At 51.6% G+C, this 115,343-nt stretch carries 107 protein-coding genes and 1 pseudogene (2 of these 108 cut by a window edge); 41 read left to right on the plus strand and 67 right to left on the minus strand.

All coding sequences use genetic code 11. The features are described from left to right. The 6 genes from B0F88_RS10930 to B0F88_RS10955 all read left to right on the plus strand — a co-directional run. Positions 1–873, plus strand: partial view of an MMPL family transporter gene (locus B0F88_RS10930; protein WP_258076626.1) — the 3' end only. 1,767 nt of this gene lie to the left of the window's left edge; the window shows 873 of its 2,640 coding nt (coding positions 1,768–2,640); the start codon falls outside the window, past its left edge; it ends in the stop codon at positions 871–873. A 16-nt stretch (positions 874–889) separates the two neighbouring features. Continuing rightward, complete coding sequence (locus B0F88_RS10935) at positions 890–2,281, plus strand: aspartate aminotransferase family protein (protein ID WP_104423974.1); 1,392 nt, start codon at positions 890–892, stop codon at positions 2,279–2,281. 13 nt (positions 2,282–2,294) lie between these two features. Then, positions 2,295–2,651, plus strand: coding sequence for a copper resistance CopC family protein (locus tag B0F88_RS10940; RefSeq protein WP_104423975.1), 357 nt, complete (start codon positions 2,295–2,297; stop codon positions 2,649–2,651). Positions 2,652–2,663: 12 nt separating this feature from the next. Beyond that, positions 2,664–4,301, plus strand: a complete 1,638-nt coding sequence (locus B0F88_RS10945; RefSeq protein WP_104423976.1) for a copper resistance D family protein — start codon at positions 2,664–2,666, stop codon at positions 4,299–4,301. A 1-nt stretch (position 4,302) separates the two neighbouring features. Next, positions 4,303–6,165, plus strand: coding sequence for a 1-deoxy-D-xylulose-5-phosphate synthase (gene dxs, locus B0F88_RS10950; protein WP_104423977.1), 1,863 nt, complete (start codon positions 4,303–4,305; stop codon positions 6,163–6,165). A 211-nt stretch (positions 6,166–6,376) separates the two neighbouring features. Further along, complete coding sequence (locus tag B0F88_RS10955) at positions 6,377–6,691, plus strand: hypothetical protein (RefSeq protein ID WP_104423978.1); 315 nt, start codon at positions 6,377–6,379, stop codon at positions 6,689–6,691. A gap of 66 nt (positions 6,692–6,757) precedes the next feature. Here the strand turns inward: B0F88_RS10955 and B0F88_RS10960 are convergent, their stop codons facing one another. The 5 genes from B0F88_RS10960 to ygfZ form a co-directional block, all read right to left on the minus strand. Next, complete coding sequence (locus tag B0F88_RS10960; RefSeq protein ID WP_104423979.1) at positions 6,758–7,102, minus strand: DUF4870 family protein; 345 nt, start codon at positions 7,100–7,102, stop codon at positions 6,758–6,760. Between the two features lie 17 nt (positions 7,103–7,119). Then, positions 7,120–8,220, minus strand: coding sequence for an AI-2E family transporter (locus B0F88_RS10965; protein ID WP_104423980.1), 1,101 nt, complete (start codon positions 8,218–8,220; stop codon positions 7,120–7,122). A gap of 146 nt (positions 8,221–8,366) precedes the next feature. Then, on the minus strand, positions 8,367–9,353 hold the full coding sequence (locus tag B0F88_RS10970; protein WP_104423981.1) for a COX15/CtaA family protein: 987 nt from the start codon (positions 9,351–9,353) through the stop codon (positions 8,367–8,369). A 14-nt stretch (positions 9,354–9,367) separates the two neighbouring features. Then, the gene (locus tag B0F88_RS19365) at positions 9,368–9,526 is read right to left on the minus strand and encodes a hypothetical protein (RefSeq protein ID WP_181049885.1); all 159 of its coding nucleotides are present in this window, start codon (positions 9,524–9,526) and stop codon (positions 9,368–9,370) included. Positions 9,527–9,558: 32 nt separating this feature from the next. Further along, positions 9,559–10,521: a CAF17-like 4Fe-4S cluster assembly/insertion protein YgfZ gene (ygfZ, locus tag B0F88_RS10975; protein WP_104423982.1), complete on the minus strand. Its 963-nt coding sequence runs from the start codon at positions 10,519–10,521 to the stop codon at positions 9,559–9,561. Positions 10,522–10,655: 134 nt separating this feature from the next. Between ygfZ and B0F88_RS10980 the strand changes: the two genes are divergently transcribed. After that, complete coding sequence (locus tag B0F88_RS10980; protein ID WP_104424085.1) at positions 10,656–11,075, plus strand: protein YgfX; 420 nt, start codon at positions 10,656–10,658, stop codon at positions 11,073–11,075. 18 nt (positions 11,076–11,093) lie between these two features. Here B0F88_RS10980 and parC read toward each other — a convergent pair whose 3' ends face one another. From parC to B0F88_RS11000, 4 genes are all read right to left on the minus strand, one after another. Continuing rightward, on the minus strand, positions 11,094–13,325 hold the full coding sequence (gene parC, locus B0F88_RS10985; protein WP_104423983.1) for a DNA topoisomerase IV subunit A: 2,232 nt from the start codon (positions 13,323–13,325) through the stop codon (positions 11,094–11,096). Positions 13,326–13,469: 144 nt separating this feature from the next. Next, positions 13,470–13,817 carry a DUF5615 family PIN-like protein gene (locus B0F88_RS10990; RefSeq protein ID WP_104423984.1) on the minus strand — a complete coding sequence of 116 codons (348 nt, stop codon included), beginning with the start codon at positions 13,815–13,817 and terminating at the stop codon, positions 13,470–13,472. Further along, positions 13,814–14,041, minus strand: a complete 228-nt coding sequence (locus B0F88_RS10995; RefSeq protein WP_258076627.1) for a DUF433 domain-containing protein — start codon at positions 14,039–14,041, stop codon at positions 13,814–13,816. The genes B0F88_RS10990 and B0F88_RS10995 overlap by 4 nt, the downstream gene beginning before the upstream one ends. A gap of 21 nt (positions 14,042–14,062) precedes the next feature. Continuing rightward, the gene (locus B0F88_RS11000) at positions 14,063–14,260 is read right to left on the minus strand and encodes a hypothetical protein (protein ID WP_181049886.1); all 198 of its coding nucleotides are present in this window, start codon (positions 14,258–14,260) and stop codon (positions 14,063–14,065) included. A 193-nt stretch (positions 14,261–14,453) separates the two neighbouring features. On the opposite strand from B0F88_RS11000, the gene B0F88_RS11005 reads away from it, so the two are divergent. Next, positions 14,454–14,708, plus strand: coding sequence for a hypothetical protein (locus B0F88_RS11005; protein WP_104423986.1), 255 nt, complete (start codon positions 14,454–14,456; stop codon positions 14,706–14,708). A 36-nt stretch (positions 14,709–14,744) separates the two neighbouring features. Here B0F88_RS11005 and folP read toward each other — a convergent pair whose 3' ends face one another. Continuing rightward, the gene (folP, locus tag B0F88_RS11010; RefSeq protein WP_104423987.1) at positions 14,745–15,563 is read right to left on the minus strand and encodes a dihydropteroate synthase; all 819 of its coding nucleotides are present in this window, start codon (positions 15,561–15,563) and stop codon (positions 14,745–14,747) included. A gap of 80 nt (positions 15,564–15,643) precedes the next feature. Between folP and B0F88_RS11015 the strand changes: the two genes are divergently transcribed. From B0F88_RS11015 to B0F88_RS19850, 4 genes are read left to right on the plus strand one after another with little or no spacing between them, the layout of a single operon-like run. Next, positions 15,644–16,180 (plus strand): flavoprotein, encoded by a 537-nt coding sequence (locus B0F88_RS11015; RefSeq protein ID WP_104423988.1) that lies wholly within the window; start codon positions 15,644–15,646, stop codon positions 16,178–16,180. Beyond that, positions 16,177–17,616, plus strand: a complete 1,440-nt coding sequence (locus B0F88_RS11020) for a DUF6513 domain-containing protein (RefSeq protein ID WP_104423989.1) — start codon at positions 16,177–16,179, stop codon at positions 17,614–17,616. The genes B0F88_RS11015 and B0F88_RS11020 overlap by 4 nt, the downstream gene beginning before the upstream one ends. After that, positions 17,616–18,218, plus strand: coding sequence for a DUF447 domain-containing protein (locus tag B0F88_RS11025; RefSeq protein ID WP_104423990.1), 603 nt, complete (start codon positions 17,616–17,618; stop codon positions 18,216–18,218). The genes B0F88_RS11020 and B0F88_RS11025 overlap by 1 nt, the downstream gene beginning before the upstream one ends. Further along, the gene (locus tag B0F88_RS19850; RefSeq protein WP_181049887.1) at positions 18,215–19,255 is read left to right on the plus strand and encodes a (5-formylfuran-3-yl)methyl phosphate synthase; all 1,041 of its coding nucleotides are present in this window, start codon (positions 18,215–18,217) and stop codon (positions 19,253–19,255) included. The genes B0F88_RS11025 and B0F88_RS19850 overlap by 4 nt, the downstream gene beginning before the upstream one ends. Positions 19,256–19,450: 195 nt before the next feature. Here the strand turns inward: B0F88_RS19850 and B0F88_RS11035 are convergent, their stop codons facing one another. The 4 genes from B0F88_RS11035 to B0F88_RS11055 all read right to left on the minus strand — a co-directional run bounded on the left by B0F88_RS11035 (position 19,451) and on the right by B0F88_RS11055 (position 23,049). Continuing rightward, on the minus strand, positions 19,451–20,719 hold the full coding sequence (locus tag B0F88_RS11035; RefSeq protein ID WP_258076628.1) for an MFS transporter: 1,269 nt from the start codon (positions 20,717–20,719) through the stop codon (positions 19,451–19,453). Between the two features lie 260 nt (positions 20,720–20,979). Beyond that, entirely contained in the window at positions 20,980–21,792 is an 813-nt protein-coding gene (locus B0F88_RS11040; protein ID WP_104423992.1) for a DODA-type extradiol aromatic ring-opening family dioxygenase, read from the minus strand. A 299-nt stretch (positions 21,793–22,091) separates the two neighbouring features. Continuing rightward, entirely contained in the window at positions 22,092–22,328 is a 237-nt protein-coding gene (locus B0F88_RS11045; RefSeq protein ID WP_104423993.1) for an ATP-dependent metallopeptidase FtsH/Yme1/Tma family protein, read from the minus strand. 343 nt (positions 22,329–22,671) lie between these two features. After that, positions 22,672–23,049 carry a hypothetical protein gene (locus B0F88_RS11055; protein ID WP_104423994.1) on the minus strand — a complete coding sequence of 126 codons (378 nt, stop codon included), beginning with the start codon at positions 23,047–23,049 and terminating at the stop codon, positions 22,672–22,674. A 471-nt stretch (positions 23,050–23,520) separates the two neighbouring features. Here B0F88_RS11055 and B0F88_RS11060 point away from each other — a divergent pair, with 471 nt between their 5' ends. The 4 genes from B0F88_RS11060 to B0F88_RS19220 all read left to right on the plus strand — a co-directional run bounded on the left by B0F88_RS11060 (position 23,521) and on the right by B0F88_RS19220 (position 26,898). Then, complete coding sequence (locus B0F88_RS11060) at positions 23,521–23,997, plus strand: MarR family winged helix-turn-helix transcriptional regulator (protein WP_104423995.1); 477 nt, start codon at positions 23,521–23,523, stop codon at positions 23,995–23,997. A gap of 445 nt (positions 23,998–24,442) precedes the next feature. Further along, positions 24,443–25,510 (plus strand): 23S rRNA (adenine(2503)-C(2))-methyltransferase RlmN, encoded by a 1,068-nt coding sequence (gene rlmN, locus B0F88_RS11065; protein ID WP_258076629.1) that lies wholly within the window; start codon positions 24,443–24,445, stop codon positions 25,508–25,510. A gap of 254 nt (positions 25,511–25,764) precedes the next feature. Continuing rightward, complete coding sequence (locus B0F88_RS11070; protein WP_104423996.1) at positions 25,765–26,298, plus strand: REP-associated tyrosine transposase; 534 nt, start codon at positions 25,765–25,767, stop codon at positions 26,296–26,298. A gap of 195 nt (positions 26,299–26,493) precedes the next feature. Continuing rightward, a complete protein-coding gene (locus B0F88_RS19220) occupies positions 26,494–26,898 on the plus strand; it encodes a hypothetical protein (protein ID WP_181049888.1) in 405 nt (134 codons plus the stop codon). Positions 26,899–27,144: 246 nt separating this feature from the next. On the opposite strand, the gene B0F88_RS11075 is transcribed toward B0F88_RS19220, so the two are convergent. From B0F88_RS11075 to B0F88_RS11100, 6 genes are all read right to left on the minus strand, one after another. Continuing rightward, complete coding sequence (locus tag B0F88_RS11075; RefSeq protein ID WP_258076630.1) at positions 27,145–27,291, minus strand: hypothetical protein; 147 nt, start codon at positions 27,289–27,291, stop codon at positions 27,145–27,147. Between the two features lie 76 nt (positions 27,292–27,367). Then, on the minus strand, positions 27,368–27,634 hold the full coding sequence (locus B0F88_RS11080; protein ID WP_104423997.1) for a BrnA antitoxin family protein: 267 nt from the start codon (positions 27,632–27,634) through the stop codon (positions 27,368–27,370). Continuing rightward, positions 27,618–27,845, minus strand: coding sequence for a BrnT family toxin (locus B0F88_RS19910; RefSeq protein ID WP_104423998.1), 228 nt, complete (start codon positions 27,843–27,845; stop codon positions 27,618–27,620). Before B0F88_RS19910 ends, B0F88_RS11080 begins: the two co-directional genes overlap by 17 nt. 28 nt (positions 27,846–27,873) lie before the next feature. Then, positions 27,874–28,476 carry a nitroreductase family protein gene (locus B0F88_RS11090; protein WP_104423999.1) on the minus strand — a complete coding sequence of 201 codons (603 nt, stop codon included), beginning with the start codon at positions 28,474–28,476 and terminating at the stop codon, positions 27,874–27,876. A 265-nt stretch (positions 28,477–28,741) separates the two neighbouring features. After that, the gene (locus tag B0F88_RS11095) at positions 28,742–29,602 is read right to left on the minus strand and encodes a pirin family protein (RefSeq protein WP_104424000.1); all 861 of its coding nucleotides are present in this window, start codon (positions 29,600–29,602) and stop codon (positions 28,742–28,744) included. Continuing rightward, on the minus strand, positions 29,595–30,053 hold the full coding sequence (locus tag B0F88_RS11100) for a DoxX family protein (RefSeq protein ID WP_181049889.1): 459 nt from the start codon (positions 30,051–30,053) through the stop codon (positions 29,595–29,597). Before B0F88_RS11100 ends, B0F88_RS11095 begins: the two co-directional genes overlap by 8 nt. Positions 30,054–30,180: 127 nt before the next feature. Between B0F88_RS11100 and B0F88_RS11105 the strand changes: the two genes are divergently transcribed. Continuing rightward, complete coding sequence (locus B0F88_RS11105) at positions 30,181–31,074, plus strand: LysR substrate-binding domain-containing protein (RefSeq protein WP_104424002.1); 894 nt, start codon at positions 30,181–30,183, stop codon at positions 31,072–31,074. Between the two features lie 137 nt (positions 31,075–31,211). Here B0F88_RS11105 and B0F88_RS11110 read toward each other — a convergent pair whose 3' ends face one another. The 8 genes from B0F88_RS11110 to B0F88_RS11145 all read right to left on the minus strand — a co-directional run bounded on the left by B0F88_RS11110 (position 31,212) and on the right by B0F88_RS11145 (position 40,027). Next, the gene (locus B0F88_RS11110) at positions 31,212–32,405 is read right to left on the minus strand and encodes an efflux RND transporter periplasmic adaptor subunit (protein ID WP_104424003.1); all 1,194 of its coding nucleotides are present in this window, start codon (positions 32,403–32,405) and stop codon (positions 31,212–31,214) included. Positions 32,406–32,728: 323 nt separating this feature from the next. Further along, the gene (locus B0F88_RS11115) at positions 32,729–34,198 is read right to left on the minus strand and encodes an efflux transporter outer membrane subunit (protein WP_104424004.1); all 1,470 of its coding nucleotides are present in this window, start codon (positions 34,196–34,198) and stop codon (positions 32,729–32,731) included. Between the two features lie 2 nt (positions 34,199–34,200). Next, positions 34,201–35,850 carry a DHA2 family efflux MFS transporter permease subunit gene (locus tag B0F88_RS11120; RefSeq protein ID WP_104424005.1) on the minus strand — a complete coding sequence of 550 codons (1,650 nt, stop codon included), beginning with the start codon at positions 35,848–35,850 and terminating at the stop codon, positions 34,201–34,203. A 335-nt stretch (positions 35,851–36,185) separates the two neighbouring features. Next, complete coding sequence (locus B0F88_RS11125; protein ID WP_104424006.1) at positions 36,186–36,740, minus strand: hypothetical protein; 555 nt, start codon at positions 36,738–36,740, stop codon at positions 36,186–36,188. Between the two features lie 251 nt (positions 36,741–36,991). Then, on the minus strand, positions 36,992–37,375 hold the full coding sequence (locus tag B0F88_RS11130) for a rhodanese-like domain-containing protein (protein WP_104424007.1): 384 nt from the start codon (positions 37,373–37,375) through the stop codon (positions 36,992–36,994). A gap of 202 nt (positions 37,376–37,577) precedes the next feature. Continuing rightward, positions 37,578–38,195 carry a DUF4878 domain-containing protein gene (locus tag B0F88_RS11135; RefSeq protein ID WP_104424008.1) on the minus strand — a complete coding sequence of 206 codons (618 nt, stop codon included), beginning with the start codon at positions 38,193–38,195 and terminating at the stop codon, positions 37,578–37,580. A 79-nt stretch (positions 38,196–38,274) separates the two neighbouring features. Next, entirely contained in the window at positions 38,275–39,387 is a 1,113-nt protein-coding gene (locus B0F88_RS11140) for an inorganic phosphate transporter (protein WP_104424009.1), read from the minus strand. Positions 39,388–39,397: 10 nt separating this feature from the next. Then, entirely contained in the window at positions 39,398–40,027 is a 630-nt protein-coding gene (locus B0F88_RS11145; protein WP_104424010.1) for a DUF47 domain-containing protein, read from the minus strand. Between the two features lie 535 nt (positions 40,028–40,562). On the opposite strand from B0F88_RS11145, the gene B0F88_RS11150 reads away from it, so the two are divergent. Beyond that, positions 40,563–41,765 carry a molybdopterin-dependent oxidoreductase gene (locus B0F88_RS11150; RefSeq protein ID WP_104424011.1) on the plus strand — a complete coding sequence of 401 codons (1,203 nt, stop codon included), beginning with the start codon at positions 40,563–40,565 and terminating at the stop codon, positions 41,763–41,765. A 7-nt stretch (positions 41,766–41,772) separates the two neighbouring features. Next, positions 41,773–42,051, plus strand: coding sequence for a sulfide dehydrogenase (locus tag B0F88_RS11155; RefSeq protein ID WP_104424012.1), 279 nt, complete (start codon positions 41,773–41,775; stop codon positions 42,049–42,051). A 297-nt stretch (positions 42,052–42,348) separates the two neighbouring features. On the opposite strand, the gene B0F88_RS11160 is transcribed toward B0F88_RS11155, so the two are convergent. The 8 genes and pseudogenes from B0F88_RS11160 to B0F88_RS11195 form a co-directional block, all read right to left on the minus strand. Further along, on the minus strand, positions 42,349–43,458 hold the full coding sequence (locus B0F88_RS11160; protein ID WP_258076641.1) for a protoglobin domain-containing protein: 1,110 nt from the start codon (positions 43,456–43,458) through the stop codon (positions 42,349–42,351). 430 nt (positions 43,459–43,888) lie between these two features. Next, positions 43,889–45,688, minus strand: coding sequence for a sigma 54-interacting transcriptional regulator (locus tag B0F88_RS11165; protein ID WP_258076631.1), 1,800 nt, complete (start codon positions 45,686–45,688; stop codon positions 43,889–43,891). Between the two features lie 464 nt (positions 45,689–46,152). Continuing rightward, positions 46,153–46,659: pseudogene (locus B0F88_RS11170) on the minus strand (Kdo hydroxylase family protein); the annotation flags it as partial. A 135-nt stretch (positions 46,660–46,794) separates the two neighbouring features. Next, the gene (locus tag B0F88_RS11175) at positions 46,795–47,811 is read right to left on the minus strand and encodes a L,D-transpeptidase family protein (RefSeq protein WP_258076632.1); all 1,017 of its coding nucleotides are present in this window, start codon (positions 47,809–47,811) and stop codon (positions 46,795–46,797) included. Between the two features lie 148 nt (positions 47,812–47,959). Next, complete coding sequence (locus B0F88_RS11180; protein ID WP_104424015.1) at positions 47,960–48,706, minus strand: DUF2182 domain-containing protein; 747 nt, start codon at positions 48,704–48,706, stop codon at positions 47,960–47,962. Next, complete coding sequence (locus tag B0F88_RS11185) at positions 48,706–49,314, minus strand: DUF1326 domain-containing protein (RefSeq protein WP_104424016.1); 609 nt, start codon at positions 49,312–49,314, stop codon at positions 48,706–48,708. Before B0F88_RS11185 ends, B0F88_RS11180 begins: the two co-directional genes overlap by 1 nt. 8 nt (positions 49,315–49,322) lie before the next feature. Further along, positions 49,323–50,057, minus strand: a complete 735-nt coding sequence (locus B0F88_RS11190) for an SDR family NAD(P)-dependent oxidoreductase (protein WP_104424017.1) — start codon at positions 50,055–50,057, stop codon at positions 49,323–49,325. 227 nt (positions 50,058–50,284) lie between these two features. Then, complete coding sequence (locus tag B0F88_RS11195; RefSeq protein WP_104424018.1) at positions 50,285–50,938, minus strand: DUF938 domain-containing protein; 654 nt, start codon at positions 50,936–50,938, stop codon at positions 50,285–50,287. 161 nt (positions 50,939–51,099) lie between these two features. On the opposite strand from B0F88_RS11195, the gene B0F88_RS11200 reads away from it, so the two are divergent. Continuing rightward, entirely contained in the window at positions 51,100–52,665 is a 1,566-nt protein-coding gene (locus B0F88_RS11200; RefSeq protein ID WP_104424019.1) for a sigma 54-interacting transcriptional regulator, read from the plus strand. Positions 52,666–52,704: 39 nt separating this feature from the next. Here the strand turns inward: B0F88_RS11200 and B0F88_RS11205 are convergent, their stop codons facing one another. From B0F88_RS11205 to rnd, 7 genes are all read right to left on the minus strand, one after another. Beyond that, positions 52,705–53,265: an amino acid kinase family protein gene (locus tag B0F88_RS11205; protein ID WP_104424020.1), complete on the minus strand. Its 561-nt coding sequence runs from the start codon at positions 53,263–53,265 to the stop codon at positions 52,705–52,707. Positions 53,266–53,282: 17 nt separating this feature from the next. Then, positions 53,283–54,671: an aminodeoxychorismate synthase component I gene (gene pabB, locus B0F88_RS11210; protein WP_104424021.1), complete on the minus strand. Its 1,389-nt coding sequence runs from the start codon at positions 54,669–54,671 to the stop codon at positions 53,283–53,285. A 105-nt stretch (positions 54,672–54,776) separates the two neighbouring features. Continuing rightward, positions 54,777–55,787 (minus strand): YVTN family beta-propeller repeat protein, encoded by a 1,011-nt coding sequence (locus B0F88_RS11215; RefSeq protein WP_104424022.1) that lies wholly within the window; start codon positions 55,785–55,787, stop codon positions 54,777–54,779. 10 nt (positions 55,788–55,797) lie between these two features. Further along, on the minus strand, positions 55,798–56,361 hold the full coding sequence (locus B0F88_RS11220) for an SRPBCC family protein (protein ID WP_104424023.1): 564 nt from the start codon (positions 56,359–56,361) through the stop codon (positions 55,798–55,800). Between the two features lie 280 nt (positions 56,362–56,641). Beyond that, positions 56,642–57,346 (minus strand): OmpA family protein, encoded by a 705-nt coding sequence (locus B0F88_RS11225; RefSeq protein ID WP_104424024.1) that lies wholly within the window; start codon positions 57,344–57,346, stop codon positions 56,642–56,644. Between the two features lie 78 nt (positions 57,347–57,424). Next, positions 57,425–57,829, minus strand: a complete 405-nt coding sequence (locus B0F88_RS11230) for an exosortase system-associated protein, TIGR04073 family (protein WP_104424025.1) — start codon at positions 57,827–57,829, stop codon at positions 57,425–57,427. Positions 57,830–58,031: 202 nt separating this feature from the next. Further along, a complete protein-coding gene (gene rnd / locus B0F88_RS11235; RefSeq protein WP_104424026.1) occupies positions 58,032–59,198 on the minus strand; it encodes a ribonuclease D in 1,167 nt (388 codons plus the stop codon). A gap of 107 nt (positions 59,199–59,305) precedes the next feature. On the opposite strand from rnd, the gene B0F88_RS11240 reads away from it, so the two are divergent. Further along, a complete protein-coding gene (locus tag B0F88_RS11240) occupies positions 59,306–59,953 on the plus strand; it encodes an MBL fold metallo-hydrolase (RefSeq protein WP_104424027.1) in 648 nt (215 codons plus the stop codon). Between the two features lie 73 nt (positions 59,954–60,026). Here B0F88_RS11240 and B0F88_RS11245 read toward each other — a convergent pair whose 3' ends face one another. From B0F88_RS11245 to lptD, 3 genes are read right to left on the minus strand one after another with little or no spacing between them, the layout of a single operon-like run. Then, positions 60,027–60,413, minus strand: a complete 387-nt coding sequence (locus tag B0F88_RS11245; protein WP_104424028.1) for a DbpA RNA binding domain-containing protein — start codon at positions 60,411–60,413, stop codon at positions 60,027–60,029. Positions 60,414–60,453: 40 nt separating this feature from the next. After that, a complete protein-coding gene (locus tag B0F88_RS11250) occupies positions 60,454–61,758 on the minus strand; it encodes a peptidylprolyl isomerase (protein WP_104424029.1) in 1,305 nt (434 codons plus the stop codon). Next, a complete protein-coding gene (gene lptD, locus B0F88_RS11255; protein WP_258076634.1) occupies positions 61,751–64,558 on the minus strand; it encodes an LPS-assembly protein LptD in 2,808 nt (935 codons plus the stop codon). The genes B0F88_RS11250 and lptD overlap by 8 nt, the downstream gene beginning before the upstream one ends. A 266-nt stretch (positions 64,559–64,824) precedes the next feature. On the opposite strand from lptD, the gene B0F88_RS11260 reads away from it, so the two are divergent. The 6 genes from B0F88_RS11260 to B0F88_RS11285 all read left to right on the plus strand — a co-directional run bounded on the left by B0F88_RS11260 (position 64,825) and on the right by B0F88_RS11285 (position 71,974). Next, a complete protein-coding gene (locus B0F88_RS11260; protein WP_258076635.1) occupies positions 64,825–65,871 on the plus strand; it encodes an aminoglycoside phosphotransferase family protein in 1,047 nt (348 codons plus the stop codon). Further along, positions 65,868–66,539 (plus strand): N-acetylmuramate alpha-1-phosphate uridylyltransferase MurU, encoded by a 672-nt coding sequence (murU, locus tag B0F88_RS11265; RefSeq protein WP_104424032.1) that lies wholly within the window; start codon positions 65,868–65,870, stop codon positions 66,537–66,539. Before B0F88_RS11260 ends, murU begins: the two co-directional genes overlap by 4 nt. A gap of 5 nt (positions 66,540–66,544) precedes the next feature. Further along, on the plus strand, positions 66,545–66,754 hold the full coding sequence (locus B0F88_RS11270) for a dodecin (protein WP_104424033.1): 210 nt from the start codon (positions 66,545–66,547) through the stop codon (positions 66,752–66,754). Positions 66,755–66,766: 12 nt separating this feature from the next. After that, a complete protein-coding gene (gene cysC, locus B0F88_RS11275; RefSeq protein ID WP_104424034.1) occupies positions 66,767–67,390 on the plus strand; it encodes an adenylyl-sulfate kinase in 624 nt (207 codons plus the stop codon). Between the two features lie 3 nt (positions 67,391–67,393). Beyond that, positions 67,394–68,350: an acetyltransferase gene (locus tag B0F88_RS11280; protein WP_104424035.1), complete on the plus strand. Its 957-nt coding sequence runs from the start codon at positions 67,394–67,396 to the stop codon at positions 68,348–68,350. Positions 68,351–68,515: 165 nt separating this feature from the next. Further along, the gene (locus B0F88_RS11285) at positions 68,516–71,974 is read left to right on the plus strand and encodes a hypothetical protein (RefSeq protein ID WP_104424036.1); all 3,459 of its coding nucleotides are present in this window, start codon (positions 68,516–68,518) and stop codon (positions 71,972–71,974) included. 276 nt (positions 71,975–72,250) lie between these two features. Here B0F88_RS11285 and B0F88_RS11290 read toward each other — a convergent pair whose 3' ends face one another. Continuing rightward, positions 72,251–74,677, minus strand: coding sequence for an ABC transporter permease (locus tag B0F88_RS11290; protein ID WP_104424037.1), 2,427 nt, complete (start codon positions 74,675–74,677; stop codon positions 72,251–72,253). Continuing rightward, entirely contained in the window at positions 74,674–75,381 is a 708-nt protein-coding gene (locus B0F88_RS11295) for an ABC transporter ATP-binding protein (protein ID WP_104424038.1), read from the minus strand. Before B0F88_RS11295 ends, B0F88_RS11290 begins: the two co-directional genes overlap by 4 nt. An 85-nt stretch (positions 75,382–75,466) precedes the next feature. Between B0F88_RS11295 and B0F88_RS11300 the strand changes: the two genes are divergently transcribed. Genes B0F88_RS11300 through B0F88_RS11315 form a run of 4 tightly spaced genes read left to right on the plus strand, consistent with a single transcriptional unit; the run spans position 75,467 to position 80,733 of the window. Beyond that, positions 75,467–76,039, plus strand: coding sequence for a methyltransferase family protein (locus B0F88_RS11300; protein ID WP_104424039.1), 573 nt, complete (start codon positions 75,467–75,469; stop codon positions 76,037–76,039). A 47-nt stretch (positions 76,040–76,086) separates the two neighbouring features. Next, a complete protein-coding gene (locus B0F88_RS11305) occupies positions 76,087–77,592 on the plus strand; it encodes a phytoene desaturase family protein (protein ID WP_104424040.1) in 1,506 nt (501 codons plus the stop codon). Next, the gene (locus tag B0F88_RS11310; RefSeq protein WP_104424041.1) at positions 77,589–79,184 is read left to right on the plus strand and encodes an aldehyde dehydrogenase family protein; all 1,596 of its coding nucleotides are present in this window, start codon (positions 77,589–77,591) and stop codon (positions 79,182–79,184) included. Before B0F88_RS11305 ends, B0F88_RS11310 begins: the two co-directional genes overlap by 4 nt. A gap of 49 nt (positions 79,185–79,233) precedes the next feature. Then, positions 79,234–80,733: a phytoene desaturase family protein gene (locus B0F88_RS11315; RefSeq protein WP_104424042.1), complete on the plus strand. Its 1,500-nt coding sequence runs from the start codon at positions 79,234–79,236 to the stop codon at positions 80,731–80,733. Between the two features lie 222 nt (positions 80,734–80,955). On the opposite strand, the gene B0F88_RS11320 is transcribed toward B0F88_RS11315, so the two are convergent. The 3 genes from B0F88_RS11320 to B0F88_RS11330 form a co-directional block, all read right to left on the minus strand. Then, on the minus strand, positions 80,956–81,837 hold the full coding sequence (locus B0F88_RS11320) for a methyltransferase domain-containing protein (protein WP_219820834.1): 882 nt from the start codon (positions 81,835–81,837) through the stop codon (positions 80,956–80,958). 73 nt (positions 81,838–81,910) lie between these two features. After that, a complete protein-coding gene (locus B0F88_RS11325) occupies positions 81,911–83,755 on the minus strand; it encodes an autotransporter outer membrane beta-barrel domain-containing protein (protein WP_104424043.1) in 1,845 nt (614 codons plus the stop codon). Between the two features lie 84 nt (positions 83,756–83,839). Beyond that, the gene (locus B0F88_RS11330; RefSeq protein WP_146083348.1) at positions 83,840–84,031 is read right to left on the minus strand and encodes a hypothetical protein; all 192 of its coding nucleotides are present in this window, start codon (positions 84,029–84,031) and stop codon (positions 83,840–83,842) included. A 24-nt stretch (positions 84,032–84,055) separates the two neighbouring features. Here B0F88_RS11330 and B0F88_RS11335 point away from each other — a divergent pair, with 24 nt between their 5' ends. Further along, on the plus strand, positions 84,056–84,562 hold the full coding sequence (locus B0F88_RS11335; RefSeq protein WP_104424045.1) for a hypothetical protein: 507 nt from the start codon (positions 84,056–84,058) through the stop codon (positions 84,560–84,562). An 8-nt stretch (positions 84,563–84,570) separates the two neighbouring features. Here B0F88_RS11335 and B0F88_RS11340 read toward each other — a convergent pair whose 3' ends face one another. Beyond that, positions 84,571–85,566 carry a hydrolase gene (locus B0F88_RS11340; RefSeq protein WP_104424046.1) on the minus strand — a complete coding sequence of 332 codons (996 nt, stop codon included), beginning with the start codon at positions 85,564–85,566 and terminating at the stop codon, positions 84,571–84,573. Between the two features lie 75 nt (positions 85,567–85,641). Here B0F88_RS11340 and B0F88_RS11345 point away from each other — a divergent pair, with 75 nt between their 5' ends. The 7 genes from B0F88_RS11345 to B0F88_RS11385 all read left to right on the plus strand — a co-directional run bounded on the left by B0F88_RS11345 (position 85,642) and on the right by B0F88_RS11385 (position 91,701). Beyond that, positions 85,642–86,154 (plus strand): alpha/beta hydrolase, encoded by a 513-nt coding sequence (locus B0F88_RS11345; RefSeq protein WP_104424047.1) that lies wholly within the window; start codon positions 85,642–85,644, stop codon positions 86,152–86,154. Between the two features lie 65 nt (positions 86,155–86,219). Beyond that, on the plus strand, positions 86,220–86,651 hold the full coding sequence (gene trxC / locus B0F88_RS11350) for a thioredoxin TrxC (RefSeq protein ID WP_104424048.1): 432 nt from the start codon (positions 86,220–86,222) through the stop codon (positions 86,649–86,651). A gap of 465 nt (positions 86,652–87,116) precedes the next feature. Then, positions 87,117–87,551 carry a GlcG/HbpS family heme-binding protein gene (locus B0F88_RS11360; protein ID WP_104424049.1) on the plus strand — a complete coding sequence of 145 codons (435 nt, stop codon included), beginning with the start codon at positions 87,117–87,119 and terminating at the stop codon, positions 87,549–87,551. Between the two features lie 50 nt (positions 87,552–87,601). Then, entirely contained in the window at positions 87,602–88,324 is a 723-nt protein-coding gene (locus B0F88_RS11365; protein WP_181049890.1) for an MBL fold metallo-hydrolase, read from the plus strand. Positions 88,325–88,756: 432 nt separating this feature from the next. Then, on the plus strand, positions 88,757–89,650 hold the full coding sequence (locus B0F88_RS11375; RefSeq protein ID WP_104424051.1) for a carbohydrate kinase family protein: 894 nt from the start codon (positions 88,757–88,759) through the stop codon (positions 89,648–89,650). 87 nt (positions 89,651–89,737) lie between these two features. Continuing rightward, complete coding sequence (locus B0F88_RS11380; RefSeq protein ID WP_181049891.1) at positions 89,738–90,988, plus strand: glycosyltransferase; 1,251 nt, start codon at positions 89,738–89,740, stop codon at positions 90,986–90,988. Between the two features lie 143 nt (positions 90,989–91,131). Then, entirely contained in the window at positions 91,132–91,701 is a 570-nt protein-coding gene (locus B0F88_RS11385; RefSeq protein ID WP_258076636.1) for a SagB/ThcOx family dehydrogenase, read from the plus strand. Positions 91,702–91,747: 46 nt separating this feature from the next. On the opposite strand, the gene B0F88_RS11390 is transcribed toward B0F88_RS11385, so the two are convergent. From B0F88_RS11390 to B0F88_RS11470, 15 genes are all read right to left on the minus strand, one after another. Next, entirely contained in the window at positions 91,748–93,052 is a 1,305-nt protein-coding gene (locus B0F88_RS11390) for a DUF3422 family protein (RefSeq protein WP_104424054.1), read from the minus strand. 236 nt (positions 93,053–93,288) lie between these two features. Continuing rightward, entirely contained in the window at positions 93,289–96,462 is a 3,174-nt protein-coding gene (locus tag B0F88_RS11395; RefSeq protein WP_104424055.1) for a type I restriction endonuclease subunit R, read from the minus strand. Between the two features lie 311 nt (positions 96,463–96,773). Continuing rightward, positions 96,774–97,736, minus strand: a complete 963-nt coding sequence (locus B0F88_RS11400) for a Fic family protein (protein ID WP_104424056.1) — start codon at positions 97,734–97,736, stop codon at positions 96,774–96,776. Next, the gene (locus tag B0F88_RS11405; RefSeq protein WP_104424057.1) at positions 97,733–99,154 is read right to left on the minus strand and encodes a restriction endonuclease subunit S; all 1,422 of its coding nucleotides are present in this window, start codon (positions 99,152–99,154) and stop codon (positions 97,733–97,735) included. Before B0F88_RS11405 ends, B0F88_RS11400 begins: the two co-directional genes overlap by 4 nt. Beyond that, positions 99,144–100,193 carry a PDDEXK nuclease domain-containing protein gene (locus B0F88_RS11410; protein ID WP_104424058.1) on the minus strand — a complete coding sequence of 350 codons (1,050 nt, stop codon included), beginning with the start codon at positions 100,191–100,193 and terminating at the stop codon, positions 99,144–99,146. Before B0F88_RS11410 ends, B0F88_RS11405 begins: the two co-directional genes overlap by 11 nt. Next, positions 100,186–100,521: a hypothetical protein gene (locus B0F88_RS11415; protein WP_104424059.1), complete on the minus strand. Its 336-nt coding sequence runs from the start codon at positions 100,519–100,521 to the stop codon at positions 100,186–100,188. Before B0F88_RS11415 ends, B0F88_RS11410 begins: the two co-directional genes overlap by 8 nt. Then, the gene (locus B0F88_RS11425) at positions 100,511–102,268 is read right to left on the minus strand and encodes a type I restriction-modification system subunit M (RefSeq protein WP_258076637.1); all 1,758 of its coding nucleotides are present in this window, start codon (positions 102,266–102,268) and stop codon (positions 100,511–100,513) included. Before B0F88_RS11425 ends, B0F88_RS11415 begins: the two co-directional genes overlap by 11 nt. A 729-nt stretch (positions 102,269–102,997) precedes the next feature. Further along, positions 102,998–104,335: a POT family MFS transporter gene (locus B0F88_RS11435; protein WP_104424060.1), complete on the minus strand. Its 1,338-nt coding sequence runs from the start codon at positions 104,333–104,335 to the stop codon at positions 102,998–103,000. Between the two features lie 165 nt (positions 104,336–104,500). Continuing rightward, on the minus strand, positions 104,501–108,109 hold the full coding sequence (locus B0F88_RS11440) for an ATP-binding protein (protein WP_104424061.1): 3,609 nt from the start codon (positions 108,107–108,109) through the stop codon (positions 104,501–104,503). Next, on the minus strand, positions 108,106–108,789 hold the full coding sequence (locus tag B0F88_RS11445; RefSeq protein WP_104424062.1) for a DUF4194 domain-containing protein: 684 nt from the start codon (positions 108,787–108,789) through the stop codon (positions 108,106–108,108). Before B0F88_RS11445 ends, B0F88_RS11440 begins: the two co-directional genes overlap by 4 nt. After that, positions 108,764–110,206, minus strand: coding sequence for a Wadjet anti-phage system protein JetA family protein (locus tag B0F88_RS11450; protein WP_104424063.1), 1,443 nt, complete (start codon positions 110,204–110,206; stop codon positions 108,764–108,766). Before B0F88_RS11450 ends, B0F88_RS11445 begins: the two co-directional genes overlap by 26 nt. Positions 110,207–110,341: 135 nt before the next feature. Further along, positions 110,342–111,052, minus strand: a complete 711-nt coding sequence (locus B0F88_RS11455) for a TVP38/TMEM64 family protein (protein WP_104424064.1) — start codon at positions 111,050–111,052, stop codon at positions 110,342–110,344. A gap of 111 nt (positions 111,053–111,163) precedes the next feature. Beyond that, positions 111,164–111,844: a 4'-phosphopantetheinyl transferase family protein gene (locus tag B0F88_RS11460; protein ID WP_104424065.1), complete on the minus strand. Its 681-nt coding sequence runs from the start codon at positions 111,842–111,844 to the stop codon at positions 111,164–111,166. A 74-nt stretch (positions 111,845–111,918) separates the two neighbouring features. Further along, positions 111,919–112,308 (minus strand): GxxExxY protein, encoded by a 390-nt coding sequence (locus B0F88_RS11465; protein ID WP_258076638.1) that lies wholly within the window; start codon positions 112,306–112,308, stop codon positions 111,919–111,921. A 70-nt stretch (positions 112,309–112,378) separates the two neighbouring features. Next, a complete protein-coding gene (locus tag B0F88_RS11470) occupies positions 112,379–113,659 on the minus strand; it encodes a hydroxymethylglutaryl-CoA synthase family protein (protein WP_104424066.1) in 1,281 nt (426 codons plus the stop codon). Between the two features lie 340 nt (positions 113,660–113,999). On the opposite strand from B0F88_RS11470, the gene B0F88_RS11475 reads away from it, so the two are divergent. Both B0F88_RS11475 and B0F88_RS11480 read left to right on the plus strand, forming a co-directional pair. Next, positions 114,000–114,254 (plus strand): phosphopantetheine-binding protein, encoded by a 255-nt coding sequence (locus tag B0F88_RS11475; protein WP_104424067.1) that lies wholly within the window; start codon positions 114,000–114,002, stop codon positions 114,252–114,254. Next, a protein-coding gene (locus B0F88_RS11480) for a beta-ketoacyl synthase N-terminal-like domain-containing protein (RefSeq protein WP_104424068.1) crosses the window boundary here: on the plus strand, positions 114,251–115,343 show its 5' portion. 221 nt of this gene lie beyond the right edge of the window; the window shows 1,093 of its 1,314 coding nt (coding positions 1–1,093); the start codon lies at positions 114,251–114,253; its stop codon lies off the right edge, out of view. The genes B0F88_RS11475 and B0F88_RS11480 overlap by 4 nt, the downstream gene beginning before the upstream one ends.

Below are 115,343 nucleotides of genomic sequence, written 5' to 3' on the forward strand. Positions count from 1 at the left end.
TTGATTAAATTCAATGAAGCGCTGAAAAAAGCCATTGTTGAAAAGTCCCCTCATGCGCCGCAACAAACCTTGCAGCAATTGCAGCAGCGCGTTGACGCATTCGTGAATCAGGCAGACAGCACGCCTATTCCTGCCGACAGTTATGTACAGTTGGAAAAAAACATTCTAGGCCTGCTGCCGTTCACCATCGAACGCCTCCGAACCAGCTTGACCCCAGTACCGTTTGGAATGGACGACCTGCCGCGGGAGATAACATCGCACTGGGTCAGCTCCACCGGCCTTTACAGAATCCTGATCACGCCTGAAAAAGATCAAAACGTACCGGAGAATCTAAAAGAATTTGTCAGCCAAGTGCAGGCTATTGATAACACCGTTTCCGGCCTGCCGATTTTTAATCAGGCCGGGGGCGTTATCGTGGTTAATGCTTTTGTTAAAGCATTTAGCGGCGCTTTCATTGCCATTGTGATGTTATTATTGCTGATGTACAGAAACGTCAGAAAGACCCTGCTGGTTATCATGCCGTTATTGCTTGCCGCTTTACTGACCAGCGCAAGTAATGTGCTGCTGGATAATCCTTTCAATTTCGCCAATATTATCGCCCTGCCCTTGCTGTTGGGCATGGGCATCGACAGCAGCATCCTTATCATGCACAGGCACCATTCCAGTGAATGTGAAGATGAAAATTTGCTGCAAAGCAGCACCACCCGAGGCATTATTTTCAGCTCCATAACGACCTTATGCAGCTTTTCCAGCTTGGCCTTCACCGCTCACCGGGGAATGGCCAGCATGGGCTTAGTATTAGCCATAGGCCTTACTTTCACAGTGATGTGTTCTTTAATAGTCCTGCCAGCTTTCAGCGGCAAAAGAATTTAATTTTTTGAGGTATCTAATGTCATTCAGTATCGCCGAACTTTTTGCGCAACATAGCACTGATAAATTTGATCTGCACGAACAGCATCTCAATAATCAAATGGTCAGAATGCTAAAAACCATCGGCTATGACCGCCATTACAAAAGAGCTGTCGGTCAATATCTCTATGACCAGGAAGGCACGGAGTATCTGGACTTGCTAAGCGGCTTCGGCGTGTTTGCGATCGGCCGGAATCATCCGACCGTCATCAGCGCGTTAACAGAAACCTTGACGCTGGAACTGCCCAATCTGGTGCAAATGGATGTCTCCATACTCAGCGGCCTACTGGCTAAGGAAATTCTAAAAACTACGCCGGATAATCTGGACAAGATGTTTTTCTGCAATTCCGGCACCGAATCCGTAGAAGCGGCGATCAAATTTGCCCGCTACACCACCAAGCGTGAAAAAATCGTGTTTTGCGAGCACGGCTATCACGGCTTGACGATGGGAGCTTTGTCATTAAACGGCGAAGAGATTTTCCGTGAAGGTTTCGGCCCCCTGCTGCCCGCTTGCAGCGCAGTTCCTTTCAACGATCTTGAGGCATTGGAAAAAGCATTGAGCAACAAAGACGTTGCCGCTTTTGTGGTCGAGCCGATTCAAGGTAAAGGCGTCAACCTGCCGGATGACAATTACTTACCGGAAGTCGAGCGCTTATGTAAAAAATACGGCACTTTGTTTGTGGCCGATGAAGTTCAGACTGGTTTGGGCCGCACTGGCGCATTCTGGGCGATCGACCACTGGAACGTTAAACCGGATATGATCTGCATGGCCAAAGCCCTGTCCGGCGGCTTTGTCCCCGTCGGCGCAGTCGCGATGACGCATAAAATCATGGATAGCGTTTTTAACCGCATGGACCGGGCTATTGTTCACGGTTCCACCTTTTCCAAAAACAATATGGCGATGGCGGCAGGACTTGCCACGTTGCGTGTGATGGAAGACGAGAAGCTGGTGGAAAACAGCATGAAAGTCGGCACGGACATCATCGACAGCCTGAACGCGATGACCGGGAAATATGAGTTCCTCAAAGAAGCGCGCGGCAAGGGCATGATGATTGCGATTGAATTCCAGTCACCCAAAAGCCTGAAACTGAAGGCGGCCTGGGCGATGTTGGAAGCGGCCAACAAAGGCTTGTTCTGTCAAATGGTCACCATTCCTTTATTTAAGGAGCACCACATATTGACGCAGGTTGCAGGACACGGCATGAACGTGGTCAAGCTGTTGCCGCCGTTAAACTTAACGCAAAAAGACCGTGACACTATTGTTACTTCATTTGATAAAGCCATTGCCGACACGCATCAAATCCCAGGCTCGATCTGGGATTTAGGTAAAAATCTGGCCGGTCATGCCCTGAAAGGCAAAAAAGGCAACTAAGTAGGAAAGAGTCATGAAAAAAATCATTTCGCTGTGTTTATTATCGTTAACATTGGGCCAATCTCACGGGATCTTCGCCCACGCGGTTATCACGGATTATTCATTAAAAATCACGCCCATTCACGCCAACCGGCCGGACAAAGTGGAGCTTAGTTTTAACTCCAAGATCGAGTTGGGACTGTCTCAGGTTTTTCTGGTCAGTAAAGGCGATAAGCACGAATTACTGCAAGTATCCAACGGCAGCAAACAAGGCCAAATTATTATTCATATTCCGGCGTTGGGATCCGGTGATTATGCGCTCAGGTTCAAAGTCTTTGCTGCCGATGGTCATTTAACTGAAGACGTCATCCATTTTTCCGTTTCACAATAGGTTTTTTTTACAATGGCCGGCATAGCTGATTTTCTTGATTCTCTTATAGGCGGATTTGACCTGATTTGCTTCGCACTGGCAATCGGCAGCCTGTTTTGGGGACTTTTTGTTTTACGTCCATGGAATAATGGCGATGGATATAACGCGGTATTGCTGCAAAGAACCATTACCCTATTGTACAAAGGCGGTTTTTGGCTGGCTGCGGCTCAAATTTTCAAGATCATTCTTAAAATATGGTTAATGGCCGCGGTACTTGAACGATGGCCGTTTCCTGAGTTCGCCAGCACTACGCAATTCATAGGCGGCCTAGTTCGCGCAGTACTGACGGTGTTTTTGGCGGGTTACTGTTATCAATACCTCAGCAAAAATCCTTTTTCCAAACGGCACTGGATAACCGCCAGCATCGTAGCCTTGCCGATGATTATTTCCGGCGCTTGGCTGGTGCATGGCGCCGGGCGTTTTGAAAACCAGTTCATCTTGATGTCGCTGACGGTCGTCCATCAACTGGCCGCAGCAGCCTGGATCGGCGGCGTTTTTCAGTTGGTCAATATTTGGCTGTTACGCAGCAGTAAACAGGTTCCGGCCGAATTATGGCCTGTATTGCTTAAGCGTTTCTCCACTTTCGGCATAGCCTCGGTTGCGATGATCCTGATCTCGGGTCTGCCTATTGCATTACAATACATCGACACCTGGAACGGCCTGATCGGTACCGGCTACGGCAATTTATTGATGGTAAAAATCACTTTAATGGCTATCGCTTTGGGATTTGCCTGGTTAAATCGGTCCGCCATCTTGGCATTCGGCTTTTCCGGCGACCATCACGCATTAAACAACCGCGTGCCTTATTATATTGAAGCGGAAACCTTTGTTTTGGTCACCTTGTTGTTTACCGCCGCCAGTCTGGCTTCCCAGCCTCCGGCTATCGACATTCCGACATTGACGGCGAGCTGGCAGGAAGTCCTGAATACTTTTAACCCGCAAATCCCGCAAACAAGCTCGCCAACGCATACCGATTTGATTGCAGGTGAAGCCGGGCGCGTTGCGATTGTCGGCCAAGTGCCTTCCCTGGCCGCAACCGAATGGTCTAACTACAACCATAACATTTCCGGCATTTTCCTGACCGTGATGAGCTTCTTTGCGATGCTGTCTTACGTCAACAAATCCGGATTTGAGCGGTTAAAATACTGGCCGTTGGGCTTTGTCGGACTGGGCATCTTCCTGTTTTTCCGTAGCGATGCGGAAACTTGGCCCTTAGGTCCGATAGGCTTCTGGGAAAGCACTTTTAATAACGGCGAAGTGTTGCAGCACCGGATTGCGACCTTGCTGGTGTTTGTACTCGGCATTATGGAGCTGAGCGCCCGGATAACCAAGACCCCGGACAGCAAACTACCTTTCGTATTTCCGTTGCTGGCGGCTTTTGGCGGCTTAATGCTGCTGACCCACTCGCATGTCGGCTTTCAACCCAAAAGTGCTTTCCTTATCCAGGTCGGCCATACCATGATGGGAATTTTTTCCTTAATCTTGGCAACCGGCCGTTGGCTGGAGTTAAAATTGGACAGACCGGGCAAGGAAATTGCCGGTTTTATTTCTGTTGCCGCCATGTTCCAGATTGGCCTCATCCTGATGTTCTATCGCGAACCTCTTTATTAATATGAATACATTACATAACTACCCATTGCTCAAAGACATCAACACCCCAGCCGATCTGCGCAAGCTGTCGAAAAGCCAGCTTAAGCCTTTGGCAAAAGAACTGCGCGAGTATTTAACCCATACCGTGAGCATTTCCGGCGGCCACTTTTCCGCCGGCTTGGGTACGGTTGAATTAACGATAGCCCTGCATTACGTGTTCGATACGCCGTCCGATCAGCTGGTTTGGGACGTCGGCCATCAGGCTTACCCGCACAAGATCCTGACCGGACGCAAAGACCGGATGACCACCATTCGTACCAAGGACGGGGTATCTGCATTCCCTAATCGGGCGGAGAGCGAATACGATGCATTCGGCGTCGGCCACTCCAGCACCTCGATCAGCGCGGCCTTGGGCATGGCGATTGCGTCCGAGTTAAAAGGCGAAGACAAGAAAATGGTCGCGATCATCGGCGACGGCAGCATCACCGGCGGCATGGCGTTTGAGGCGATGAACCACGCCGGCGCCCTGGACGCCAACCTGCTGGTGATCCTGAACGATAATGATATGTCGATCTCGCCGCCGGTCGGCGCGATGAACAATTACCTGACCAAAATCTTGTCCAGCAAGTTTTATTCTTCAATGCGCGAAGGCAGCAAAAAAGCCCTGAGCAGCATGCCCAGCGTCTGGGAACTGGCGCGGCGCACCGAAGAACACATGAAGGGCATGGTCGTTCCGGGTACCCTGTTTGAGGAGCTGGGCTTTAACTATATCGGCCCGATCGACGGACATGACATCGACATGCTGGTGTCCACCCTGGAAAACCTGAAGCATATTACCGGACCGCGCTTTTTGCATATCGTGACCCAAAAAGGCAAGGGTTATGCGCCTGCCGAAAAGGATCCGCTAGCTTATCACGGCGTACCGGCTTTCGATCCCAGCAAAGATTGCCTGCCCAAATCAGCGCCTTCCCCGCACCCGACTTACACCGAAGTATTCGGCGAATGGCTCTGCGATATGGCGGCAAAAGACGAGCGCTTATTGGGCATTACTCCGGCCATGCGCGAAGGTTCCGGGCTGGTCAAGTTTTCAGAATGCTACCCAAAACGTTATTTCGATGTCGCGATTGCCGAACAACACGCTGTAACGCTGGCCGCAGGACAAGCTTGCCAGGGCGCTAAACCCGTCGTGGCGATTTATTCGACGTTCCTGCAACGGGCTTACGACCAGATGATTCACGATGTCGCGATCCAGAACCTGGACGTATTGTTCGCCCTGGATCGAGCAGGCCTAGTCGGCCCCGACGGCCCGACCCATGCCGGCAGTTTCGATTACACCTACATGCGCTGCATTCCCAATATGCTGGTCATGGCGCCTGCCGATGAGAACGAATGCCGGCAAATGCTCTACACCGGTTTTATGCATGAAGGCCCCGCCTCCGTCCGTTATCCGCGCGGCAAAGGCCCCGGCGTTGCGGTCGACAAAACCATGACCGCATTGCCGATAGGCAAAGCCGAAGTTCGTCATCAAGGCAGCCGCATTGCCTTCCTGGCCTGGGGCAGCATGGTAACCCCGGCTATGGAAGCGGGCAAACAGATGGGAGCCACCGTCGTCAACATGCGCTTCGTCAAACCTATCGATGAGCAACTGGTGCTTGAATTAGCCAAAAGCCACGATGTGCTGATCACCGTCGAAGAAAACGTACTCGCCGGCGGCGCAGGCAGCGCCGTCAATGACTTCCTGCAAGCCCAACAAATCCTGATGCCGGTGCTGAATATCGGCCTGCCGGACAGCTTTGTCGAGCAAGGAACCCGAGAGGAATTACTGGCGCTATGCGGCCTGGATATACAGGGAATTCTTGATAAAGCTAAGAAATTTTGTGCTTAAGGGTGCTGTCCCGCCAAAGTCATAAAAATGTTGGGCAACGAAAAGCAGTTGCCCAACCTGTCCGGCTCGAGATTGAAAATCTCCGAGCAGCATAGATGATGGCGGGTTTTCTGACTTTTATCCTGAAAGCAAATTATCGTTTGACATATAGACTCTTGCAGCGTAATTTTTTGGACAATTCCACTTGATTACAATCTCTGGCGGCCAAAATATGAATTTTACAAAATTAATCTTGTCGGCAGCGGTCTATACCGCAAGCTCAATGACTTCGGCAATAGCGGTTGCAGAGACTGATCCTGCGACATTTCAAGCGGATAAAGAACGCCATATAGCAAGCATTCTGGAAAGAATCAGAATTGATCAAAAAGATCTAAGCTGCGTGCAAGCCGCCGAAGACCATGCGGCTTTACAGGCCTGTGTTGAGACCGTTAAACAAGATAACTCCGCTTCAGAGCCGAAAGCAGAAGCTCCGCAAAACGCCGATAAAAAAGCACCTAAGGCCGTGAAAAACAACAAACAGAAGTAACTTCAGTTTCTTGGAAACAATCCATACATTCGAGAGACGGCGATCGGCGTATCCCTCTTGAATGCCTTAGTCAGTGTACATTGGCTTACCGTCATTCAGCCGCAACCAGCCTTTCACTATACGGTAAATAACCCAAATACCGTTAGCGACAAGCACAAACCACCCGACAATGAACACCATCGTGATTGTCCCCAGCACACCCCACAGCACCCCGAACCAGAAGGTTCTGATTTGCCACCGAAAATGGCTATCCAGGAATGTTCCTGCCACGTCGTCCTTCTTGACATAATTCATCACGATTGCAACGATGGCTGTGACACCGACAAAGTAAGACGCCGCGTACAGCGCGTAAATGACTGTGGTAAGCGTTTTTGCCGATTCTTCGTTCTCAGGGGATTCTATGTTGTTCATTGTCGTTTTCGCTTCTTTTAATAATTTGCATCCAGCCCTTTATCCCCGAGCCGCGGCCAGGCGGTCAGCACCGCCTTGACCACGGTCGCTAACGGAATAGCTAAAAATACCCCCCAAAAACCCCACAAACCGCCAAAAAACAAAATGGCGATAATAATTGCAACAGCGTGTAAATTAACCGCCTCGGAAAACAATATCGGCACCAGCACAACGCCGTCGAGCATCTGGATAATCGAGTAGGCAATGACAACGTACATAAATTCATCGCCGCCAAATCCCCACTGAAAATAAGCGACGCCCAAAACAGGGAACGTAACCAGCGTTGCGCCAATGTAAGGAATAATGACCTGCAAGCCCATAAAAACAGCCAGCAGCATCGCGTAATTCAGGCCCATCGTCGCGTAAGTCGCATAACTGACAGCCCAGAGAATAAAAACCTCGCCGAATTTGCCGCGCACATAATTGCCGATCTGGACATCGATCTCTTCCCAAACGCGCACCGTCAAATGCCTGTCCCTAGGCATAAACTGCAAAAACCAGGCTACCAACATCTGCTTATCTTTTAAAAAGAAAAAGACCATCATCGGCACCAGGAACAGATAAATCATGACGCTGACCAAACCCACAACCGATGCCGCTGAATGTGACAATATATTTTGCCCGTAAGTTAGCAACTCCCGCTGTACGGCAAACATCATTTGTTGAACTTTGCTTTCTGAAATCAATTTCGGATACATTTCCGGCAAGCGCATGATTCCGGTTTGCGCCCTGTTCAGGATCTCCGGGACCTGCTGAACAAGCTCGACGGCCTGTTGCGAAACGATCGGTATCAAATAAAACAATAAAAAAACCAAACCGGCCATAAACACTGAAAATACCAGATACACCGCCGGCAGGCGCGCTATCTTCATGCTTTCAGCCTTGCTCACCACGCCTTCCAACAGATAGGCCAGCACGATCGATACAAAAACAGGCATTAATAAGCCTGACAGCGAATAAATCAGCACAAAACTGACAATCAGGATGATTGCCAGCGCAACGGCTTGGGAGTTTGGTAAGAAACGTTTAAAGAAGTCCCTAAAAAAAAGCAGATTTGCAGATAGTTCTTGAGTTGCCATTGGTAACCGGAGTTTTTATTTTTATTTGCGCCATTTTACATTCAACACGGCTGTTAAACGAAACTATAGCGTCATTCCTACATAGCGGTAACGAGCTGCGCGCAAGGCAATACCCGTCTAAACGGCCGCAAGCATATCGAAGTCCGTTAAGACTGGTTTTTTGACAACGGCGCCGAGGCGTAATTCAGGCAAGTGTAAAGAAAGAACTGGGCGCCGAAAATGAGGTTCGCCATCAACAGGTGTATCGGCTGAGCGACCGGCGGCATGCCCAGTCTATCCAGGCTGATGCCTGCAATAATGGCCGCAACCACTAAAACAGACAAAGACAGGCCGATTCGCCGCAACAGGCTTTTCTTGTCGAAAGACCGGACAATCTTCCAGGCCAGCCAAAGGTTGGTGAATAAAATAATCGAGGAGAACGATCGGTGTATATAAAAGATGACCGGGAAATCGTCACGCCAGTATTGCCGCTCGATATAAGCATGATTATGAGAGATAAAATCGACCGCTTCCCTGACCTGAGTCCCCATAGCCACTTGCACCAAAGTCATAATCATTGCCGCGATCAACACGGTTTTAAATTTGTCCGGCAGCGCCCGAATATCAATTTGGGCGATCACGTCCCGTTGCGAACGGGCAATCGTATAAATAAGCAATGCGACTATAAACAAAGCCAGCAGCATATGTAAGGTGATCATCAACGGCTTGAGATTGCTCGCCACCACCGACGAGCCAAGCCAGCCTTGAAAACCGACCAGAAAAAACACGCTGACCGCCAAATAAAAAATGGTCTTGTCCGTTTTGAGATAGATGCGCGACGACCAGGCGGTCAAAAAAATCAGGAATCCAATCGTCACTCCAACCAAGCGATTGGTGTATTCGGTCCAGGTTTTGACCGGGTTGAACTCGGTGTTCTGATAACCGCGCCCGGCATAAATTTCATGATAATTGGCAGGTAATTGCGACTCATCGGTAGGCGGCACCCATTGTCCGAAGCAGGTCGGCCAGTCGGGGCAGCCCATGCCCGCACCGGAAGCCCTTACGATCCCTCCGACAAGAATCACAAAATAGACGGCAAAAATGGTTATGGTGCCCAATCGGCGAAAACGTGCGGCGGCTTCAGTATTCATCATAGTTTTAAATATTCTTAGGAAAACAGGCTTCGGGCAATTTCCATCTCATCCAAAATAACTTCAATTTCCAGTATTTCAGTGTCGGCGGAAAAGCCGGGCTTGGCAAATGAAAGATTCGCATCAAGTTTGGCTTGAACATGATCGAGGAAGTCCTGGGCGGAAGTAAATTGCATTGTTATTACCTTGTCGAATAATACCAATTAAATCATGCGCTTAATAAAATTATTTCATCCCGACGAGGATTTTCCAACCTGAGATTATAAGTATGGGTCTCGGAAACTTGCAGAACAATCAGCATCTTGCAGCTATTCGGCCCATTCTGGGCATACAGCACCTTACCTATGCTTTGTCCGCTGTCGTCGATGATTGTTGAATTAGGCTCAGGAGCTGCCGAGACGTCGCATTCGGCCAGAAACATTTCCCTTTTTGTCTTGCCCAAATAATGAGTCCGGGCAACAATTTCCTGGCCGGTATAACAGCCTTTATTGAAACTAATGCCGCCCAGTTTATCCAGGTTAAGCATCTGCGGAATAAACTCTTCCGATGTTTCCGCAGTAAGCCACGGAACCCCTGAGATAATATCGAGATAGCGCCATTGCGCCGAACTCTCAGGCTGGAAACCTTGTTTAAGCTGTTCCGCCCAAAGAGCTTGGGCGTTATCGGCCTCGGCGATAACCAGACGTCGATCCTGAAAGTCAACCACGATATTTTCCTGCCGAGTTGTCGCGAAGCGGTGTTCGGGCGCATCGCCAGATTGCAGGCTCAAGCCGATTAAACACAAATCATCCGAGCTGTCCGTTAAAACTACATCCGACCGCAGCACATACATCTGTAGTCTTTTTTTGACCGCCGCCAATAATTCTTTAGGCAAAATCATCAAAAAAGCATCGGCGTTTTTAACCAGTAAAAAAGTGGTAATCGCCCTGCCCTTGGGATTGCACATTGCCCCCAGGCTGCTTTGCGTGTCCGTAATGTCGTTAATATTGCAGGTGATCTGCCCCTGCAAGAATTTTTCCGCATCTTTTCCTGCAATCGTCAAAACGCCCAGATACGAAACCGGATAAATACGCTTATCACCTCCATGCCTGGACGATGGAAAAACGATGTCGGTATCGTTGTCAAATATTGCATGTTCAGCAAGCAGAAAGTTTTTCCAATTAGGATTCATCAATATACAAAACAATAGATTTTAAAGTGCGTTGATTATATCGCTGTTTGAACAAAGACAAAAAACCGGTGTAATCTTGCTTTGCATTGAAATACGCCTATTATCAAGCGGCAATAACACAGGAGCGGCCGAACTTGCCAAAGAAAACCGAACCCACACTGCGGGTGGAACTTAAACCATCCGTGCGGTTAAAACAGCTGCTGGTCGTGATGCATGCGCTGGCATTGGCCTCAAGCATCGCCAATGCGTTACCGATTGCCGTCAAATTGGCCCTGTTGACCGGCATTTGCGTACATCTTCGGTTTATTTTCAAACGCGTAAAAAACCAACGGTACAACATCAAACAGTCCGAGACATTCGGCTGGGAGCTCTCCGTCGGCAACGACTTTGAACAGATTCAAATTCTGGATTCAACCGTCATCACCACCTTCGCTATATTTCTGCATTTTAACCGCGATGCAAAAAAGCGGTCCGTGCTGATAATGAACGATGTGTTAAGCGAGGATGATTACCGGCGTCTTATCGTCAGGCTGAAAACGTCCGATAAAAAGTAAGCTCCAATAAACCGCAAATCACTCGGACTCCAAGCCGTCAACCCGCTGAAAGCCTCTGGGCAACGCCAATCCCCGTTTGGCGCGGCTGCCGGAATAATGCTCAATATCCGCACCCTTAAGCGTTAACTGCCGTTTACCGGCAATGATTCTCAACTGGCCGTTTTCAGGCAGCGCCACCGCAGCGACCACGTAATCTTTTCCGCCGGTCAGATCGGCGCTCGGAATTTGAATCAGCTTATTGCCTTTGCCTTTCGCCAGCGCAGGCAGCTCGGCCACCGGAAAAATCAGCAGGCGGCCTTGCAAGGTCACCACCGCGAGCGAATCGGATTCGTTATGTATCGGCGCGGGTTTTAACACCTTGGCGCCATCCGGCAGCGTGATCAGCAATTTACCGGCCTTGTTCTTGCTCAACAATTCTTTCAACTGAACCCTGAAGCCGTAACCGAAATGGCTGGCAAGCACATACCAATCGTCAGGCTGACCTGCCAGCAGATGCAAAAATAACGAACCCGGCGGCGGATTCAGTCGTCCCGTCAACGGTTCGCCCTGAGTCCTGGCCGACGGCAGATCGTGCGTGGCAGTGCTGTAAGCCCGGCCGGTGGAGTCGAGGATATAAACCGGTTGCGTGGTCCGGCACTTGACCGCATCCAGGAAGCCGTCGCCGGAGCGGTAGCTCAGGCTGGCGACATCGATGTCATGGCCCTTTGCGGCCCTGATCCAACCCTTTTCCGACAGGATGACGGTTAGCGGCTCGTTGCTTATCAACGCCGTTGTTTCCAGCGCCTGCGCCGCATCCCTGGCGACAATCGGCGAGCGGCGGTCGTCGCCGTATTTTTCCGCATCGCGCTCCAATTCTTTCCTGATCAGGCGATTCAGCAAGCGCGGCGAACCCAGGGTTTTTTCCAGCGCGGCGCGCTCCAGCTCCAGCTCATCCTGCTCGCCGCGAATCTTTATCTCTTCAAGCTTGGCCAGATGCCGTAACTTCAATTCCAGTATCGCTTCGGCCTGAATGTCGGTGATACCGAAGCGCTCCATCAGCACCGGCTTGGGATGGTCTTCATTGCGGATAATCGCGATGACTTCGTCGATATTCAGGTAGGCAATCAGCAAGCCGTCCAGGATATGCAGCCGCGCCAACACCTTATCCAGCCGGTATTGCAGACGTCTGCGCACCGTCTCGGTACGGAACGCCAGCCATTCGACCAGGATGTCACGGAGCCCTTTAACCTTGGGCCGCCCGTCCAGGCCGATCATGTTCATGTTAACGCGATAGCTTTTTTCCAGATCGGTCGTCGCGAACAGATGCGACATCACCTCGTCCGCATCGACCCGTTTCGAGCGTGGAATCACCAGCAGGCGGGTCGGATTCTCGTGATCCGATTCGTCCCGCAAATCTTCAATCATCGGCAGCTTTTTCGCCAGCATTTGCGCGGCTATCTGTTCCAGCAATTTAGCCCCCGAAACCTGATGCGGCAGTGCGGTGATCACGATATTGCCGTCTTCCTGCTCGTATTTGGCACGCATTTTGATCGAACCGCCGCCACTGATGTACATTTTTTGTATCTCGTCGGCCGGGGTAATGATTTCCGCATCGGTCGGGTAATCCGGGCCTTTGATATGGGTGAACAGCGATTCCAGCGTACTGTCCGGGTCGTCCAACAACTGGATGCAGGCATTGGCGACTTCGCGCAGATTATGCGGCGGTATATCGGTCGCCATGCCGACCGCGATGCCCATCGTGCCGTTCAACAATATATTCGGCAACCGCGCAGGCAACAGCACCGGTTCTTTTAAGGTGGCGTCGAAATTGTCCGCCCATTCGACCGTACCCTGCCCCAATTCGCTGAGCAAGGTTTGCGCATAGGCGGTCAGGCGCGATTCGGTGTAACGCATCGCGGCAAAGGATTTGGGATCGTCAGGGGAACCCCAGTTGCCCTGCCCGTCAACCAGCGGATAACGGTAAGAAAAGTCCTGCGCCATCAGCACCATCGCTTCATAGCAGGCGGAATCGCCGTGCGGGTGATATTTACCCAGCACGTCGCCGACGGTTCTGGCCGATTTCTTAAACTTGGCCGCCGAGGTCAAGCCCAATTCGGACATCGCATAAACGATACGCCGCTGCACCGGTTTTAAGCCGTCGGCAATATTCGGCAAAGCCCGGTCCAAAATCACATACATGGAATAATCCAGATAGGCTTTTTCGGTAAAATCCTTTAACGGCAGTTGTTCAAAATTTCCCTGCATGATCATAAATTCAAGCCATCCTTGGATAAATCCACGCGCAAGGCGCGAGTCCTCTCCAGGCTTTCCTGACGCATTCGTTTGCGCAGTTGAGCCGATTCATAACATCTTTTTCCACATCGTTATCCAATTGTCATATCAAAACTTCAATATTTAAGTCTTTTCAAGGTCGGCTATTTCAACAATCGCTTCACCCGATACCAGTAATTCCAGTGCCCGAGGAAACACCTGAGTCAAAAGATTTTGCAAGCGACGGTTGGTCACATTGCCGCAAGTCACCCAAAGCAGTTGCGGAGGCGTACCCAAACGCAACACCATCTCGACGAAATCACTGTCTTTGCTGATGAGCACGATACCTTGCTGACGCGCTTTTTGAAAAATCCGTTCATCTTCGGCATCGCGTAACTGCAAGTCACGTAAAGCATAGGCTTCTACCTTAAACGTCTGGCTAAGCCAGCTAGCCAATTGCGGCGGCAGTTGTGCATCAATCCAAAAAATCACGCTGCCAACCGTTCCAAATTCACCCGACGCGCAGCATACAGCAGGCAAGCCTGAATGTCTTGCAGCTCTAAATCGGGAAAATCTTGCAAAATCTCCTCGGTACTGACGCCTTCACCCAACATTTGCAAAATATCGCTAACCCGAATTCTCATATTACGAACACAAGGTTTGCCCCCGCATTGAAGCGGATTATAGGTAATTCTTGCCTCTAGGTTCATACTCATGACACCTCTTAATTAACTTGTTTACAACTCATCGCTCAAAACCGCTTCACGACTTGGTACCTTAGCCAACAAACCTTGAAAAGCCTGCTTATCGGCCCGTTGCGCGCGTTGCCGTAAATAATCTTCCGTTGCAAGAGCCGAGACCTTTTCAGCAACCGCACTGGCAATAAGCCGATTGAGGCCGGTAATTATAAATCTTAAAAATTTATCTTTATTCATATAATTTAAATTTTAAACAACCCACGCCAAGGAACGGGGCAAAAAACATCGCTAACGCTGACTGACCTGTAGTCTTTTGATGGCATCAAGAAGTAGTTGCGGTAAAACCACGATGCGGCTAGCATGCTGGATACCAGCCTCAAATATCTGGTGGTATTTCATTTTTCTTTCAATTAGTTACCGGGAGATTATCATGCCAAACCAAGACGAACATCCAAACCAACCCTTGTCCTCAACCGATTCAGACGATATTGCAGAAAATGTTGCAGGCAACATTAAAACGCTGTTGTTATTTATCGGCGGCCTGGCGTTAGTTTTATCCATTCTTGTATTATTGCCGATGTTTCTTACCTATCTATCTGAAGGCGATTATCGCGCTCCGTCAGAGACTCACCCAACAGACACCGCCGCCAAAAGCAGTCAAAATACCTATACACCTGATAAATAAGAAATGGACAAGGGTGGGCAAAAAAGCCCGCCCACCCTATCTGCTCTGTTTAATGGCCCAGGCCACATCGACCGCCTGCCGGTTTTCCTTGACATCATGCACCCGAAACATCTGTACGCCCGCCATCACGCCTAAAGCCGTGGTCACGGCGGTGGCGGTAACCAGTTCAGAGGGCTCGGTCACATCGCAAATCGTCCCCATAAAGCGCTTGCGGCTGGTACCCAGCAACACCGGGAAACCCGTTGCCACGAACCTGTCAAGATGCGCCAGCAGATCGAGATTATCCTGCTTGCGTTTGCCGAAACCTATGCCCGGATCGATCGCAATCGCTTGTTGTTTAACGCCTGCTTTTAATGCCGCATCGATGCTTTCATTCAGCACATCGAGCACTTCCTGAACCACATTTTGATAATGCGGATTGTCCTGCATGGTTTTTGGGTCTCCCTTGCTGTGCATCAAAATAATCGGCGCACCGGTTTGGGCTGCCAGCGTCAGGATTGCTGCATCCTCCCTGCCCCCGGCAACATCGTTGATTATATCGGCTCCGGCATCCAGCGCCGCTTTGGCGACCTCGCTTAATGTCGTATCGATGCTGATCAGAACATCGTAGGCTTGTTGCCTGATCGCTTTAATCACCGGAACGACCCGCGAAATCTGTTCAGCAGCCGCAACCCTTTCAGCGCCGGGGCGGGTTGACTCTCCACCAATATCGATAATATCCACGCCTTCGGCCAGCATCAGCTCAACCTGCCGCATCGCGGCATCGAGTCCCGAGTATTTGCCGCCATCGGAAAAACTGTCCGGGGTTATATTTAAAATCCCCATAATTAATGGCTTGTTGATATTACTGAACATTCCCTAAAAGCTCCTGTGCGCAAGATCGATGTTTTGATTCATGTATAATAACCAAATGTTTTCGACCCTGATTGAATTTAATGCCTAAATCACGATTAGCCTGGGCCATTACCGGCTCCGGCCATTACATAGAAGAATGCCTGGACTTCCTGCTGACGCTGGATGAAGTTGATCTGTATCTGAGTCAGGCCGGTGAAGAGGTGTTAAAAATGTATGGCGTCAATCTCGATGACGTTCGAAAAAAAATGCCGGTGTACCGCGATAAAGCCGCCTCAGCGCCGCCGGTCGGGCATTTTTACAAGGGCCATTACCATACCTTTGTGATGGCGCCGACCACGTCGAACACGGTAGCAAAATGCGTGCTGGGCATTGCCGACTCCTTGGTGACCAATCTTTACTCCCAAGCCGGAAAATGCAAGGTTCCGAGCATTGTCTACCCCTGCGATATAGCGCCGGAAATGGAAACCACCGCGCCGGGCGGCAAAGTCATGGTTTATCCGCGTAAAATCGATCTGGAAGGCACGGCCAAATTGCGCACCTTTGAATACACGAGCGTCGTTGAAAGCGTCGATGAATTGATCGTCAAAGTCAAAGAACGGCTACAATCGTTAACATGAGCGAACATATCCTCTTTCTTACCGGCAAACTGGCGGAAAAGCAGCTGCGTAGCATCCTCGAAAAAATGCAGCCGAAATTCACCTATACCGTGCATCAGCTGGGGCTTAAAGTCGCGGCGTTGATGACCGCAGACATGATAGGCCGCCGCTTGACCGACACTTTCGGCGCCGACCGCATACTGGTGCCCGGACGCTGCCGCGGCGATCTGGAAGCCTTGTCCAAAGACTTAGGCATGCCGATTGAGCGCGGCCCGGACGAACTGAAAGACTTGCCGATGTTTTTCGGCCACGCCGCACACAAGATTGATTTAAACAACTACAACGTCAAAATCTTCGCCGAAATCGTCGATGCGCCCAATGTCAGCGTCGAAGAGGTGGTCAAACGCGCCTATTACTACAAGCACAATGGCGCTGACGTGATCGACATAGGCTGTCTGCCGAGCACCGATTTTCCGCACATGGAAGACATCATCCGCACCTTGAAACAGGAAGGCTTTACCGTCAGCATCGATTCGTTGGAGTCGGACGACTTGCTCAGGGGCGGCAAGGCGGGCGCGGACTACATGCTCAGCTTGCACGAAAGCACGTTATGGGTTGCCGACGAAGTCGCGGCGACGCCGATTTTAATCCCGGAAAAACATGAAGACTTGGCTTCGCTGGACCGGGCTATAAAAATCATGCAGGCAAAAAACCGGGACTTTATCGTCGACCCGATTTTAGACCCGCTGCACTTCGGCTTCACGCAATCCATCGTGCGCTATCACGAGGTCAGGAAGAAGCATCCCGATATTGAAATGATGCTCGGCGTCGGCAATATCACCGAACTGACCCATGCCGATACCGTAGGCATGAATGCGTTGCTGCTGGGCATCTGCTCGGAACTCAACATCAACAGCATTCTGGCGACCGAAGTCAGCAAGCATGCCTGCCGGGCGGTCAAGGAAGCCGATCTGGCCCGCCGCATCATGTTTGCGGCGAAAGAGCATAACATGCTGCCCAAACATATCGATCCGGGTTTAATGGCCTTGCATGAAACCTCGCCCTTCCCTTACAGTCTGGATGAAATCAAGGAACTGGCCGGGCAAATCAAAGACCCCAGTTACCGCGTACAAATCAGCACCGAAGGCGTACATATTTTTAACCGAGACGGATTGCACAGCGCCACCGATCCATTCGACCTGTTTCCAAAACTGCATGTCGAAAACGACGGCGGCCACGCTTTTTACCTGGGCGTTGAACTGGCCCGCGCCGAAATAGCCTGGCAGTTAGGCAAACGCTACACCCAGGATCAAGCACTGCAATGGGGCTGCGCAACCGACACCTCAGAATCCACCGTCGACCTGCACACCTTTAAACCGGCCGGAACCACTTTCGCCGCGCCCGCTCCCGGCGGGCCTGCGGCATACACACCATCCCTGGCGATAAAAAAGCACTAATGATTCAAGAAACCATAGTCACCACCCAAAACAGTTCAGGCGTGGCGCATATTGCGCCTATGGGCATACATTTATCCGCTGAAGCGCAAGACGAATTCATCATCCTGCCGTTCCGCCCTTCAACCACGCTCAATAACCTGCTGGACAGCAAAACCGCAGTTATCAATTATTGCGACGACGTGCGGGTATTTGCCGGCTGCCTGACCGGGCGGCGCGACTGGCAGTTAAAACCGGCGAAGAAAATCAACGGTCAAGTGCTGGCCTGCACATTGGCCCATACCGAAGTCGAACTGGTTCGCGTCGAAGACGACGAGACCCGGCCCAAATTATTCTGTAAAGCCGTGCATACCGTTAATCATGCGCCCTTTAAAGGCTTTAACCGCGCCCAGTATTCGGTGCTGGAAGCGGCGATTTTAATCAGCCGATTAAACATGCTTCCGCTGGAAAAAATACAAGCTGAAATCGACTATCTGCGCATCGGCCTGGAAAAAACAGCCGGGGACCGGGAGCTGGAAGCCTGGGGTTGGTTGATGTCTGTCATTGAAAACCATACAGTAAACCAAGCGAAAACGGCTGAGGCAAAAACCGGAGTTAAGCCATGACCGGAATGCTCGCCAGCGTCAACAGCGTAGAAGAAGCCTTGCAGGCGCTAAGCGCGAACGTCGATATTATCGACCTGAAACAACCGGCTTTAGGCGCTTTGGGCGCGCTGGAAACAGACCTGGTCAAAACCATTGTTGATGAAATCGATGGCCGTTGTCCCGTCAGCGCAACCGTTGGCGACCTGCCGATGCAGCCGGAGCTTGTCTACCGGGCAGTCGAGGCGATGGCCGAAACCGGCGTCGATTATGTCAAAATCGGTTTTTTCCCCGGCGGCGACTGGCAGGGAACGATTGAAAAACTCGCTACGTTGCCGCAAACGCTGAACTTAATCGCCGTATTATTCGCCGATACCCAACCGGATTTAGCCGTGGTAGACTCGCTCGCCGATGCCGGTTTCAAAGGCGTCATGCTCGACACCATGAACAAGGGCAACGGTTCTTTAACCCAGGTCATGGCGAAAACCGGCATAGCCCGATTTGCCGGTCTGGCAAAAGACCGGCAACTGCTCTGCGGACTGGCCGGTTCGCTCAGACTGGACGATATAGCCGCACTGATGCCCCACCAGCCTGATTACCTGGGTTTCAGGGGCGCATTATGTCAGGAACACAACAGGACAGCGCAATTAAGCAGGTCGTCAATCATGCAGATAAAACAAGCTATAGATACTCAGAACCTGCTCCAGGCAGAAAACCGCATTTTAATTGCCGATGACAGTGAAATAAACCGGCTGATATTGGGCAACATGCTTGAACTGAGCGGCTACACCGTAGACGCCGCCGCCGACGGCGCCGAAGCGTTGCAATTTATCAGCGAAAACCGCTATCAAATGGCGCTGATCGATCTCAGCATGCCGGTCATGTCGGGACTGGAGATGATAAAAATCCTCAGAAGCCGACATAACCCGCTAAAAGTCGCCGCCATCAGCACGTTTGCCGACAGCAACCAAAAGACCGAAGCGTTGGCCGCCGGATTCGATTACTGCTTAACCAGACCTATCGATGAAGAACAATTGGTTGCGCTGATAAATCTACGCTAGGAGTCTGTCGGATAGATATTGTTCCGATCTCTCGGGTGGATATTATTAGAGTGTATTGATTTCGAAATATTTATCAAAATGGTTTTTTAACGTCATCAAACGGCCTTTTCCTATAACCAGCGGAATAACATTCATATCAATTCGCTAAATTAGACAGACTCCCAGGCGTTTTTTTGCAACGCATGATCAACAGGATCAATGCAGTTGGTGAAGCTCCAACCGGCGCAGTTTCGGCGCCAGTTTTGCCGTCGCGGCAACTACAGTCAAGGTCATCACTCCGCCGAACACTACCGACGGCGCCAGCCCCATCAGGCGCGCAGCAATACCCGATTCAAAAGCTCCCAGCTCGTTGGATGAGCCGATAAAGATGCCGTTGATAGCGGAAACCCTGCCACGCATGGCATCGGGCGTCGCCAGTTGCATAATGGTCGTGCGCATAACCACGGAGACTCCGTCGCAAACACCGGAAAGTATCAACGCCAGCCCGGCAACCCAGAAGTTTGTTGATATGGCAAAGAAAATCATGCAGAAGCCGAACCCTGCCACAGCTGTCAGCAGCCAACGCCCGGCGTGCAGGTTGATCGGATGGCGGGCTAGCACTAGCCCGGTTACCACGGCGCCGACGGCCGGCGCGGCGCGAAGAATCCCGAGCCCCTCGGGACCGTAATGAAAGATGTCGTGAATGAACGCAGGCAGCATGGAAACCGCGCCCCCGAACAGCACGGCGAACATGTCCAGCGACTGCGCGCCCAAGATGATCTGGTTGCTGAACACGAAACGCAATCCTTCGGCGATGCTGGTGAAAATAGGTGCGCTGGCCGCTGCGGGAGGTTCCTCGACACGCAGTGACAGCAACGCCACTGCGGCAACCAGACACAGGCCGGCTGCAACGCCGTAAGCGGCAGTCTTGCCTGCCCATCCGACCAGGATGCCACCTATCGCAGGCCCGACCACGAGTCCAAACTGGAACACGGCACTGCCGATTCCCGAGGCCCTGGCATAGTGTTCGCGCTGTAAAACCAAGGCGAACATCGCGCTATACGACGGACCGATAAACGCGCGCGCCACTCCGGTAAAGGCGATAGAGCCGTAGATCCACAACGCAGGATTGCCGCCTATCCAACCTGCCGCCACTGCTGTCAGTGTCAACGCGGTCAGAAACAGCATCAAGCAGGCGAACACACCGAACATGCGCCGAGAATGGTGATCTACCGCATAACCGGCAAACAACGCGCAACAGAAGTAGGGAACGACCTCAGCCAATCCGACCAGACCCAGGGCCAGTGTGTCATGCGTCAGCTCGTAAATATGCCAACCCACCACGATCGCCATTATTTGGTAGGCGAGGACGATTATGACGCGAAAAGATAACAGCTTGAGAAAAGGATTGGGTTTAACAAAAAATTGCATGAATGTCTGATGATTAATAGCGGCTTGCCTGCCCAAGCAAAGCAACGGAGTCAAAATAAGTTCTGAGTGTACTATTTCTAGGAGAGAGCGATTTGGCACACCCGCGAACCCTTAGGAACGTGCATGAAATAACTTGAGCAAGTTTTATTTTTCATTTTTTAACCATGAAGGACATGAAGCGGCATGAAAGGTTTAAGTCTTCATGTCCTTCATGCTCTTCATGGTAATTGCCTAAATTAATTTATGCACGATCCTTAGTTTAACGGTATCTCCCCCCAAATAGTTTTTTATGTTTTGTTTTGAATAAAATCGTTTTACCAAAGATAAGCACTCGCCATTTTTCCCATTATTTCAAACTCGAATACTCTTTTTGCCGCAGTGCCGGCGACGCCATAGCAAACGTGTAAGGGCAGTAAGTGCTCAGCTCTTGGATGGCAGAATCTTGCGGCCGGGGCGCTATCCCAGTTTTTCAACCGGTGTTCCCGCTCCGCTTCAGTCAACTGACTGTTAGAGCAGGTATCAATCAGCCATTGCTCGAAGGACTCATTCATAGATCGGGCTTCTTTTGTCGATGGCGCAAAAAATTCCTTGAGATTATGGAATGAAAACCCGGAACCAATAACAAGAATGTTCTCTTGTCTCAAATCAGCTAAGGCCTTGCCAATCTGGATATGCTCTTCGGGCTGCAAGCTATCGACCAGAGACAATTGGACACAGGGGATATTTGCATTGGGATACATAAGCTTTAATGGCACAAATAAACCATGATCAAAACCTCGCCGGTTGTCTAACTTTGCGTCAATACCGGCTTTTTCCAACAGATTAAAAATCTTATTCGCCAGCTCAGGCGAGCCCGGTGCAGAATACTCGATTTCATAGGATTCTTTGGGAAACCCATAATAATCGTATATCAATGCAGGAGATGCCCCGCTGGTAATGGTTGGCTTCCCCTCTTCCCAATGCGCGCTAATGACTAAAATAGCGCGGGGCTTTGCAAGTGTTCGAGTAATCTCCCTAATAATATTGATCATGTTCCGGTGGCCTTTATCTCCAAGCAAGGGTAAAGGTCCTCCTCCATGAGAAAGGTACACAACAGAACTGGGTAAACTATTTGATTCGCTGTTCATGATTGCTTGGCCAATGTGCGTATTACTGTGATCGCCCCGTGTTACCAGATGATACTTGTGTAACCTGATGCAAGTAAGCGTCTCAAATCCACGATGAGGGCGGTCTGGAAAGTCGGCGACGAATCGTTACAACGCGCGAGCAGGCGCGTCGTACTCCTTAATAACGATAACAGTAACCTGTTACCGTTGTTTATTTATATTCTGATATGGGGCTTTAACCAAAGGTTTATTCCTTGACGGCTTCAACGGCAATGGTAAGGGTAACTTCGACAGGCTCAGGACGAACGGAATCAATATGTTCAGCACTTCCTTAGATAACGGCTAGCCAATTCCGGGTTCAGGACAAAACCAGCGGTCCGCTGCCTGGGGGCTGATGTTCGTTCTGTAACCGCGTTGTTACGCACCGCCTCGATAAATTCCGAATAGGGAATCTCGTTTTGCTGATTGTATGCAAAAGAAGTGGCATTAAACGCCGCAAACATCGTAATGCCGATCACAACCAGTATGAACAACAGAGGGATTAATAATTTTTTCATGGGCGTCGCCTCTTAAGGCAAAGGGCAAAAATGCGCTGATTCGATGTTTGGTTTTTTTCGCCTTTCAAGACGGAGGTTAGCCTCGTATTCGTCGCCACCGACCGTGGTATAAAAAAGACCCGCATCACCGATTCGCCACTTGGCGAACGAATCTACAATCACGTTATTTCGGAGGTAAGAAACGCTCGGACTTGGTGTCCAAGGTCAGCACACGCGCATCAAATGCACTGACTTTATTGATGATGAGAGTCTTAAAAAAATGGAGTCCCGGTGTAAAGTCGCAGGCAACCATTTCCCCGAGACAATAAAGGATGGCTTTACGGCCATCCTTTATTTAGAGCGATTAGTGGTTAGCCGCGTAGAGCTGTTTGATTTCTTTATACCGGTTTAAGGCATCAGCCAAAGACTCTTTCGCCGCTTGCGGCTCATTGTTCGACAAAGCCGTGCGCGCTTGCTTCAACACATTGCTGGCTTGATTGCGTTTTAAATCAAGTACGTTATTGGCAATATCTTTTTGCAATTGGCGGGCATCGGTGACCATATCGATAACCGCTTCGTTGCTAGCTCCAGTGTCCAGAGCGGCTTTAGCCTCTTCCACTTTCGCCAGCGTATTGTCGATAGCCGCCCTAACGTCTTCATACGAAGGATTCGCTACCGCAAAAGCGGTTGATGTCATTGCAGTCATAACAATAGTAGCCAGGATTTTTTTCAATGTGTTCATGGGGGTAAACCTCATAGTTGATAAACAGAATATTGATACTTAACGATTCATGAACTTTGCTGTAAGAAAGATTCGAGTCCTTCGCTAGGTATGGTTATAGTCTAGCAGATTTAGTCCTGATTAGAACTATTATTTGTTCTAATCAGGACTAATTTTTTATGGGACCTGTTTTTCCAGTCGGCAACCCCACTCGCACTTGTCGATATAACTGTTATTTATCAAAGTATTATACTCGCATGCATACAAAATTAAGCAGTCCCTGACTACGCTCGCCTGAAGCTGCATCGTCGGCAAGTCTTGCCGAAAACACCAAAAATAACCCGGTGCATAGGCAATAAATAAGATAAATGTTTTGACGGTAGAGCGGATGTGATGAGCTTACCGACTTGCTGCATAATCTTTAAAAGTCTTGAGGTTAAATTTAGTTAGGGTTACTATTTCGTACTAGCTAAAACAATAAACTGTAAAAATATGACTTCTACCTCAACATTCCCAACCGTGCTGCGTGAACTATTAAGGACGCATCAAGCGTTTTTAGCCTATGCAGCAACCCATGTTCACACGCTGGATCTGACGCTGCCGCAATACGACATCATCATCACCTTAGGCGACACGCCCGGTATGACTTTCAAAAAACTGGGCGAGAAAACATTAATTACCAAAGGGACGTTAACCGGCGTAATCAGCCGTCTGGAAGATAAAGGACTGGTGCAACGGGTGGCTTCGGAAACGGACGGCCGCAGCCAGATTGTGCGATTGACTGCGACGGGTGAGGCTTTATACGAACGCACTTTTCCCGAGCATCTGGTATTCATTAACCGGATATTTAATGACTACTCCCCGGAGGACGTAGAGAACCTTGAATCCGCTCTGTTGCGGTTACACGAAACTGTAACCACATTGCGCAGCAACGGGAGCGGAAAGCTTGCCGATGAAACCGATGAGTAGACCATTATTTGTAAAGCGCTGAACTTGATCTGCCAGTTTCAAAACATTTGTTGTAACTATTCAGCACGAAGCACAACATCCCTCTCCTGCTGGAGAGGGTAGGGTGAGGAGAATCAAAATAAAGCTTTTTGCTATTTAAATTCTCCTCACCCCGGCCCTCTCCATCAGGAGAGGGAGCAAGTTCTCCGCGATTTTCGATTTGCTGAGTAGTTACCATTTGTTTAGATTGAACCTGACACTGACGGTCTCAGTTGGGCCATAAACTGCCTGTAGTGACTGGCGGCTTTATGACGATGAATAATGGCAGAATGAAGTACGGTAAAGCTTGGGCGAAAGTCTGGAAGCCTATATATGATAAAAAGCATTACCCTCTGCGCATCACAAAAATCAAACCTTATAAACAGGTTCAATATAATTACGTTATCAAATCCAATATTTCAAACCATTGGTATTTGATATTGCCAGGAGACATTTTCTGAAACAATCCTTTTATGACCTAAATTATTCCGATTTAGAAACAATTATAAATCAGAATAATTTAAACCCCTCAGCAGCGACAGTTCTTTTTAATTGGCATTATAAGAAAAAAGAAAATGCTCAATGCCTTGATAAGATTTCCAAATGTTCATCGGCCTTTTTTCAAAATAATTTCGACTTTTCCCTACCCGAAATCGATACGGTTCATGAGTCAAAAAAAGATCGAACAGTAAAATTTCTTTTTAAGCTTAAAGACAATCATAAAATTGAAACCGTCCTTATTCCGTTTCATAATAAATATTCAATTTGCCTTTCATCGCAGGTTGGCTGTGCAATGAATTGTTCTTTTTGTTTTACCGGAAAACAAGGACTTAAAAGAAATTTGACGACAAGTGAAATTGTTGGCCAGTTTCTACAGGCCTGGCGTTGGTTAGCGAAAAACAGGCCTGGAGAAGAGAGAATCTTAAATATTGTTTTTATGGGACAAGGCGAACCTTTACATAATTTTGATGCCGTCAAAAAAGCGTGCGAAATATTTTTATCAAAACACGGAACTTCAATCGGCGTTCAAAAAATTACTATTTCAACGGCTGGTTATATTCCCGGACTTAAAAGATGGAGCCAGGAAATTCCTGGAGTGAACCTTGCGTTATCTCTTCATTCACCCTTTAAAGAAAAGAGGAATGAACTTATTCCCATTAATATGAAATATCCGCTGGATGAAGTGTTGGCAACTATTGACAAGATACCTTTAAATAAAAAGCAATTTATTACTTATGAATATATTCTGATAAAAGATTTTAATGATTCTCCAGATGATGCTAAAAAATTGGGAACGATACTGGCTGGTAAAAGGGCTTATATAAACTTAATTCCTTTTAACTCATTCCCAGGATCACATTATAATCATCCTGATTTGGATAAAATTGAAAAGTTTAAAGAAGTCTTAGATACTTTTAAAATCCCGACTTTAATAAGAAGTGCTAAAGGCGATGATGTATTAGCAGCATGTGGACAACTCAATTCTAAAAATTAGAGCTATCAAGTGCCTGTGAATGAGGCCGGACCAAGTCAACAATATGTTTTCATGAAAAAATACATAAAACCTGAAATTTAACCAATAAATCACCGGATGAGCCGGTGATTTTCATGTTCCGCAGGTTCCCAAGCTCAAGAGGATGTGAAAATATTCCAAATCCCAGCGATCCGCTGGTTCCCAAGCTCCAGCTTGGGAACCCAGTCGTGGAAGCTCCAGCTTCCCGTCTACTCTCACCACAAAGGAGCACAACCATGCCCAGAAGCCACTACCGCATCCAATGCGACCCGTGCCCACACTTCCTGACTGCAACGGTAAACCACTGGCTGCCGTTGTTTACCCGCCCGGAAACCGTGAACATCATTCTGGATTCTTGGCGTTTTTTACAGCGGGACGCAGGCTTTCGACTCTACGGTTACGTCATTCTTGAAAATCATCTGCATCTTATCGCCGCGTCTGATAATTTGAGCCATGACATGCAGCGCTTTAAATCCTACACGGCAAAACAAATCGTCGCGCATCTGGAACAACGCCGCTCGGTCAAGCTGTTGGAGTTGCTGGCGTTTTTTAAACGCGCCCATAAGCAGGAGACCACTTATCAGGTTTGGGAAGAAGGCAATCATCCGCAAATCATCGAATCTGAGGCGGTTATGCGTCAAAAGCTGGATTACATTCATCACAATCCTGTCAAGCGGGGCTACGTGGACCAGCCGGAACATTGGCGTTATTCCAGTGCGCGCAATTATGCCGGTCAAGACGGTTTGATTGAGGTGATTCGGTCGTGGTGAGTTGCTCGGGAAGCTGGAGCTTCCGACACTGGGTTCCCAAGCTGGAGCTTGGGAACCAGCGCAATATTACGCAATTGTTTGCACGTATGTTTAATAACAAGGTAAAGTCTCAAAAATTATACTAAAGGACAGTACCACTTACCCCTGCCCTTGCCTTTGTTGCGAGTTATTCTTATTTAAAATATAGTGCATGTAATGGAAACAATGAAAAAATTCTTATTTGATACATTAAGAAGTGTGGCTGTTTATAAAGCGAAAATAATAGTAATTTCGACATGGCCAATCTTGCTAATTGCATTCTTTTGGCTAAAAAATAGTCTTTCAAAATATTTTGAGGACCCTACAGGCGTAATTGGATTAGTTTTATCGTTAATATGTTTAGCATTGGTTATAACGAATATAGGTGTTTACTTTATTTTTAAGCCTAAACTTAAATTTAAAGATACTGAAGGATGTTGGATTGATGAAAAAACTAATATTCGCTATTGCCCAACATGCCAAGTAAAACATAAACAATTAGTCCCTATGAAAAGACTTGGAAATAATTGGAGATGTTCTGTTGGAGATTGCCCATCAATAAGTAAAGGTGGTCTCTTTTAAAACGAATATGTAAACGACCTCGCATAATGCGCCCTATGCAAAAAAGTTCCGGTGTACAATGAAGAACACCGGCGGGGGAGGCAAGACCGGAATGTCAGTAATGGACCGATAGTGCTACTTTGCCAATGACCGGTATCGGAAAGTTCAAATCCATATCCGAATGTCTCAAAGAGGGGCGAACTGAGTCAGTCAATATCTGATGCAGTTGAGGCTAATTTTGGCAATTGTCAGATCAAGTCCAGAGTTTTACAAATCATTCAACTCCCTGCCCCATTGCCCCGCATAAAAGCGTTCATTTAGCGCTGCCCTGGAAAGAGCAGCTAATTCGGTTTCCTTAAAATCGTCATCAAGTACATCCGCCTCGGCTTGGTAGCCGACGGCCATCATTGCCATCGGCCTGCAATCGCCCGGAAGATTAAAAACGGCTCACCAATGACCATTTCCGGTTGAAAGCGACGGTCTCACTCTATCACTGGCTATGCAACTTTTCCTGTAACCATACTTTTATAAGTGACTGGTAGGGTACATCCCGCGAATTAGCGGCGGCTTTAATCGAATCAAGAAGGTGCTGAGGAAGTCTCAGTGAAATGGTTTTTGTCGTTGGCTTTAAGTTAGGGAGCACTATCCGCTGGGCTTTCGTCCAATCCATATAGTCTGTGGAATCATGCGTTTCCCAAAACGCCTGCTCTTCGGCTTCATTGGCGAATTTTGGAATTGTTTTAAGTTGTTTGCTCATAAATTTTGCGCTCCTTTCTGTGCATGTCTCTGGCTGATATAACACGTATACTCTCGCCAGCATTACGCAGGGTGAATGTGATATGCAACGTCCGAACTTTGTTTGTCTTACCTAGTGCGTGAAAGCGGCACTCGCCTTGACTGTGTTTAGTATCGTCAATTACAAGTAGTGGTTCATTGAAGAAAACCTGCTCTGCTTCAGCCTTGGCAATTGTCCGATCAAGTCCAGCATTTTACAAATCATTCAACTCCCCTGCCCCATTGCCCCGCATAAAAGCGCTCATTTAGTGCAGCCCTGGAACGAGCGGCTAATTCGGTTTCCTTGAAGTCGTCATCAAGCACATCCGCATCGGCCTGATAGCCGACGGCCATCATTGCCATCGGCCTGCAATCGCCCGGAAGATTAAAAACCTCTCGGGCTTTTTCAGCATCGAAACCGCCCATTTGATGTACACACATTCCCATCGCAGTAGCCTGCAAGCACAAGCTGACGCTGGCCGCTCCGGTGTCATACATCGCCCAGCGGTTAGGTTGGCCGTTATGATTGAAATTTTCCATTGCCACAGCAAGTATCAACACCGGGGCGTTCTTCGCCCATCGCCGGTTCTTTTCAGCCAGGATTGAAAACGCATGTTGCCAGCCGGTTTCATCGGTGACTTTATCGCACACCACAAACCGCCAAGGCTGGTCGTTAAAACAAGACGGCGCCCAATGCGCGGCTTCCAGCAGCGCCAGCAAATCGTCATGACTTACCGGTTTGTCAGCATCAAAAGCCCTGGGACTCCAGCGGGCCTGGATAATATCGTGGATTTTTACACGGGTTGTTGCCGATTTTTGCTGCATGTTTGTCTCCTTAGTCTGGTTAGATAAAAGCTCCCTCTCCTGCTGGAGAGGGTTGGGGGTGAGGAGAATAAAAATAAGGAAAAAACCTTATTTGATCCCCTCATCCTAACCTTCTCCCTGAGGGAGAAGGGACTGTCCATCCTTAAATTTAATGGCAGTGACGCAGCCCGTGGGAACGCAGCCTGAACCGCTCTGGGGCGGCGTCCCTGACTGGATTTCCACGCGGAGCGTGCAAAACCTAAGCTGAAGTTATTTTGGCGAAATCCTACTGCGTCAACACGCCGTCACGATAATCGCGAAACGCCTGTTCGATTTCTTCGCTGCTGTTCATCACAAACGGGCCGGACTGCACTACCGGCTCTTTTAACGGCAGCGCGGCCAGCACCAGAAATTGCGCCGACTGCTCTTGTGTTGCCAGCTGTAGGTTATCGCCGTTTTGTAACTGCCCGAGTTGCCCGGCTTTTAAGACCCTGTCCGAGGCGCCGACAGCCAGTTCCCCTTTGTACACATAGACCAAGACGGTGTGTTCCGCGCCTATCGGTATATCCAGCTGCTGCTTGGGGCTTAACGACACATCGAAATACAACGGCTGTGTCGATACGCCTGTTACCGGGCCGGATATTTTTTGTGTTTCGCTCACATAGTCACCGGCGATAACCTTGAGGTAACCGCCGTCCGCCAATTCAACGCTAGGGATATTCGCGGCGGCAAACTCCTGGTAATGCGGCGGCTTCATTTTTTCTTTGGCAGGCAGGTTAATCCATAGCTGAAAGCCGTGCAGCAAGCCGTTTTCCTGTTCCGGCATTTCCGAATGAATAATGCCGTGCGCGGCCGTCATCCATTGCACGTCGCCTGCCCGCAGATGCCCTTCATGTCCCAGATGATCGCGGTGCAGCATCGCGCCTGCCAGCATATAGGTCACGGTTTCAAAGCCGCGATGCGGATGATCGGGGAAACCGCCGACATAGTCCGTCGGCTCATCCGAGCCGAACTCGTCCAACAAAATAAAAGGATCGAAAGCGTTTTTTTGCTGCTGACTGACGATGCGTTTCAACTTAACACCGGCACCATCCGAGGTATTTTGCCCTGTGATAACAGCCGCGAGTTGCCGTGTTTGCTTATTCATCTTCCGCCTCCAGTAGTTTTGTCTCGATCAGAGCGTCCAGCGAGTACTGTCCGCCACCGATAAATATCAGCGCCGTGCTTGCCGATAATAAAGCCAACGCATATTCAATACCATGCGTATCCAGAAAAAAGCCGTGCCCCCAATGCACCCAAAACAGTGCCACCAGCATCGTCAGCGCATTAATGATCGCCGCAGGACGTGTCAACAAACCCAAAATTAACGCGACGCCGCCAAAAAATTCGGCGCTGCCCGCCAATAACGCCATCGCAAACCCTGGAGTCAGCCCCACCGACGCCATCCATTGCCCGGTTCCGTCCAATCCGTAACCGCCGAACCACGCGAATAATTTTTGGCTGCCATGCGCGGCCAGAATCAAGCCGATAGGAACACGTAATATCACAGCTTCCAAACCCGCGTTAGAATCCAATGTTTTATTGATTAAATTTTTCATGATATCCTCTTAAATGTTAAAGAATTTGAAATGTCGAGATCATTATAGAATTGGCCGGAATAATAAAAAGCGATCAATTTTGCTTAATAGATTCAGAATATTTGAACAATAAAAACGGGCAAGCAGCATGAAATACCCTATCACCCTCGATGCGCTGGAAGTACTGGATGCGATAGCCCGGAAAGGCAGCTTTGCCGCAGCGGCTAACGAATTGTTTCGGGTGCCTTCGGCAATATCTTATACCGTGCAGAAACTGGAACAAGATCTGGATGTGGTGTTGTTTCGCAAGGAAGGCAGAAAAGCCGTATTGACCGAGACCGGAAAAGTGTTGCTTGAACAAGGCCGGGAAATCCTGGATGCAACCGAACGCCTGGCGATAGCCGCCAAGAAAACCCATAGCGGCTGGGAACCTGTTTTCAATATCGCGATAGATTCTATTTTAAGCTTTGACTTCATCTACCCGTTAATAGCTAGGTTCTACGAGGTGCTGCCGGATATTGAAATCAATATTTATGAAGAAGTGCTGGGCGGCGCGCAAGAAGCGATAACCAGCAACCGGGCCGATCTGGTCATCGGCACAGGCGCTGAAGCAACATCGAGTCAAGGCATTAAATACCAAAAGATCCGGCAGATCGAATGGGTTTTCGCCGTTGCGCCGGGCCATCAACTGACCCAAGCACCACTGCCGCTTTCCCGGCAGCTGATTGAACAACACCGCTTTATCGTGGTCAGGGATTCATCAAGGAATCAGGCTCCGCAAAGCCATCGGGTATTCAGCAAGCGTCCGGTATTGAGCGTACCGTCGGTGGAAGAAAAAATACACGCCTTATGCTCAGGCTTGGGAGTCGGCTTTTTACCGGCTCACCGGATTCAGGATAGGCTGGAACAAGGCCTGCTGATCGCGCTGCCTGTAGAAGACACGATACCTGTAGATACGCTTAACATGGCCTGGAAAACAACCAATAAAGGTAAAGTCCTGCACTGGTTTATCGAGCAGTTATCGGGGCATGATTTCATTTAAGATTTTTTACTCACCACGAACGACTGCATGGATGCAGGAGGTAGAGCAATGCAGGAGCAATTGCCGAGGCACGAAGGACACGAAGAAAACATAAAACTTCGTGTCCTTCGTGCCTTCGTGGTGAATTAATTAACTACCTACACCGGCTTTTTTGCCTGCCTATTGCCGTCAATAACCTTCTGAATCAATACTTCGACGCCATCCAGCTGATGATCGTAAACTTCGGTTTTATAGGCCGTAGCGGGCGTCGTGGTTAAAGGCTCCAGCACCGAGCGGCCAGGATGCGAGGTATCGATCCGCACCACCGCCGATAGCCCCGGACGCAACGGATTGGCCTTTAGTTCCTCGGCGCGCAAGCCGATCCGTACCGGCACCCGCTCGACGATATGGATATAGTTGCCGGTGGCGTTATCCGGCGGCAACAGGCCGAACACGCTGCCGGTACCTGCGCCCAAGCCCTGCACTTCGCCGTGATAAACCATGCCGGAACCGTACAGGTCGACCGTGATTTCCACCGGCTGACCGGGCTGCACATCGGCCAGTTCGTTTTCCAGGAAATTGGCCTCCACCCATAAATAATCCAGCGGCACGATAGCCAACAACGGCGTCTCAGGCCGCACCTGCTCGCCGGGCTGGATCGTGCGCTTGGCGACGAAACCCGAGACCGGCGCGACAATCTGCTGCCGGGCATTGTCCAGATAAGCCTGTTTCAGCGCGGCGACCGCCTGCAACACTTTCGGGTTATCGGCCGAGCTGGTGTTCTGAATCAACGCTTCGGCTCCGCCCAATTCGGCGCGAATCTGACGAACATCGGCTTCCAGCTCGCGGACCTGAAACTCGCTGTCCTCAATCTGCTGCGCCGATACCGCCCCGTCGCCCGCCACGCTGCGATACCGGGCCAGGTCTTTCAGGCTGCGATTCAAGGTTGCTTCTTTCGAGGCCAGTTTCTGGCGCAGCATGTCGGCTTGGCTGAACGCCGTTTCGATCTGCCGCACGCTATCGGCCAGATTGGCTTCGGCCCGTTCCAGAGCGACCTTCGCTTGTAATCCGTCGAGACGCACCAGCACGTCGCCCTGCTGTACATGCTGGGTGTTATCGACCCGCACATCCACCACCGTGCCGCTGGTTTGCGCCTTCAGCGGGGCCAGGTTGCCGGTGATATAGGCGTCGTTGGTGACTACGAACCGACCGGCAAAATTCCACCAATAAATCAGGTAAATCAGTCCGGCTAGCAACGCGACCGCAGTCACCAGCAACAGCCGATAACCTCGGTGTTGTCGGCGCTGGTGAAAACCGAAGTGACGCTGGGGTTTGGTTTGGGTATTAGTCATCTTTGTCTACATTAATTGGGCATTTTCATGGTTGTATAGCTCTCGTTCCCACGCGGTGCGTGGGAATGCGATATGGGACGCGCTGCGTCCTACGTTGAAATGCCCCGCATTTCGACGCATTAACCACGACTCGCGGCGCAGCGCGCTCGTCGTTATACACATCTCGAAGTAGGCCGGAATAAGTCGGTTCGAGCGACAGCGAGAACTAGCGTTTCCGGCAAACACCTCCCGGACTGCATTCCCACGCAGCGCGTGGGAACGAGCCCCTTCGCTGCTGTTGACGCTGATGAAAGCCGAAGTAGCACTGGGATTTGGTTGGAATATTAGTCATGATTGCCCACCTTGCTGACATGAATCATATTTGTGTTTTCGTAGCCGCCGCCCAGCGCTTCGATCAATCCGATTGCAGCCAGCAGATGAGCATTGTGCATCTCGCTGGCGGTCAGCCGCTGCCGGATCAGCGCCGCGACGGCCTCGATAATGCCGTCGCGGCTGCTCAGACCGGCCCGGTAACGCTTTCCGGCCAGCTCGGCTTCAGCTTCGGCCGCTTCCAGCGCACGTTGCTGGGCCGCATCGTGTTCCAGCGTTTGCCGCCATTCGGCCAGACTGTCGGCAACCTGCTGCACGGCTGCCAGCAATGTCTCGTTGTAGCTTTCGGCGGCGGCGTCGTAAGCCGCTTGCTGATTCTTCAATTCGGCTTCCAGCCGCCCGCCTTCAAAAATCGGCAGGGTAATCGTCGGCCCCATTCCATAAGCCACGCTCGCACCGTTGGACAAAAACAAATCCTTCAGATTAAGGCTGCGCAAACCGGCGAAACCGACCAGATTGACGTCCGGGTAAAAATTGGTTTTCGCCACTTTGGTCAACTGGGCGGCGGCCTCCACGCGCCACAACGCCGCCGCCACATCGGGGCGGTGCGCGAGCAATCCGAGCGCTATCGCTTCCGGCTGCGGCAAGAGTCCGGCGACCTTATTTTCCGCCACATGAATGGTTTTGCCCCAATCCGGCCCTTGCCCGGCCAGCGCCGCCAGCCGGTTGCGCAATCGCTGCGCCTGGTTGCGCACGCTGGTTTCGCGCTGCCGCGCCGCTTCCAGTTGCTGTTTGCCCGCATGAACCGGATCCCGGCTGGTCAATCCGCGCTGCCAGCGCAGCTCGGCCAGCTGCATTTTTTCCCCGGCTTGCTCAGTCAGCCCCTGGGCCAACTCAATGTCTTCCTCGGACGAGCACAGGCGGATATAGCCGCGTGCAATGGCTGTACTCAGCATCAGCCGCGCCATCGCCAATTCCGAAGCCTGTGCCTTCTCCTTTCCCAACGCCGACTCCAGAGCGGCTTTATCCTTGCCCCACAGATCGAGATGATAGCGAAATACCGCCGGATCGATGTAAGCGCCGGTAAAAGTCTTGCCCCCGTTGGGGCCGTAAAAATCGGTTTCGGAAAAACGGCGCTGATGAAATTCGACGCCGGCGTTGATGCTGGGCAGCATCTCGGCGGCCTGAAAATCGGCTACCGCTTCCGCCTGAGTCAAGCGCGCCGCCGCCGCGTGCAGGCTTGGGCTGTCTTTCAGCGCGGTTTCGATCAGCCGGTTCAGTTCGGTGTTATGAAAATCCCGCCACCACTGCGCCCTCGGCCATTCCCGGACGATCTTCTCGGCTTGGGTGTCGCCGTTCAGGGTTTGGCTTAACTTAGGCGTATCCAGCAATTTGGCACGCGTTCCGTCTTCCGGCAGTAATGCGCAGCCGTGCAACAGCGACAAACCGGCCGCCAACACGGTTGTTTTGTTAAACCGGATCATGGCTACGGCTCCTCGATCAGATCTTCCAAAGCCGCCTGCCGCCTGTCGTCTTTAGGCCGCGCCTCGGGTTTCGGCCCGACCGGGCGAGCAAGCCAGACTATTGCGGCCAAACCGGTAAACAACCAAGCCGCCAGCCGGAAGGTATCGTCCAGACCGAGAATCGCAGCATGCCGACCTGACACTGCGGCCAGCTTGGCTGTGGCCAACTGATCGTGCAGACCGGCCGCTTGCAAGCGGGCGATAATCTCCAGGGACTGAGCGTCGTGCAATGAAAAACTTTCGCTTAACCGGCTTTGGTGGAAGGCGGTGCGCCGCTCCCAAAATACGCCCAATAACGGCGAGGCGATGCTGCCGCCCAATACGCGCAGCATGCCGCCCAGTTCCACCGCCTGGATTTGACGTCTCGGCGTCAAGCCGGCAAGAAACAGCGTGGTCAGCGGCACGAACAAACCGCCCAAGCAAAATCCTTCCAACACCTGAGCCCACAACGGCTGAGTAAACCAGCCGCCGCGCCCGAAAAAGTCGTAACGACTGATCAATCCGCAATACAGCGCAAACAGCAGCATGTTTAAACTGACCAGCAGGCGGGCATCGAAACGATGCACGATCCGGTGCATCATACTGGCCACCGGCTTGGCCAGAAACACCAGCGGCAACAGCACGCTGCCTGCCAGAAACGAGGTGTAACCGGCCACGACCTGCAAACGCACCAACAGCACCGACAACAAACCGTACATCAACATAAAACTCAGGCTGAGCATGATGCTGCCGATCGCGAAATTGCGCCGCGCGAACAGCCGTAAATCGAGTAGCGGCGAGCGTTCCGCCAGCTCCCAAACGATGAAGTAAGCCAACATCAGCAATCCGGCCAGCGTCATGACGACCAACTGAATCGAATTGTACCAATCCGAATCCTGGCCCTGATTCAGCACGGTCTGCAAACAAACCAGCACTGCGGCCAATAAGATAAAACCCAGAGTATCGAACGGCGTTTTCCGCTGAGGAGAGTGCCTGTCGAACAGCAAGGCCCAAACCAGCGCCGCCGCCAGCAGCGGCAACGGCACATTCAGGTAGAACAACCAGCGCCAGCCCAAGTGGTCGGCGATCCAGCCGCCGGCGGCAGGGCCCAGCGTGAACGGACTCAGCGCGGCAATGCTCCACAACGACACAGCGAAGGATTTGGACGATTCCGGGTATTCGCGCATCAGCAGGGTTTGCGACAGCGGGATGGTCAAGCCGCCGAAAAAACCCTGCAAGGCCCTGCCCGACAAAAACCAGAACAGGTCACCGGTAAAGGCGCACAGCAGCGAAGCCAATGTCATCGCAACCATTGCGGTCAAATACAGCCGGACTTCGCCGACGGCGGCCGCCAACCAGGAACTGACCGGCAGCGCCAAGGCCAGGCTGATAAAATAATAGGTCTGCATCCAGCCGGCGTGACTGGGACTGACTCCCAAATCGCCGGTGGCGTGCAGGCTGACGGAGGCGAACGCACCGGTATTGAACAGCACCAGAATGTTGCCCAGCAGCAAGCCGAAATTGAGCAGGAAAAACTGTACGCCGGTCAGCGTTCGCTTGCCGATTCGGGCATTAAGGCTGTCGTGGGTTAATGTCGCCCAGGCGGCGCGGGCATTTTTATCGGTTGAGGTCATGGCTTTGGAGTCTCCTTGGACTCGCAACAACGGAATGTTAACCGTATCAGTGCAAGTGCCGTGCCGGAGCCGATAAAAGCCGGTCACATCTATTTAAATCATCGACTTAATGAATTAAACAATAAAGAGCCAAACGCTATGCAAACATAAAGTCACTAAATATCGTGAATTTCACGTAATATCGTAATCAACTATAGTCAATGGTTCCGCGTAGCCGCCGGTCAGCAAGTTTGCTGTGGCGTCCCTTTATCTTGAGTTTTGGTCAACCAAGGCTGTTTGAACGTTGTTTCGGGCAGCCGGAATCGGCCGGCAGTGTGATATTGAGTTGGCGCTTACTATTGCCGGACAAGATACAGCATAAGATCGACAACGTCACGGGAGGTAAAAATATAACTCCAGACAGTCAAAAACAGTAGAAAAGCGATTAAGGGGGGCCGATTACCGTTAAGGTTATGGACAAGCTCTTCGACCAGCGCAAAAGCAAACCAGGCAACGGTAAGCCCCAAAACATTAAAGAAAACAAAAGAAAAGTCCATTATATAGCCCGTTCCGGTAATCATATAAGAAACCATATACAACAGCGGAAGGACAAACAAACAGGCCATCCAAACCCCGCCCCAGACGATAATCGGCGAAAAAAGGACCCGGCCTTTTAAGGAAGGTTTGCTAAAAGACAGCCAGCCAAACAAAACCCAAGACCACAAGATCGATAACACCATTAATCGAACCAGCGGTTCCTTGCCGATCACAATCTCGGGTTGTTCGCCTAACGAGAAACTCTCGACTTGAGCTTCATCCCACCATGAAGGCGTTACGTTCTTTATTTCTCCACAGCCGGCGAGCAAAAGGCCGAATAAACAAGCAACAACGCATAAGGTTTTAGCTCTCATCGACTGACGCCCCAAGTAGTCGCTGCGGCAGCGTCGGCCTGTAAAAGTTCAAATAGTCAGCTGTTTTTTTTGCCGGCTTCATAAGCTTTACTGGGTTATTAATTCAATCCGAAAATAGGGGACATTTAGACGGGAACAAGCTGAAAATTTGATTTTCCTTGCAATTTAAAACTTCACCGGCCGCGATGAATCAACCTCGGCCTTCCGCGAATAGGGCGTCACATCAAGCCTAACCAATACCACGCATCCGCTTATTCAAAACCAAAGCCTGCCTTACGCCAAGCCTTTGCTCCTCCCTCAAGATTGAGCAAGTTAGGATAACCTAATTCATGCAGAGACCTTGCCGCGGCATTGCCCATCGGGCCGCCCTCGCAATACAGATAAATAGCGGTATTTTTGTCTTTGGGAAGTTTGTCTTTGTATTTCTCGATTTCGTTGTAGGGAATAAAAAGGTCGGTGCCTTTGATATGTTGTTGCTCAGGCGTGTGAACATCAACCAGGAATATATCCTCATTTTGCATGCTCCGGTTTAACTCAGTCGCGGTTATCATTTTCAGGTAGTCCGGTTTTTGAAACCCGCAGCCGGTAACGATGAGAATAAAAGCGATGAGAAGAAATATAGTTTTAGAGTTCATAAGAACACCCCGTTGGTAAACAGATAAAAGTCTGCGTTAGTTCTACTTTGTCAGACACTACGCAAACTCGTCATCCTCGCCGGGAGCGGGGATCCAGCGCCATGAATGGTAAGCTAAAATCCATCCCTGCCGGAATGACGATTTTGGATTGTGCGTTCATTGAATCTGACAAAGTAGAATGAGAAAATCCAGAGATAAACGGTTATATCGTGCTGGAACGAGGCTGCTGTTTTTCAGGCGGGGCCGCTTTTTCCAGCTGACGGCGGAATTCGTCCAATTGCCGTATCAACTCATCACTGAAGGATTTGATTTGTTTCTCAAACAAAGGAATCTGCTGTTCCAGTTCCTTGTTAATGGTTTCACCTATCGCCCGCAAGCTTTTAAAAATATCGCCGAACGGCAGGTTTGAAAGATTATTGAGCGTTCGCTGATAATCGACTTTCCATAGATCGTTTTCTTTTGATAAGACGGTATCAAAAGACAACTCCTTGTTGTTCTCAGGTTTTTTTAAGGTCATGACCGTTGCGACCGTTGCATTGGAGCCGTCGATTAAAATCGCCCCGGTCTTTACTGTCGCTTCTTCCAGGTTTTGCTGTTTAGTCACCAGATGCCGAGTTTCTTGAGTAGCATATTCTCTGGCCGAGTCGAGATTGCCTTCCGCCATCGCCACCCAAAATGCCGTGGCAACCTGCTCTGGAGTTAATGCGGCCTGACAGCCGCTTAACAAGAGCAATAGCGTTAAAAGTCCCGTCAATCCAACCGGGCTTTTCTTGGTGTGACAACAAGGGAGGTTCTTTGATAAAACGTTAGTTGTCGCCATCGAAACCTCCGGGAATTTGCAGCAAATTCAAGAAAAATTTTCAAACACAAAGATGGGGACAGCCCCATTGATTCTTGCTTTAATCCAACAAAAACAACAAATTAACTAATCCCCAGGCAACCCCGCCCGCTGCCGGAATCGTCAAAACCCATGCCCAAACAATCCGTTCGATGACCGACAGTTTAAGCGCGTGAGGATTCTTCGCAAAGCCTACGCCCATAATCGCTGTTGAAATGCTGTGCGTGGTGGAAACCGGCATGCCGAAATGGGCGGCGGTCAGCAGAATGGTCGCTGAGCTGGTTTCGGCCGCGAAACCGTGTATCGGGTGCAACTTGACCATTTTATGGCCGAGAGTCTTGATGATACGCCACCCGCCTACCCCGGTACCCAGCGCCATGACCAAAGCGCAAGTGCAGGCAATCCAGGTATCGATGTCTTTTTCTCCGCCATCCGGCTTTAAAAATTCGGCCCACTGCGGCAATTGATCGAGCGTACCGGCGCTGTTGGCGGTAAAAATGGCTAACGCGATGATGCCCATGGTTTTTTGCGCATCGTTGCTGCCGTGCGCAAAGCCCATATAGCCGGCCGACAAAAGCTGGGCTTTGCCGAATAATGCATTAACCCATTTTGGGCGGGCCAATCGCTCCATAACGCCACCGGCCGAATTCATGCCGCTGATGATAGCCATCAAGCCGCCCATGATAACGATACCCAAGGTAAAACCGACAACCGGCGAACTGATCATCGGAAGCACGACTTTCCAAAGCAGTCCTTTGTTTTCGGTCCAGACTGCGGCGGTTTTCGACCAGATCAATACATCGAAATTATTGTGGCCGGCAGCAAGCGCAGCGCCGCATAAGCCGCCGATCAAGGCATGGCTGGAAGAGGACGGCAGCCCCAACGCCCAGGTAATCAGGTTCCAGATAATTGCGCCGATCAGCGCACAGATCAGGACTTCGGAGGTGATATTCACCAGGCCGGTATCCACCAATCCCGATGAAATGGTTTTAGCCACTGCGGTACCCGATAACGCGCCGACCAGATTGGTCACTGCGGCGAGCATGACCGCCTGGGTTGGGGTTAATACTTTGGTGGCGACAACCGTGGCAATGGAGTTCGCAGTATCGTGGAATCCGTTGATGAACTCGAATACCAGCGCTACAAAAATGACAAGCAAGAGCAAGGTCAGCATGGCAACCCTTTTATGAATTTTTTAAGGCAATGTGGTAGACGACATTGCCCGCATCTCGGCAGCGGTCAATCGCTTTTTCGAGGATTTCAAACAAATCCATTTTTACCAAGTAACGGATCGGGTCGGTCTCATTGGCGTAGGCATCCCGATACAACTCAAGTATTTCACGGTCCGCTTCGGCTTCAATGGTTTGCAGCCGGTCGTTTAGTTTTTTGATTTCGTCCAAATCCATCCCTTTACGCAACAGTCTGACCATTTGTTCCAGTACTTCGCAGGCCTGTTCCAGCATCTCGGCACGGCCGGCGAAATCCACATCGCCAATACGGCCCAAGGCTACGGTATACCGCTCCGCAAATTTTTCCACGACTTTAGGGATTTTGTAGAGGGCGCTGCTAAGATCTTCAATATCTTCACGGTCGAGCACGGTAACAAAAGTATTAACTAAGGCCTCGCTGATTTGCGCGAACAAATCCTTTTCCCGGCGACGCGCCTGTTTAAACTTTTCCAATGATTGTTGCGTCGCCGGCGTGCTTAAAAGCTCGATCAATGCGCTGGTAGACGAACGCGCGGATTCGGCGCTGGCTTCAAGCAAGCCATAAAATTTATCGCCTTTACCGAAGATGGTTTGTAATGAGAACATGGTGTTTCCTTATTTAAGCCATAAGGCATTTATTAATTTTATCGGCCTATTATCGCATAACAACGTTCTTAATCATCAAAAGTTCTGAGTTGAAACAGCTAAATGTGGGTTTAATAAAGCGCTCAAACGGCCGGTTTACTGACGAGCGGGATCTGGGGTTGCGGCCTAACCGACTATACGGCAAAGCAAAAATTGTTACACAATCGGTATCGTATCGTTCTCCAGCATAGTCATTGCGAGCACATTGATAACGACAGTGAATTGTTGGGCTTCGTTCCATTCAGTCCAACTTACGGCCTATAATCCTGTCGAGCATGGCTATGTCAAACGGCCGATTGATTGGCTGTTTTCGACATGACATCCGTATGTGCAAACGGAGCATTAGGCAAGCGATCTTGCAGTTGAGGATATTACCGGCGGCGAGCAGTGAAGCGTTGGGCTTTATTGCATTCAACCTACGGCCTAACTCGATATTGATTTTCCGTAATTTTGATCGTTCAAAGCATAGCTTTACATCCAACCGAGGAGATAGTTTATGGTCGACAGAAGACACTTTATCAAGAAAACCGCAGGCAGCCTGGCAGCGGCCGGCGGTTTAGCTTTGTTGCAACGGTCCGGCTTGGCGGCTGCGGGTGCCGAGGAACCGACGGTCCCGGATGCTCTTCCCGGCAAAGAGGCGCTGATCAAAAAAACTTACCGTCCTCCCAATTACGAAACGCCGATCAATTATTTCGATGCACCGTTTACGCCCAACAATCGCTTTTTCGTGCGTTACCATAACGCCGTCATTCCCGAGATAAAAACCAGCGAATGGCGGCTGCGCATAGGCGGCGATGCGGTTCGCGCTCCGTTGGAACTCACCATTGAGCAATTGCGCAGGGATTTCGAACAAGTCGAAATCGCCGCTCTTTGTTTATGCTCCGGTAATCGACGGGGAGCATTTCAACCGCCCGTCCCCGGATTACAGTGGGGTTCCGGTGCAATGGGCAATGCGCTCTGGCGCGGCGTTCGCCTGAAAGACGTGCTTGCGGGGGCCGGGATCGACAAATCCGCGCTGGAAGTGAGTCTGGCCGGCGCAGATTCCGGCGTGCTGCCGACAACGCCGGATTTTGTCAAAAGCCTGCCGTTGGCTAAAGCGCTGGATGAGAACACTCTGATCGCCTTCGAGATGAACGGCGAACCTTTGCCCCACTGGAACGGCTTCCCCGCCCGACTGATCATTCCCGGCTGGACCGCCACCTATTGGATCAAGCATCTGACTGCGGTGAACGTCATCTCCAAACCCTTCGACGGCTTTTGGATGAAGACCGCTTACCGCATCCCCAAGGACCGGTTCCCCAGCGGACAATTCAGCTCGCAGGAAACCGAGACGGCTATGCCGATCACGGAAATACTGGTCAATTCATTGATCACCAACCTGGAAGACGGCCAGACCTTGCCTAACGCCAAGCCGATCGAAATCAAGGGTGTCGCCTGGGATGGCGGCAACGGCATCGCGCGCGTGGAAGTCTCCACGGATGGCGGCGTCCGTTGGCATCAGGCCGCACTGAAACAGGATTACGGACGCTTTTCCTGGCGCCAGTGGCACTGGGTCTTTGATCCTAAACATCCCGGAACCTACCGGATTATGGCCCGCGCCACCAGCCATTCCGGCGACAGCCAACCACCGGAGCCGATCCCGAATCCTTCCGGTTACCACCATAACGCCGTGCAAAAAATCACTATCCAGCTGGCTTGAGGAGAACATGATGCGAACGCTGATTTTGTTGTTATCGTTTTTAGCCGCCACCGCAACAGCCGGGGAAAGCCGGATATTTCTGAAGGACAGGCCCGGCAAAAACCAAGTCGTTGCGCAGTGCGCAATGTGTCACAGCCTGGACTATATCACCCAACACGCCGCGGTTCTGGACCGGGCCGGCTGGGAAAAAACAGTCGGCAAGATGATCAATGTTATGGGTGCGCCGATCAATAATGCCGACAAACGGATCATCATCGATTATCTGGCGCAGAATTACGGGAAATAAGAAAACCAACCTGGAAACTACAGTGCGTAGCCCGTATGTAGCGTAGCGGAATACGGGATAATCGTAGCTCCGAAGCCCCGGATTCCGCTACGCTTCATCCAGGCTACTTGCTCCTGAATCAATTTAATCTAACCCCATTGATTAAAAAAATCTAGGGTGTGTTGCGCGTACCCAGAATAGACGGGATTGATTCTGGCAAAGCAGCTGCTTGAGAACATAATATATACGTTAGTGTGGTAGCGTACCCTTCCGGGATTTTATGTCGAATCTAGGGCCTGCCCCCGTCTTCCGGCTTAATCAAGCAGTTTTTTCAACGTCAACAGCGTTTCCCGACCTATCATCGATTTTGGATGCTTTCTTAGCGGCGTACATTTCTTCATCGGATTGCCGGATCAGGGCATCAGGCTCGCCGTATTTATCCGGGCCGGTTTGCACGATACCGACGCTCAGTGTTACATTTTTCAAACACCGGCTGATTTCAATATTGAGACGATTGATGTATATCTCCCGAGCCGGTTCTTCTTCGCAGTTAGGCAGTATTAAACAAAATTCATCGCCACCATAACGAAAACAGCAATCTTCTTCACGGGAAATTTTCTTGATCGCTGCACCAACCGCGCGCAGGATATGGTCGCCGTGCGGATGGCCTTGAGTGTCATTAATGGCCTTAAATTCGTTTATATCCATATAAACAATAGATACCGGCTCGTGGCGACGTTGAGCGGTCCGCAGTGTTCTGGTCAGCGTTTCGTTCAAGTAACGCACGCTTAGCAAACCTGTCAGTGAATCGATGCGGGTTAACTCTTCGAGCTGCTGAGTGCGTTCCTTGACCTTTTCTTCCAGTACGCAGGCATAACGCTCGGACTTTGCCTTGGAAATTTCGATTTCCGAAACCAGGCTGCGAATATAGGTTTCAAACACCAACGTTATGTCGAACAACAGCAATTTGTCGAGCGCTGCAAGCATGGCCTGACGCTCTGTCTTTTCGGGGAGCGTTTCGAAAATGATTTCCAGCAGTAGGCTCTTGAGGACATTTATCGCAGCGAGATACAACTTCGGCTCGACACCAATACGTTTGTGTACCAAGCCAATCCTGAGCCGGTTGTTCACATACTCGAGGTCGTATATTCCGCTAAATAAATCAAGCACATATCTGCGCTGCGCATTCTTCAGGCGATCCAGCGTATCCGCGTCGCCTATCAACAGCGCGATTTCGGCTACGTTGGTCTGCATTTGATAAAAAGTATCCACCAAGGCATCGACTCTACTCTCAATGATTGGACGATAGTCCTTCAGGAGGTTGACATCCTCATTGGACAGGGCAAGTAGCGCTTTACGATTATCGATATCGAACTCAGTAATTCGCATCTGCTCGAGTAAAGTTTGATCGGTTTGTTTCAATTCCATCTCCACTATGTAATTTTCAAATTTAACCATCACTGCTCTGAAAAAGAAAGGGATTCCTGGCGAGATAGACGTGTCGGCATTTTATCAAGCCATTAAAGGAGCAACCTGATAATTAAGAATAGCGTAAGAGTCATCAAACATAAAGCAAGCTAGTTGAATCCAGCCGAATAGACGCATTATGCTTTTTCGTTGCCACAGGCGGTACGCTCGGGGATTCCTTTTTATCCATCCTCAGCGTGCCTAGTAGGCGTGTATCGCCTTCCGGCAGAGTCGATATCGCATGAAAAAGATAGCCGGGCAAAACAATTGCATCAATCCGAAACAGCCAGGGCTATAAGATGGGACAAACAAAGTACAGTTCCCTATCCACCGCCTCCATACAGCAGCCACAAGCAAAAATTGACCATTATCGGCGCGGCCCAACACACCATTACCCCGCCCTGGAAATCCCCAACTTCAGCATCCTGGATCGCAAGGTATTCGGATTCATGCCTAGTACCGCTGCCGCGCCCTTGGCGCCGGAAATCTGCCAGCCGGTTGCTTCGAGGGTGCGCGTTATGTATTCGCGCTCCACCGCGTCCAAGGTCCTCAGCTTGCCGATAGCGGCTTCGGGATGGGCGTGAGTGGGCTGCAACGGCGCTATCTCCAATAGCGAACCTTGGGACAGAATCACCGCCCGTTCGATGACGTTTTGCAATTCGCGGACGTTGCCGGGCCACAAATATTGACGTAAATAGTCCAGACCGGCGGGATCGATGTCGTCAAAGCGCTTACCGAATTTCTTGGCGTATTTGATCAGGAAAAACCGAGCCAACAATGGAATATCCGCCGCCCGCTGCCGCAACGCCGGCACTTCGACAGGAAACACATTCAACCGGTAATACAGATCGGAACGGAAGCGACCCAGACTGACCTCCTCGGCCAGATTGCGGTTGGTTGCCGTGATCACCCGCACATCGACCCGGATGGTTTCGCTGCCGCCTACCCGCTCGAATTCCTGTTCCTGCAACACCCGGAGCAACTTGGCCTGCGCCGACAGGGACAGTTCGCCGAGTTCGTCAAGAAACAGGCTGCCGCCGTCGGCCAGCTCGAAGCGGCCTTTGCGCTGCTGGGTCGCGCCGGTGAACGCGCCTTTTTCATGTCCGAACAATTCGCTCTCGATCAATTCGGCGGGCAGCGCCGCGCAATTGACTTTGACCAGGATCGCGGCGCTGCGGTCGCTGAACTCGTGTATCGCGCGGGCCAGCAATTCCTTGCCGGTGCCGGTTTCGCCGAGCAGCAATACCGGCGTATCGGTGCGGGCCACCATCCGCACTTGTTCCATGACGGTCCGCATCAGCTTGGAGCCGCTGACAAAGTCGCCGGGATTGTGATCGTCGTTGAGCACTTCCTGCAAGTAGCCTTTTTCCTGTTGCAGCCGGTCCAGTTTCTGCTCGGCGAGGCGGCGGTCGTTCACATCTCGCAGGATGATGGTATAGAGTTTTTGGTCGTGGGCTTCCAGCGGCGAAAAGGTGGCTTCGATTGGGAATTCCTCGCCGTCGGCGCGCCGGGCGCTGAGACCTTCCGGCGCCCAGGCCTGGGTTTTGGCGCTAACGTTATCGAACGCGATAAATTGCATGAACAGTTTGCTGCAATGCGGCGCGATGAAGCGCTCGACCGGCTGGCCGATCGCAAAATCGGCCGCGCAACGGAAGATTCTGGCCGCCGCGGCATTGAACAGGGTGATCCGGTGTTGCTGGTCGATGGTGACGATGGCGTCCATCGCCGAACCGAGGATCGAGAAAATCCGCTGTTCGCTTTCGGCCAACGCCTGCATCGTCAGTCTTTGTTCGGTCCGGTCGCGCTGGGTTTCGACGATCGCGACCACCTCGCCTTGCTCATTGCTGATGGTTCCGGCATCAATGACCAGATAAAGCCTGCGGCCGTCCGGCATCAAGCACCAGTTTTCGGTATGGCAAATGTCGCTGTAAGACGTAAAGTCGCTGGCTTGCTCATAGAGACTGGACACTTCGCCCAAGGTGCGATCCAGCAGCAAGTCCGCCAGGCACGGGCGTTTTTCGGTGTAAAAGCCGCGCCAATGCTGATCGGTGCCGATCATCTCCGCAGCTTTCAGGCCGGTCAATTGCTCGCAAGCCTTGTTCCAGATCACCACCTGATGCCTGGCATTCAATACGAACGTCGGCACAGGCATATGTTGCAACAAATGTTCGGCGGATAAATTTGGGGTCAACGGCTTTGTTCTCATATCGGATTCACACATAAAATCTACTCGCCTAAGGAAGCGCTGCATCGGTCCTTCGACAAACTAAGGAACGTGCATGAAATAATTTGAGCACGTCTTATTTTTCATTTTTTAACCATGAAGGACATGAAGCGGCATGAAAGGTTTAAGTCTTCATGTCCTTCATGCGCTTCATGGTAATTGCCTAAATTAATTTATGCACGATCCTAAGAGGCTGTTTAAAAATCAAAACGGTCGGTTAAACTACAGTAATTTTGGCTTAGGAGGGCTGGCGGTCGTATTTGACGAATTTAACCGATGAGCAATGGCAGTTATTCCAGACGGCTTTTCAAGGATTATGAGCGCTTAACCGATACGGCCGAGGTATTCATCAAAATTACCGAGGCACACCGTCTTTTACGAGGAATTTGTTAGGTTTTTAAACAGCTTCTAAAACTTCATCTCGCTTGGCATTACGTTAGTTTTCGGCCTGACAATCGTTCAAGAATTTGCAGTGGCGATCTTGACGGATCCAACATCGAAGTAACGGGCAAGTAAAAGGTTTGTTCCAAGAGGTACTGCCCCGACATGACGGCGTGTGACACTTGGTCGGTAAATGCGATCCATGTACTGCCCGGAGGGAACTCAAAATCGATTTGATTCGCGCTCGACTGATAAGCCAGATCCGCTTTCATACGGTCATGTAATTGCAGCATAAAATGGTCGTAGACGCTACGCCGACTCTTGGTGATCCCGCACCATTGAAACAGTCGGCTGCTGCCCCAAACAGGGCCGGGCATGGAAGGCAGAAAACGCTTAGCGATGTACTCAAATGATTCGCCAAGCCGCCAGTGGCGACACTTTCCATCGGGATTTACATTGCTGAAAACACGCAGGATTCTCTTGCCCTGGACAGGCGCCGAAGGAAAACTGTCGACGTGCAATCGCGTATCGTCTTTTCGCCACGAAGTCTGCCGTCCGGCAACCTCTACTTATAACGGAGTGTGTACACGCCAATAAGATTACCACTTTCTTAAAAATGCATAGCCTAACAGCAGGCTATTCTTCCGAAGAGCTTACCGTTTTGCGAACCGCCGTTAATGTAACCGGTGCGGCTACCTAATGATTGGAGCGTGACCCGTTGCGGACAACGATACCGGCTGAGGTAATCTTTGATAAAGCGCCACCGGATTTCCGTCCAAAGCTGTAAGGGCTTTATTTAACGCCGCCCGGTCAAATTCAGGCGGGTTCTGCGCCGGGGCGCTTGCGGTCATGGCGGCTTTTTGAATAAGCTTTAACGCCGTATCGACTTTTTGAGCCAACGTTGTTTCCTCGCCTTCCAAATCGGGATGCGCTTCGATGTAAAGCGTATTGTCCAGCCATCCGACCTTGATCGGTTGCTTAACGATATAGACAGGCGTTCCTACCGGAACCGAATTGTATAAGGCCTCAATATCTTCAGGGTACATCCGCACGCAACCGTGCGTTATCTGCATGCCGATACCGTAAATTTTGTCGATATCGGTACCGTGTATCAGGTAGCCGCCGGGAACGGCCAGATGCATCTTGTAGGCGCCCAGAGGATTATGGGGACCCGGTGGAACCACCGCAGGCAGCGGATCGCCATTTGCCGCATGTTCGCGCCTGATCGATTCCGGCGGATGCCATGCCGGATCTTTGACTTTTTGCACAATACTGGTTTTACCCATAGGCGTTTTCCAGTCTTGTCTGCCTACGCCGTGAGCATAGGACATTACCTGTGGCGCGACCCCTTTCTGAACCGGCGGATAATAATACATGCGGTATTCGGCAATATTTAAGGTAATCCCTTCGTGCGGCGTATCCGGTAAAATACGTTTATTGGGTAAACGAACAATCTCGTCCTTTTTGATATGCCAGCGGTCGACGTCGGGGTTTAACCTCACTATTTCCGCTTGCCCCAGTAGAAAGCGCCTGGCCACATCCAGCAAGGTCTCGTCTTGTTCAGCACGTGTTAACGGCACATCGTCATGGAACTGGGTGATGACGCTGTCATTACTGTTTTCCGGCAATGCGTAGGTCGTGGCATGAGCAACACCGTTACCGGCGGACAGTAAAATCAAAACAGCAAATAGCGAACGAATTTTCATCATAATAATGTTCTCGGGTTCATTAAGGATCGTGCATGAAATAACTTGAGCAAATTTTATTTTTAAACCATGAAGCACATGAAGGATTTAAGTCTTCATGTGCTTCATGGTGATTGCTTAAATTAATTTATGTATGTTCCTAAGTAAGTGTTTAAAACGCTGGATAAATCAGGAAAACGCCCCAGGCCAGAAAAGCGACGCCGACCGCTTTGCAAATAAACTTTGATTGCAGCGGCATGGATTTCTCCGATATAACCAGCAAGGTTAGTAAAGCCATCCCCAACAGGTTCATCACGCCGACGGCAAACATGATCAGCATTTGCGCCCAGCAGCAGCCCAAACAGTACGCACCATGCTTCAGTCCCATCTTAAATGCGCCTGCCGCCCCCTCCTGCCATTCGGTTAATAAAAATCCCACCGGGGTTTTGCAGTATGTCAGGCAGGCATTCTTGATCGGCGTAAACTGGTAAAAGCCGGCCAAAAATAAAATACCGGCGGCTAATGCCGGGTTTTGGTTATCCATCATCGGCGACAACCAGGCCAGTCCATGCATTTGCCATTGCAGCAACGTTAACGCGCAACTGAATAATAACCATATTACCAGATAAGCCAAAATGAACAGGCCGGTCAATTGATAGGAAGGTTTATTTTGTTGCCTGCAAACCCGGCCAAAGGCCAGAATCATCGGGATCGCGGAGGGCAGCATCATGGCCGCCATCATGACGGCCCACATAAAATAAACTAAAGCGAAGTCTAGCAAATTCCACGCCGACAGCGTAGCGGGAGGCATCCACATACCCGACATCGGCTGGGACGCCATTTGCTCATGCTGGTAAAACAGATAGCCCCAGGCGGCAAAAATCACCGCCAATACATTGGCAACAATAAAACGCCCCATTACGGCTGATAAACAAAAGCGGAAAAATAACCGTTGCGCTCGGAAAATTCCCAGTTTTTATCGTAATCTTGGTATTGATATTTTTTCGATTTGGCGACAATTGAAGGATGACTTGTCACCACGCACAACGGCGGATTATTAATGGTTGCCGGCCCGCCGGTTATGCCTTGAATGCTTTCAATCTCGGCCTGGGCTATATTGGGAATAGTCACACACCGGGCGCCGCCCTGCCGCTGGTAATCGATTTTCACTTTTTTCACGCCTAAAACTTCACCGACAAAGCTCATTAAAATAGCGGGGTGTCCGCCTTGCCGGCCGCTAAAGATTTGCACCAACGCATCAAATTGACTGTCATCGGCCCGCTCGTCGACATATAACGCCGCTTGCCAGTTGCCGTCTTTCATATTCCCCGGCGAATAGCACGCCATCGCAACATTCAAACCATCCAGCGATTTTCCATCCAGCTGCCCCTGGTCGATATGCCATGCCGCCAACAGCTTACAATCGCCTGTTGTAGGCGGTTGCAGCCATACGCAAGGACAGGCTGTTTCACAGTTGCAGGTTTCAAAATAACTGCCCTGCAACATCCAGTTTTTGATTTCCGACATAGTATTTCCTAAAACGGTTCTTTAAACGGTCTCAAATCCAGTTCATGAGTCCATGCGCTGGGGTGTTGTTTGTGCATGGCCCAATAGGTTTCGGCGATGGCGTCCAATTGCAGCAAGCCGTCCTTGCCTTTGGCTTTAACATAGTCCGGGAACTGGTTTTCCGCCCGTTCGCCGTCAATCACGCCGTCAATGACCGCATGAACCACATGAACGCCCTGCGGCGAAAACTCTCTGGCCATGCCTTGCGCCAACGCCCGTAAACCCGCTTTCGCGGCCGCAAATGCGGTAAACGGCGGTTTTGCTCTGAGCGACGCCGTGGCGCCGGTAAAGAACAGCGTTCCTTTTTGCCCGTCCTTCATTGCCTTAACCGCTTCCTTGCCGAAGAAAAAAGCGCCCAGGCAGTTTTGCTGCCAAAGCGCGGTAAAGGTTTCCGCATCCGTTTCCAATAACGGCGACGGGATATTACTGTCCACATTATAAGCGGCAATATCGATACGGTAAGCATCCAGTTGGGCTATTTTGAATAAATGCGCGACGTCGGATTCAACGGTTGCATCGGCCAGCACGGTGGTGGCTGAGCCGCCTCTTTGCCTGATTCTTTCCGCGACCTGTTGAAGCTTGTCTTCACTGCGGCCGGCTATATAAACATGTAGACCTTTTGCTGCAAAATATTTGGCGAGTGTCGCGCCCAAGCCACGTTCCGGGCCTACCCCGATAATAACGGCTGAACATTTTTGCTCCATGGTTAGTTTCCTAAATTGCACATCATTGAGAAAGAGCTAAAGGCTAAAGGCTAAAGGCTAAAGGCTAAAGGCTAAAGGCTAAAGGCTAAAGGCTAAAGGCTAAAGGCTAAAGGCTAAAGGCTAAAGGCTAAAAATTGAAATGCCCCTTAAACTTAAATGCAAGCTTTTTTCGCCCTTCGCCCTTCGCCCTTCGCCCTTCGCCCTTCGCCTTTTTAATCCGTGTTCTATTACTTTCTACCAAATATCAGCGAGAAATTATTGGCAGGCATATTAATCTGTTCTTTTAATTCCAGGCCATGATTTTCCGCAGCTTTTTTCAGGTCGGCCACATCTTTCAAGCCCCATTCCGATACACCCGCCGAACTCAATGTCTGATGAAACTCTTTATTGGAATCGGTGGTAAAGGTACCTTCTACTTGGAACGGGCCGTAAATCAGCAGAAAACCATCGTCATCCAGCAAGTTTGAGGCGCATTGCATCATGCCGTCGGCAATTGAAATAGGCGCTACCTGGAAAATATTGATGCAGAAAATTGCCGCAAATGAACGGGGCGCTCCGGCATTAAACCAGGTTTCAGGATTGGTTAAATCCAGATGAACGGGATCGGCAATATTATCGTTCTTGTGATCGATTGACAGTTTCTTGATGTTATCGAACACCTCTTGATCCTTGTCGGAAGGATGGAAATGCAAATGCTCGAAATGCGGCGCAAAGTAATTGATATGCATGCCGCTGCCGCTGGCCAGTTCCAGCACGTTTCCGGGATCTTGGGGCAATTTTTCTTTTAAAACGCCGAGCAACGGCTCACGGTTGCGGTTTCCGGCCCAGGCCACATACTCGCTTAATGGATGCGGATCTAAAGGTGGTTTGTCTTGACTCATTTTCAACTCCTCGTTGTTATTAGTTGCAATTCAGATGAGAGCAAGTGTTGTGCCAGTAATATTCGCTGATATTTTCACTAAATTACAATAACTTGAGTTTTGTCTTTACCGAATACAAGAAGCTGTGCTTCAATTATGGAAAATCAACTTCACAAAACATCATGAACAACAGCACTCTTTCAGATTTAACACCGGTTTTTTTCCTGCAAACCTTCATCCTTGAGCTGATGCATGCCAGCGAACAGCAGGGCCAAAAGCACTGCGAGCAATTGATCGAACACATCGCCAAAACCGCCGGGTGCTTTTTTGAAGAAACCTACCGGGAGGAGACCCATAACAGCGAACTGCTAGACAAAGACAGTTATACCGAACTGATCCTCGGCCTTAAAAACAATATCGGCGGCAAATTCTCGCTCGCTTCCAGCGACCAAGACTGCATTACCGTGACCAACAGCTGTTGTCCTTTTGGCGACCGGGTTACCAATTTTCCTGAATTGTGCAGAATGACGTCCAGCGTCTTTGGCGGCATCGCCGCCAGAAACTTCGGCTACGCCAAGGTTGAAATCAAACAAAGCATCGCCCGCCACGACGGCAAATGCGAAGTTTGCGTATACACCAACCCGGATGCGGCAAAAGACCGGCCTGGGACGGAATACACCGACACGACGCCGGTCAAGGAAATCCAGGATATTAATGAGCTGCACTCGCGCATTGAACAAAGCATGCAGCAGATTTGGCGGCAACAAAGCAAACAACCGGAAAAAAAACGCCAGCCTCCGGCGATTATCGCCAAATCGCCGGCCATGCAAAAAATCCTGCAATCGATAGAAGTGATTGCTCCGACACCGGCAACGGTGCTGATTCAGGGGCAAACCGGCGTCGGCAAGGAATTGATTGCACGCGCGATACATGCGATGAGCGACCGCTGCAACAACCCGTTTATCCCGATCAACTGCGGCGCAATTCCTGAAAGCCTGATCGAAAGCGCGCTGTTCGGGCATGAAAAAGGCGCGTTCACCGGGGCCATCGAAGTGCATCAAGGCTATTTTGAACGAGCCGAGGGCGGAACCTTGTTTCTGGACGAGGTCGATACATTGTCCCCCGCCGCGCAAACCCGGCTGCTGCGCGTACTTCAAGAAGGCGAACTGGAACGGGTTGGCGGCAAGCAAACCTTGTCGGTCGACCTGAGAATCATCTCCGCGACCAACAACAATCTGGAAGAACTGGTTAAACAAAACCTGTTCCGCAATGACCTGTATTACCGCCTCAATGTGGTTCGATTAAGCATCCCGCCGCTGGCCGAACGCCCGGAAGACCTGCCTTATCTGGTGCAATTGATTTTGCAGCGCCTCAGCAGGAAATATAACAAAGCAGTCGAATCGGTCAGCCGCGACGTCATGCAAAAGATTCGCGCCTATCCCTGGCCGGGCAATGTCCGCGAACTGGAAAACATCCTTGAACGCAGCATTTTATTTGCCCGCGGCAAAGAAATGACCCAACTGGATTTGGAACTTCCAACTGACTCGAACAACGCCGAACTATGGAAAGACATCAAGGAATACGCGATTGCCAAAGCCGAGCGATCATTTCTTGAAAGCTCTTTAAAACAACATCAGGGCGACATCAAGAAAACGGCGGAAGACATGGAAATGACGGCCCGCGCCGTCTACACCAAGCTGAAAAAGCATGAAATTAATTTGGCGGACTATCGCAGAGTGCGTCGCTAATACGTTCGGAAGATCACCCAGTCGCAGTATAGAGACGGCTTATTCAATCCAGCTTTGGACATTAATAATGCGTGTCGTAAAAGCGGCTTGCGCGACAAAATCGCAAAAGGCTTTATCGACTATCTGTTGTTCGGCGAGTTGTTGCAGGCTAAGGCCAGCATCAATAGCGGCTGACTTTATCAGGACAAGCTCGGTTGCCGAAAGCGCCCCAGCCAACCACGCCGCCAGGCTGTCCGAGGTTATATCCCAGCTTGGCTGCATGCCCGCATTATCGAGCTCAATAATATCCGGCGACCAAATGACGGTTTTTTGCCGGTTTAACTGTTGTTGAATCGCCGAAACGGTATGGGCAATAGCAAAACCGGGTTTAAGCCCTTTGAACAACAAGGCCATTTGCTGCATGGCCAACAGAGCCATGCGGTGCGCGGTGGTATCGTCGAATTGCCAGTGCTGCTGCGCGAGCCTGACTTGATCGGCAAACGCGCCGCCGCCGGGAACAATGACCGCCGCCCTGTCCTGGTAGTTTTTCTCCACCGCATCCAGGCAATCGACAAGGGCATCGGAGCGGGACAGGCTGCCGCCCAGTTTGATAATAATCATGTCATGTCAGCGGCGCATTACCTGACCGTAAAACGCTGCAATAAATCTAGCATGGCCGCCGCCTTGTCAAAACTCTCCTGGTATTCTTCTTCGGCTACGGAATCGTTGACGATACCGCCGCCCGCCCAGAAACGGATGGTGTTTTCCGAATGCACCAATGTCCTGATTGCAATATTGGTGTCCATGTTGCCGTTGAAACCGATGTAACCGATAGCGCCGCAATAAACGCCGCGCCGGTTGGGCTCGAGTTCCTCGATGATTTCCATGGCCCTGATCTTGGGTGCGCCGGTAATCGACCCGCCCGGAAAGCAGCTTTTTAATAAATCCAGCGCGTGCCGGTTATCCGCCAGCAGGCCTGTTACGGTGCTGACCAGATGGTGTACGGTGGCATAGCTTTCGACATCGAATAACTTCGGCACTTTGACCGAACCGCTCTTGCAGGTTTTACTGATGTCATTGCGCAGCAAGTCGACGATCATCAGGTTTTCCGCCCGGTCTTTGTTGCTGGCTTCCAGGTTTTTTATCTGCTGCTGGTCTTCCGCATAATCGGATTTTCTCGGCCGTGTTCCTTTAATGGGTTTGGTCTCGACCACGCCATCGGTCAGTTTCAAAAAACGCTCCGGGGATGAGCTTAAAATCTGCACTTCGGGCAGATTAAGATAGCAACTGAACGGGGCGGCGTTTAATTTCCGTAAGGTTTGATAGGCCGTCCACGGATCGCCCTCGCAACCTGCGACAAACCGTTGCGTCAGATTCACCTGATAACAGTCGCCTTCCTTAAGGTAATGCTTGATCCGGTTAAAGGCGCGAACATAGGCGTCCTTGTCCATATTGGACTTAATCTCGCCGACAACCTTAAACTCATGATCATCCTGTCTTGCCGGTAATTGGCTGAATTGCTTGATTAAGGACTGCCGCTTTTGCGGATCGCATTGGCCGACCCAGTAACTTTTCTGCCGATGATGATCGACGATAACCGCCCACTCGTAGATTCCCACCGCCATTTCGGCAATATACTCTTCATCTTGGGCAGTTGTCGGCAAGACTTCCAGCCGGCGGGCTAAATCATAGGAAAAATAGCCGATGGCGCCGCCGTTGAAGGGTAAATCATCCAGGCCTGTTTCCAGCTTAACGTTTGAAAATGAACGAAGCTGCTGTTTAACCAAATCGAACGGGTTCTCAGTTGATTTTAGAGTTATGCCATTGCAGGTAATCTCGGTCATCTCGCCGTGTGTAACCAGGGTGCATACCGGATCAGCCGCAATAATATCGTATCGCCCCTGATTGCTATGGGGAAAACCGCTATCCAAAAAAACAGCCCAAGCCTTGTCTGCACAAATGGAAAACAGCTCTGCACTGTCGGAAAAATAAGGAAGAGAGACGATAAGTTGATTCGGTGACGGCATTTAAAGGGCTAATCTGATTGAGGAGTGATTGTAATGCGTGTTGTATCGGGACTGTTTAAAGGCCGGTAGAAGACGAGACTTTTTGAGCCCCATCTTCTACAGCAATCATTTGCTTATAAACTGCCCAAATGCACGACTGCCTTCGCCGGTTGTAATGGTATCAATCACTTTCAAGGTTCTGGCGTCGATCACCGAAACATTGCCGTCAAACCAGTTAGCGACGTAGACATGCCGGTCATCGGGATGGGTACTGACGCCTTCGGGCTTTTCGCCCACCTTAATCAGGGCGATTTCCTTTAAGGTTTCCGTATCGATAACGGAAACCGAACCGTCATCCTGATTGGTCACCAACAGTCGGCTGTCATTAAGCGCCAGCGCCGTTGCATAAGGCAGCATGTTGACTTTTACGGTGGCAATAGGCTTCATCCTGGCTGTTTCCACAACCGTCACATCATCGCTTTGTACATTGGCGACATAAATGCGTTCGCCTCTGGCATCGATGGTGAGTCCAAACGGATGCGTCCCAACCTGCGCGGTTCTTTTAACGTCCAAGGTCTTCAAATCGATCTGGGAAACCGAATTACTGATCCGGTTGGCGACATAGAGCCAGCGGTTATCGGGACTGACAACCAAGCCTGACGGTGATTCGCCGACGGCTATCGTACTCAGTATTTGCAGACTGTTCGCATCGATAACCGAAACGGTATTCTTATACCAATCCGCCACATAAATCCGCTTGCTATCGGGGCCTACAGCAATACCCAGGGTGCCGTCATTGACCGCAACAGTGGCGATGACTTCGCGTTTTGTTGTGTCGACAACGGCAAAGCCTTTGGCTTCCGGCGTACTGACATAACAATGCTTGCCGTCAGGAGCAACCGCAATTCCTGCCGGCTTGCCGGGAACGGCAATCGTATCGACCACTCGGGCCGTTGCCGTATCGATAACAGATACGCTGTCGGCCAATTGGTTGCTGATGTAGGCAAAAGGCTGGGCTGCCAGCGGCGTAGATAAAAAGGCTGTAGCGATGTAAATCGCTACAGCCTTATTGCCAAGGATGGTGTGTATGCCACTAGCCAGCCGGGAGCTGGCGTGGCGATAGTTCACAGGGAACACTCGCTAAACCTTACTTTTCAGCCAATTTTTTCAAGTTAATCAATCCTGTTTCCAACATAGCTTTCACTGCTGTGTTAGCGGCTTCTTCGTTCATTTCTTCCGGCGGGTTGTTGTTCATGTAGGCACGGTAGTAACCGGCTTTCCAGATAACCTCGGTGCTGCCGCCTTTATCGGCCAATTCGATGCTCGCTGCGTAATCATTTACCGGTAACGCTGGAACTTTTTCTTCAGCACCGGCATGAGTGATCGATTTAGATGAACTCATTTCAGTGATTTTGTATGCATAAGACATTTTCGCGTCGTCATGCTTTTTTAATTCTTCCGTAATCGTGCCGCCGTCTTTTAAGGTCAAAACACGAATCGCGCCTTTTGTATTGTCGCCCTTAACGGTTGTGTTAAAAACTTCAGGATGCCAGGACATATCGCCATAATTTTTAATAATAGCCCAGACTTTTTCAGCGGGTGCATTGATGGTGATTTTCTCTTCGGCTTTTTGACGCACAGGGCCATGAGCGCTGACCATTGAGCTAAAAAAGAACAGCAAAACTGAAACAAATAAAGTGATTTTCTTCATATTAACTTACCTTATGGGAACATTAAAAACTAAAACTCGCATTATATGACAACCAAGCGCCGCAAGCATCAGCTTAGCGTGTTAAAAACGCAATATTAAGGAAACAGTCCTGACAAAACTCAGTCTCGCTTTTTATTACCGCGCTGTTGCTGTGTGCTGTTATTAACGACTAGAGCCAAAGGTGACTATTCAATAGAACAAGGGGATAAAAGCTGAACTTTATAAATAAAGTGTACTCCCCTGCAGTCATTGCGAGACTACAGGGGAGCTGTGATGGTGATTATTTCAAATTAGAACAATCGGCATAAGTAGGATGCACGGTAACCATGGATACTGTCCGATGACTCTGGTCGCGTACATTGTCAGGCCCATGAGCTTCACCTAACATTTTTATATTCAATTGTTCCAACTTGGCGCCATGCTTGATCAGCTGATCCCTGACATAGGCGGCTCTTCTTTCCGATAGATGTTGATTACTTGCAGCACTACCAACCGTATCAGTATAAGCGTTTACTTCGGCGGTAACTTCGGGATGCGTTTCCAGATATGATCCTAAGATAGCAATTTCATGCTCATCAGATTTATAAGGTACCGCACTGCCATCTGCGAAAAATACGGCGGAATATTGGGCTGAAACCGATCCATCCTTAAGATGATTTTGACTATGAACCTGCGTTAACCACTGGCACATCTCTTTTTCCGACGCGAGCCGGTGTTCCGCAGCTTCACGAGCCGCATCCAGGGCTTTTTGCCGGTCATTGATATTCCAGTAATGATCTTTTTTCCAGTGAGCTAAAGCTTCGTCGGCCTCTTCGAGTTTTTCCTCGGCTATCTCCTCATGCATGATAGCTTGGCGGTAATGACCGGCATTAGCGGCATCAATTCCCGCAGTTAGCGCCGGAATATCTTTCTGTGCTGGCGCACTGCAAGCGGCAAGAGCTGCGACTAATACGGCGAACGGCACGTAAATACATTGTTTGTTCATAACTTTATCCTTTTTCAATCCTAATCACACGTCACCTTCTCGCGAATCGACGCACGATTATATTTAATGGGTCAATGGTTATTCGCCGTCATCTAACGGTCCGTAGGTAGTCCAGTATCCCGGCACATGAAGACCAAAATAACGGCTATCTTCACTAAACCGGTTCCATACATAAGGCGGAGTAATAAAATCATCTGAAGGGATAGGTGCAGTAATCAATTCCACTACACCCACAGTCGTCCGGTTGACAGTCTCTATGACGCCACGCAACAACCCCCATGTTATTCCGACGAAAACATTTTGATCGTGACTGATATTGATAATGTTTTTCGGTATCTCGACAACACCAGTCGTTGTATTAGCTAGTCCCTGACCTATTTTAGAGCCCACGCCGGATAGATAACTCTCATCCGCATAAGCCGCTCCTGTTGACAATAATGCGCTGCAAAGTACACAGGCAGTGAAGAGGTTTTTCTTATTCATTATTGATTCCTCATGAAATGTTTAGTCCACAGGGTTTTTATAACCTTAACCGATCCGGTCATAAATCTACCCCAAAAAGGCTGGCAAGGGGATCAAAACTTAAAATTCCCTTAAGGCAACGGTATCCCAACAGTTTTGTAATGTCAAATATCCACACAGAATATGTGGACCAGTAATTAAAACCAATTGGATAGGAATTAACCTATGCCAAAGATTTGCCTTCAATAATAGCCAGCCTGTCAGACTCTATCCCTAATAACAACTCGCCTTTTAACAAACCTACCAATTCCCTACCGGCCATTTTGAAGCGCCAGCCGTGCAAAAGCGGACATTCATCATCGTCATTGAACAGCAACACTTCCAGGTCTTTGCGCGTTGCAAGAATAACCGGATTTAACGAATTTTCTTCGGCGCGTATTCTGACCAGCGCCGTTAAAATATCCAATATCGCTTCTTGTTGCTGAGTTTTTTTAGCAGGCCGGCCTTTTTCATTTAGGGGTATAGGGGGGCGATTCTTGGCCGCAGTGATGAGTTGACACAGTTCTGTACCATAACGGTTGACCACGCGTTCATTGATGCCCCGAACATTGGCCAAGTCGCCAACGGCTTCCGGTTGCAGCTTGGCCATATCGAACAGCAACTCATCGCGCAACAGCCAGCTCTTGGGACGATCTTCAGACTGCGCGGTTTTTTCCCGCCATTCGGCCAACGCTTGAACTATTGATAATTGCCTGCCGGTCAGTTTATTTTTGCCTTTAATTTTCAACCAGGCTTTCTCGGGCTTTACCTCATACAAATTCGGATTTTCCAGCTCAGCAAAGTCCCGCTCCAACCAATCAGTACGTCCCAGTTCGGCTAATTTCTGCAACATCATTTGATAAATCTTGCATAAATAAATCACATCATCCGCAGCGTATTGAATTTCCGCAGCTATCAGCGGCCGTTTGGTCCAATCGGCTCGGGTATGCGCCTTGTTTAAATTCACGTTCAACAGGCTCGAGACCAGCATCGCGTAGCCTGGATTCTCCTGAAAACCCAGCAACGGTGCAGCTATTTGGGTGTCGAATAGCGGCGCAGGTATCCTCCCGGTCAATTGATAAAATATCTCCAAATCCTGTCGGCAGGAATGAAATACTTTTACGATGGAGGGGCTGTATATGACTTCAAAAAGGATGTCCAACGACGGTAATGCTATAGGGTCAACGCACGCCACCCATTCCGGTGTCGCTATTTGCAGCAGGCAAAATTTCGGATAATAGGTTTTTTCGCGCAAAAACTCTGTATCAAGAGCCAACCAGGGCTCTTTTTTAATCTGTTCACACAGCTTAACCAGCTGATCAGGGGTATTGATATATTGTATGTTTGTCATAGTGTTAAACGAGCAGTCAGTAACGCACCGTAAAAATCATGCCTTTCACGGTTAATGGTGGTTTTTCATTTTAGTGATAAGATTTGTTTCTTTGTCTTCACTTACCTATGCGATTTTGTATTATTCCGGTTACCGCTTATCAGCAGAACTGTTCCTTGCTGATTTGCGAGCAGTCTCATAAAGCGGCCATCGTTGATCCCGGCGGTGATATTGATATGATTCTAAAAATCATTAACAGGGAAAATGTATTACCCGAATCGATCTTAATCACTCACGGCCACCTTGATCATATCGGTGCCGCTGCTGAACTGGCGGCTTTGCTTTCCATCCCCGTCATAGGGCCTCATCAAGACGACCAATTCTGGATTGACGCCATTCCCGAACAATGCCGGACTTTTCGCTTCCCGGCCTGTGATTCATTTACACCGTCCCGCTGGTTAAGTCAGGGTGATATTGTCAAGGTTGGCGAAGAGATACTGGACGTTTTTCACTGCCCTGGACATACACCGGGACATGTGGTTTTTGTTCACCGCAACACAAAACTGGCTATAGTCGGCGATGTGTTATTTAAAGGCTCAATCGGTCGAACCGATTTACCGAAAGGAGATTTCAATACCTTGATTAATTCAATCAAAAATAATCTATGGCCCTTGGGTAAAGAGTTTTCTTTTATTCCCGGTCACGGCCCGATGTCTACTTTTGGGGAAGAAATGCGCAGCAACCCTTTCGTCGGCAACGCCTCCCTCATCGACTGAAGCGCCTTGCCTCTGTCTCCTTCGTAGCCGGCGGAATTTAACGCTATCTCTAGTCGATCAGATTAACGCCAATTTATTCAGCTCCGCCATTATCAGCTTGGGGAGTACGCGGTTTCCCCCTCCGCCCCCGGTAGTTGCCGCGTTTTTTATGACGTGCTTTTATCCGTTTTATATCCAGCTTATGCTGATTGATTTCCACTGCTTTTAAATGCTGGAATATATCCGGCGGCATTTCATCAGGCAACTCAACCAGCGTGTAATCACCTTGAATATTAATATTGTTGATATTGTTTTTGTCGACCCCGGACTCCTCAATCAACACCTTCTTAAGCTCTTCCGGGGTAATCTGATGTTTACATCCGACATCCAAACGATAGCGCACCATTTTAATGCCCGGTTGGGTTGCGGCAGCATTTATTAGCCCCTTATCCGCATCATCCTTTTTATTTTTGCCGTTCATCCCAATTCCGATCTTGAAGCGCTAACCGCACAACACTGTTTCAAAGCCTGTCTTGATAGATTTCCACAAAAGCCTCATCGCGCAATCTGCGCACCCAAAGCTCTGTTTCTTCCTCAATTTTCCGTTTGCGGATAGCATCTCTGACCAGGTTCTTTTTGAACTCATCACTATCATCCTTATTTTCCCGGCCTAAAACCTGAATCATGTGCCAACCGAACTGCGTTTGTACAGGATCGCTAACCTCGTTAATGCCGAGTTTTGCCATCGCGTCTTCAAACGGCTTAACCAAATCCCCCGGCCCCACCCAATCCAATGAACCGCCTTTTAATGCAGAACCTTTATCGTCTGAATGCGCCCGTGCCAAAGCAGCAAAATCATCGCCATCGGCAATACGGGTTTTTAATGCCAGCAAACGTTTTCTTGCTTCGGCATCGTCAACCAATTCATTGGTTTTAATTAAAATATGTCGAACCTTGGTTTTGATGATCATATGATTGTCCGTGCCTTTTAGCTCTAGTACTTTAATGATATGAAAACCGCTCGGACTGCGTATCGGCTCAGACACATCGCCCTGCTTCATCTGACTGACCTCATTAACAAACAGGGTTGGTATTTCACTCTCGGTACGCCAACCCAAATCGCCCCCCTTCAGGGCATTAGCGTCATCGGACTCACTGATCGCTGTTTGACTAAAGTCTTGTCCTCCCCGCAAGCTCCCGACAATATCTTCGGCCCTGCTCATCGCTCGCTGTATCTCTGCCGATAACGCACCTTCCTTAACCGCAATCAATATATGTCCCAGATGGTATTGGGTGGCCGCTTCGCCTATTTTATCCTGGGTTTCCATATAATGTTCGACCTCACGGTCGGTAACCTTAATACGTCCGCCTATCTCTCTACTACGCAATTGATTAATGACGATTTCATTGCGGATACTATCCAAAAAGCTTTGATAGCTCATGCCCTGGCTTTCCAGCTCTGTCCTGAATTGATCCAGCTCCATGTTGTTTCTTCGGGCTATATCGGCCGCCGAGCTGTTGAGCATTTCTTCGCTGACAGTAATCCCCGCTTTTTCCGCTAATTGCCGCTGGAGTTTATCGATAATCATTTTTTCCAGCACTTGTTTGCGCAGCACATACGCGGGCGGGAGCGTGGCGTTACCTTGCTGCATTCTTTGTTCAATGACGGCCACTTCCTTTTGTAACTCTCCTTCAAGAATAACGTCATCTTCAACCACAGCGATAATGGTATCAAGAACTTCGGCATGCACTGGAAAACTGCCGAACAGTAGATTGCATAACAGCGCCGCTATAATGGCTATTTTGATATTTTCTTGTTTAATCATTTTTCGGTGCCTGATAACCATAAATTTGCTGCTGAAAAAACTCCTCCAGTTTTGTCCCGATACCGGTCAATCCTTTTAGTTCAATCTGAAAAAACACACCCGTCTGGGGTATGCCCGTCACATTGAGGGCAATTGGCGCGTTCGGATTATTTGGGTCTGAATTAATACCGATACCACTAATCCAGCGCCGTCCAATAACACGGAAACGCCAACAACAATTTTCTTTTTCCGCGCCAATAAAACTTTCCTGAGTGTTATTGTTCAGCAATGAATAACTCCAACGTCCAACAGCAGACCAATCGTTATAAATCGGCCAGTGGAAGGAAACGTCACTATTAACAATGTCATAAGGCCTTAATCCTGAAGCATCTGGATAAGTTGTATTTTTCCTGTAACGATAACCGAGATTAATAATCTCACCAGGCTCATTCTGGTAATGTATCCCGAGGTTCTGCCTGACAACCCGATTCAGATGAGGATTCCATTGCGCCCCTGAGCTAACCGATAAATGATCTGTCAATTCAAAGTTGAGATCAGTCACCAGATTCGAGAACCTATCGGTATCCGGGAAATAGCCTGGCAAAGATTCCTGATAGCCCGGCAAATTAACCTTCCTATCCTGAAAATAAGCAATCTGACCCACACTGAGCTTTAACTTTTCTCGACCGGATTTAGTATCGACCAGACGCGTTGTTAAGGCCGCCGTTAGCTGGTTAGCATCCTGCACCCTATCCCCGCCGCTAAAGCGGTTTTCCAAAAACATGCTGTTAAATGAAAAATCAGTTAACCCGGTATCGAAAACGGGGATACCACTCTGATCAGTCCTGGGGATATACAAATAAAACAATCTGGGTTCAAGCGTATGCAGATAAGATCTATTAGAAAAGTTCACGTCCTTTTCTAAATACAGGCCGCTATCTGTAGAAAAAATCGGCATAGTTCTTGACATGCTGCTCGGAGCTAATGCAGCACTGTCTTTTGGGTTACTTAACGAATATTGGGTATGCTGCAAGGAGAGCTTGGGTATTAAAAACGCACTGGCAGTTTGCAACGGAAAACTGACTGACGGCCTAACACCGGCCCGCTGACCGTTCAGCAATGTGCTATGTTGAAAATATACATATTCCGTATCCATCGCCGTATTCAACGGCATAAAATCGAATGCATGATTCAAATTCAAATTAACTCGCGGCAGCGTCCGATACGGTAATCCCGCATCGTTTATCGCTTGGTCAATCGATTCATAACTGGTCGCAGTGCCTCTTAATGAAACGCCTGTGTTTGCATAATTCAGACTACCTTGACTTACAAGATAGCTGTTGTAAGTGGACATACTCAACGCATTGCCCAAATCGATAAAATAATTTTTATCCGACACCTTGTTTAAATTCAGGTTTGAACTGATATGAGGTGTAAATTGGCTGGCATCCTTAAATCCTACCAAATAACGGGATGTATTGAGTAGACTGTCACGGGGCATATATTCCAGATCCACATTCCCTTTTGACATTTCCGTCAGATAGCGGAATTCCCCACCCAATAAAGCGCCCCTATTTGAAAGATACCGGGGCCGTATAGTTGCATCATAATTAGGCGCTATATTCCAGTAATAAGGCATTTCCAGCCTCAAACCGCCTCGTTGCGTATTGCCGAATGAAGGCGCAAGAAAACCGGAAAGCCGTCTGTCATCAATCGGAAACGACATATAAGGCGAATAAAACACAGGCGTGCCTTTAAACTCAACCCAGGTATTTTTAGCGGCGCCTTGCCCGGTCACTTTATTCATCTTCAACTCACTCGCATGCACGACCCAGTCCTGATTGCCGGGGCGGCAGCTGGTATAAGCAACGCTTTTATATCTCGTCAGACTCTTGCTTTCCCGATAAATCGTTTTCGCCCGCCCCCTGAGCGGCGTAGCCGGAGAAATAAACAAGGCCTCCCTCAATTTGGCTTGATCGGCAGCCATGTCAAGGGATGCAGACTGGCTATGCAGAGCCAGTTCATCGTCGCTGTAATAGACATTACCCTCTAAATCCAATGCCTGAGAAACCGTGTCATAACTCGCTTTATGAGAAACCGAACTCTGATCCGCACGGGTCATTTCAACATTACCGACATAGCTGTAGATTTCGTTATCGAATATTTCCGCATAATCGGAATTAATATCCAGCGGCGATACGTCCCTCAAATCCTTTCCAGGCACAAAACTGGGCTTGGCGCCCGCGGGCGCCGCGCAGTTCTGCCAGGGATCATACTTCAATTGCGATTTAATGTTTTTAAACGTCTGCTCTTCGCCGTGGTCAAACGCCGGAGTCAGCAAACTGATGGCGGGCTCTGGTATTTCAACAATCCGCGCCTGCCCCTTGGGATCTTCGCCGACCAGCTTACAATCCCAGTTTTTGTCTCCCGACTTGGCGTCGCAGGTCCAGCCTGGACGGTTGGTTTCAGTTTGAAGCGATCTTTTTGGAGAACCGTCTGGCGACAAGGCGACTTGTTTAAGCTCTACATTAGCTTGTCGCGTGTCTTTGTCTGACTTGGTGCTGACCGGAAGTTTGGAAGCGGCAGCTTCCTGCTCAGTCTTTTTAACCGGGACCGGCTGTTGCTTGACGCCCCCCGGCTCTGCGACAACAGCCGGCGGAATATTCTCAATAGGCTCCGAACGAAACGGCTGTTTCTCTTTAACAGGCGTCTCCTTGGCAGTCTCTACGGGCTTGACATCCGTAGGCGCCGTTGCCCGCGCAGGTTCGGGTACGGAGCTTGCGGTTGGAGCGCTTGGCTTTACCGCGTCGGTTTTATCCACAGGCTTTTTTTCACCGACACAAACCCACTCATTGCTATCCTTGTTTTGCACACAATTCCAGAGTGCTTCACTAGCGATGCTGAAAGGCGCATAAATGGAAGGTAAAAAAAACAGTATTAAGCGGCGGCGCATAGATGGTATAAGTTCAGTAGCGTAATGGATCAAAAATCGAATAAAATGCCGGGCGCTAATTTTACCTTACTACCCCACCATTATACTAATCTATCCTAAACATCATGATGCCTGAAGACTTAAGAACAATGTTAATGTTCGACTGGCTTGAAAACGATTTGTTGCTCACCATCACCGCATGTGCGCCCGCTTCCAGCGATGCCAGTTTTCGACGTTACTTTAGAGTCCGGGTTTCAAATGACGGCATGGATGCAGGAGCCGTTAACAAACAGCAGTTTATCGTCATGGACGCTCCCCCAACCAAAGAAAACATTGAACCCTTCATTAGAATCGCCAAGCTGCTGGCGCAATCCCGGATCAACGTCCCGAACATTTTCCATCAAAACCTGACTGACGGATTTTTACTGCTGGAAGATTTCGGCAGCCAGTGTTTTCTGGACCGGCTTGATGCGGCCACTGCCGCCGACTTATATCAAACCGCTTTCGACAGCTTATTCAAACTGCAAACCCTGACACCGGTACAAAACGCAGGGCTGCCGCATTACGACGAGCCGCTGCTGCGCAGAGAACTGGCTATTTTTGACGAATGGTTTTTAGGCCAGTTATTGGATATTCAAATCCCCGCAGCGGTTTGGGAACCGGTCCGCGCCGTTCTTACAGCATCGGCTCTGGAGCAGCCCAGCACCTGCGTACATCGGGATTACCATTCCCGCAACCTGATGGTTTTAGACAGCGATTCGCCCGGCGTGATCGACTTTCAGGACGCAGTAATCGGCCCGATCACCTACGACCTGGTGTCATTATTACGCGATTGTTACATAGCCTGGTCTGAAGCCCAGGTTAAACAATGGCGGAATGGCTATTTTGAGCGTCTACGGCAGGCCGGGCTTGTTCACTGCGGCCCCGCCCAATTTAAACGCTGGTTTGACCTGATGGGGCTACAGCGCCACCTTAAAGCCATCGGCATTTTCTCCCGCCTGCATTTGAGAGACGGCAAGTCCAACTATCTTAACGACATACCGCGCACCCTGAACTATGTCACCGCCGTTTGCGCGACATACCCCGAGCTTGCCGAATTCAACGACTTCCTGCACGATCATGCGCTGCCTGCGCACGGCAAATGCTCAGCACCTGTGTTGAGCGCAGTCGAAGTACCTGTACTGAGCAAAGTCGAAGTATGAAAGCCATGATATTAGCGGCGGGGCGCGGCGAAAGAATGCGTCCGTTAACCGACCACACGCCCAAACCCTTGCTTCAAGCCGCCGGAAAACCGCTGATCGAACATACAATCACTCAACTGGTAGCCAACGGTTTTAACGATATAGTCATCAATCATGCCCATCTGGGACTGCAAATAGAAGACCGGCTGGGTAACGGCCATCAGTTTGGCGCAAACATAAGCTATTCACCGGAAGGCGAACATGCATTGGAAACGGCCGGCGGCATTATTAATGCGCTGCACTTATTAGGTGACGAGGCGTTTCTGGTGGTCAACGGCGATATAGCGACAGACTTTCCTTTTGCCGAACTCAAAAACCTGGCTGTCGATTTGGCCCACTTGGTTCTGGTCGATAATCCGGCGCATAATGCACAAGGCGACTTCGGCCTGGACAAGGACGGACTGCTCGTTTCCAGCAGCGCTGAACGATTCACCTTTAGCGGCATCGGACTGTATCGCCCGGAACTGTTCCACAACAGACCTAAAGGCCCCAGCAAGCTTGGGCCGTTATTACGCCGGGCCATGACAAGCGGCCGGGTTTCAGGACAGAAAACGGACGGCTTCTGGATGGACATAGGCACACCGGAGCGTTTGCAAGAACTGGACTTTTATTACACCCAACAAAGGTAAAGATCATGACTGACCACGTTTACAAAAAAATAGAACTGACCGGCTCTTCAACCATCGGCATGCAGCAAGCTATCGAAAACGCCATCGGCAAGGCGTCAAAAACCATCCACGACATGCGCTGGTTTGAAGTCGTCGAAACCCGCGGCCACATAGAAAACGGCAAAGTCGCACACTGGCAGGTCACCGTTAAAATCGGCTTTGCGCTGACTGAATAAACTCAATCGCCGATGAACAAGCAACCGGACAAAAGCCCCAATACCGTATGGCACCGTGCCACCGTCACCCGGCAACGCCGCGAACAAAAAAACGCGCATAAATCGGCAGTGCTCTGGTTTACCGGCCTGTCCGGTTCCGGCAAATCGACGCTGGCCCATGCGGTAGAGGAAGACTTGCATCAATACGGCTTAAACACGTTTGTTTTGGACGGCGACAATGTACGTCACGGCTTGTGCAGCGACCTCGGCTTTAGCGATAAAGACCGCAAGGAAAACATCCGCCGCATCAGCGAAACCGCCAAACTGCTGCTTGAAGCGGGCGTAATAACGCTGACCGCGTTCATTTCTCCGTTTAAAACGGAACGCGCCATAGCAAGAAGCCTGATGCCGGATGGCGATTTTATTGAAATCCACTGTTTTTGCCCGTTACCGGTTTGCGAACAACGCGATGTCAAAGGCCTGTATAAAAAAGCCCGGCTAGGTGAAATCAAGGAGTTCACCGGCATATCCTCGCCTTACGAAGAACCGGAAAATCCTGATTTAAGAATCGACACCAACCTGCTTACGCTCGAAGAAAGCGTACAGCAGGTCATATCACTGCTACGCGCTCGAAATATCCTGCCCGCAAAGGAATGAACCATGAACTTCGATGTCTTTAATGGCGATGCCGACGGCATTTGCGCCCTGATTCAACTACGCCTCGATCAACCGCTGTCAGCGAAGCTCGTCACCGGCATCAAGCGCGACATACAGTTACTGGATAAATTCAGCGTAAGCTCCGGCGATCGGATCACGGTACTGGATATTTCCCTGCAAAAAAACAGCGCGCGGGTTAACGAGTTTTTAAATCAGGGCGCACATATTTTTTATGTCGATCACCACCAACCCGGTGATATTCCGAAACATCCCCATTTAAAAGCGTTGATTAACACCGACAGCGCGGTCTGCACCAGCCTGTTGGTTAATCAGCACCTGAACGGCAAATACCCGTTGTGGGCCATAACCGCAGCTTTTGGCGACAATTTAAACCGCAGCGCCGAACAGCTGGCCGCAACCCTGAATCTCAACCCAACAGAACTCGAAACCCTGAGAGACCTGGGCATCTACATCAACTATAACGGTTACGGCAGCTGCATAGCCGACCTGCATTTCGCCCCGGACGCACTGTATCGGGAAATGGCGGAGTTCCAATCCCCTTTTGACTTCATCAGCGGCAACCATGACATCTTTACGCAACTGAAACAGGGCTACCAGGAAGACATGGCGAATGCCGAACTCATCACCCCGGAATACCAAAGCAACGCCGTCGCCGTCTTCATACTGCCGGACACCATCTGGGCAAGACGCGTTAACGGCGTTTTCGGGAATTCCCTGTCCAACCTTCACCCGGCCAGAGCCCATGCGGTCATCACCCATAACAGCGACAACAGCTATCAGGTCGGCGTCAGAGCGCCGCTATGCAACAAAACCGGCGCCGACGAGCTATGTTCAGCCTTTCCGAGCGGCGGAGGGCGCAAAGCCGCGGCGGGCATCAATCATTTGCCCGGCGATCAGCTGAGTATTTTCATCAAAAAGTTTGAGGATTTTTATTCCTGAGTAGCTGTTACAATGCGGGTAAAAGGCTTACTTTTTAAATTGAACACAACGGAACGCCGATAACGCGGATGAATAATTTTTAGCCTTGCTTAAACCGTTATCGCCGTTCTATTTTTGGCCACTGAATAATAACTACAATCTTAAAGACCGCCGGAATCGATACGCATGAACTCACTGACCGCCCCCTCCCACCCTGCCCCATCCCTCTCTGATCGACTGGAACAATTACAACATATCAACCTGCAACTTGCCGCGCTGGGCCAGCCGACTTGCGAAGTCGAAAACGACCCGCAATACCTCAAGATTGCCGGCGGTTTGTTAAAAAATTATTTCCAGCAACGCCGCCTGCTGGCGCTGGCCAAATACCGTTGCCCGGCCGACCAACGCATACAGGATTTTCTTAACAGTTACCTGGTTGAAAACGGCATAGCCGAAGCTGTCAACTTGCCGGGCGAAACCTTTGTACTGGAACAAAAAGGCCTGGCAAGGGAACTGTCCCTGCCCTTCCAGCATAACGAATTTCATTCGGCTTATATCGACTCTTACCGGATACAGCAAGGCGTGCTGCATAACCCGAAAAATGACCGCCGCACCACCAAAGGCGTGTTCCATATCGCCGCAGGCGGTCTTCCTGTTCCGGCCGATAAAAACGAAGTACCGGTGACGGCTTACGCGGCGCTGCTCCGCACTGCGCTGACGCCTCCTTCCGATCTTTTAAGCCTGCCGTTTACCGGCGGCCAAGCCAACGCCGCAAAACTCTGGGTATCGTCGCTGCTCAGACCTATCGTGAGCCCGGAAGTTTCCGCCGCCATGCCGGTCAAAACCATGGAAGTGCGGTTTTTTGCGCCCGGCGGACTGGTCGCCAACCTGGATTTTGTCGAATCGATTTTCGGCAACGCAGGCGACCCGTTCCTGCCCGAAAACGATGCCGCGCTGGACATTGAACACTGGACCGGACACACCGGCTGCATCATTCTTGCGCCGCACCTCGTTCATTGCCGGAAAAAGGATCTCGGCCTGCCGCATTTTGATGACGCGACCGAGCGCCAACGCAAAGACGGCATGTGCTGGCAAAACGCGGACGAGCTGTACAATAACGGCCAGCCCTTTAAGCTGGTGTGCCGCAACATGCAGGGGGTCATCGTCACCATCATCGCCGACAACTATTTCGGCTACAGCAAAAAGGAAATCAAGTCCCATATCAGCTACTCAGCCAACCTGTACGGCGGGGCTGAAGAAGAGCATTCGGGCGGCGCGCTGGCTTTCCCTAGGGTCATCCTCGGCGAAATCTTTTTGCCGCATACATCCTATATCGGCGAGCATTATTCTTTCGATAAAGTCTGCCGGCAACTGTCGTCGGTCATAGAGCCTCAAGACGAAGGCTATGCTGTCGACAAAAACTATCCCGACATCATTTATATCCCTAATTCGGCAAAGTTCGATATTCAACAGCAGCAAATCAGCTGGACGCATCACCGTAAACCGCAAACGCTTAAACTGCTGTTCGGCCAAACTTACGTTTATCCCAACGGCTTTAAAATCCACATGGAACGCCACCCTAATGCGCCCAGCTGGCGCTTGATCGGCACCCACCAGGAAGGCACTTTCTGCCACAAACCGAGCACCGTATCCGGGGGCGGCAAATCGGAGATTTCCAAATCGATTGCCGGAGCGATCATTTCCGGTCCTGTTTTTGTCGACGATTTCGATAAAGACATGGACATAGTCACCGCTATATTCAATCGCGATTATTCCACCCGCTTCCGCGATCCGGCCCTGCACGGCGTCGACCACCGACCCCTGCTCAGCAATGAACGCACCCTGGGCTCGGTGATCAAACTTTTGACGCCGTCCGAAACCCAATTTTCGGACGCCCACAACCAGTGGTTGGCAACCATACCCCAGCATATCCTGGCCGTGGCGTTGATGATCAAACGTTTTTACAAACAGGAATGGGGGCCAGACTGGAGGAAACATTTTTCCGTCGATATGGTCAACAGCTATCCCGGCAACGAACTGAAGTTTCAAGGCCGCAAACTGATCGCCAGTTACCTGCGCGTGGGCTTCGACGAAAAAGGCGCGTGGCGGGTATTCAAACTGCGGCAGGATTTTATCGCCTCGGCCAAGGTCCAGCTGGAAGACGATATTTCCGCGTCCACCGTGGTGCCGACGCGTTACCTAAGCGGGCTTAATCCCGATTATAAAAACCCCAGCGTCAAACTGGTCGAAAACTGCGAGCAAAGTTTTTTTCAGCGTCCAGACGATGCGATACACCGGGGCACCGATTTACAGACCGAACTGGATTTTTCGCGCACCGACAATTTTATCTCCAACTTCCAGCCGCTGACCGCCGAAGACGCGCGCGAGTTCCTCGAAGACGTGATCCACTTCGACGAATTCAGCGAGCCGATGCAAAACGTCATCCGTCAGGCGGTCAACGGCAAGGACGGCGAATACTTCGTCTCGTCGGCGCATCCCCGGCTGGTGGACGGAAAACCCAGCCAGAACGTCCGTTACCTGCAACTTCGCCCCGATATAGCCAACCCTAAAATGCGCTATATCGCGGAACTGTCCACCCGCCTGGCGCGGGGTCTTGACGCCGGCCAGACCGTTTATTTCCCGGTTAACGAAGTATTGACCGGACGACGCAACAACCCTGCCGACCTTGAGTCGGGCATCCGGCCGCTAGCGATCTATAACCCGATCCACTACCAGGAACTGCCTGAGCTGTTTATGGATTTCATTTGCAGCCTGACCGGAAAATCGCCGTCTACAACCGGCGCGGGTTCCGAAGGCGCGCTGACCAAAGGCCCGTTTAACGCCGTATCGGCCACCGCCGACCTGAACACCGCACTGGTTTCATTCATCCTGTGCGGCTACGACGGCTTTTCCACGGCCGCAGGTTTCATCGGTTCAAAACGCCGGATCGATCACGACATCAGCCTGCTGATTCCCGAGATCTGGTCGCGCCTGCCGGTCACCCAGCGCGATCCGCAGTACATGATCGAACAGGGACAGCTGGAGAAACTGGAAGATTTCGAATACGAAGGCCGCACGGTTTATCAAAGCCGGCTGGGCTATCGCATTACCGAAAAGTTTGTGCATACCAACTTCGGCAAAATGTTCGATTACCCGACTGCGGTATTCGACGAAGCCATGCTGAAACCGGAAACCCAGGACATGCCCAGCTATGTCGACGGCATCGACAATGTCTACGAAGCGCAGCAGCGGGTGGCGCAACAATACTTTCAGGACGGTTCCATCAGTGACGCCTGCCCGCCATTAAAAGCATTGCTGCACATCATGGCCGAAGGCCACTATACGGGCAAAACCGCCAGCGACCCGGCTATTCGGGCGATGTTCACCCGCGACAGCTTGCTGCAAAGCGACTGGTATCAACAGCGTCTTGAAATCAAACAGCAGCGCGAAAGCAAGCTTTGGCAACAACACAAAGCTTATATCCAGCAACAATTGGCGGCAACGGAACAGCACGACTCAGCCAACCGCGCCGAGTTAAACCAAAAACTCGAAGCGACCGAGCGCATGCTGGCGGAAATCAACGATCCGGCTTACCTGCAACAACTGCAAGGGACTTTAGGCGCGGATTGGGTGCATCATTCCTAGGACTGAAGCTTGTCGTTCCCACGCTCCGGCGTGGGAATGCAGTTCGGGACGCTTCACTAAACTTAGCCTAAAAAATCGCTGATAAACCCTGCAAAACAAATACGACACCAATACCCTGCTTACAGCTTAAATCGCGACCTCGATAGTTCCGCCAAATTCCGCAACCATTCCCAGACTGCGCTGTCGCCGGTGATAGACGCTAACCCGCCCAACAATATCGGCATATTCATGTTCCCTGTTGACTGAAATCCCCCAATCAAGCCTCTCTCAACGCCATCAATAGCTCAACCCGGCCCTGACCGCTATTCTGGACGCATTTCGGGCCGGCAAATAAGCCGCCAGCACAGCCAGCATCAGCACAAAGCCTAACCAGGACCCGGCCGACAACAGCGAAAAAACAAAATCCAGATGTATGCCCAGCATGGTTGTTCCCAGTTTTTTGGCTAACGGTTCGGCGACCAGAAAGGCGGCCGGAATGCTGATTAGCCAGGCCAATAAACCATGAAACAAACCCTCGAGTATGAACAGTTTGAAAATGGCCGACGAACTTGCGCCGATGGCGCGCAGTACGCCTATCTCACGGGTGCGTTGCAATACGCCGATAGCCAGGGTTCCTGACAGGCCGATTGCGCCGACAACGGCAATCATTACCGCCAGCCCCAACAGCATGCCGGTAATCGGTCGGAACTGGTTTTCGGCAAACTGGCGTTGTTCCAGTTTGGCCAGCGTAGTGTAAAAATCCAGTTTGATATGTTGCTGTTGGAATGCAGTTTTTAATGCTTCAACATAGGTTTTTTCTTCCGCCAGGGAATGAATGTCCGCTGACAGCAGCGCAAACGAATGCCTGCGTTCGTTCAAGTTACCCGGCTGAATGGTGCTTAACGGCGCATAAACCGGTTCCACGGCATAGCCGGAACCGGCAAACCAGCGATATAGGCCGATGACCTGCCATTCGTGAGCCGGTTGTTGCATCAGCTTGGCGCTGAGCGTATCGCCGACGTGTATGCCGTTTAGTTCGGCGGTCTCGGCGTTGATAACCAGCCGGTTCTGACGGTCATCGGCTGGGTCGAGCCAGCGTCCGGCGACGATTAGCGGGCGATACATCGAGGTGTCGGTGGGTAACGCGATCATTTGCACGCCCAAGCTGCCGGATTGCCGTATCAACTTGTCGTGCAGGAACAGCTCGGCAGGCAGGCGGTTCCAGAATTCCACGGCGGCGGTTGGCGGGATGTTCCGCACGATGTCTTTGACGATTTCGGCGGGCTGGTCTTGCGTAAATCCGACGCGGACGGCATAGCGGCTACGCGCCAATTCGTTGTCCAAGGTCAGGTTAACCGACGCAATCAGGCTCATGATGACGATGAACAGCACGCCGGCAATAATCAGCACGCTTTGCGTCCACAGCAATCGCGCTTTGCGGCGCAGCAAATTACCCAGCGCGACGGCGTAAAGCGTCGGCAACAAAGCTGCGGCGGCGCGCTCAAGCCAGCGGTCAAAGCCGCGACTGACAAAATCCGCGCCTAATCCGTAACTGGCAATGGCCTGCCTGACCGACATCGAGGCGCCTTTCCAGACCGGCCACAACGCCGCCAGCAACGGTGCGAGTAAACCGCCTGCAATCATCAGATACAAAGCTTGCGATGAATAGACAAAGCCGTTCAACCCGATATTGAACACATCCAAAATCCAGCGGCTGCTGTAAAAAGCGCCTGCCCAACTCAACGGTACGGCGATCAGCAACGCGATCAACGACAGAATAAACACTTCGGACAAATAGAGGTTGGCGATTGTCCGGCGGCGCGCGCCCAACGATTTCATAATACCGATCTGGTCGGTTTGCTGGGTAATCAACGCGGCAACAGTGTTTAGGATCAATACCGAACTCAATGCCAGCGATGCCCATGCCATGACGGTCAACACCAGGTGAATGCCGGAAAAAATCGCCCGGCCCCAATGCCGGTCGGGATTTTGCAATAACGTGGCGTTGACGGCTATGCCCGATGCCGCCAGTTTTGCGCGGATTTCACCGGCGATATGACGGGTTTTTTCCTCGCTGTACGGCGGCTTTATCTGCACCAGCAACTGCCTGAAGGTATGCGCGGGTATGCCGAAAACCGGAGCCAGTTCCGGCGCGATAAAGAAATGCAACGGCCCGCCAAACGCAGGCGGCTTAACAAACGGATGCCGGATAATGCCGTTGATAGCCAGTTTTTCCGCGCCGTTCGCGGTGATAAATTCGATGTTGTCGCCGCTGTTAAGCCCGGCAAATCGCGCAGACAAGCGTTCGACGGCAATGCTTTTGCCGCGTGGAAAACTGCCCGACAATAACGTCATGCGGTCGTATTTTTGATCTTGATAATCGGTTCGGAACAATACTGTCCCGGTTTGCGATTGCGTCGCCCCAGGCGTTTTAAATTGCGCGGTAATCTGGGTCAAGGTATCGATATTGGCAACTCCGTCGATGTTTCTAACGGTTTCGGCGACGGCGATATCGGCGTCCTGCTTGAGCATCAGGCTGATGTGCGACGGTTGCGACTGCCGATGCGCGTTGTCCATGCCGCCCAGTTGCAGGTCCATCATGCCCAGCAGCGTGCCGATCACAAACAAGCCTGTCGCAATGCTGGAGATTGCCAGCAAAGTCCGGGATTTATGAGCGAGTAAATCGGCGCTGACTTTTTGCCGGAGATTGGCGTTGAAAATCATGCGGTTGACTGTTGTTTGGACAGGTACTGATCGTCGTGAATACGTCCGTCATGGATAGCGATGCGGCGCGAGGCGGATTGCGCCAGGTCTTCGTTGTGCGTCACCATCACCAGCGTTTTGCCTTGGCGCTGCAACGCTGAAAACAGTTCAAACACGCTGTCGGCGGTCGCGGAATCGAGATTGCCGGTCGGTTCGTCGGCGACAATCAAAGCCGGATCATTAGCCAAGGCGCGGGCAATGGCTGCGCGTTGTTGCTGTCCGCCCGACACTTGCCCCGGCAATTGTTTGGCTTGTTCGTCCAATCCCACCAAGTTAAGCAAATATCGCGCTCGTTCCAGGCGTTCCCGCTTCGGCAGTTTGCCGACAAAATCCATAGGCAGCAGGATGTTTTGCAATAGATTAAGCGAGGGCAATAATTGAAAAAACTGGAACACAATGCCGACATTCGTCCCGCGCCAAATCGACAATTGCTCTTCCCGCAAGCGGTGCAAGGCGCTACCGTTGACCACGACTTCGCCCCGGCAAGGACGATCGATGCCGGTCAGCAGATTCAATAAAGTCGATTTGCCGTTCCCGGAAGGCCCGACGATCGCAACAAATTCCCCGGCGGTAATGGTCAAGGAAATGTCATGTAAAACAGGCTGCTTTAACTGTCCCAGCGTATAGGATTTATGAATGTGGGTGAGCTGGATGATATTTTGCACGGCAAAAGGCGTATTAATAATGGAGTTATTCTGAAAAGATGGTAGATTCTACCATGTACCGACTTTTAAAGACTGACAACACGGGATGACTTCTATACAACAACTTTGGCTGCTGCTGGGCGGCAGTTGGGCGATGCTGGAAATGGCTATCGTTTATAAAACCCGTTTGCCTTGTCGCCGCTCAGACCGGCAAAAATACCGTTCGGAAAAGCTGATCTGGGTTGTTGTTATCGCCTCGCTGATCGCGGCATTGGCGTTTAAACAACTGCATCTGGCCGTGTTGCCGATCGATTATTTCCAGCGGCAGGCCGTCGCGCTGATCTTGTTAACTATCGGACTGACAGTACGATTTTATGCGGTGCTGAGCCTCGGTCGCTTTTTCAGCACCACCGCAACAACCCAGTCCGAGCATGTCTTGATAGACCGCGGCCCTTACCATTTGATCCGTCATCCGGCTTATACGGGGCTGTTAATCGGTTTTTTTTCGGCGGGACTGGCGATGGGCGATCTCATTGCGATACTGTCCCTGCTGTGTCCGGTCGCTTATGTGTTAAATCAGCGAATTCGGGTTGAAGAACAAGTGCTCATAGAACATTTTGGGCCGGTTTACGATGATTACCGTTTTCGCACCAAGAAACTTATTCCCTGGCTTTACTAATACCCGCTTACAAACTTCCACCTATCCAACTTTAAGAAATCCTATCCATGTCTGAAAAAAAACATATCGTCATCATCGGTGCAGGCCCCGGCGGCCTCTGTGCGGGAATGCTGTTAAGCCGGCGCGGCTTTAACGTCACTATTTTGGATAAACACAGCGAAGCCGGCGGGCGTAACCGGCCGATTCGCCTGGGCGAGTTCGTCTTCGATACCGGCCCCACCTTTTTGCTGATGAAACATGTGCTCGATGAAATGTTCGAATTATGCGGTAAAAACAGCGCCGATTATCTGGACTTCGTCAAACTCGACCCGATGTACCGCTTGCTGTTTTCCGACCGGGCCGTCAACGTCTACTCCGACCGCGACAAAATGCGCGCGGAATTAACCCAAGCTTTCTCCGAAGGCAGCGCAGGCTACGATCTTTATCTGAAGCAGGAAGGCGAACGCTTTAAAAAACTTTACCCTTGCATTAAACGCGATTACAGCAGCCTGAAATCCTTTTTTTCGCTGGACTTGCTGCGCGCTTTGCCTGGTCTTGCGCTCAATCACAGCGTCTTTTCCAATCTGGGCAAATACTTTAAAGAAGAGAAAATGCGCTTGGTGTTTTCTTTTCAATCCAAATACTTGGGCATGTCGCCGTGGGATTGCCCGGCGCTATTTACGATGCTGTCTTATCTGGAGCATGAATACGGCATTTACCATGTCAAAGGCGGCTTGAATAAAATTGCCGCAGCAATGGCGAAAGTCATCGCCGAACAAGGCGGCGTTATTCATACCGGCACGGCGGTCGAATCGCTGATTATCGAAGACAAAACGGTAAAAGGCGTGCGCTTGCAGGACGGCGGCGAGATTGCCGCCGATGAAGTCATTGTCAATGCCGACTTTGCCTACGCAATGACCCAGCTGGTCAAGCCTACCGAATTAAAACAGTACAGTCCCGAGAAAGTGAAAAAATTCGAATATTCCTGCTCGACTTTTATGCTGTATCTGGGTTTGGACACCCGTTACGACTTGCCGCATCACTCGATCGCTTTTGCCGAAGACTACACCACCAACATCAAAAATATTTTCGGCAATAAAATCTTAAGCAAAGACTTCTCGTTTTATGTGCAAAACGCCTGCGTCAACGATGACACCCTGGCGCCTGCCGGGAAATCGGCCCTGTATGTGCTGGTGCCTATGCCCAACAACGACAGCAATGTCGACTGGGAAACCGTCTGCGCCGACATGCGCGAGCAAGTGCTGGATACCTTGGAAACGCGCCTGAATTTAACCGGCATTCGCGACCATATCGAATGCGAAAAAATCATCACGCCGCAGGATTGGGAAACTGACGAACATGTTTTCAAGGGCGCGACTTTCAGCTTATCGCATAAATTCAGCCAGCTTTTGTACTGGCGGCCGCACAATCGGTTTCAGGAACTTGACCACTGTTATCTGGTCGGCGGAGGCACTCATCCCGGCAGCGGCTTGCCGACGATTTATGAATCGGCGCATATTTCCTCGAAATTGATTTGCCAAAAACATGGGGTCAGCTTCGGATTGGAGTCATGAGCGGAGAAATAACCGCTATCTCGGCGCTCAATGACCAGGCATTAAAAACCTACCCGGTCAGCAGCAGCGCCGAAATCGGCGAGGCAATGGCAGCGGCCAGGCGCGCAGCGGCTGTCTGGGCTAAAATCGATGTCAAGCAGCGCGTTAAACAACTGGCGCAATTGGAAAGCGTCATCCTGGCCGAACTGGATGCGGTCACCGAGGTCATCATCGTAGCGACCGGCAAGGTGAAAACCGAAGTGATACTCGGCGAAATCTATCCGGTGCTGTCCTTGTTGCGCTATTACAAAAACAACGCCGCAAAGATACTCGCTCCCTGCCCCGTCTTCACCGCCCCCTTGGCCTTCCCGCAAGCCGAAGCCGGCTATGAACGCCGACCTTACGGCGTGGTTGCGGTCGTTTCGCCGTGGAATTTTCCTTTTCAACTGACCTTAAGCCCATTATTGACGGCGTTGATTAGCGGCAATGCCTGCATTTTTAAAATGTCCGAATTGAGCTTGCCGGTCGGCGAGTTGCTTATGCAATTGCTGTCCAAACTGGATTTACCGCAAGGCTTGGTGCAACAGGTCACAGGTTTCGCCGAAACAGGCGAACAATTAATCGACGCCAGGCCCGATCTGGTGTTTTTTACCGGCGGCGTAACCGCTGGCCGGGCGGTCATGGCAAGAGCCGCGCAACATCCGGTACCGGTTATCCTGGAGCTCGGCGGCAAAGACGCGATGATTGTATTTGCCGACGCCAACCTGGAACGCGCGGCAAAAGCGGCCATGTACGGCGCGTTCAGCAATAGCGGGCAAGTCTGCGTCGCCATCGAGCGCTGCTATGTCGAAGCCGGTTGTTATGCGGAATTTGTCGATATGCTGAAAGATGCGGCGGCGAATGTCGCCGTCGGTCACGGCGCGGTCGGCGACCTGGGCGGGCTGACCACCTTAAAGCAATTCGCCGTCATCGAAGCCCACTACAATGATGCGCTTGCCAAAGGCGCAAAAGCCTCGTCGCCGTTGCGTCTGGAAGGCCGCTACCTGCATCCGGTGGTGTTATGGGACGTCACCCACGACATGCGCATCATGCGCGAAGAAACGTTCGGACCGCTGTTGCCGGTGATGGCGTTCGGCTCCGAACAACAGGCCGTAGACTTGGCTAACGACAGCGATTACGGCCTGAACGCCAGCGTTTGGAGCAAGGACATCAGCAAAGCCGAGCGTGTCGCCGGACAATTACAGGTCGGCAACTGGGCGGTCAATGATGTGATCAAAAATATCGGTCACCCGGGTTTGCCGTTCGGCGGCGTTAAAAACAGCGGCTTTGGCCGCTATCACGGCGCCGAAGGCTTGCGCCATTTCACTTATACCGTTGCCGGATTAACCAGCCGCAGCCCGCTAAATGATGAGCCCAACTGGTTTCCGTATTCGGACGTCCGCTACCTGCAAATGCGCGGCTTTATTGATTTTGTGTTCGGCAGCGGCGGTTTATATCAAAGGATTGCCGGAAATTGGCGGCAATTGCAGGCATTCCGTGGCTATGCGTCGTTGAATTTGCGCCAGCATTGGCATAATTTGTCGATTTTAATATTTAAAAGATCTATCGGCTGAGCTGCGTAAACTCAGGTTTACGCTTTCTACAATGAACAGAGATAATTGAATGAACGACAACAATAAACCGCATATCGTAGTGATCGGCGCCGGTCTGGGCGGCCTGTCCGCCGCTATTTCCTTGGCAACGGAAGGCTTCAGCGTCGATTTACTGGAAAAGAACGACAAGGTCGGCGGCAAGTTGAATGTGCTGGAAAAAGACGGATTCACCTTTGATTTAGGCCCATCTATCCTGACCATGCCGCATATTTTCCGCAAGCTGTTTGAGCGCGCCGGTAAAAATATGGACGATTACGTCGCGATACAATCCGTCGAACCGCATTGGCGCAATTTCTTTGAAGACGGCGGCACACTGGATTTAAGCTCGGATCCGGTGCGCATGAAGCAGGAGCTGGACAAGCTCGGCCCGGATACCGCCGGGGAGTTCGACCGGTTTTTGGCGTATTCGAAAAGGCTTTGCGAAGTGACCGAGGAAGGCTATTTCGCGCAAGGCCTGGATTCATTCTGGGACTTGGTCAAGCACTATGGCCCGGTTAAAAGCTTGCAGGAATTTGATGTCTTCCGTTCGATGGATCAAGGCGTCAGGCGTTTTATCAAAGATCCGAAACTGGTCGACGTGCTGAATTATTTTATTAAATACGTCGGTTCCTCGCCTTACGATGCGCCCGCGTTGATGAACCTGCTGCCGTATATCCAGTTCGGCTACGGACTGTGGTACATCAAAGGCGGGATGTACGGCATGGCGCAAGGCTTGCAAAAGCTGGCTGTTGAGTTGGGCGTGAATATCCAGGTTAACGCCGAAGCTGCGGAAATCCAGCATAATGCCGGACGCGCATCCGCGGTGCGTCTAACCGACGGCAGGGTTATTCCGGCCGATATTGTCGTTTCCAATATGGAATTGATACCGGCTTACCAAACCCTGTTGAAAGGTCATGACAAAGAAATCCGGCGGATAGAAAAGTTCGCCCCGAGTTGTTCAGGGTTGGTTTTACATCTGGGCGTAGACCGCATTTACGAACAACTGGCGCATCATAATTTCTTTTATTCCGATCATCCGCGCGAGCATTTCAACGCGATATTTCACGAGCACCGCTTATCTGAAGACCCGACGATTTATCTGGTCGCACCGTGCAAGTCCGATCCGAATCAAGCGCCGGCGGGCTGTGAAATCATTAAAATCCTGCCTCATATCCCGCATCTTGACCCCGAGCGCCCGCTACAACCGAAAGATTACGCCGCGATGCGCGAGCGTGTATTGCTTAAACTGGAAAGAATGGGCTTGACCGACTTAAGAAAACATATCGTCTGCGAAGAAAGTTGGACGCCGGTTGATATACAGGAGAAATATTATTCAAACCAAGGCTCCATTTACGGCGTTGTTGCAGACCGCTTTAAAAACCTGGGCTTTAAGAACGCCCAGCGCAGCAAGGTGTTAAAAAACCTGTATTTTGTCGGCGGCAGCGTCAATCCGGGCGGCGGCATGCCGATGGTGACTTTGTCCGGGCAGTTGGTGCGGGATAAAATCCTGGCCGATCTGGGCAGCGGTTAAATAATTGCCGACGCTTCAAAAATTGAGTCCCGGCTGAATCTGACCATATCCTTAGCCCAAAACAGTTATTCAGCGTAAGTTGGGTTGCGGCCTAGGGAAGCGCTGAATAAATTGATTTCGCTCATGATTCGACAAGCTCACCACGAACGAAATCAAAAACTTACCGTTCATCCTGAGCTTATCGAAGGACTAAATCAGCGCTTCCCCAGACATTCAGATTTTTTATCCGTTTGTTACAACCTCGGCTTGAAGCGCGTTTTGCAAAGACAAAATTGAGCCCCCGGTGCGATAACTAAAGGCCACACGAAGAGTATCACCAGACTGCACTCTGACCGGGCTAGCCAAAGGAAGAGCCATGTAACGATTTAACCAGTCGATAGTCGATTTTTCTTCTTCTAAAATAGCGAGAACATTTTTTGTAATAAAACGTAACGCGCTAACAGTGCCGTTTTCCGTAATTATGAAAAAACCTTCCCATGAAATGTCGCGTTCAGTATGCTGAGTGAAGTCAAGAACGCTGTAAACTAAAGGTTCCGCCAGTTCTATACACCCCTCCTGATCGCCGAAATCCTGAACCATGGAGATGGGGGCGTAGTAGCCCTCAAAAATAAATTCTTGTTGCAATGGCTGCACGGCTAATATGGCGGCTGTCGGCATCAAGAGCGGCAGAGTTGCGCCAAAGCGCTGCTGATAGCGATGCTTAAAAGACTCCACCACTTCAACTTGCTTTTCCCGAAGCATTGCAACGTGAATCATTTCGCAAATCATGACATCGACCGGCTCAGGGGGGAGGTAATCAAACGCATTGGCCTGCACAACTTCGACTTTATGGCCGTTGTGATTTTTTTCCAATATCCGGCGCGATACATTAACCAGGTCGGGATTGAATTCGACGCACCATACCTTGTCAGCCTTTGCCGCAGCAAACCATGACAATACGCCCGTTCCTCCGCCAAGCTCCAATACTTTACTTCCGGGAGCAACTGCATAATCGATAGCGGCTTTAAAGCTTTGCATCCGGTTTTTATCCTTGAGCATCGCCAAATGGTATTGAAGAGGGATAAACTGTCCTAAGTAATTATCATCATCTTCTTGTGTTGTCATTTATCGATTTTCTCATGGTTGCTGTGTAAGGGGTAACACCAAATATTATACCCGCGATCAATAACGGTTAGCGTCAAAAATGCCAAGCGCCATTCGCCATCACCGCACTCGCCTCAAGCCCGGAACCCCGTTCGTAGTTATACGTCAACGCGACTTCCGCGTTGTTTCTGCGCCCTGAAAAACCGAAACCCAGCTGCGTAAGGTCGGCTGGAGATCGCCAGCTAGCGGACTGGAAGGTTGCCGTCTGTCCCTCGAAACCGGCGGTGAGGGTTCCGTTATTGCTCCAGAGCCGGGGCGATGTCAACACGCTGCTATCCACCGACCAGTCCAGACTGGCGGCCTTGCCCAGCGCCACCTCCAGAGAAACACCGACACGGGCGCGCAGGTCGTCCAGGGTTTTTGATTGCACCGCCAAATTGATGCTGCCGGCTCCTTGTTCTGTAAATTTATCCCGGTCGAAACGCTGGTACTCAATGCCCACGAAAGGCGTCAGCTTAACCTTCTGCAAAGAAATCGCCCGCGCAATCTTGTCTATAGAAAAAGCCCGCGCAACATCAAAACGCGCGCCGCTGGCCAATGCATCGCTTGATCCGTCGGCGGTTCGGTTCACCTCGAACGAGTATCCGCGCCACAAACCTGCGTCGGGAATATTGATGTTTCGCTGAGTGTCGATACTGCTGTATCCCAAAAACACCTGCCCGGTCGCCATCAACGCATCCGCCCGATAGGCGCCGTAACCGCCGAGATAGCCGGACTGTAGTTTTCCCTGGCCGGGCGCGCTCGCCGCCCAATCAAGATCGGAAGTCAGGTAGCCTGCCGCCGCCCCGAAATTCCAATTCTCCCGGCGAACCGTTTCAATGCCTGCAACCACCATCGCGGTATTTTGGGTAAAGCCGGTGCGGTCCGAGTCGGATGACTGCCTGGCCCAGGTTCCTTGGGCATGCATCCAGGTCCGGCGTCCCTTGTCATCGGTTGCCGAGACAGCCCTGCCGCCAGGGGAAAAACTGCCGGAAGCCGCAGTCAACTGGTTCATGAACAGTCTCGATTGATGCAGACCGGCTCGCCCGAGCGCCCCAAGGCGTTCGGCGCCCATTTGGTTGATCGCTTGTTGCAGTTTTTGATCGCCTGCCGGTGCGGAAAGATTGATCAGGTCCAGCGAGGTCATCACCTTGTCCAGATCGCTGTAGGCTTGGACAGTCAGGCCGTCCATGTAACCACCCACCTTCAGCGCATTGCCGGTAAGCCGGGGGCTGTAAGCAAGCAGGTTGTTCTCCGGCATCGGAGAAGCGAGGACGTAATTCCCGATCGGAACCTGAAAGCCGGAGACGTCTCCGGCGTTTCGGCCGATATAATATTGGATGCCGCCGCCCGCCCCCCAGTAACTTCCGACAGGCGCCACGATAGAGCTTGTGATTGGACCGGCGGGTCCGCTCCAGAACGTAACCCCGGACGGAACCAGGGCCAGCGCGAAAGTGTTGTTCCGGGTGCCGTCGGGATAGATCGGCAAGGCCAGCCGATCCAGCAGCAGCGCACGGCTGAGGCCCCGGGTTTCGGCAATCGGCGATATCCAGCCCCCCGCCTGTCCCGCCTTGCTGGAATCCGTGGGGACATAGTAGGAACGGATGCCGATGAAGGGTTGCGTCGTCTGGACTTTATAAACGCTGGTGCCCGGCTCGAAGGGGGGGTTGCCGGTAGCGCCGACTGTTACGGTGTTCACGTGATCGGCTGAAACATTGGAATCCAGGATGATCAGCCCGGGGATGTCGATCGGCGTCGCCGTGCCGGTGGCGTAGGCATTGGCTGTGACGGCGCTGCATAGCAACAGAACCGCCGCGTGAATGCCGATGCCCGGTTTGCGTGGCGCTAAAGAGGAACTTTTTGCTTGAGGCACAGACTTGATATTGTTTTTTTGTTTCATGATGTAATTCCCATGTTTCCGATCTTGGGTTTGTTCGTTTTAGAGGCTGATGAAAGCCCCACGGTTACGCCGCACAATCATGTGTCAAATCCGGCAGGGTTCGCACAGCGAACCCAAGCAGATCAATTGCTTCGATGCTTCACGATCATATAGGGCATCAATACCCGGATCAAGACTTGATTCCATGCCCTGCGTCAATGCCGCAATACAAGCCGTGATAAATTTGCCGGCTCGTTCTTTTGGCTTCTGTTCCCCCGCCTGCAATGTTATAGTCAAAAAAAACTCACACGATATTCGCCCATGATCGGATTTATTCTTTGCAGCTTGTCGCTGGCGGTTCTGGTTCAGAACCCAAACTCTTTTTTGCAACTGCTTGCCACGCCTGAGGCTTTAGGTGTCGGCCTGGCGCTGACGGCTGTCAGCCTGCTGCTCGGCTATTTGAAAAAGGTCCCCACCACGGTCTGGCACGACGGCTTTTCGGCCAGCTGTCTGTTGGTCTGGTACGCATACTGGGAGCCTCAGTTTAACAACGATGCGCCGATGTTCTTTTTCTTCCCGCTGTATTATGCGCTGTTAACCTCGATCGTGACGGCGGCCCTAATCAACAAAAGCCAGTATTTCGATCAGGAGTCGGTGGCGAACCTGCGTTACCTGGAAAAAAACACCCGCGTCAACTCCGCTGCGATTGTCGCGATTGTGCTGATTAGCCTGCTGATCACTCGCCATTACACGCTTTACCCGATAGCGATGACTTTTTTTATACTCCGCCACACAATGGTTGTCTGTCTTGAAATTATCGACAGCTGACCGGTCCGTCATGCAACGCGGTGTCTGAGCAAAAACTCAGGTATCCGCCGTTCCAACCAATATTCCGGCCTAAACGGGATCAATCCCGAGATGAAGCCCACATGGCCGCCGTGTTCAGTGAATTCCAATTGCACCCGCGGCGAGACTTCATCCGGGCCGGGCAGGACTTCCCGAGTCATAAACGGATCGTCAACCGCCTGAATCACCAGCGTGGGTACCGCGATCGATTTGAGGTATTGCCTTGAGCTGGAGCGCCGGTAATAATCATGCACATCGTCAAAACCATGCAATTTGGCTACGACCCGGTCATCGTATTGCCAGAACGAACCGATTGCCGATAAATCGCCCAATTCCCTGACCTTCATCGCTTCCTGAGTTTGCCCTGTGCTGTCCAAATGTTGCAGCTTGTTATGCATGTAGGCTTTTAACTCGTCCAGCAACACGCCGCGATAGAGCCTTGAAAAGCCCTTATCCAGTTTTGTTGCGCAAACTCCCAACACTAAAGGCACGGAAACCGCGACGGCGGCGAACAGGTTCAACCGGCTGCCTTGCTCGCCCAACCACTTTAAAACAACATTGCCGCCTAATGAAAAACCGACGACGGCTAGAGGCGTATCGGGTTCGCGCCGGCGCAAGGTTTGATAGAGGAACTGAATATCCTCGGTCTCGCCTGAATGATAACTGCGCGCCCTGTTGTTGGACGATCCGCTACAGCCGCGAAAATTAAGCGCGGCACTGCGGAATCCGTGTTTGAGCAAAACGCTTTGCAAGCCTTTGATATAGCCCGATTGCGAACTGCCGGTTAAACCGTGTACCAGCATAACCAGCGGTTGCTTGCCTGTCCCGCAATAATCGATGTCGATAAAATCATGGTCGGGAGTCTCCAACCGTTCGCGGCGATAATCAGGCGGATTAGGCGCTTTCCTGAATAAGGACGGATAAATAGTCTGCAAATGCCTGTTCCTTAACCACCAGGCGGGCTTGAATGTTGTTTTGATGCGCATGTCTTATAGATTTCCGTAACAAGAATGGCTGATTGTAATACCATTCGCTAACAATCAATCTCTCCGGTTACCGATATGCAAAAATTAGTCATCTACAATCACGGAAAAGACAGCATACCTTGGGGCGAAAAGACTCTTCAATTTGCCGACGTTGCGAAGCATTACGGCTATGCGTTTGAAAGCCCGGATTACCGGGAACAATTGGATCCCGATAAGCGCGCCGGGCAACTGCTGGCGATGGATTTGTCCGGCTATGATGAAATCGTGTTAATCGGCTCCAGCATGGGCGCTTATGTTGCAACCGTGGCGTCGGCATCGATCAAACCCAAGGGGCTTTTCCTGTTGGCGCCCGCGTTTTACCTGCCCGGCTACCGGCAAACGGAATTTAAGCCGACCGCCGAGGAAATTAGGGTATTTCACGGCTGGCGGGACGATATTGTGCCGCCTGAAAATGCGTGGCGGTTTTGCCAAAGCTATCGCGTCCGATTGAATCTGTACGATACCGACCACCGGATGCTCAGCGTGATGCCCCAGTTAAGCGATGAATTCAGCCGGTTTTTGGCGGGGCTCAAAGGACAGGCAATTTAAAGTTGTGTTTTAGAGCCGGCGGCCTCATATTCTAAAAAACCAAACCTTAACACTAGAGGCGCCTTATGAGCACATTGCACATCGTCTGTCCCCACTGCGATACGATCAATCGCATACCCTCCGAACGCAAGTTCCAACATCCCCGATGCGGCCAATGCAAAGAGGCTTTGTTTACCGGGCATCCGCTGGAATTAACCGGCCGCAATTTCCAACGGAACATTGAACGCAACGATATTCCCGTTGTAGTCGATTTTTGGGCCGACTGGTGCGGGCCGTGCAAGACGATGGCGCCATCCTTCGCCCAAGCCGCGGCCACGCTTGAACCGCAGGTACGTTTAGCCAAAGTCAACACCGAACGGGAACAGGGTATTGCCGGACAATTCATCATTCGCAGCATCCCTACCCTGGTCATATTCAAATCCGGCCGCGAAGTCACCCGCAAGTCCGGCGCTATGAGCACTGCGGATATTGTCCGCTGGGTCAACAGCAGTATTTGAGCCTGCTGCAATCCGGCGGGAGACGAAATTGCCCGGCTATCTGCATCGCCCAACCCTGCTTAGCCATACGTCCTGAACCGATGCTTTTGCCAAAATAAGGCATTGTTTTTTATCACCTGATGTTTCGCACGGCTGGTATTTCTCCCGTTTGCCGCGCCGAGCACCGGAGCTTTTATCGAGAACAGCCCGGTAGGGGGGCGGCAGGGATGCCGCACGTCAACAGAGGGGCAGGAGCCCCTTCTGCTGACCCTCGATAAAAGCGAGGAACGCAGGAAGTAAGCGGCAACCGGGTCGCCTTTTCTTTGGTTACTTTCTTTTGGCGACGCAAAAGAAAGTAACTCGCCTTCGGGTGCGAGAACCCGATTCAATTAACTGTCGCGCTAGCGACACCTTAATGTTAAAACGGTCGAAATTCGACTAACTGCGTAACATCAGTTATCACTACAGAAATTTAGGAGTAAGACCATGCACGTAACCTATGAACAAGCGGAAATAGCGATAGCGGCGGCCATTGCCGAATCAAAAAGAATCGGCACGCAAATGTGTATCGCCGTTGTCGATTCCGGGGCCGATTTAAAGGCGTTTGTCCGCATGAACGGCGCTTGGGTCGGCAGCGTCGATATTGCGATCAAAAAAGCCAAGACCGCCTGCTTCTTCGGCATGAACACCGGACAAATCGGCCAACTATCGCAACCGGGCGGCCCGCTTTACGGGATCGAACATTCCAACGACGGCTTGATCACCTTTCCCGGCGGCATCCCCATTGTCGATAACGACGGCATCCTGATTGGCGCGATCGGCGTCAGCGGCAGCTCGGTCGAAAACGATCACCAGGTCGCAAAAGCCGGCGTTGAGGTCATCGGCGTGGCCGATTTGCCGTCCCACCCTTGGCGGACCTGAGTTCGACAGCTTCAGCTCTAGCATTTCTTTAACCAGCCGGAGGAGATCGGATGATGAATATACCTACCGCCGAACAATGGGTTTGCCTGCAATGCGGCTACAACATGATCGGCGAAATGCCCGATATTTGTCCGTTTTGCGGAGCCCGTCATGACCGCTTCATGGCTTGGGATCAGGCCGAAAAAACCTATCGCGTCACAAGCCACGCCGTCAACGATGTGGTCAGCCAACTGCTTTCGGCGCCCAAACTGGGCCTGGAGCATGCGGCTTATCGCGTCGAAACCGGACAGGGCGCGGTATGGATCGATTCGCCATCGGCATTCAACCGCGATCTGGCGCCGGTTGACGCCATTTTATTCACACACCATCATTTCATGGGCGCATCCAACCAATATCGCCGCATCTGGAATGCGGAAGTACGGTTGCATGAGCTGGACGCCAAACACCGCTTGTCCGCATTATTCGATATTGACCGGCGGTTTTCCGATGATTTTGTCGCCTACGGCATAGAGGCATACCATACTGGCGGGCATACGCCCGGCTTTACCTTTTATATCTACAAGGACACATTGTTTATCTGCGATTATGTATTTCTGACCGGCGCGGATATGCGCTTTAATCCCTACGGACCGGAACAGGAAACCATAAAACGGGCGCAACGGATACATGAAGTCGTCAAGGCCAGGCCGCTCAAAACGGTTTGCGGCTATAACTATGTTGCTGATTTTGCCGATTGGCTGGACGGATTTGAGCGCCTTATTCAGCACAGGTGAGACCTGCCTCCGGCTAGCTCGACGTTAAGCTTATTGCGCCTGTTGCGCGGGTTCCCAATCTCCAGATTGGGAATCCAGGAGGCGAAGCTCCAGCTTCGCGAGACAGGAAGCTGGAGCTTCCAAAACCAACTTCCCAAGCTTGAGGGACTGTGAAAGTATTATCAAAATTAATTTAAAAACCTATTCACCACGAAGGCACGAAGATCACGAAGGAAAAATAATTGTTTAAACTCAATACATTGAAAACTGCGTGTCCTTCGTGCCTTCGTGGTGAAGGTTTTTTGCTTTTGTTCTAAAACGAATACTTTCACAGTCTCTTCAGCTTGGGAACCAGCAAAAAATAGAAACGAGGTAAACACTTCATCCGCCATGTAAAATGCAACGTTTTTACCCTGAATTAATTATTTCTTTCGCTGATTTAGCGCCATAACCATGCCCCAAAATGTTGATGTACTGTGCGTAGGACACGCGTCTTACGATTTGATTTTTTCGGTAAGCCGCCACCCGGATGCCGATGAAAAAGTGGTTGCCGACAACCTGCTCGGCTGCGGCGGCGGCCCGGCTGCCAACGCCGCCGTTTGCATTGCCCGGCTGGGCCTCACTTCCGCCTTTGCCGGTTACCTGGGACGCGATCTTTACGGCGACAAACATTTTCAGGAACTGAATGATGAAGGCGTCGACACGCAGTTAATCATTCGCGGCGCGTCCCCTACCCCGTTATCGGCCATCTTGGTCAAGCCCGACGGCAAGCGCTGCTTGATCAATTACAAGGGCGACACCCAAGCGTTACCGGCCGATGCGCTAAACCTCGCCCCTATCCCGGCCAAGGTTGTATTGTTCGACGGGCACGAGCCTTTTATCTCGTTAGCGCTTGCCGAACAGGCGCGGCAAAGCAAGATCCCAACGGTGTTGGACGCAGGTTCGGTGCATGACGGCACGTTGGCGTTGATGAATCGCGTCGATTATCTGGTCTGTTCGGAAAAATTTGCCGTCCAATATGCAGGCGACGAACATAAAGCCTTAAGCCGACTGGCCGCACTTGCGCCGACCGTGGTTATCACACTGGGCGAGCGCGGGCTGGTTTGGCAACGCGGCAATGAACAGGGCGCACTATCCGCCTATCCTGTTACCGCGATCGATACCACCGGCGCTGGCGATGCGTTTCACGGCGCTTTCGCCGCCGCGCTGGCGGCGGGACTGGAGTGGCAGGCGCTGCTTCGATACGCGAGCGCCGCGGGCTCGTTGTGCTGTACAAAAATGGGAGCACGCTTGGGGCTACCCAGCCGACAAGAACATGCCCGATTGTTTAACCGTCCCCTGTTTTAACTACAATTGCCCCTACCGTCAGGGTGCGGCCGGAAGATGTTCGCACCATGCGGTAAATGATTTTTTAACCTGCTTAGGATGAAACTGATGAAAATCGGTATACAAACCTGGGGTTCCAACGGCGACATCCGCCCGATGCTGGCGTTGGCCGCCGGCCTGCAAAAAGCCGGTCACACTGTGACGCTGGTGGTCAGCAGTATCGACAACCACAGTTATCAAGAAATCTCCAGCCAGTTGGGAATCGCCTACCGGCAAGCGCCGGAGCATATCGATTTCGCTATGCAGGATTTTGCCCAGCGCTCGTTTCGGATGAATCCCTTGCAATGGCTTCGGGCGTTGCTTGACGAGGCCTTCTTTCCCCATGAGCAAGCCGTGTATCAGGCCGCGCAACAATTAGTCGCCGATAACGACTATGTGATCGGCCATCATTTTCTCTACCCTTTAAAACTGGCGGCATTACTCAGGCAAAAACCGTTTTTCAGCGTTACGCTTTGCCATGCGGCGATTCCCAATCCCGCCGTTGCACCTTTCCGCTTTCCTGATTTGGGCTGTCATCTCAATAAATTGAGCTGGAAGCTGCTCGACCTAGCGTTCAATTGGGCGCTGAAAAAACCGTTGAGCCGTTTGTGGCTGGAGGCCGGACAGACGCCGCCGGTCAATGTACTGAGCGAACTTTTGACCTCGCAACAACTCAATTTGGTAGCGGTCGATCCGTTGTTTTGCCGCTCGTCCGGGCAGTGGCAGCCGCATCACCAAGCCTGCGGCTTTCTGAACCTAACCGAAGATGCCCGGCATTGGGCGATTCCAACCGACCTTGCCGGCTTTCTCGATCATGGCCCGGCCCCGGTATATATGACTTTCGGCAGCCTGCAACAGGCTGTACCCGACTGGAGCATGGCGCTGTTCTTGGAAGCGGTGAACTTGGCCGGTTGCCGCGCCATTATCCAGACCAGTTCAGCGCGTTATCCTGCGGGCAGCCAGACCGACAAGGTCTATTTCATCGGCAGGCATCCGCACCAACCGCTGTTCAAGCATTGCGCGGCGGTCGTACACCACGGCGGCGCAGGCACTACCCATGCGGCAACCCGGTCAGGCTGCCCGTCCGTGGTGGCGCCGTTTATGGATGAGCAATTGTTCTGGGCCAGGCAACTGCAAGCGCTGGGTTTGGCCGGGAACCCCCTGCCCGCAAAAAAAGTGACCGCCGCCGCTTTAGCCGAGGGCATACGCAAAGTCTTAAGCTCAAAGACAATGCAAGACAACGCCAAACAAGTAAGCCAATCCATGCAAAGCAACGACGGAACGACTCGGGCGGTGCAACTGTTGGAAGCACAGTTTTAAAAACCTGCTTTCTCCTATTGCAGATTCGAGAAGATCTCATTAAATAAGATGCACACCCCATGAAAACAATCATAATCCAATACTCATGGCTAACAGGGCTGATATTTAGCGCCTCGCTCGCCGCCGTCCAGGAAAACCGGCCTATGAAACTGCCACAACCCCGGCTCGAAACAGGAATGCCGCTGATGCAAGCCCTGCAGGGCCGCAAATCCACGCGGGAATTCAGCGCTGAAAAATTGCCTGAGCAAGTACTTTCCGACCTGCTTTGGGCCGCATTTGGCGTAAACCGGCCGGAAACGGGAGGCCGTACCGCCCCTTCAACGAGCAACTGGCAGGACATCGACATCTATATAGCAAGCGCGGACGGCCTTTACCTGTTCGATGCAAAAAACCATGCGTTGAACATGATTCAGGCTAAGGACATCCGGGCGCTGACCGGCACGCAGGATTTTGTCGGCAGCGCGCCGATTAACTTGATTTACGTTTCCGACTTCACCCGCATGGATTCGGACACCGGCGCGGAAGACAAAAAAATCGCCGCGGCCATCGACACCGGTTTTATCGCGCAGAACGTCTACCTGTACTCCGCGTCGATGGGGCTTGCAACCGTCGTTCGGGGTTCGATTGACGATGAAGCTTTGGCGAAAGCCATGTCGCTCAAGTCAACGCAATGGATAGTCGCGGCGCAAAGCGTGGGTTATCCGAAAAAGTAGAAAAGCTAAACTTTGATACCGGGCCAGCCACCTTTGCAGAATCCCTTCACTCCGTGGTATTGGCAATGATTTTATGAATCCGCTTGGTGCTGATAGCGATAATGATAAAAATGAAAGGTATTGAAATGCCCTCAACAAGCTCAGGACTGAGTTTCCAGCCGACCAGATGAAGCGCTTCGGCTATTTTGCCGATCAAGCTGGCCGCATAATAGGTAATCGCAACCATCGAAATGCCTTCGACCATTTGTTGCATCCGCAGCTGCATTTTTGCGCGCAAGGCCATCGACGTCAGCAAGCCCTGATTTTGTTTCTCGATGATGATGTCGACGCGGGTGCGCAGCAACTGGCTCGCGTTACTGACCCGTTCGGAAAGCTGGGTGAAGCGTTGCGAGATCGATTCGCAGGTATTGATCGCCGGCTCCAGCCGCCGCTTGATAAATTCGCCCAAGGTCTGAATGCCTTGGATCCGAACCTCGCGTAAATCGTTGACCCGCTGTTGCACCAATTGGTAATAAGCGCTGGCGGCCGCAAAACGGAAATGATTGCTGGAGATGTAATTTTCGACTTCAGCCGCCAATGTAGTCAGCTCATCCAATAATTCGCCGTCATTATTGTCGGGCAGCGTCATTGCGTTGGTGATGCTGTACAGCTGCCGGTCGGACTTGTTTAATGCGGGCCTCAGCTGGCGCGCGATGGGGAAAGCCAGCAGCGCCATAACCCGGTACACCTCAATTTCAAACAGCCGTTGCAGCAAGCGCCCGGCCTGTTCCGTTCTTAAGTCATGGTTAACAATCAAAAAGCGGCTAAAACCGTCAACGTGAATGCGAAAGTCCGTGAATACCGAAGCCGCGCCGCCGGTCACTTTGGAACCGACGACCGGATTATTGGCAAAGTGAACCGACAAAGACGCCAAATCGGTACTCTCCTGGTAATGAATATCGGCAGCGGTGACAATAGTCGCATGCGCCGCAACAATGACTTGCCCGGACAAGTGCGACATCCAATCCACCGGCACTTTCTTTAGCGCCGAATCCGCAAAAGGCTCCTTAGGGGTGTCATGCACATAAAAACTGTAAGTGCTGAACTCGCCGTGCTGCTCCCAGCGTATCTGAAAGGAATTGAAGGTCGCGCTGAAGTGATCCACGTCTTTTTCAGGCGGGGCAACACCGAATCGTTCGCAAAGCGCCGTCAAGTGCTTGCGTTCCTGCATTTTTTCGTCACTGGACAGCAATAACGCAAGATGGCTGGCCCTAACCGGCAAATGGCCGATAGACGGCGCTCGTGCATGGACTTCGTTATGCAGTACAAAACGTTGGGGATGGTTTTCAGGGATAGGGAATAAAGTCGTCACAGGTGTTTTTTATAATTTCTTAGCTGAATGAATTAAGTCAATTTTACCTAAAAAACGCAGTTGGGCTTGGCTATTATTGACGATTCCGCATAAATTAAATATCTAAGGAACGTGCATGAAATAACTTGAGCAAGTTTTATTTTTCATTTTTTAACCATGAAGGACATGAAGCGGCATGAAAGGTTTAAGTCTTCATGCTCTTCATGGTAATTGCCTAAATTAATTTAGGCACGATCCTAAGCCCACTCCGCGCTCAAACTCTCCGCCTGCTCCAGCACCAGTTGAATAGCTTCTTCCTGCTTGGTGGGCGGGTATTTGTACTTACGCAATATCCGTTTAACCATCAATCTCAGGCTGGCGCGAACGCTTTCGCGCACCGACCAATCCACGCTGACGCTGTTGCGTAAATTTTCGGCCAGTTCATGGGCAATTTTCTTCAAGGTTTCATCGCCCAGTTCGCGCACGGAATCCTCGTTGTTGGCCAGCGCATCATAGAAGGCCAACTCGTCACTGTTAAGGCCGAGATCGACGCCGCGATTGACAGCCTCCTTGAATTTCTTCGCCATCTGGATCAACTCTTCCATGACTTGTGCGGTTTCGATGGAGCGGTTCTGGTAACGCTTGATCACGTTGGCGAGCAACTCAGAAAACTTGTTTTGCTGGACGACATTGCCGGCGAAGCGGCTTTTAATTTCGCCTTCCAGCAACCGCTCCAGCAATTCCACAGCGAGGTTGCGTTCCGGCAGATTGCGCACCTCGTTCAGGAAGCCTTCGTCCAGAATGCCGATATTCGGTTTATCCAGACCCACCGCATTGAAAATATCCACGACGTCTTCGGACACTACCGCCGAGCCGATGATCTGGCGGATCGCCCGTTCGCGTTCTTCATCGGTTTTCTTTTTACCGCTGATGTCCTTCTTGGTCAGCAACACTTTGACCGCCTGGAAGAACGCGACTTGTTCGCGCACGGCCTTGGCTTCATCCAATGTGCAGCACAAAGTAAAGGCTTTGGACATCGCCAGCGCGGTATCGCAAAAGCGCTTCTTGCCGTCGTTAACGCCGAGCAGATGGTTGGCTGTTTTCGCCAGCATGCGGTGACCGCCGGTTAAAAATCCGCTGTAATCGAAACCGTGCAGCATCGCGCGCAACACATCGAGTTTTTCTTCCAGCACCGCATAAGCTTCATGGGCATCGACGGTCGGGCGTCCGCGTCCTTTGCTGGCGGTGTATTCCTTCAAGGCCTGTTTCAGGTCATTGGCGATGCCGATGTAATCGACCACCAGGCCGCCTTGTTTGTCGCGGAATACGCGATTGACCCTGGCAATCGCCTGCATCAGGTTGTGTCCCTTCATCGGCTTGTCCACGTACATCGTATGCACACACGGCGCATCAAAGCCGGTCAGCCACATATCGCGCACGATCACCAGACGCATCGGGTCTTCGGGATCTTTAAAACGCTTTTCCAGACGCTTTTTGACTTGCTTGGAATAGATATGCGGCCGCAGCAGCGCCTTGTCGCTGGAAGAGCCGGTCATCACCACCTTGATCACGCCCTTTTCCGGGTCTTCATCATGCCAGTCCGGCCTCCGCTCAATGATCGCATTGTACAAATGCGCGCAGATGTCGCGGCTCATCGCCACAACCATAGCCTTGCCGGATTGCGCCTTGTTGCGCTCTTCAAAGTGCGCGACCAGATCGGCTACCACCTGCTGAATACGCGGCTCGGCGCCCACCACCTTTTCCAGAGCGGTCCATCGGCTTTTGAGCCTGGCTTGTTCGTTGTCTTCTTCGTCCTCTGCCAACTCGTCAACTTCGGCATCCAGGTCCGACAATAACTCTTCCTTTAAGCCCAGTTTGGCAAGACGCGATTCATAATAAATCTCGACCGTCGCGCCGTCATCCCGCGCCTGCTGCATGTCGTAAATATGGATGTAATCGCCGAATACGGAACGGGTGTCGCGGTCTTCGGAGGATACCGGCGTGCCGGTGAACGCGACAAACGTCGCATTCGGCAACGCATCGCGCAAATGCTGGGCGTAACCGACCTGATAGCGCTCAAGGTATTGATTGGGGGCTTCTTCGACAGCGTTCAAAGATACACCGGCAGGCGACTTCCTGGTTTTAAGCTTGGCCTCGAAACCGTACTGGGTGCGGTGCGCTTCATCGGCAATCACCACGATATTATGGCGGTCAGACAATACGGGAAAGCTGTCTTCATCCTCGCCGGGCATGAACTTCTGAATCGTCGCAAACACGATGCCGCCGGAAGGGCGATTAGCCAGCTTGGCCCGCAAATCCTGGCGGGTTTCGCCCTGTACCGGCTGCTCGCGCAATAAATCCTGCGCCAGCGAAAACACGCCGAACAACTGCCCGTCCAGGTCATTGCGGTCGGTAATCACCACGATGGTCGGATTTTCCATCGCCGCTTCGCGCATCACCCGGGCGGCAAAGCAGGTCATCGTAATGCTCTTGCCGGAACCTTGGGTATGCCAGACCACGCCGCCCTTGTGGCTGCCGCCGGGGCGGGATGCGGCGACCACCTGCGTGATCGCCGAACGCACCGCATGGAACTGGTGATAACCGGCGATTTTCTTGACCAGCGTGCCGTCATCTTCAAACAGCACAAAAAAGCGCAAAAAATCCAGCAGATAAATCGGCGCCAACACGCCGCGCACCAAGGTTTCCAGCTCATTAAACTGGCCGAGCGGATCAAGCGTTACACCGTCAATGGTGCGCCACGCCATAAAACGCTCCTTGTCGGCAGAAAGCGAACCCATCAGCGCTTCGGTGCCGTCCGAAATCACCAGCACTTCGTTATACTGGAACACATCGGGGATTTGTTCTTTGTAAGTATCGATCTGATCGTAGGCTTTCCAAACATCGGCAGTCGGGTCGGCAGGGTTCTTAAGCTCCAACAGCACCAGCGGCAAGCCGTTGACGAACAGGATAATATCGGGGCGGCGGGTATATTTCGGGCCTTTGATCGAGAACTGATTGACCGCCAGCCATTCATTTTTCCCTTCTCCCTCTGGGAGAAGGTGGCCTGTAGGGCCGGATGAGGGGCTATCCCAGTCGATCAACCGCACAAAATCGCCCCGAGTTTCGCCATCCTTTTGATATTGCACCTGCACGCCGTTGACCAGCAAACGGTGAAAATGGCGATTGGCCGCCAGCAATACCGGCGTATCCAGATTCAACACCTGCTGCAGCGCATCTTCGCGGGCGACCGGCGGCACCAGAGGATTGAGCCGGTTGATCGCCTGCCGTAAACGTTCGACCAACACCACCTGAGTGTAGTTGCCGCGCTCGGGCGCATTGCCGTCCATCGCAATATCCGGGCCGTAGGCTGAGTTGTAGCCGACATCGGCCAGCCAGCTTAGAGTTTCTTGTTCCAGTTGGTCTTCGGTCATTTGTTCACTTCCATTTCGCCAAATATATTAGATGCTGTTGAGTGTAGAAAATGCGCTTATTTATACGTGCCGGTCTTGATATGCATAGAAAAAGGAATTTTTTATACATCAAAGCACGCAGAAAACTCTTTTCAGTTGGTTTTTGGTCACGTTCGTCACTGTAAAAAGCTTTACATGAGCCCCTTGTCATGTAAAAAATATCGGATATTTTTAACATGACAGCGGGATCATGTTAAAACCATCAACATGATGTCAGCGGGCGGAAAGACTGCTTCCACTTGCACCCTCGGCAATTTAGCGCTTACCCTCGATCATTTCAGCACCTCCCAATGGCCGCCTTTGGCAGGCCCGATGCGTGACAAACGGTTTTCATCTTGCAGCTTTTTGAGATTGCGTTCAACAGAACGCTCGGTTACACCAATCGAAAGCGCTAATTCCGGGATCGTGGACAAAGGATTTTCGCGAAGCAGCGCAAGAATTTTCCCCGACGTTTTCCCCGACGTTTTCCCCGACGTTTTCAACAGCACTTCTTTCATCGCATCCTGCAACGCTTGCAACATGAATTCGATGAAAGGAGTTGAATCCGCCAGCCTGTCCGCGTCCGCCAAGGCCTGATAATAAGCGTCTTGCCGGGTTCTGATCACCGATTCAACCGGCAAATACGCCAATAGCGGTTGCCACCGGCTCAATATCAGTGTTTGCCATAAACGCCCCATCCGGCCGTTACCATCCGCGAAAGGGTGGATAAACTCAAATTCGTAATGGAACACGCAACTGGCAATCAACGGATGTACAGGTGCCGATGCCAGCCAAGTCAGCAAATCCTCTATCAGCCCGGATACCCGGCCTGCGGGCGGCGCCATATGCACCAAGCTCCGGTCATTGTATATGCCTACGCCGCCACTGCGAAAACAACCCGCATCATCGACCAGTCCCGCCATCAGCAAGCTATGGGCTGTTAATAAATCAGTTGCGGAATACGCTTGCCAACGCGGCATCTGTTCATAAGCGGCAAAGGCGTTGCGCACCTCCTGGATTTCACGCGGCAAACCCAAAACCGGTTTGCCGTTCAGTACGGCGGTCACCTGTTCGATGCTCAAGGTGTTATTTTCGATAGCCAGCGAGGCCTGAATGGTGCGGATGCGATTGTTGCGCCGCAACTGCGGCGACAGGTCGCCGTCATCTGACACAGCCCAACGGGTTAACAGCTCGACGATGTCTGCGACCCGTTGCAGTATCAGCGGCGTGATAGTGTAGGGCGGCTGATAACTCATGCGCCGGCTTCCTCGGCGAGTGCTTCGGCATCCGGCAGGCGAAGCTGGCCGGAGATCAGGCGGGGAAGTAGAGTGTCGCGTAGGGCGGTTAGGGTTTGGGCTTGTTCTAAGTTTGCTTTTATACGATTCATGACGGGATTCAAAACCGTTTCAAACGCATGAATAACTTTGGTATCAGGATAAATTACAAATACACCTTTCATCGTTTCTGTAGTGATTGTGTCAAACACTGAGCCGTGGCTACGTTGTTTAAGTGATTCAACTAAACGGTAGGTACTGAAATAGGTAAAGTAAGCATCATCTGCTTTACCTCGCAGACCGTAACAGGATTGGTTCATCGCCATTTCTCGGCCAACCAATGCCAAGCGACCAACAGTACCGCGTGCGGAAATAATTGTGGTACCTTCTGGCAACAATTTGGTCGATGAGTTATTTAGCCCTTGTACAGAAATATGCTTGGTTGTGTCGATTACAAATACATCGGTAGTGGCAGGAGCATCAACGACGGAGAACCACGGAATATCACCATCCCAGTATTCCGGCATTGATGTTTTGGGGGTACCGCCACCAATGACTTTTACCGTATCAGTGAATGCAAGATTGCGCCACCCGCTCGGCACCAAGCCAAGTTCCAACTCTTCGAAGCTGTCGGGGAAGAGCGCGGCTGTTTCGGTATCCAGGGCCACTACCGGCATCCTGCCTTCAGCGGCACTCGTACATTCCTGTACAGCGCCTTCCGGCTCGCGGCCTTGCTGTTTGGCGCGCACGGGGTCGAAGTCCACGAACCAGGATTTGAACAGGGCTTGGGCGATGGCTTCGAGGGTGGCGTTGGTTTCGCGTAGTATGTCAATTCGTGCGTCGATTGCAGCAAGTACAGACGCAGAACTTCTCTGCAAGTCGATTGGTGGGAGGGTTACTGATATTTTGCGCAGTTCGCTTTGCTTGATACCCAAAACCGTTGTTCCGCTTGCACGAGCCTTTAGCTGCTTTTGCATCTCTTCGGTTTGCAGCAAATACAAAAGATACGTGCTATCTAAAAGTCCTAATTTGCCACGGAGCGTGACTACTCGCTGAGCGAGTGCGATCTTTTCCTTGCCAAGTTGAGCAACCTCGCCAAGCGGGGCTTCAGTTGTCATCACGACATCACCGGCTTGTGGAATACCTCTACGCATCCATGCGTCGTAACCATCTTTTGATATGAACTCAGATGCCTTCTCAATTCGGCCGCCTTTGATAATTTTCGCCGTAACCAATGGAATACCTGCGTTAGTTTTCTCCGGTGTTTTCCCTCGGTAATCGATTAGCGCGTCAAGGCACTCTTCTAAAGGTAAAATCGGCCAATCAACCGCGTAGGTCGGGTTAGCGCAGCGTAACCCAGTATCTTCGCTCGCAGACACCTCTATAGCCTCATTCTTCATCGATGCCCTCCATTTCGCCGCCGAATTCGGCCTCTATTTCATCAATACTGGGCAAGCTGCTGACTAGCGTTTCCGGCAGCTCGCGCAACAGTTGGTATTCGGCCACGCCGATGGGTTTGTCGATGCCGGACAGCGCATATTGGGCCACCAGCCGGTTCTGTTTTTTGCACAATAATAGGCCGATGGTGGGCTTGTCGTCTGCGGCTTTGATTTGCGCATCGACGGCGGCGAGGTAGAAATTGAGTTGGCCGACGTGCTCGGGCTTGAAGGCGGTTGCCTTGAGTTCAACCACTACATAGCACTTGAGGCGGGTGTGATAGAACAGCAAATCGATGAAAAATTCGTCACCGCCGACGTCCAGTCGGAATTGGCGGCCGACAAAAGCAAAACCTGCGCCCATCTCCAATAAAAACCGGGTGATGTGCCGAATCAGGGCGTTTTCGATGTCGCGTTCATGCGCGTCTTCGCTCAGCCCCAGAAAGTCGAACAGGTAAGGGTCTTTGAGGGTTTCGTGCGCCAGATCGGAGTGGGGCGACGGCAAACGGGCGGCAAAGTTGCTGATGGCCGAACCTTGGCGATGGCGTAGGCGGTTCTTGATGTGAACTTCCAGCGTGGTGCGCGACCAGCCGTGCTGCACGGTTTGGGCGGCATACCACTCGCGTTCGGCGGGATCGACGAGCTTGGTCAGCAAGGTTACGACGTGAAACCAGGGCAATTGGGCAGCAGGCTGCTGCCCAATTAAACCTGCCGGGCAGTGTTCGGCAAAATAGGCCATGTATTTCAGGTTGCGGGTGGAAAAGCCGCGCATGTCGGGGAAAGCGTCTTTTAAATCGTGCGCCAGCCGGTTGATGACCTTAGCGCCCCAGCCTTGCTCTGCTTGGCGGTTCAGGATCTCGCGCCCGATCTGCCCGTACAGGCTCACGAGTTCGGCATTGGCCGCGAGAGTGGCGCGTTGGCGGGCTTGTGCAATCCGGCCTTTTAGCTGCGTCAGCCATTCGGCATAACCGGGCGGCAGACCTAATACCATAGGCTTAGTCATGGGTCGGCTCCGCGGTTTTTTCCAAGCCGATAAAAACCACATATTCACTCTGATCATCAAGCGCCAAAAGCTTTCTAGCGGCAAGATGTCCAGGACTCAGCCGAATCAATTGTCGTCCGTACCGTTTGCCAAAGGGTTGGTAGGTTTTTTCCACATCACAAATAACGTCCCAAAATATGAGCTCATCATTCCCACGCTCTGCGTGGGAACGTAGCCCGAACCGCTCTGCGGTTCGGGACGCTGGAGCGTCCCTGACTGGGTTACCACGCAGAGCGTGGGAACCATAAGCGGAAATTAATTTTGCCGGAATCCTTGCATTAAAATTCATAACCCAAGCCTCCCAACTTCCGGCGTATCAATTGATCCAGTTCCGCGCCTTTGGCCATTTGCTCGCCCAACGTTTCGGTCAGTTTTTGCATTTTGTCGGCAAACGCTTCGTCATCGTCTTCGACTTCTTCCGCGCCGACGTAGCGGCCGGGGGTTAGGACGTGGCCGTGTTCGGCGATTTCCGCCAGGGTGACGCTACGGCAGTAGCCGGGGATGTCGGCGTAAGAGACTGCCCCCTTACCCGTGTGCGGTAATACTGTTGACTTAATAGCGGGCGCTCCTTCTCCCTCAGGGAGAAGGTTGGGATGAGGGGATTTAAATAAGTCTTCTTCCTTATTTTGCTTTCCCCTCACCCAACCCTCTCCCTCTGGAGAGGGCTTTAAACCGCTTAAGTCAGCAGCATTGCTTACGAAGGGAGATGAGGAATTACGCCATGCTTCGACAGTTTCGGCGATGCGCTCGATAACGTCATCGGTGAATTCGCATTGCACCCGGCTGATCATGCTGCCGAGTTTGCGGGCGTCGATGAACAGGACTTCGCCTTGGCGGGTGCGCTTTTCCTTGACCAGAAACCACAGGCAGGCGGGAATCTGGGTGTTAAAGAACAGCTGGCCGGGCAGCGCGATCATGACTTCGACTTTGTCGGCCTCGACCATCGCGCGGCGGATGTCGCCCTCTGAGTTCTGGCTGGACGACATCGAGCCGTTGGCGAGCACGATACCGGCGCGGCCTGTCGGCTTGAGGTGGTAGAGCATGTGTTGCAGCCACGCGTAGTTGGCGTTGCCTTGCGGCGGCGTGCCGTAAACCCAGCGCGGGTCGCCTTCCAGGCTGCCGTGCCACCAGTCGGAGATGTTGAACGGCGGATTGGCGAGCACGAAATCGGCGCGCAGGTCCGGGTGCTGGTCGCGCACGAAGCTGTCGGCGGGTTCCTTGCCCAGGTTGAAGTCGATGCCGCGTATCGCAAGGTTCATTGCGGCCAGCCGCCAGGTGGTCGGGTTGGCCTCCTGGCCGTAAATCGATACATCGCCCAACTTGCCGCCGTGGGCTTCGATGAATTTTTCCGATTGCACAAACATGCCGCCGGAGCCGCAACACGGGTCGTACACTTGCCCGTGATGCGGGGCGAGCACGGCGACCAAGGTTTTGACGATGGACGCCGGCGTGTAGAACTGCCCGCCGCGCTTGCCTTCGGCGCTGGCGAACTGGCCGAGGAAATATTCATAAACCTGACCGAGCAAATCGCGGGCGTGATTTTTAGCCCGGTCTTCGGCATTGCCGGATTCGCCGAAGCCGATTTGCGAGACCAGATCGACCAGTTCGCCGAGTTTGCCGTCGGGCAGCTGCACGCGGGCATAGCGTTTGTCGAGTATGCCTTTGAGTTTGGGGTTTTCGGTTTCGATCAGCGACAGCGCGTCGTCGATACGTTTGCCGATGTCGGCTTGTTTGGCCTGGGCGCGCAGGGTTTCCCAACGGGCGGCTTCGGGCACCCAGAACACGTTGACTTCCTTGTAGTAGTCGCGGTCTTCGAGTTCGGCATCGATCAGTTCCTGGTCGGCGTCTTCCAGGTAATAATCGTCCCGGCTGTCGGCAAACTTGCGCATCAGTTCGGCGCGGCGGGTTTGGAAGGTGTCGGAGATGTATTTGACGAAGATCAGGCCGAGTACGATGTGTTTGTATTCGGCGGCGTCCATGTTGGCGCGCAGCTTGTCGGCGGTGGCCCAGAGTGTTTTTTTGATGTCTTCGATCATGTGTTTTTGCTTAACAAATTTGAATGGCGAATCTTATAACAACTCCCTGCCTTATGATCGGCAAAACCGGTTGCGATAAACAATTGTTCCGTGGCCGGTGTGCACCCGTCCCGGTATTTGGGCCGTAGGTTATCCTACCTCGCCTATTTTTTCGAATGTATTTTCTCCTTCATGCGCTACGTCACTGCCTTAAGTTAAACCGTGTGTGGTGAGCACTTCGGCTACAGTCGGGAGAGCCTTGTCGAACCACGACTTTGTCAGATTTAATGAACGCACAATTCCCAATATCGTCATTCCGGCAGGGATTGCAGGACCCGTTAGAGCGCGTAGCGAATCCAGGTTCTATGGATGGATTTGTGCTTAGGATCGTGCATAAATTAATTTAGGCAATTACCATGAAGAGCATGAAGGACATGAAGACTTAAACTTTTCATGCACGTTCCTTACCATCCATGTCACTGGATACCCGCTCCCAGCGGGTAAGACGAGCTTGCGTATAATCTGACAAAATAGAATGAGTGGTGATCAATATTTCCTCTCAACGCTTTAAGCCGACCTTGTTTGGTTTTGCTGTCCAGGCGCCTTAGCTTTGATCCTTGGGTCGGCTTGGTTGCTTTGCGCTTTTGGGGCGTTATTGCCACACTTTGAATTAATGCCTGTAGTACGCTGAACATGGGTTTGCGCGAAACGCCTTTCGACATGGCCTTTAATCTTGAGTGCATACGAGATCTATGTCTCATCTTGCAGATAAGTCTTTTCCCGGTAATTTCGGCTATGCCAAACAAATCCCAAGGCCGTCGCCAGCATCAATGCGGCGAAAAACCAGAAATAATCGGCACCGGCAAGACGGCTGGAACCGTCCGGGTTTTCGATGAAAAAATTCACCGCGCTGGTGAACAGGTTGCCGAGCGCGACCGCCGCCATATACAGCGACATCACCAGTGACTTCATCGATCTTGGCGCTTGGGTATAGGAAAATTCCAGGCAGGTGATCGACACCATCACCTCGGCGGAAGTCAGCAGCAGGTAAGCCAATAACTGCCAGCCGATGCCGGGGTGAAACCCCGCATCGATGCGCATCTGGATAGCGGCGATCAATACAAACGACAACACCGTGATAAACAAACCGATCGCGATTTTGTTCAGATAGCCCAAATGCAAATACCGGCCCAGCGCCGGGTATAAAAACCGGTAAAACAACGGCGTGAGCAGCACGATCAGCAACGGATTGGCGGCTTGAATCTGAGACGGCAATATCTCCACGCCGAAGACAATCCTATCCATCTGCTGCGATTGCAAGACCCAGGACGAGCCGTTTTGGTCGAACAAGGCCCAAAACATTGCAATGAACAAATAAATCCCGCTTAACCGGCCCAGACAGCGCAAGCCTTCTCCGCTCAAGGCCTCGCGCACGAAGCCCATGCCGGCGGCGGGTATGTGTACAAACCGGTGTCGCCCCGACCAAAATACCACCGTCGCCAACAGCATCAACACGCCCGGCAGCAAAAATGCGACCGATGCGCCGTAGGTTTTAAGCAACCAAGGCACCAGCAACATGGAGATAAAGGCCCCGAAGTTAAGAGACAAATAAAACCAGCTGAATACCTTGCTTAGCCAATGTTGGTTGCTTGCCCCAAACTGGTCGCCGACATGCGCGGACACGCAAGGCTTAATGCCGCCTGCGCCCAGCGCAATCAACGATTGCCCCACCAACAAGCCTGTTCTGGTATCGTCCAGCGCCAGGCAAAAATGGCCCAGGCAATAAACCGTAGACAACAGGATGATGGTCCGGTACTTGCCCAATAGGCCGTCGGCCAGCAACGCGCCAAAAAACGGCGTGAAATAGGTAATGGAGACGAATAAATGGAAATACGCCTTGGCCTCGCTGTCCGACATAGGCGCAAGGTTGCCCCCGGCATCCATCAGGTATTGGGTCATGAACACGACCAAAATCGCCCGCATGCCGTAATAGCTGAAACGTTCCGCCAGTTCATTGCCGATAATGAAAGGGATGCCTGACGGTATTTCCGTGGACGGAACAGGCGCGGTACGGTAGGGAGTTTTCACAAAATGATGCCTGCTAAATTTTGATTACGCTGATTATGCTGGTTCCCAAGCTCCAGCTTGGGAATTCAGTCCGGGAAGCTCAAGCTTACTGTATCGCGAAGCTTGAGCTGGGGGACCAGTGTCACTTATTTCGTGCTTTTCGTGGACAACACAGTTTTTCCGGCATCATCCGTCCGTTTGCCCCTCGGCTTCAAATTCCAGCCGGGCTTGTTCTCGAATCTGCCGGCGGCGCAACTCCCATAATTCGCGCAGCTTGTCGGAGTTCAAATCCCTCTCGTCGGCTTCGGAAATGAAATCGACCTCGCCGTTGCCTTCGGCTTCGGTGCGGGTAAAACTCCATTCCTTGGTGAACTCGGTTTTGATCGCTCCGGCATGCTTGGTCGGCATCGCGCAGATCAGCTGCATGCCGAGGCTGTCGCGGATGAAGCGGATCACGTCGTGGGCGCGGCGCTCGTCCATCTTAGCGAACGATTCGTCGTTGACCAGCAATTTCAGGTTCATGCCTTTGTCGAAATGTTTCAGGCGATTGGTCACCACAGCGGCGCGGACGATGTAGGCCGGGGTTTCCAGCTGTCCGCCGGAACCGGTGCCCCACTCCGACAACGCGACGCGGGAGCCGCTGTCGGAATCCTTCCAGATTTCATAGCGGCGGTAATTGCGGTAATCGGCCACCCGCTGCAATTCCTTCAACGCGCGATCCTGGTCGTCCGAAAGCAGGAAGCCGACCAGCCGGTCGCGAATCTTGCACTGTTCGGGACTCAGCTCGTTGGTATCGAACAGGTCGCCGGACTCCTGAGATTCCGACATGTCGTAGGCCGCGCAAAAGAAATCGTAATATTCCTTAAACTCCGGCACCCACACCGACCAATCCAGCTGGAACCTATCGGTGCCGAATTTAAGCCGGTTCAGTTCGGTGTTTAAAATCTTCAGGGTCTTCACGCCCTGATCGACGGCGTTGCGGATTTCGTAGCAAAACTGCTTGGTGAACACATCCTTGAACGACGATTCGGCGGTGCGAAGTTTATCCAGGTTTTTGACGAAACCGATCTCCCGCTGTTCCCGGAGTTGCTCCTTAAGCCGCCCGAACAGCTGAACCAGCTGCCGGTATTGGCCGACAAAGTCGGCGTCGCGCGATTCGCTGTCGTGCTGCAAATGCAGCTGTTCATGGCTGCGGGCATGCTGGTTGTAGTCGGCGATGTTTTCGTGGATTAAACCGAAGGCGACCGTGGCTTCGATCAGTTTCTTGCCGTGCTTGTCCTGCAACTGGCCATTGGATAACGCGGTCGAATCGGCGATAGCGTCGACCGCTTGCTGCAACGCGGTCAACGACAGGCTTTCATTGACCGAAGCTATCCATTTCAGCGGTCCCAGGTCGGCCTCGATCTGGTGCCGCCTGTCGGCCAGGCCTTGTTCCAGCATGTCCGATTTTCTTTGTTGCTGCTCTTTGTCGCCCTGAAATTTGCCCACTTGGCGGTTGGCAAGATTCACCTGCTTTTCCAGGTCGGCAATCAGCTGGTCCAGGGTGTTTTTCTCGGCTTCCAACTGATCGACCTCGGTCAGGTCCAGACGCGCCAGGTCGGCATGCGCGGCCTGGCTGTCATGAACCGTCTGCTCCAGCTTGGCCGCATCGGCAAAATCCGGCGCATGCAAATTGCCAAGCGACCCTAGCAATCCGTTCAACTGGACGCGTTCGGCGTTTAATGCCTGCACTTCCTGCTCGGCCTTGGCGTGCATTTCCACCGCATTTTGCCGCGCCTGACGCTGGGCTTCCTTGCCGAACGCCAGCTCCACATCATCGCAGGTAAACAGGGTGCGCGATCCGGCCGCCTTGCCGTCTTTCATGACGCCGCGCGACGTGTGCCGCAACTGCTCGACATCGTCGACTTTAGCCACACTGCCGTATTGCTCGACCAAATAGGCATAAGCGATAGGATGTTCGGTGTGCAATTCATGGATGATCGAATCTTTCGGCACAAGTTCCGGTTTGGCTTTTCTTTTACACATCGAGCCTTGGACTACTTTAGCGCGTAGATGATGCCTTTTTACGAATTCAATGGCCCGCGACTCCCAGTCTTCATCGACCACGAAATTAAACCGCGCCCCGCCTAAATAACCTTCAATGGCCGGTTGCCAGGACAGGTCCTTGGGTTCGATCAAATCGCACAACACCTGGGCGCGGGCGGCGGGCAACTCGGCGCGAAACGCTTTTAACGCCAGCGTGACTTCGCGGGGATAATCCGCGCCGCCTTCGGCCAGGTTGGCCTTGCGTTCGGCCAACTTCTTTTCCTGGGCCTGGGCTGTTTCAAACCGTGTTTGCAACTGCCCTATCTGGCTTTGCACCGCAGCGACAAAACTGTTTTGGGTTCCGGCCAAGGCTTGGTAGAGCTTTTCAAAACCGTTATTCAAGCCTTCCAAGGCCCGCACCGTGACCAGCACGTCATGCGGTTCTTGTTCGGCCAGCAGTTGTTGTTCAAGCTGCCGGCACTGCGTTTGCCCGACTTTAGCCATCACTTCGGCCAGCAGCTCCGCCGCTGTCGATAATTCGTTTTTCGACGCGGGGAACTCCATGCCGATAATATTCCGCGCGGCGGCTTGCAAATGCCCGGCCTGTTGCAGCGCTTGTTGCAGATTGGCGATTGCCGCTTTCGCGTCCAACTGGATCGCGTCCAGACGCTCGCTTATACGGCGCTTTTGATCCGCCGCCGCGATGCCGCTCAAACGCGCGGCGAGCTGAATCTGGCTGTCGACATAGCCTTTCTTGTCGCGGTTTAAAGCGTCTATCCGAACATTGGCTTCCTGGATATTTTTGTCCAGTTCGGCGATTGCCGTCTTGGCTTGCTGTATCTGTATCCGGTCGCCCTGCAACAAGCGCTGCGAATGCGCCAACTGGTACTGGACAGCGGTTTCATAGGCCGCATTGGCTTTGATCAGCGCTTTTTCGATGCCCTCAAGACGGACCACATTGGCCTGCAAGCGGTCGCCTTCGATCCGCAATTGGTGCACCTGCCGCATCAAGCCGCTGATCTGGGTAATGCGCTGCGGCAATTGCTGGATGTCGTATTCCAGAATCTGCGTTTTGACCAGATCGTCGACGCTGCCGATCGGTTTATGGGCGATCGACCCGCTCCAGGCTTTGGCTGCCAGTTCCGCTTCCGAAAACGATACGTTGCGCTGGCCGCGAAATCGGCCGTACAGCTGGCACAGATATTCGCGCTTGGCGTCGCGAAGGTTCAGCACCTGCGGGTAGCGGGCTTTCAGGTGGTTTTCTATTTTTTCCACCTCGACGACGCACATATTGTCGTTGCCGTCGTAATTGACCAAATCGCCCAAGCCGAGCGTCGCGTCGTCGATCAGCAATAACGCCAACCGCTCCTGCACCGCCTGGCGGCGTTCGCCGGAACCGTCGACGCGCACCGCGGCGGCAATCAGCGCGGTAAACGGCTTGCCGTCTTCGCCCTCGTCCGGCTTGAACACCGCCGCCACATAACCGTGCGCGCCGTCGGGGCGGGCGAACAGGTTGTCCTCCGCGCCGACGATGTACGACCACAAGGTGCGCTTGCTTTTGCTGCCGCGCGAGGTTTGCGTGGTTTCGTCCTGGCCGGGGTTGTAGCTGTAGATATTCTGGTGCGCGGCGGTCATCACCGTTTGCAGCGCATCCAGCAGCGTCGATTTGCCGGAACCGGTCGGGCCGGTCAGCAGGGTCATGTTGCCCATCTCGTATTCGTCGCTGCGTAGCGCGCCCCAGTTAACCAGGATCAGTTTATCGAGCTTCATAGGTTTTGCTCCCCGCTTTCCGGCTCGCTCACTGCTTCGGCAAAGCCTTCGGCCTCCAATGCCGCAGCCAGCACATCCTCGCCGATAATGCCGAGGATGGTCGGCCTTATCGCAATCAGCGCGTCTTCATCGTGCATCGAAAACAGCGCGCCGTATTGGATCAGGCGATGCCGTTTCAAGTCTTTCAGCAGGCGGTCGCGGTCGCCAAGGTTCTCCGGCAACGGCCTCTTGATCTGGATTTGCAGCGTGGTCGCCAGCTCCTCGAAACGGATTAAGATATCGCCGTCGTCGCTCAGGCGGCCGCCCCCTTCGGCCAGGCCTTGCTGGTATAAAAAGCGCAAGGCCAGTGCCGAGGCAACGAAATCGGCGGACAGCCGGGCGCGAAGTGAAGGCGTAGGGTCGTTATCGTCCTCGGCCAACCCCGGAATCTGCGCGCCGGGCGCGTAGAGCCGGAAAAATTCGTTTTGCAGGTCGTGGACCAAGCGAAAGCCCGACAGCGCGAAATATTCGGCCAGCAGGTTTTCGATGCGGCAGGCGTCGTCGTAGCATCGCTGTTCGACGCCGTCTTCGTCGCGGACGATGATGCCCCAGGCGAACAATCGCGCGGCGATTTCCTGGAAGCGTTGCAGTTTGAGATTTTCCGGCTCCAGCCGGTCAAGCAGGGTTTGGGTCAGAGTCATGGTTGAATTCAATTTGATAGTCGCTGCCTGTGTAGTAAGCGTTGTGTAATCGGCTGGGCAATTTTTTGGCGTTCAGCGTTTCGTCGCGGGAGGCGCGCACCGCTTCCACCATCTGCATGGCCTGCAACACGTCGGTTGCGGTCTGCATCGGCAGGCTGGACAGCCGCACCGAGCGCTGCTGCAAGCGTAATTCGCCGCGAATGTAATCGACGACATCCTGGTTCGACAGCGTGAAGGCCGCCGCCTCGCTACGCTGCATCGCCGCCTGCAAACGCGCATCGCGGGTTACTTTGGGCAGCGCGGTGACGGTCAAGGCCTTGCGGCGTTGCGAGGCGCTACGCAATTTGAACGCCGCGGGGTCCAGCAAGCGGATTTCGCTGACGGTGATGGCGGCACCCAGCCGTTTCAGAAAACCGGTTTGCGCGTCGCCTTCCAGCGTTGCGGCCTGGGCGATGGCCCGGCTGTAAGCCTGCCGGCTTTGCCCGCCTTGCAGCATCAAGGCTTGCTGGACGATGCTCGCGGCGCGGCGCATGTAGATATTCATCGCCTTGATCAGTTCCGGGTGTTTGGCGGTACAGGCGACTTCGACCCGGTCTTCGATGCGATCCAGCAGCCAGTTGAAAATCGCGGTATCGCCCCGCTCCTGATGGGTCCAGGCGGCAATGTCCTGCAACTGGCTTTCGAAAGCGTTGACCTTGTCGCCTTCCAGATTGCGCAAGCGGCTTAAACTGTCGCGTATCGCCTGCCGGTGGCGTTCGACATTGTCGGCAGTCAGCTGTTTTTTAAATTCCTTCTCGAAGCGGTCCAGGAAAGCGACGAACTCGTCCCAGGGCGTATGGGTCGCTTCCGACATCAGACGGCGCACCAGTTCCTGAAAATAATCGACGCCTTCCGACAAGTCGCTGATGATTTTTTCGGCATAATCGTAGGCATCGACCAGATCGTAGGCGTCGATATTCTTGCGCGCCGCTTCCAGCGCGTTACGGCAGCTGCGCACGTTGCGCTGGCGGCTGCGGGAGCGCAGGCGGTCCAGCGACCACAAGGCCTCGGCGAACAGTTTTCCGGCGCGGGTTAGGCGATAGGCTGTCACCAAACCTGCGCGGTCGCCGAAGGTCTCCAGCCAGCCGTCTTTCAGCAGTGCGCGTATCAGCGCGTTGGTCAGTTGCTGGTCGTCGGCGTTATCCAGTCCCGACAGCTCGTCCTCGTCCAGGATGCTGTCGGCCGCAATGTTGTTGATCAAGCCCTGCACGGTCGGGGCCAGTAAATCCTTTAAGGCGTCGCGGGTCAGGTTCTGCGAATAATCGGCGCTGGGCCCGTGCAAGCTCTCATACAGGGAGCGCAGGCAAGCCACCACCAGTTCGCGGCGCTTTCCGTTCAACGGGCGGAAAAAATTCTGACGTTCAGCTTCGAAAAACACCGGATACCCACAAGTTTATTGTTTCAGCGGTTGCAGCAAGAACTCCCCAAAGCTGTTTGGAAAGCGTTAGAAGGATGCGGACATTATATCAAACATACGCGGCAACCGAAGAAAGACGCCGGGGATGTTGTTATATCAGTTGGGTTCCTCAGGGTTCTCTACATGTAATTCCTTCAGTGTTTTCCCGGCTAATTTCGATACATAAAACAAGATTCCCAGCGTAAACAACAATCCGGCAACCAGCAACGGATACGAAACCGTAGCTGGCGCCGAAGCGCCGCTAACCAATCCGGCAATGTGTTTGGTCGTGTAACCGATATAGACCAGGATCAGGTTGTAAATCAATATTCCGCTGGTCGCGGCCAGATAGGGCCAGAATCCGACCGGGGCAACGGCGAAAGCGTAACTGAGCAATGCAAAGGGCAGCGGGGTCAAGCGTAACAGCAGCATCAATTTGAAGGCTTGATTGCCCAGGGCTGCATCCAGCGCTGCCATTTTGGGGTGTTTTGCGATCAAGCCGAGTACTTTTTGCCTGAACAAATAGCGGCCCAACACAAAAATAAGCGCTGCGGCAAGATAGGTGGAAACAATAATGTAAAACTCGCCTGCACCGATTGGAAATAACAGCCCGGCAGCAAAACAAAGCGCATCGGCGGAAACAAAAAAAGGCGTCAGCACCAGGAATAAAACGATAAAACCCAGCGGCGCCCACGGGCCGAGGTTTTGAATCCAATGCTCGATACCCGGAAGGTGCAGTTCCAGCTCGTGCCCGATCAGAATTAAAATTCCCGCAGCCAATGCTAGAGGCAGCAGTTTTTCGGTGAGTTTGCTTGTTTTTGTTTTCATAAGTAGTTTCCAGAAACACAGAATCGTTTTTTGGCTGAAAATAAAACCGCTAAAAACCGCAGTTGGAGCGCACGAACGGGATGTTGGAATGCTCAACTACGACTTTTAAAATTAACGGACTTTGATCGCCGTTATCAGATAATTGCCGGTTGTAGCCGCAACAATATCCGCGCTGACGGCATTCCCGGATATTCTGAAGCGCAATTTACCGGCATGGTAAATTTCAATCGCGCGCATATCGATAAAGTCATCCAGTTGAAACGACATGGCCTTTACCACCGACTCCTTGACGCTGAATAGCAGCAGCGCCGGGTCAACGGCAAGGTTAAATGCCGCCATCGCGCTCAGCTCATCGGTGTTGGCCAAGAACATCGGCGCCAATTCATCCATCCTGCCGACTCGCTGCGGCAAAGAAACCAGGTCAATGCCGATGCCTGCCTCGCAGTGCTGATGTTTTTGCATCAGCACGACGGCGCAGAGCTCGCCATCGTGGCTGATCGTTCCGGTCACCGACTCCGGCCACAGCGGGTTTCTTAACCGGCCCATTTTAATCGGCTGGTCCGGCAAGCCGAAAGACTGCAAGCCCTGCCTGGACAGCCAGCGGCCGGTTGCAAATTCGTGTTGGCGGCTGCTGACCGCATTCGCAACCAGCGCCTGTTCTTCCGGCAGAATCGGGTAATGCTGGATTTTGGCCGCCTTTACAAACGCCTGACTCGGAAACCATTGCCTCAAGCTATGCTCTATTTGTTCAACGTCCCGGCTTAACTGAGTGCTAATTCCAGAAAATGTCATTTATTTTTACCATGAAGCCCATGAAGGACTTGAAGATATTGCTGTATTGACTTCATGCGTGAAATTTTGACGGTTCATAAAACAAAACTTCTTAACCCTTGCTTCAATAGCTTTACATTAAAGTTGATTAGGAAGCCTTGTTTAATGTTCGCCAGCTTCATATAGGTCAAAAGCTGTGCCTCGTGGATTCCTTTCAACTGTTCAACACTTTTTAATTCCAAAATAATTTCATTTTCAATTAACAAATCTAATCGATAACCACAATCCAAGTGCATGCCTTTGTATTTTACCGGCAAAGGGTACTCGATTTTGAATTCAATCTGATTAATGCCAAGTTCATGGGCAAGACATTGCTGATAAGTGGATTCCAATAATCCAGGACCGAGTGTTTTATGAACTTCAATGACGCAACCAATCACCTTGTTCGACAAATCACTAAATGCTCTTCCCTTCATTATCTTCATGCCCTTCATGGTAGAAAAATAAGTTACCCTTCAGCACCCGCTTAACTCAATCATGGCGTCTGCATCCGGCTTAGCCCACCCATTCATATTGCCGGTAAAATTCTTTAATCTCCTTCAGAAAAATCCTTTTCGTTCCCTTGCCGGTGGTATTGTCGATGATCGATTGCCAGACACCCGGCAGCAAACCGGTATTCGGGACAACATTGCGGGTGCCGAACTTGACCTCGTTGCTGCCTTCCAGCAAGGTTTCGTATTCGCCCATGCTTAACTGATACCGGCTATCCAGATTTTTTTCCAGTTGCATGGCTTTGAGTTTTTGCTGGCCGGACGCCATTGCCACGCCGCTGTAAAATTCCGAACAGCAGCCGGAACCGTAGGAAAAACAGCCGATTCTCTTAGGAACGTCAAACACGCCCTGCTCGATCGTGCTGGCCAGGGAAACCAATACGGTTGCGCCCATAATATTGCCGACGCGCTGGCAATAAGTCAGTCCCGGTTGTACCCGCTGGTGAAAGTCCTGATTGATTTCATCGCGTTTTATATCGGTGTGCTTGCGCATCATATTACGGTGCGCGCCTTTTACCATGCCGCCGAATGGCGTATGAAAGCACAGGTATTGAAACGTCGTCCGGTAATCGGTTCCGGTCACCCGCTTTTGGTACTCCTGAAAACTCTGGTCGCAACAATCCAGGTACGACAACAGCGACAAATCGGCGTTGCCCGCCTCGCTGTCGGGGATAGGCCGACAGGTGTCGAACACTTCAAAACTGTAGTAACCGTTTGCGCCGACATCCAGCTGGAATATCTCCGGCTTTTCGCTGACCAGCAATGCCACCGCGCCCGCGCCGCCGCTGGGTTCGAAAAACGCCCAGTCCATAGTCAGCGCATCGCCGTCTTCAGTCACCAGAAAACGCGACAGATCCGTGGCAATGACCAGCGCCTTGGCGCCAGGGGATACCTGGGACAGAATAAAGTTCACCGCCATTTGCAAACCGGCGGTACCCGAATAACAGGCCTGTTTCAGCTCAAACAGCCGGCAATTGCGATTCAACCCCAGATAATGATGGATGTAGGTGCTCATGGACTTGCCGAAATCAATGCCCGACTCCGAGCAGGTAATCAGCAATTCAATACGGTCTTTTTCCGCGTCGGACAGTTGGTCGATTACCGGTTTGGCGGCGTTAATCGCAAAGCTCACCGGATCTTCATAAGGCAGCGCAACCGATTTATGTTTCATCAGCAGGTTATCGAAGCGTGCGGTATCGAGTTGCCTGTATGCCGCCAGCTCCATCACATCTACAAACGTACTGCCGCCATAAAGATTCATTGCTTCAATTCCAACCGGCGTCATGATTTTCCTCACTGAGTCATGCTTAAAAGCGCTGATTCTACATTGTTTTCAGATGGTTTTGGCGGAAATAACCGCCCGGAAAACGTCATTTATTTTTACCATGAAGCTCATGAAGGACTTGAAGAAATACGGTATTGACTTCATGCGTGATATTGACAGTCTATAACAAATACGCAATTCGTCAGCTATTCGACAAATTACTCAATGCTCTTCCCTTCATTGTCTTCATGTCCTTCATGGTAATAAAAAACAATTTTTAAGCCATATAGATTTAATCACCCTCCCTTGAACCGGCGCTTCAATTATAATGGCGTTTACTCTAACAAACGGACACACACTTATGAGCAATACAAGAACCAAGGCCCAGGTTTTCGACGTCGTCAAAAACAATATTCTGGACATACTGCCGAAGGTGCAGCCTGAAATGGTTTCAATCGAAAAATCGCTGAGCGATCTCGGCGCCAATTCCGTCGACAGAATGGAGGTGGTCACCCTATCCATGGAGGATCTGGGCGTTAAAATCCCTTTACTGAGTTTTGCCGGCGTGACCAATATCGAAGGCTTGGTCGATGTCTTATTCAACAATGCACAATGACGGAAAAAAAGCATTCGCCTAAATCCTCGCCATGCGTGCAAATCACCGGCATGGGGATCGTCTCGGCTATCGGCCATAATATAGCCGAGTTCACCCGGTCATTGGCCGACGGCAAATCGGGCGTCAGGCGGATAGCCCGAAGCACAACACCGCCTTTAGCCGTCGCTATCGGCGCAGAAATTGACGGCTTCAATTTTGAGCAAATGCTCGGGCAGTTTTCAGATATGCCTGAAAGCCTGACTCAATCCGTGCAGCACGTTACACGGCGCGCCCCGTTTACGATACAAACATCGGTTATTTCAGCGTTACAAGCCTGGCGGCAGGCCCGGCTGGATGACAAGCCCATTGAACCGGAGCGGATCGGGCTCGTTATCGCCGGACACAATACCACGCAGAATTATCAATACTCGCTCTGCTCCGATTTCCAACGCAACCCGGAATACCTGTCGCCGCGCTATGCGTTGCAGTTTATGGACAGCAACCAGATCGGCGTATTGAGCGAAATATTCAATATCCGGGGGGAAGGTTTCGTAACCGGCGGCGCTTCAGCCTCCGGCAATGTCGGCGTTATCCACGGCGCCCGGTTAATTCAGGCCGGACTGGTCGATGCCTGCCTCGTGGTCGGCGTGGTCGCCGATTTGTCGCCGATGGAGATTCAGGGGTTTTGTACGATCGGCGCTATGGGCGGCAAACAATTCCACGATCAGCCGGAGAAAGCCTGCCGGCCGTTCGATGCCTTGCACGAAGGCTTTATTTACGGCCAGGCTTCTGCCTGCCTGGTTCTGGAATCCGGTGACAGCGCCAACGCAAGGAAAGCACCCGGCTTGGCTAACATACTGGGCGGGGCGATCAATCTCCACGCCACCGCTTCAGCGCAACCCGACATCGACGGCGAGACGAAAGCCATGAATGCCGCGTTGCAACAAAGCGGCCTCGCCGCCTGCGAAATCGACTACCTGAATACACACGGCAGTTCGTCGCCCTTAGGCGATAAGGTCGAAATCCAGGCGATCGAACAGGTCTTCGGCGATCATTTTCCCCGTGTCCGGCTAAACGCCACCAAGGGCTTGACCGGCCATTGCCTGTACT

The sequence above is a fragment of the Methylobacter tundripaludum genome (assembly GCF_002934365.1).
Classification (GTDB): domain Bacteria; phylum Pseudomonadota; class Gammaproteobacteria; order Methylococcales; family Methylomonadaceae; genus Methylobacter_A; species Methylobacter_A tundripaludum_A.

Excerpts from the sequence above, each read along its gene's own strand:
- B0F88_RS10935 (WP_104423974.1), top strand. The coding sequence starts at position 890 with ATGTCATTCAGTATCGCCGAACTTTTTGCGCAACATAGCACTGATAAA.
- B0F88_RS10940 (WP_104423975.1), top strand. The coding sequence starts at position 2,295 with ATGAAAAAAATCATTTCGCTGTGTTTATTATCGTTAACATTGGGCCAA.
- B0F88_RS10945 (WP_104423976.1), top strand. The coding sequence starts at position 2,664 with ATGGCCGGCATAGCTGATTTTCTTGATTCTCTTATAGGCGGATTTGAC.
- dxs (WP_104423977.1), top strand. The coding sequence starts at position 4,303 with ATGAATACATTACATAACTACCCATTGCTCAAAGACATCAACACCCCA.
- B0F88_RS10955 (WP_104423978.1), top strand. The coding sequence starts at position 6,377 with ATGAATTTTACAAAATTAATCTTGTCGGCAGCGGTCTATACCGCAAGC.
- B0F88_RS10960 (WP_104423979.1), bottom strand. The coding sequence starts at position 7,102 with ATGAACAACATAGAATCCCCTGAGAACGAAGAATCGGCAAAAACGCTT.
- B0F88_RS10965 (WP_104423980.1), bottom strand. The coding sequence starts at position 8,220 with ATGGCAACTCAAGAACTATCTGCAAATCTGCTTTTTTTTAGGGACTTC.
- B0F88_RS10970 (WP_104423981.1), bottom strand. The coding sequence starts at position 9,353 with ATGATGAATACTGAAGCCGCCGCACGTTTTCGCCGATTGGGCACCATA.
- B0F88_RS19365 (WP_181049885.1), bottom strand. The coding sequence starts at position 9,526 with ATGCAATTTACTTCCGCCCAGGACTTCCTCGATCATGTTCAAGCCAAA.
- ygfZ (WP_104423982.1), bottom strand. The coding sequence starts at position 10,521 with ATGAATCCTAATTGGAAAAACTTTCTGCTTGCTGAACATGCAATATTT.
- parC (WP_104423983.1), bottom strand. The coding sequence starts at position 13,325 with ATGATCATGCAGGGAAATTTTGAACAACTGCCGTTAAAGGATTTTACC.
- B0F88_RS10995 (WP_258076627.1), bottom strand. The coding sequence starts at position 14,041 with ATGAGTATGAACCTAGAGGCAAGAATTACCTATAATCCGCTTCAATGC.
- B0F88_RS11000 (WP_181049886.1), bottom strand. The coding sequence starts at position 14,260 with ATGAATAAAGATAAATTTTTAAGATTTATAATTACCGGCCTCAATCGG.
- B0F88_RS11005 (WP_104423986.1), top strand. The coding sequence starts at position 14,454 with ATGCCAAACCAAGACGAACATCCAAACCAACCCTTGTCCTCAACCGAT.
- folP (WP_104423987.1), bottom strand. The coding sequence starts at position 15,563 with ATGTTCAGTAATATCAACAAGCCATTAATTATGGGGATTTTAAATATA.
- B0F88_RS11015 (WP_104423988.1), top strand. The coding sequence starts at position 15,644 with ATGCCTAAATCACGATTAGCCTGGGCCATTACCGGCTCCGGCCATTAC.
- B0F88_RS11020 (WP_104423989.1), top strand. The coding sequence starts at position 16,177 with ATGAGCGAACATATCCTCTTTCTTACCGGCAAACTGGCGGAAAAGCAG.
- B0F88_RS11025 (WP_104423990.1), top strand. The coding sequence starts at position 17,616 with ATGATTCAAGAAACCATAGTCACCACCCAAAACAGTTCAGGCGTGGCG.
- B0F88_RS19850 (WP_181049887.1), top strand. The coding sequence starts at position 18,215 with ATGACCGGAATGCTCGCCAGCGTCAACAGCGTAGAAGAAGCCTTGCAG.
- B0F88_RS11040 (WP_104423992.1), bottom strand. The coding sequence starts at position 21,792 with ATGAACAGCGAATCAAATAGTTTACCCAGTTCTGTTGTGTACCTTTCT.
- B0F88_RS11045 (WP_104423993.1), bottom strand. The coding sequence starts at position 22,328 with ATGAAAAAATTATTAATCCCTCTGTTGTTCATACTGGTTGTGATCGGC.
- B0F88_RS11055 (WP_104423994.1), bottom strand. The coding sequence starts at position 23,049 with ATGAACACATTGAAAAAAATCCTGGCTACTATTGTTATGACTGCAATG.
- B0F88_RS11060 (WP_104423995.1), top strand. The coding sequence starts at position 23,521 with ATGACTTCTACCTCAACATTCCCAACCGTGCTGCGTGAACTATTAAGG.
- B0F88_RS11070 (WP_104423996.1), top strand. The coding sequence starts at position 25,765 with ATGCCCAGAAGCCACTACCGCATCCAATGCGACCCGTGCCCACACTTC.
- B0F88_RS19220 (WP_181049888.1), top strand. The coding sequence starts at position 26,494 with ATGGAAACAATGAAAAAATTCTTATTTGATACATTAAGAAGTGTGGCT.
- B0F88_RS11075 (WP_258076630.1), bottom strand. The coding sequence starts at position 27,291 with ATGGCAATGATGGCCGTCGGCTACCAAGCCGAGGCGGATGTACTTGAT.
- B0F88_RS11080 (WP_104423997.1), bottom strand. The coding sequence starts at position 27,634 with ATGAGCAAACAACTTAAAACAATTCCAAAATTCGCCAATGAAGCCGAA.
- B0F88_RS11090 (WP_104423999.1), bottom strand. The coding sequence starts at position 28,476 with ATGCAGCAAAAATCGGCAACAACCCGTGTAAAAATCCACGATATTATC.
- B0F88_RS11095 (WP_104424000.1), bottom strand. The coding sequence starts at position 29,602 with ATGAATAAGCAAACACGGCAACTCGCGGCTGTTATCACAGGGCAAAAT.
- B0F88_RS11100 (WP_181049889.1), bottom strand. The coding sequence starts at position 30,053 with ATGAAAAATTTAATCAATAAAACATTGGATTCTAACGCGGGTTTGGAA.
- B0F88_RS11105 (WP_104424002.1), top strand. The coding sequence starts at position 30,181 with ATGAAATACCCTATCACCCTCGATGCGCTGGAAGTACTGGATGCGATA.
- B0F88_RS11110 (WP_104424003.1), bottom strand. The coding sequence starts at position 32,405 with ATGACTAATACCCAAACCAAACCCCAGCGTCACTTCGGTTTTCACCAG.
- B0F88_RS11115 (WP_104424004.1), bottom strand. The coding sequence starts at position 34,198 with ATGATCCGGTTTAACAAAACAACCGTGTTGGCGGCCGGTTTGTCGCTG.
- B0F88_RS11120 (WP_104424005.1), bottom strand. The coding sequence starts at position 35,850 with ATGACCTCAACCGATAAAAATGCCCGCGCCGCCTGGGCGACATTAACC.
- B0F88_RS11125 (WP_104424006.1), bottom strand. The coding sequence starts at position 36,740 with ATGAGAGCTAAAACCTTATGCGTTGTTGCTTGTTTATTCGGCCTTTTG.
- B0F88_RS11130 (WP_104424007.1), bottom strand. The coding sequence starts at position 37,375 with ATGAACTCTAAAACTATATTTCTTCTCATCGCTTTTATTCTCATCGTT.
- B0F88_RS11135 (WP_104424008.1), bottom strand. The coding sequence starts at position 38,195 with ATGGCGACAACTAACGTTTTATCAAAGAACCTCCCTTGTTGTCACACC.
- B0F88_RS11140 (WP_104424009.1), bottom strand. The coding sequence starts at position 39,387 with ATGCTGACCTTGCTCTTGCTTGTCATTTTTGTAGCGCTGGTATTCGAG.
- B0F88_RS11145 (WP_104424010.1), bottom strand. The coding sequence starts at position 40,027 with ATGTTCTCATTACAAACCATCTTCGGTAAAGGCGATAAATTTTATGGC.
- B0F88_RS11150 (WP_104424011.1), top strand. The coding sequence starts at position 40,563 with ATGGTCGACAGAAGACACTTTATCAAGAAAACCGCAGGCAGCCTGGCA.
- B0F88_RS11155 (WP_104424012.1), top strand. The coding sequence starts at position 41,773 with ATGATGCGAACGCTGATTTTGTTGTTATCGTTTTTAGCCGCCACCGCA.
- B0F88_RS11160 (WP_258076641.1), bottom strand. The coding sequence starts at position 43,458 with ATGGAATTGAAACAAACCGATCAAACTTTACTCGAGCAGATGCGAATT.
- B0F88_RS11175 (WP_258076632.1), bottom strand. The coding sequence starts at position 47,811 with ATGATGAAAATTCGTTCGCTATTTGCTGTTTTGATTTTACTGTCCGCC.
- B0F88_RS11180 (WP_104424015.1), bottom strand. The coding sequence starts at position 48,706 with ATGGGGCGTTTTATTGTTGCCAATGTATTGGCGGTGATTTTTGCCGCC.
- B0F88_RS11185 (WP_104424016.1), bottom strand. The coding sequence starts at position 49,314 with ATGTCGGAAATCAAAAACTGGATGTTGCAGGGCAGTTATTTTGAAACC.
- B0F88_RS11190 (WP_104424017.1), bottom strand. The coding sequence starts at position 50,057 with ATGGAGCAAAAATGTTCAGCCGTTATTATCGGGGTAGGCCCGGAACGT.
- B0F88_RS11195 (WP_104424018.1), bottom strand. The coding sequence starts at position 50,938 with ATGAGTCAAGACAAACCACCTTTAGATCCGCATCCATTAAGCGAGTAT.
- B0F88_RS11200 (WP_104424019.1), top strand. The coding sequence starts at position 51,100 with ATGAACAACAGCACTCTTTCAGATTTAACACCGGTTTTTTTCCTGCAA.
- B0F88_RS11205 (WP_104424020.1), bottom strand. The coding sequence starts at position 53,265 with ATGATTATTATCAAACTGGGCGGCAGCCTGTCCCGCTCCGATGCCCTT.
- pabB (WP_104424021.1), bottom strand. The coding sequence starts at position 54,671 with ATGCCGTCACCGAATCAACTTATCGTCTCTCTTCCTTATTTTTCCGAC.
- B0F88_RS11220 (WP_104424023.1), bottom strand. The coding sequence starts at position 56,361 with ATGAAGAAAATCACTTTATTTGTTTCAGTTTTGCTGTTCTTTTTTAGC.
- B0F88_RS11225 (WP_104424024.1), bottom strand. The coding sequence starts at position 57,346 with ATGAACAAACAATGTATTTACGTGCCGTTCGCCGTATTAGTCGCAGCT.
- B0F88_RS11230 (WP_104424025.1), bottom strand. The coding sequence starts at position 57,829 with ATGAATAAGAAAAACCTCTTCACTGCCTGTGTACTTTGCAGCGCATTA.
- rnd (WP_104424026.1), bottom strand. The coding sequence starts at position 59,198 with ATGACAAACATACAATATATCAATACCCCTGATCAGCTGGTTAAGCTG.
- B0F88_RS11240 (WP_104424027.1), top strand. The coding sequence starts at position 59,306 with ATGCGATTTTGTATTATTCCGGTTACCGCTTATCAGCAGAACTGTTCC.
- B0F88_RS11245 (WP_104424028.1), bottom strand. The coding sequence starts at position 60,413 with ATGAACGGCAAAAATAAAAAGGATGATGCGGATAAGGGGCTAATAAAT.
- B0F88_RS11250 (WP_104424029.1), bottom strand. The coding sequence starts at position 61,758 with ATGATTAAACAAGAAAATATCAAAATAGCCATTATAGCGGCGCTGTTA.
- B0F88_RS11260 (WP_258076635.1), top strand. The coding sequence starts at position 64,825 with ATGTTCGACTGGCTTGAAAACGATTTGTTGCTCACCATCACCGCATGT.
- murU (WP_104424032.1), top strand. The coding sequence starts at position 65,868 with ATGAAAGCCATGATATTAGCGGCGGGGCGCGGCGAAAGAATGCGTCCG.
- B0F88_RS11270 (WP_104424033.1), top strand. The coding sequence starts at position 66,545 with ATGACTGACCACGTTTACAAAAAAATAGAACTGACCGGCTCTTCAACC.
- cysC (WP_104424034.1), top strand. The coding sequence starts at position 66,767 with ATGAACAAGCAACCGGACAAAAGCCCCAATACCGTATGGCACCGTGCC.
- B0F88_RS11280 (WP_104424035.1), top strand. The coding sequence starts at position 67,394 with ATGAACTTCGATGTCTTTAATGGCGATGCCGACGGCATTTGCGCCCTG.
- B0F88_RS11285 (WP_104424036.1), top strand. The coding sequence starts at position 68,516 with ATGAACTCACTGACCGCCCCCTCCCACCCTGCCCCATCCCTCTCTGAT.
- B0F88_RS11290 (WP_104424037.1), bottom strand. The coding sequence starts at position 74,677 with ATGATTTTCAACGCCAATCTCCGGCAAAAAGTCAGCGCCGATTTACTC.
- B0F88_RS11300 (WP_104424039.1), top strand. The coding sequence starts at position 75,467 with ATGACTTCTATACAACAACTTTGGCTGCTGCTGGGCGGCAGTTGGGCG.
- B0F88_RS11305 (WP_104424040.1), top strand. The coding sequence starts at position 76,087 with ATGTCTGAAAAAAAACATATCGTCATCATCGGTGCAGGCCCCGGCGGC.
- B0F88_RS11310 (WP_104424041.1), top strand. The coding sequence starts at position 77,589 with ATGAGCGGAGAAATAACCGCTATCTCGGCGCTCAATGACCAGGCATTA.
- B0F88_RS11315 (WP_104424042.1), top strand. The coding sequence starts at position 79,234 with ATGAACGACAACAATAAACCGCATATCGTAGTGATCGGCGCCGGTCTG.
- B0F88_RS11320 (WP_219820834.1), bottom strand. The coding sequence starts at position 81,837 with ATGACAACACAAGAAGATGATGATAATTACTTAGGACAGTTTATCCCT.
- B0F88_RS11325 (WP_104424043.1), bottom strand. The coding sequence starts at position 83,755 with ATGAAACAAAAAAACAATATCAAGTCTGTGCCTCAAGCAAAAAGTTCC.
- B0F88_RS11335 (WP_104424045.1), top strand. The coding sequence starts at position 84,056 with ATGATCGGATTTATTCTTTGCAGCTTGTCGCTGGCGGTTCTGGTTCAG.
- B0F88_RS11340 (WP_104424046.1), bottom strand. The coding sequence starts at position 85,566 with ATGCGCATCAAAACAACATTCAAGCCCGCCTGGTGGTTAAGGAACAGG.
- B0F88_RS11345 (WP_104424047.1), top strand. The coding sequence starts at position 85,642 with ATGCAAAAATTAGTCATCTACAATCACGGAAAAGACAGCATACCTTGG.
- trxC (WP_104424048.1), top strand. The coding sequence starts at position 86,220 with ATGAGCACATTGCACATCGTCTGTCCCCACTGCGATACGATCAATCGC.
- B0F88_RS11360 (WP_104424049.1), top strand. The coding sequence starts at position 87,117 with ATGCACGTAACCTATGAACAAGCGGAAATAGCGATAGCGGCGGCCATT.
- B0F88_RS11365 (WP_181049890.1), top strand. The coding sequence starts at position 87,602 with ATGATGAATATACCTACCGCCGAACAATGGGTTTGCCTGCAATGCGGC.
- B0F88_RS11375 (WP_104424051.1), top strand. The coding sequence starts at position 88,757 with ATGCCCCAAAATGTTGATGTACTGTGCGTAGGACACGCGTCTTACGAT.
- B0F88_RS11380 (WP_181049891.1), top strand. The coding sequence starts at position 89,738 with ATGAAAATCGGTATACAAACCTGGGGTTCCAACGGCGACATCCGCCCG.
- B0F88_RS11385 (WP_258076636.1), top strand. The coding sequence starts at position 91,132 with ATGAAACTGCCACAACCCCGGCTCGAAACAGGAATGCCGCTGATGCAA.
- B0F88_RS11395 (WP_104424055.1), bottom strand. The coding sequence starts at position 96,462 with ATGACCGAAGACCAACTGGAACAAGAAACTCTAAGCTGGCTGGCCGAT.
- B0F88_RS11400 (WP_104424056.1), bottom strand. The coding sequence starts at position 97,736 with ATGAGTTATCAGCCGCCCTACACTATCACGCCGCTGATACTGCAACGG.
- B0F88_RS11405 (WP_104424057.1), bottom strand. The coding sequence starts at position 99,154 with ATGAAGAATGAGGCTATAGAGGTGTCTGCGAGCGAAGATACTGGGTTA.
- B0F88_RS11410 (WP_104424058.1), bottom strand. The coding sequence starts at position 100,193 with ATGACTAAGCCTATGGTATTAGGTCTGCCGCCCGGTTATGCCGAATGG.
- B0F88_RS11415 (WP_104424059.1), bottom strand. The coding sequence starts at position 100,521 with ATGAATTTTAATGCAAGGATTCCGGCAAAATTAATTTCCGCTTATGGT.
- B0F88_RS11425 (WP_258076637.1), bottom strand. The coding sequence starts at position 102,268 with ATGATCGAAGACATCAAAAAAACACTCTGGGCCACCGCCGACAAGCTG.
- B0F88_RS11440 (WP_104424061.1), bottom strand. The coding sequence starts at position 108,109 with ATGAAGCTCGATAAACTGATCCTGGTTAACTGGGGCGCGCTACGCAGC.
- B0F88_RS11445 (WP_104424062.1), bottom strand. The coding sequence starts at position 108,789 with ATGACTCTGACCCAAACCCTGCTTGACCGGCTGGAGCCGGAAAATCTC.
- B0F88_RS11455 (WP_104424064.1), bottom strand. The coding sequence starts at position 111,052 with ATGAAAACAAAAACAAGCAAACTCACCGAAAAACTGCTGCCTCTAGCA.
- B0F88_RS11460 (WP_104424065.1), bottom strand. The coding sequence starts at position 111,844 with ATGACATTTTCTGGAATTAGCACTCAGTTAAGCCGGGACGTTGAACAA.
- B0F88_RS11465 (WP_258076638.1), bottom strand. The coding sequence starts at position 112,308 with ATGAAGATAATGAAGGGAAGAGCATTTAGTGATTTGTCGAACAAGGTG.
- B0F88_RS11470 (WP_104424066.1), bottom strand. The coding sequence starts at position 113,659 with ATGACGCCGGTTGGAATTGAAGCAATGAATCTTTATGGCGGCAGTACG.
- B0F88_RS11475 (WP_104424067.1), top strand. The coding sequence starts at position 114,000 with ATGAGCAATACAAGAACCAAGGCCCAGGTTTTCGACGTCGTCAAAAAC.